Source organism: Rhodohalobacter halophilus (assembly GCF_001715195.1).
Taxonomy (GTDB): Bacteria; Bacteroidota; Rhodothermia; order Balneolales; family Balneolaceae; genus Rhodohalobacter; species Rhodohalobacter halophilus.
In genome coordinates, this window is sequence record NZ_MDWE01000011.1 from 57,672 (window position 1) to 166,405 (window position 108,734).

Here is a 108,734-nt window from a genome sequence, read left to right on the forward strand (position 1 = left end):
TTTAACAACCCTTTAATAGATTCCAAATCCTTGAAGGTTCGACCCTGTCAATTCACCGGAATCAAAAGAAGCGCATTGGCCACGCCGCGTTCACCGCTGTGGTCAAATTGCCCATTATCACTGGGGAAACTGACCACTCCGTAATCTTGAAGCCACATTGTGGTCGACCCGCCTCCATCAAGGTTGAGTGCGGAGTGTGCCCCGAGTGAAGCCATCAGTTCGGCCAGTTCCGGTATCGACATCCCGTGCGCCTCGCCCGACCGCCCGTCGACGGTAACTAGCAGTAGGTGATCATTTTCCGTAATACCCACGGCAGTTCTCGGATGACGGTTTTGATTGAACGGATCGTTGTTAAACGACCGGGTCTCACCATCCAGAATCAATAGAGGCCCGGAGCTTAGAAGGGTTTGAGCATCGGTCGCAAGCCAGCTCCCGTCCGGACGTTCGACGATATAGGCAGAGCCGTTGCTGTCTATCCCGATTCCACCGTTTTCGGAGTAGAGCCGACGGTTTACCGCTCCCTGTGCCAGGATTTCTCCATCCACCCTGAAAAAAACGACCGAACCGCCTCTCTGCACATCAAAAAATGATCCGTTAATAGCAGCAACGGCTCCGTTTGTTTCAGCAAATTCACTGGTTTTGATCAGAATTGAATCAGACCAGACAAATTCAGGCACAACACCGGCCGCATTCATATCCACACGAATAACGTTGATGCTCTGTGTGGAACCAAATAGATCATCCCCGTGATATGTTTCCCAATAGATCCCATCTGATATGACTTCTGTACTCCACGAGCGCGTGTCTGCCGGCAGGGGATGACGATCTTGTGCATGCAGATCCTGCAGAGAGATGGCTGAAAGTATGAATAGGACGAGAAGGGAGTGGCGAAATGTTTTCATACATGTTTGTTGTTTGAACCGCAGAATGTCCAATATTGAATAACGAATGACGAAGTTTGAAAACTTCGAAATTCGGTGTTCGCTATTCTGCGGTCCGACATTCATTTTTAATTATTTCCCAATACAAAAACGCGAGAAAATCGAGTCTAAAACGTGTTCATTTGTGATCTCCCCGGTAATGGTTCCCAGCTCTTTGAGTGCGGATCGCAGATCGATGGAGAGAAAATCGCCGGTCATACCCTGGTCGAGTGCCTGAATAGCTCGCTGCACGTTTTCCCTCGCTTTTTGCAGAGCGTCGCGATGACGTGAAGATGTGACCAGCAGGCTGGAGGTGTCGTAATCTTTGTTTTCAAGTGCCCGCTGTTTCATCAGTTTCTTGAGGTCATCGATGTTCTGCTCTTCCAGCGCGGAGATTTTCAGATCATAATCGATTCGCTCCTCATGTGAAGAGTCTTCCAGGTCAAGCTTGGTACCAATTAACAAAAATGGTGTCGAAACAGCCCGCTTTTGAAATCTGGTAATTTCTTCACGCTCTTCCGAATCGAGCGGCAGCGAGAGATCCTTCAGGTAGACCACCAGATCGGCCTGTTCAAATGCTTTTTGAGACCGTTTTACTCCTTCGGCTTCAATCACATCTTCTGTCTCACGAAGGCCGGCCGTGTCGATCAGCTTGAACAACAGCCCCTCGTAGCTCCAGTCGGCATCAATCGTGTCGCGTGTGGTGCCGGCAATTTCAGTCACAATCGCGCGGTCGCTCCCGACCAGTGTATTCAACAGAGTTGATTTTCCCGCATTAGGCCGACCGATAAAAACCGTTTTCACCCCATCTTTCACAAGCCGGCCGGTTTCGTAGGTATCGAGCAGGCGCCCAATCTCTTCATCTACATCCACAAGCAGTTTCCGAAGCTGTTCTTTATTGGCAAACTCCACATCTTCCTCAATAAAATCGAGTTCCAGTTCCACCATGGCCGTGGCATCAATAATCTGCTGACGAAACTCCTTGATATGCTTGCCCAAACGTCCTTCAAGCTGCTGATGTGCCGCATCCACCGCCTTGATGCTCTTGGCGTGGATCAGATCGGCAACGGCTTCGGCCTGATCCAGGTCCAGTTTACCGTTCAGAAATGCCCGCTGCGTAAACTCTCCCGGTTCAGCCGAACGAACACCTTGCTCTAATATGGTTTCCAGGACAGCCTGTGTTACCAGCACTCCGCCGTGACACGAAATTTCAACCGTATCTTCACCCGTGTACGATTTGGGTGATCGGAAAACCGTAGCCAACACCTCATCCACAACCCGGTCATCTTTTTTGATGATTTTTCCAAAATGCACCGTATGGGAATCTGCCTTTGTGAGTTCCTTTCCCTTGAAGCAGCTCTGAACTTTTTCAATCGCACCTCTACCGGAGACGCGGATCACGGCAATTCCCCCTTCTCCCACGGGAGTGGCGATGGCGGCAATGGGTGGTTGTTGGTTGATTTCAGACATAGATTAAAATGCTTTTAGGGTGATAATCTTGAAATCTTCCATTCCTGACCTTCCTTTTCGTAACATATCCGATCGTGCAGACGGTTCAGCCTACCCTGCCAGAATTCAATCCGTATTGGTTTTACAAGAAAACCACCCCAATTTTCCGGCCTTGGAATCGGTCCGCCGCCAAATTTCTTCTCCATCTCTTTTAGGCGATTTTCGAGAGCTTCTCTGGATTCAACAACATCACTTTGAGGTGAAGCCAAAGCACTGAGCTGACTGGCAGCCGGTCGCTTGCTAAAGTATGCATCCGACTGCTCTTCCGGTACTTTCTCCGTTACTCCTTCAATATGAATTTGCCTCATCAGTTCAGGCCAATAAAACGTAATGGAAACATAGGGGTTCTCGAGAATCTGCCGGCCTTTCCGGCTGCGGTAGTTGGTATAGAAAACAAATCCGTTTTCATCAAATCCTTTCAGCAAAACGGTTCGGCTGGATGGCTTTCCGTCTTGATCCGCCGTTGCCACGATCATCGCGTTGGGATCGGTAATAATCTTATCTACAGCTTCATCAAACCAGGCAGAAAATTGTTCAATTGGGTCCTCACTGACGTGCTCTTCCAGCAATGGTTTTCCGGTATACTCGCGACGCAACATCTCCACGGCCTGCCTGGCAGCAGTCTTTGGTTTTGATATCTCATCTCTGCCGGGAATCCATCTTTTAAAAAAGCTGAACATAGTCTAAAAGTGTTATTCTGCGGGTTCGGCTTCCATCTCTTCGGAAGCTTCAGCTACTTCATCCAAACGTGTGTCCAGATCCTCAATTACGCCGATTATTGTTTCAACCGCATTCAGATAAAATTCCGGATTTGTATTTTCGTAGGTATCCGTTGGCGCATGGTAGTGAGGGTGATCTTCAACACCGAAATAGACAAACGGAATGCCTTTCATGTGAAATGGTCCGTGATCGGAAGCCATCGTCCAGTCTTGCGGCCATTCGTCTGAGTCGTACCCGAACAAAACACTGATCGGAGCATCGGCTGTAGATTCCTCAATGATCGGCTTCAAAAATGGATAGTGGTAGGTTCCCACCGCGTAGAGTTCGTTATCAAAATTATTGCTGATCATATCCATGTTCACGTTCATCACTATCTGCTCGAGCGGTACAACCGGATTGTCAACAAAATATCGGGCACCGCCAAGGCCCTGCTCTTCGGCATCCAGCGCAATAAAAATAATGCTGTTTTCCGGCTGAACGTTTGTGAAGTAGCGAGCTGCTGCCATTAAACCGCCAGTGCCTGAAGCGTTATCATCCGCGCCGTTATAGATCTCTCCATCCCGAACCCCGAGGTGGTCGTAGTGAGCCGTTACAACAATGTGCCGATCCGGATTCACGCTGCCTTCTACATAGCCGATCAGGTTTACTGCATCCACAAATTCCTCTTCAGATCTGGGGCTCGAATGATCAAACAGGTGGCGGTAGCTTTCACCAAATTTTTGCAGGCCAAGGCTTTCAAATCTCTCTTCGATATAGACCTGTGCCATCCGGTTTCCTTCGGTATTGGTTTTACGTCCTTCCAGTTCGTCCGATGCCAGATACTCCAGATCAGATAAAGCCTGTTCTGAATCGACGATATTGAATGGTTCAGGCTGCTTATCTACTCGGTTGCAGGAAACGAAAAGTACCAGCAGTAATACCGGTAAAAAATAACGTGAAGTTTTGAGTGTTCTATTCATAAATTTGATTGGTTTTGAAAGAAGTTGATATATGAAAATATGGTATTTTAACTAATATTAAGAAGGAGATTGGTTTTGTAACCAAAAATTTCACCCACCGTACATTTAATCATCTTTAGAGCTACCATTGATCGCTCAGATGAATCGGGTCGTCCACTTCATGAATTACAACCGGTATGAACAGAGATAGAAAAAACCTTAAAAACAATCTGAGAAGTTCGGGTCCGGACTCGCTGGATGATTATCTGAATCGGGCTGAAGAGCGCGCCTCCATGAAAGAGGAAGAGCCGGAGCTACCCAAACCCAAAAGAAATTATTTAGCCATTTTGGTCTTTTTAGTTGTAGGATTTTTTCTGGTGAGAGGTGTGTCTAACTTTTCCTTCAATCCCTTCTCATCCTTTTTCCAAACTGTATCCATAGCCCAACCCAGTGAAGATCTTTTAAACCGAATGAACAACCGAATGGTGGAGATGGGATATACAGGTTTGAGCCATGACGAACTCCGCGATTTACGTAGCAAAGGGGTCACCGCCACCTATATATCAAATGTCCGGGGTCTTGGTTTTACCGAATTGACCCTTGATGAAGCAGTGAGCCTGGCTCAGGCCGATGCGTCATCAGCATTTATCGCCATGATGCTTGAACTGGGTTACGAGCCCACTGTAGAAGATCTTGTTAACCTCAGGCGCGCCGGAGTAACCGCGTTCTATACCAGTAATATTCACGATTTAGGTTATCGCGATGTTACCATGGAGCAGCTTATTCGAATGCAGAGGATCGGAGTAACAACTTCTTTGATTGAGCGCCTGCAAGCAGAGAGCGGAGAGGATATCCCATTAGAGGAGATTATTCGCTACCGGATTAGTAATCAGTAGCAGTTTCTTTTGATTGATTTTAAACCGCATTAAGATAAAATCGACAGTCACTTTAAAAGTGACTGTCGATTTGATTTATAGCTGTTATTACTCCAGCGCTGCCTGAGCGGCTGCAAGGCGCGCCACCGGCACACGGAACGGAGAGCAGGATACGTAATTCAATCCTTGCTTGTAGCAGAAAGCCACACTTTTCGGCTCCCCACCATGTTCACCGCAAATTCCAATTTTAAGATCCGGGTTTTCCTCGCGGCCTTTTTGGGTTGCGAGTTCTACAAGGCGACCAACACCCTCCGTATCCAGTACCTGGAATGGATCGTGTTGCAGAATGCCCTCTTCAAGGTAGATTTTTAGAAATTTACCGGCATCATCCCGGCTGTATCCAAATGTCATTTGTGTGAGGTCGTTGGTTCCGAATGAGAAGAATTCCGCCTCCTTCGCAATCTGATCGGCCACAAGAGTTGCACGCGGGATCTCAATCATGGTGCCCACTTTATACTCAACGCTATCACCTGTTTGTTCAAAAACCTCTTTGGCTACATCATCGATTACCATCTTCTGGCTATGGAACTCCTGCGGGGTTCCAATCAACGGAACCATGATTTCCGGCAGTACAGCAACTCCCTCCTGTTTCAGTTCAACGGCAGCTTCAAGAATGGCCCTTGACTGCATTTCGGTGATCGCCGGGTAGGTGATCCCCAAACGGCATCCGCGATGACCAAGCATAGGGTTGAACTCCTTGAGCGATCGGACGATATCGGCAAACTTCTGAGGATCGATCCCCAGGTTATCTGCTACTTCTTTCTGTTCATCAGTTCCCTCGGGTAGAAATTCATGAAGTGGCGGATCGAGCAGGCGTATGGTTACCGGCAAGCCTCCCATCACCTTAAAGATTTTCCGGAAGTCTGACTTTTGGTAAGGCAGAAGAGTCATCAGAGCTTTCCGGCGCTCTTCATCCGTTTCAGAGATGATCATTTTACGAATTGCTGAGATTCGCTTCTCACCAAAAAACATATGTTCGGTTCGGCAAAGCCCGATTCCTTCAGCTCCAAATTCCCGGGCTCTTGCTGAATCTTCCGGACTGTCGGCATTTGCCCTAACCCCCATATTCCTGTACTCATCCACCCAGTTCATAAAGGTGTAATAATCATCATCCATTTCAGGTTTTACAACTTCATGTTTTCCATCGATTACTGCACCGAGGGTTCCATCAATGGAAATCCAGTCACCTTCTTTAATAGTTTTAGACCCGTTGGTGAACTGTTTTTTCTTATAATTGATCACAATATCACCGCAACCTGCAACACACGGTTTTCCCCATCCGCGGGCAACAACGGCTGCGTGGCTGGTCATCCCGCCTCGGGAGGTCAGAATTCCTTCTGCAGCGGCCATTCCGCCTACATCTTCAGGACTGGTTTCAATTCTCACTAAAATAACGGGATAGTCATCCGAGGCGAGCTCCTCCGCTTTCTCTGAGCTAAAAACAACATGTCCGACAGCGGCTCCGGGCGACGCAGGCAGACCTTTTCCCAGAACAGACTCTTCATCTATCGAGTCAGAGTCAATCTGTGCGTGAAGTAACTGGTCAAGATGGTTCGGTTGGACCAGCAACTTGACAGCCGTTTGGTTATCAATTTTACCTTCCTCAACCATTTCTACGGCAATTTTCACGGCTGCTGTGCCGGTTCGTTTCCCATTGCGTGTTTGCAGGATGTATAGTGTTCCCTTCTGGATGGTGAACTCAATATCCTGCATGTTGCCATAATGCTCCTCAAGGCGGGTGCAATGGGTAAGCAGTTCATCATAAGCTTCCGGCATCACTTTCTGCAGCTCGCTTATATTTTTTGGAGTTCTGATCCCCGCCACCACATCCTCTCCCTGGGCGTTAATTAAAAATTCACCATACAGTTTGTTCTCTCCGGTGGATGGATTTCGGGTAAAGCAAACGCCTGTTGCGCAATCATCTCCCATATTTCCGAAAACCATGGCCTGTACGTTCACAGCCGTTCCAAGAAGGCCGGTTATTTGATTAATTCGCCGGTACTTCACTGCTCGTTCACTATCCCACGAATTGAACACAGCATTGATAGCGAATTGAAGCTGTTCGTAAGGGTCGTCAGGGAACATATGCCCGGTCTCTTTTCGGTACACGGCTTTATATCTGTCAACAACCTCTTTGAGATCGTCTATATCAAGGTCGGTATCATTTTCAACGCCTTTTTTCTTTTTAATCTCAGCGATTGCTTTTTCAAACTTGCTGTGGGAGATCCCCATTACAACATCACCAAACATATCGATAAATCGCCGATAGCTGTCGTATGCAAAACGCTCGTTGCCGGTATGCCGTGCAAGCGCTTCCATAGTGTCGTCATTTAAACCGAGATTTAACACGGTATCCATCATCCCCGGCATGGAGATCGCGGCACCTGACCGGACAGACAGTAACAACGGATGCTCGGAGTCTCCTAATTTCGTATCCATGATATTTTCAACATATTGCACGCCTTCAGCAATTTTCTCTTTAAGCCCGTGCGGCCAACGTCCGTTGTGTTTGGAGAAGTAATCACAAGCTTCAGTTGAAATTGTGAATCCCGCCGGGACCGGCAGCCCAATGCTCGACATTTCAGCAAGATTTGCCCCCTTTCCACCAAGCAGCGCCTTCATTGAACGGTCGCCTTCTGCGTCTCCTGCTCCAAATGTGTAGACTTTTGCTCCTTTCGTCTCTACTTCCATCTCTTCCTCCGATTTGTATGTTTTAAATAAACCTTCTCTTTTTTTTACGGCTTTGAAAATGGTAGTTGTGAAATGCGATTCATTCAAAGCCTTATTAATAGTACTGAAAAAATTCCTCTAAACATCAACATACAATCAGTTTATGGCAAATTGTGAATTCAAATATTCAATGGTTCACAGGTAAACAAACGGTTTTTTTGGTTAGGTCTGATCGGCTGACTATTTTCCTGCCTGACTGACTAATAAAAATTTGAACGAATAGAGCTCTCTGCATGAAATTTAAAATGCCTCACACGCTCACGCTGCTCTTTTTTTTGATGGTTGCGGCTTTGGTGGCAACCTGGATTATTCCTCAGGGGCAATTTGAAACGGAAGTTGTTAATGGTAGTGAAGTAGTTGTGCCGGGTACGTTTCAGGTGGTAGAGGATGGTGAACTGTTAAATCCAATTACGCTATTTACGGCAATACCAAGAGCTTTTGCAGCCGCTCAGGATATCATCTTTTTTCTTTTCATTATTGGCGGTGTTTTAGCGGTAATCCGAAAAACCGGGGCCATTGATGCTCTTCTCGGCAGACTGTTGGAAAACCTTGGAGGAAGACCCGGCACGCTTATATTTATTACTGTATTTGTTTTTGCACTGGCATCAAGTGCAATGGGTGCCTCTGCAGAATATATCCCGTTTGTGTTGATTTTGGCGGCTCTCTGCCGAACTATGAAAATGGATACAATGACCGCAGTTGGAATTATTGTCGCCGGTTACGGAATTGGATACGGGGCTGCTGCATTTAATCAGTATACCGTAGTTGTGGCGCAGGGAGTTGCCGGGCTACCAACCTATTCCGGCTGGCCGGTACGCCTGGGAATTTTAATCCCATTTGTGATGATTGGGGCGCATCATGTCTATAGCTATTCCCGAAAAGTTCAGCGAGATCCCTCCGTAAGTTTGATGAGTGGAATTGCCCCACCTGAGCCGGACGTAACACCGAAAGAGTATCCAAAACTTTCTGCATCGCATGTTGCCATTCTCTTCTCTTTTATACTTGCCCTGGGGGTAGCCGTGTGGGGAATTGCAACACGCGGATGGTATTTGAATGAGTTAGGTGCAGCTTTCGTGATACTGGGTGTGGTTTCTGCTGTGATTGGGAAAATTGGACCGAGCCTGATGGCAAGAGAATTTGTAAAAGGTGCGAAAGATCTGACCGAAACTGCCCTGCTTGTAGGTGTTGCCCGTGGAATTGCATTGATTATGGAAGACGGTGAAATTCTTCACACCATTGTGAACGCACTATCTGTTCCGCTCTCCAGTGTAGGTCCGGAGCTCTCCGCTGTTGGAATGATGATCATGCAGACCATTCTGAACCTTTTTGTTCCATCAGGCAGCGGCCAGGCATTTGTAACGATGCCGTTGATGGCCCCTTTAAGTGATCTTCTTGGAGTATCGCGCCAGATCGCAGTCCAAGCGTTTCTGTTTGGTGATGGGTTTGCCAATATGATTGTACCAACCAATGCAGTGTTGATGGGTATTCTCGGTATGGCCGGCGTTCCTTATGACCGATGGTTTCGGTTCTGCTTGCCGCTTATTGCAAAACTGCTTGCGTTTGCGGCCATCTGTATGGTGGGAATGGTAATGTTTGGATTTTCCTAAGTCTTAGACGTCGGCCACCGTCACTCTAATCCCTTTCTTTTCCAGGTTTTGAATAACAGAATCCGGCGTACCGGAGTCTGTAATGATGTGTTGAACAGAGTCGATCGTGCAAATCCGCCCAAAACCGCGTTTCCCAAATTTTGTGTGATCGGCCAGGGCAACCGTGTACTGTGCGATGTTGATAAACTTCTGATTCAGAGTAGCTTCCAGAAGATTTGTGGTTGTTAAGCCGTAATCCAGGTCAATTCCATCTACGCCAAGAAAAAGAATCCCACAGGTGATGTTATCCAGAAACTGCTCTGCATAGGGTCCTACCACAGAGTTTGAGCTTGGCCTGAGCTGCCCTCCAAGCTGAGTGATCTCCACATTGTCGTGCCCGGACAGCTGAAGTGAAACATCAAGCGAAGAGGTGATGACATTGAGTCTGTTCGCGGGTTGAATGACATTTGCCAGGGCCGCAACTGTTGTGCCGGATGCAAGTATGATGGAGTCGTTATCCCCAATCAGCTTAACTGCTTCTCTTGCAATAGCCTCTTTTTCACGGGCTTGTACTTTCGCCTTTTCTGAAACCGGCCGATCGCTGGTGTAAGGATTTGAACGAGTGGCACCTCCGTGAGTTCTGAAGAGGAGATTTTTGTCTTCCAGTAAACGCAGATCCTTTCTGATAGTGACTTCCGAAACGGAAAGCTCTTCGCTCAACTCCTGAACATTAACTTTGCCACTCTCTTTCAGTTTATTAAGAATTATTTCGTGTCGTTCAGAAATATTCATAATAGTGTTTCATTTTGGGGGTAATATATGAAGAATACCCTGTTTCTCAAATTCTAATGTAGTATGTGAAATAAAATGAAATTTGTTATAAGCCATTGAGCCCCATGTGTTGGAAGATATTCGGCTTCTTTGTAGCATGATCGATTCGTATTATTCCGTTTGTACTTCATATTGTTTTGAATTATGTTTAAAACAGAATGATGTGAAACTTAAACGAAATGACAAACATCATGGAAAGAGAAAGATTGATACAGCAATTAGAAGAGAGAGAAAATCATGAGTGGGATGTTATTATCATCGGGGGAGGAGCAACAGGATTGGGGGTTGCACTCGATGCAACATCAAGAGGATTGAGCACACTGCTGCTAGAGCAGTCCGATTTTGCAAAGGGGACATCCAGCCGAAGTACAAAGCTGGTTCACGGTGGTGTTCGGTATCTGGCACAGGGAAATGTGGATTTGGTACGGGAGGCATTAAGAGAGCGTGGGTTACTTCAGAAAAATGCACCACACCTGGTTCAGAATGAAACGTTTGTGATTCCAATCTATTCGCTATTTAATAAGCTTTTCTACACGGCTGGGTTGAAAATGTATGATCTGCTATCCGGTTCCCTAAGTCTGGGTAAATCGAAAGGAATTTCGAAACGTGAGACGATTGATCGGCTTCCAACAATTAAGCAGGGCGGACTTTCGGGTGGTGTCATTTATCACGATGGGCAATTTGATGATTCCAGACTTGCAGTGAATGTGGCGCAAACAGCGTGGGAGAATGAGGCAACGGTTTTAAACTATATGGAAGTGACGAACCTTTTGAAAGAGGGAGACAAGATTCGAGGTGTGGCAGCAAAAGATGCAGAGAGTGGAATCGAATACAGATTGAAGGGGAGAGCTGTTATCAACGCAACCGGAGTTTTTGCAGATGAAATTTTGAAGATGGATCAGACGGATCACAAAAAAACGATCCGTCCCAGTCAGGGAGTTCATGTAGTACTGGATCGAGAATTCCTGCCCGGTAAAGACGCTATCATGATTCCAAAAACAGATGACGGCCGTGTTCTGTTTGCCGTTCCGTGGCACGATAAGGTTGTCGTTGGAACGACAGATACACTTCTTGACGAGCACTCTCTTGAGCCGGTTGCCCTGGATGAGGAGATAGAGTTTGTACTCTCAACAGCTTCACGATATCTGACGAAAGCCCCGGTTCGAAATGATGTAAAAAGTGTTTTTGCCGGGCTTCGGCCACTTGCCGCCCCCAAGGACGGATCAGGGAAGACCAAAGAGATATCAAGGAGCCATAAGATTATTGTATCGGATTCGGGGCTGATTACAATCACAGGGGGTAAGTGGACTACGTTCAGAAAAATGGGTGAGGACGCGATCGACAGAGCCATCAAGGTACATGAACTTAAAGCCGGGAAGAGTCGGTCTGAACATTTGAAAATTCACGGTGCGGACAGTAGTGTAAATTTTGATGATCCGCTCTATTTCTACGGTTCAGATAAAAAAGAGATTGAAAATCTGATTAAAAACCGACCGGAGTTAGGAGAACAGATCCACGAAAGTTATCCTTATGTAAAAGCTCAGGTTGTGTGGGCTGTACAGAGTGAGATGGCCCGCACAGTGGAGGATTTTTTAGCCCGGCGAGTGCGCGTGCTATTTCTGGATGCCAGGGCGGCAATAGATATGGCACCGGAAGTGGCTAAGCTAATTCAAACCGAGCGTGGAATGGATAAGGTGTGGGCCGAGAATCAGATAGAAGAGTTTACCGGTCTGGCCAACAGATACTTGTTGCAGGAATACAGGCCGGAACCAACAGTTTAACCTAAAACCAAAATCAACAATACCATGGAACAGTACATTTTAGCATTGGATCAGGGAACAACAAGCTCCCGGGCCATCGTCTTTAACAAAAAAGGCGAAATTGTATCAACAGCGCAAAAAGAGTTTCGGCAGATCTATCCGCAGCCGGGCTGGGTTGAGCACGATGCGCAGGAAATTTGGTCAACACAGGCAGGTACCGCAGCCGAGGCAGTCGCTTCTGCAGGCATTAATGGAAAAGCGCTTTCAGGTATTGGGATCACCAATCAGCGGGAAACCACGGTTGTTTGGGACCGAGAATCCGGCCAGCCAATCTACAATGCCATTGTCTGGCAGGATCGAAGGACATCAGATTACTGTGATAAGCTGAAAGCTGACGGCCATGCAGAGATGATACAGGATAAAACCGGATTGGTTGTGGACTCCTATTTTTCCGGAACAAAAGTGAAATGGATTCTGGATAATGTGGATGGAGCGCGAAAAAAGGCTGAAGATGGAAAACTGGCTTTCGGAACCATCGATTCATGGCTCATCTGGAATTTTACGCAGGGGGAACTGCACATTACAGATGTGACGAATGCGTCGAGAACGATGCTCTTCAACATCAATACCATGGCCTGGGATCATGAAATTCTGGAGCTGATGGACATCCCTAAAAGTATGCTTCCGCAGGTGAAGCAGTCGAGTGAGGTTTATGGAAATACAAAAACCACACTCTTTGCAAGCAAGGTGCCAATAGCGGGAATTGCCGGTGATCAACAGGCGGCGCTGTTCGGGCAGATGTGTACAGAAAAAGGGATGGTGAAGAATACATACGGTACCGGATGTTTTATGTTGATGAACATCGGTGATAAGCCAATCAAATCAGAAAATAATCTGCTTACCACGGTGGCATGGAAAGTGGATGGAAAAACTCAGTATGCGTTTGAAGGCTCTGTATTTATTGCGGGTGCAGTGGTTCAGTGGCTTCGCGATGAGATGAGCATCATTCAGGAGTCGAAAGATATCGAGTATTTTGCCAATAAAGTGGAAGACTCTGACGGTGTGTATCTGGTCCCTGCATTTGCAGGGTTAGGCGCACCTCATTGGAATCAGCATGCGCGGGGAACGATGGTTGGAATTACAAGAGGAACGAACAGAGCCCATATTGCCCGTGCAGCACAGGATTCCATCGCCTACCAGGTTATGGATCTGCTTAACGCAATGAATGCGGATTCAGGAATTCAGATCAAAGAGCTTCGAGTGGATGGCGGCGCAACGGTCAACAATACGCTGATGCAGTTCCAGAGTGACCTTCTTGAAGTGCCGGTGGTTCGTCCGAAAGTTACAGAGACAACCGCACTTGGTGCTGCCTATCTGGCCGGGCTTGCCGTCGGTTACTGGGACGATATCGAAGAGATTCGCCAACAGTGGATGGTAGACGAAGAGTTTACGCCTAAGATGGAGAAAGAAAAAGTGAATAAGCTGACCAATGGATGGCAGAGAGCCGTACGAGCTGCAATTGCATGGGCAGACGACAAGTAAGTAATAACTTCAGTTTTATCATTTAAACTTTTTGTTTTCAATAATTACAACAAAATGGAGTAATGGATTATGAGTCCGTATATCGCTGAAATAATTGGTACTGCAATTCTGATGCTGCTTGGTAATGGAGTTGTGGCAAACGTATTGCTTAAAGATAGTAAAGGAAACGGGGGCGGCTGGATTACCATCACCTGGGGGTGGGGCATTGCCGTATTTACGGCTGTGTATGTTGTGGGGCAGTATAGCGGTGCTCACATCAACCCGGCCGTAACGTTAGGCCTGGCCTTTGGGGGACTGTTTGAATGGGCACATGTACCTTTCTACATCGGTGCTCAGCTGATCGGGGCTGCAATTGGAGCCTTGCTGGTATGGCTTACCTACAAAGACCACTACGCAAAAGAGGAGGATGCCGACCTGATCCTTGCAACACACTGTACAGCACCGGCCATCCGGAAATATCCAAGCAACGTAATGACCGAAGCGATCGGTACGCTGATGCTGGTGTTTGGAGTTTTTTACCTGACCTCACCCGGATTTATTGATCTGAATGGAGAACTTCTTGAGGTGATTGTTATTGACGGTGTTGAAGTAGGGTTTGGACTCGGTTCACTTTCAGCCCTTCCTGTGGGATTGCTGGTACTAGGAATAGGGTTATCTCTTGGCGGCCCCACCGGTTACGCAATTAACCCCGCCCGGGATCTTGGGCCAAGAATTATGCACGCCCTTTTGCCAATACCCGGAAAGCGCGACAGCGACTGGGCATATTCCTGGGTTCCCATAGTTGGTCCCATTATTGGTGCGGCGATAGCAGCCGGACTCTTTGTGATCCTATAATAAATTGTGTGGACGAACAGGCCTGCCCGCCTGTCATCCACACCTCAACTCCCATACATCCAATCAATCATCCTGCGGCCGCCATTTGACGGAAAGCCACAGGCTAACAAGAATTAACAGGAGTTTTCTCATGGAACTTAAGAAACTTTACGTCACTGCTCTACTTTTGATGGGTACCTTTCTTTTAAACATTTCAAATGCTGCCACAATACAGGCCCAGGGCATTCAATACGAAAATGATTCAGGGTGGGGGCTGGATGTCACAGGTCAACTGCCTGTATTTATCAACCTGTCAAAACATGATTCCTTCAGTTCTGACGGCGGAGATCAATTTTCGAGCCGGATCATGTCCGGTTTTAACCCTGCAAATATCACATTTTCAGTATCTGCACCTGCAAAGGGGGGGATTTCGGTGAGAGGTATTTTTCAGATTAATCATCACCTTCAGGGAGCCGGTATACAAAATGATGGTCTGTTTGAGGGCAGAATCGCTGATATTGAGATCTCAGGAGAGTTCGGCACCGTAAACATGGGTAAAGGATTTGGCATTTTTGGAAGCAGCGCAATTGCTGATGCCGGCAGCGCAATGGGTGTTGGACGGTTTGGAGGACCTGATGCAGCAGATGCAACGCTCGGTCGGATCGGTTCAGGTTATACGTACGCCAACTTCAACCCGAGGATCACATACACCACTCCGAGCCTTGGCGGATTGACGCTGAAAGCAGGGTTCATCAACCCGGAAAAACCGGATGGACCTTCTGATGATATTGAAACCACAATGCCTCGGTTTGAGGGGCAGGCAAACTATTTCATTGATTTAACGGCCGGCACAATGGATATCTGGGTTGGCGGTATGGCTCAATCTGTTGATGTAGTCAGTCAGGATTTTGAGTACACGATCTCCGGATGGGATGCCGGTACAAGAATCAATATCGGTGGCTTGCAGTTAACCGGGGCTTATTCTCAGACATCCGGCGTAGGTGCTGATGGATTAATAGGGCTGAACCTGAGTGGTTCTGGGCTGGATCAGGCGGAAGTGAAGGCTACACAGTGGTATACCGAAGCGGTATATACACTCGGTGATATTATCATCGGCGGCAGCTATGGAGAAGGATCACAGGATGCCAACTCAACGGTTATTGGAAGCTCTCCGGATATTACAAATCAGTTGCTTATGGTATTTACTCGATATAAAGTAACGGATCAGCTAACCTTGATTGGTGAAGTTCAGAATTTTGAATCAGATGCACAGTCAAATTACCGGGCTCTGATTGCGGGGATGCAATTCAACTTTTGAGGTGTTTTTATATCAATGAAAGTAAATAACTCCCTTGAGTAATGGAGGGAGTTATTTTGTGTGAAGTGGATTTTATATCAATCAGATTTTTTGATCTACAGTCTCCATCATTTTTGGATACCACTCCGCAAACGTGTCATTATTGATCTGTTCCCTGATCTGCTCCATCAGCCAGAGGTAGAATGTGAGATTGTGTTTAGAAGTCAATTCTAGACCCAGAATTTCATCCGACCTGATGAGGTGGTGGATATAGCTCATATTATATTTTTGAGCCAGTTCTGAGGGGAAATCACTGTCTAGCGGCTGGTGATGGTGCTTCCACTTGGCATTTCGAACATTGATTTTGCCGTTTCGGGTAAAGATCATGCCGTTTCGGGCATTACGGGTTGGCATCACGCAGTCGAACATATCTACCCCGTAGGCTACATTTTGCAGTAGATTGGCCGGTGTTCCAACACCCATCAAGTAACGGGGTTTACTCTTTGGCAGGTGATCTGTATTGAAATCTGTTATTTCGTACATCAATTCAGTCGGTTCACCCACACTGAGCCCGCCAATGGCCAGTCCTTCAAAATCGAGAGAGGCCATATATTCTGAGGATAGTTTTCGCAGATCTTTATGAACTCCGCCCTGAACAATACCAAACTGCATTTGATTGTGCCCATAAAGCGGATCGGTTTTGAGAAAATGTTCGCGTCCGCGTTTAGCCCATCGGTGCGTCAACTCCATGGAATTTTCTACATAGTCCCGTTCAGCGGGATAGGGCGGGCACTCATCCAAAATCATCATAATGTCCGACCCAAGAATTCTCTGAGTATCCACCACATTTTCGGGAGTGAAAAGGTGTTTTGAGCCGTCGATATGACTCTGAAATGTTGCGCCTTTCTCTTTCAGGTCTCGTATGTCAGCGAGGGAAAAAATCTGGTAGCCACCCGAGTCGGTAAGAATCGGTTTGTCCCAGCCCATAAATTGATGGAGTCCGCCGGCAGCCTTCATGATGTCGTTCCCGGGGCGCAGATAGAGATGATAGGTGTTGCCCAAAATAATCTGGGCCTTTACCTTTTTAAGCAGATCGTCCTGATTTACCGCTTTTACAGTACCGAGTGTGCCAACAGGCATGAAGATCGGCGTCTGAATCTCTCCATGATCTGTTTTTAAAGTTCCGGTTCTGGCTTTGGTCTGAGATGATTCGTGATGTAGAGTAAACAAAGAAATATTTATTAATTGTAATGAGAAGGCGCTATTTTCAGCATTCTTGATGCAGAAAATACGCATCATCGCGAAGTAATAACAGCTAATATCTGATCAAACAGATAATCCAGATAGATAATGAGCTCCGATACGGTTGTCATTATACCCACATATAACGAAGCCCACAATGTGCAGCGGCTAATTGATACTGTGATGAATTTACAGCCTCATGTGGATGTGCTGTTTATTGATGACGGATCACCGGATGGAACCGCAGATCTCATCAAAGAGAAAATGACTGTGTTTCACAACAGAATTTTTCTGATTGAACGAGAAGGGAAACTCGGACTTGGCACAGCATATGTGCGAGGGTTTGAATATGCGTTAAAGAATGGATATACCTACATCTGCGAAATGGATGCAGATTTTTCCCATGATCCAAACGATCTTCCGAGACTTGTGGAATCGGTAAAAAGCGGTGAGGCTGACCTTGCCATCGGGTCAAGATATATCAAAGGAATCAGTATCGTAAACTGGCCGTTAAGACGTTTGATTCTTTCCTATTGTGCAAATTTATACGCTCGAATCATTACCGGAATTCCTGTGATGGACACAACCGCCGGCTTTAAATGCATCCATCGAAACGTGCTCGATACGATCGACCTGAAAAAAATTCGATCGAACGGATATGCTTTTCAGATCGAAATTCACTTCAGGGCATGGAAGGCCGGGTTCAATCTCAAAGAGGTCTCCATCATCTTTAAAGAGAGGGAGGAGGGCGTTTCCAAAATGTCCAAATCTATTGTCCGGGAGGCGATCTGGAGAGTCTGGAGCCTGAAATTCAGAAGCCTGATTGGCAAGCTCTGAACTACTTGTAGAGAATGGACCCAAACGACACAGCGCTCTCAGTTCTCTGTTCATCCCACCAGTGGTAGTTGATCTGTTCTCCGTGTAACTCCGGAAATGCATTCATAAAGGTGAATAGCGGCGGGAATCCGCAAATTCGGGAGGAGTCGAAGTGTTCTGAAATTTCAGAGAGCAGATCTTCCGGGTTGTTGCGGACAGAAGCGTTTAGAAAGCGTTTGTCAATCTGCTCCACGTTTGGTTTCATCAGGTCGGCATGTACGCTGTCGCCAAATTTTTTCCCGATGTGAGACAGATCCCCGCTGATAAGATAGAATGTATCCGGAGTGTCGAGTTTATTCAGTTTTTTTGAAAACCGATTCAGCTTATCAGCAATATCACCTTCCGGATGGTACATCATCTCATCCAGCGAACCAACCAGAATGGGGACAATTTCAACATCGTGCTTCCAGATCTCCGAAATTAGCAGGAGGTGTATTTCAATACTGTGTTCAATCCGATGAGCCCGGTCGGAGAGGGTAAAGCCAGGTGCATTTTCTGCAAGCTTTTTCAGATAAGCCTGATCTGTTTCAAACGACCTGTGCGGCAAACGAAAAGTTTTTTCTGAACCGATAAACGGCGTTCCTTCATACTGATCGGGAAAATAGCCGGCATAGTGACTGGTAGCCAGAATGACAACCCGCTTGGGCTGCAGATGTTTCAATGTTGAGAATGCCTCTGCATACTGCTCTTCACCCACCCGTAAATCGATGTGGGGAGCATAGAGGGCTTTGAACGATTGGGCGGTTGCCGCAGATTGGTCCTGATAGAGATCATTGAGGTACTGCTGAATTTCCTCCTCACGATCCGGGTAGCTGCTGCCATTCAGGATCGGTTTTCTCACGCTCAGTTTCTCAAACTCTTTTTCAATTCGGTTTGAAAACGTTCTGAAATGCTTGGTATTCAATATTCGATGCTGATCCAGAAGCTGGACAAATTCCAGCAGCTCATCCTGTGATATATTTCCGTTCGACAGGTCGCAGATCTCCTTTACGGAAGTTTTTCCGTTGATGAGAGACAAAACAGTTTCCGTTTGAGAATCCAGAGCGAAATTTGGGGTAGTGTACCCCATTACATCATGAAAATAGAGAACGGACGTTCCATTATTTTGAACCGGAATTACCTGGATATCCCGGCGCAGTTCAGGAATGGGTGAGGTGTACGAGTCGAACAGGAGAGTGTCGTTCATTCGTTTTGTCCTCTCATTTTCCAGCATTCACACTTCTTTCCATATTTGATGCAGATGGGATGCTCGGGCGGTTCAGGGATTCTGGCTTTGCAGGCGTTCCGGCCGTGGTGAATCATTAGATGAGATAGGTTTGTCCAGTGCTCTTGTGGAAAGAGAGCCATCAAATCCTTCTCAATTTTATTGGTATTCTTTTTCTCACGTGTCAATCCAAAACGGTTCGATAGGCGTTTTACGTGAGTATCAACAACAACGCCCACATTTTTGTTAAAAGCGTTACCCAATACCACATTGGCTGTTTTACGGGCTGCACCGCGCAGCTTAAGCAGATCCTTCATCGTGTCCGGAACCTCACCGTCAAACTCTTCCACAATGGTGGTTGACGCCTCTTTCAGAGATTTTGCCTTATTTTTGTAAAATCCCGTAGACCGAACCAGCTCTTCGAGATCTTCAAGCGGAGCTTCAGACATTGCTTCTGGAGTAGGATAAGCCTCAAACAGATCCGGTGTTACCTTGTTCACGCGCTCATCGGTGCATTGTGCACTCAAAATCGTTGCGATCAGAAGCTCAAAAGGGTTCCGGTGATTGAGTTCGCAGTGAGGGTTTGGGTAGTGTTCGTAGAGTGCGTCAAGTATATCTTGTGCCCGCTCTTTTTGGGCTTTGCTTTTTCTTGGAAGTTTAGCCAATTCTGTCGGTTTGATTTTAAAATTAATACCAAAACTTATGAATGTCGATTCATAAATAAAATTATGATCGAAAACGTTTGCCATCCCCGCCTCATTACTTTTCATGTAACCGATTGAATCCGTAAACTTGGCCACGTATCAAAATCAAAACAGTCTCATGAAAAAGCACGCCGCTTACGGCACGGTACTACTCTTTACCATTATCTATATCCTCAGTTTTGTTGATCGCCAGATTGTAGCTGTGCTGGGGACTCAAATTCGGGACACACTCACTCTGAACAATCTGCAGATCGGGTTGCTATACGGGCCGGCTTTCTCGTTTGTCTATGCACTTGCAGGAATTCCAATGGGAAGAATTACCGATCGAACATCCCGTAAAATGATGATTTCGATAGGGTTGTTCGTCTGGAGTTTGATGACCGTTTTGAGCGGATTTGCCGCCTCGTTTGCATTCCTCATCACGGCCAGGATTTTTGTAGGCTTAAGCCAGTCGATGCTGAGCCCGGCTGTGTACTCCTATCTTGCCGATACGTTTTCGCATGAAAAACGAGCAACCGTTTTCTCGATTTATGCGAGTGGCATTTTTATTGGAGTGGGCCTCTCTTTTTTGATTGGAGGAAATGTGTCTATGCAGTACGATTGGCGAATAGCCATGATTGTTGTTGGTATTCCCGGTTTGATTCTTGCACCCCTTACATGGTTTTTAGTGAAAGAACCGTCCCGTTCTGGCAATTCACAAAAACCGGAAGAGAGCGTATGGGTTGATATCCGAACCATTTTGGGAAAAAAATCTGTCAGGCTGCATTTAATTGGATTCTCCTTTTTAGCTTGTATGGGTTACACAATTCTGGCATTTGTTGGAAACGTCTTTAATGACATTCACAACCGGCCGGACCTTATTTCAAGCTATGGTTGGTTTATGTTTGGCGTGGGAAGTATGGTGATATTGTCGGGTAAGCTGGCCGACATCCTTGCTGAAACATCCCCAAACCGGCGTTTTTTAATGGGCGTGTTTGCAGCTTTGGGTGGGTTGCCATTTTATGGACTTGGTCTGTATGCTGCTTCGCCACAAGCGGCCTTTCTTCTGATGGGAATCGGGGTTTTATTTGCCTCGTCATACAATGGTGTGGCAGCAGCAATAATTCAGTATTTTGTGCCGGACTCAAAGCGGGCATTGGCCGGAGGAATTTATCTTTTTGTGATCAGTATAGCAGGGTTTGGAATCGGTCCGCCTGTTACCGGCTGGTTGATGGATTACGTCTATTCCGGCGATTTAGCCGTGGCACACGCAATGTTTACGGTGATTGCTACCTGCTCGGCCGGAGCAACAATATTCCTTTTTTGGGCAATGAAATACTACGATGAGGATGTAGTGAAATAATCAATTACTGAAATTGAATGAATTCAGAAATAAAGAGTAAAAAAGTAAATCACGATAATACCGACTGGAAAGAATCCCCCTACCTTATTTTAAAGGGTTTTTTAATGGGTTCGGCGGATATTGTTCCGGGAGTCAGTGGCGGAACCATGGCTCTTATTACCGGTATTTATCAACGGCTGATCTATGCGATTAAAAGTGTGGACACAAAAGCAGTAAAAAGCCTGTTTACACTACGTGTTCAGCGATTTTTTGAATACCTGCACTGGAAATTTCTGCTGCTTCTTTTCACCGGTATCATCCTTGCCATCATATTTTTTACTCGTGTTGTGCCACTTCAGGTCTACATGTTTACTCATCCTGAGTTGATTTACGGGCTCTTTTTTGGATTGATCCTGGGGTCTGTATTTTTGCTTCTGGCAGAGCTTGATGAGTCTGATCGAAAGTGGAGATCTTTATTGCCGCTATTTGCCGGTGCGGCCATCGGGTTTTGGGTAGTAACCCTGGTTCCGGCAGACACACCTGAAACCTTCTGGTATGTGTTTATTAGTGGGGCGGTGGCTATTTGTGCGATGATTCTACCCGGTATTTCAGGCTCCTACATCCTGCTTATCTTCAGAAAGTACGATTATGTATTGGCTCAGCTCGGGGCAATTGGTTCACCCGAAACGGGCCAGGCCATTTTGAATATCATTCCATTTGCTTTGGGGGCCATTGTGGGGCTCATGCTTTTTTCAAGGCTCCTTTCTTGGCTGCTCGACAGATATTACGCGATTACACTACTTGTTTTGATTGGGTTTTTACTAGGCTCCCTGTACGTAATCTGGCCTTATCAGGATCGGGAATTTGAAGAGATGGTGCGAAGCAGCGAGGTTTTACCGGCTGACCATCCTCGAGTACAGGAAATTTCGGAGCAGGGAATGGATCCCAATTTGCCCCGGTACGAACGCGTGGCAGAGAGGTTTGAGGATGAGGGCGGTTCAGAATTGGTGGTTATTGAAACCGTATCGAGAAAGTTGGTATCGAGCACACCGCTCTCACCGTGGGATGATGAGCCTGCAGGTGAATTGAAGACGGTTGAGGGGATTCTTGGAATCATCGGTGGACTGTTACTGATTATTGGTATTGCCTACCTGAGGAAGGCATCTCCAAATCGTTGAATTATTTTCAGATAAGCGAAATATTTCTTGCTTAATAGACGAGAAACTCCAAAATTTAAGTAGGGACGATAACCAAGTTTTAAGGTGTCAGGAGTTTTCACCGGTGGTGCAATAATTTGAATTTTAATATCAAAAACAGACAACAACCATGATTACATTCAACAAAATTCTGGTGCCGACAGACTTCTCAAAAGGAGCAGAGGGAGCATACGCCGTAGCCCAAAAGATTGCGAAAAAATTTGGCGGGAAAATTGATTTCATTCATATCGTACCAACACTCAAGTATGTAAATGAAAGCATCAAGCGTCTGGGTGTTCCGCTCGATATGAACAAGGATGTCTATCCGCGTGTGATTGAAGAGGCTGAGCAAAAAATTGATAAAGCGATGTCGAGCTACATTGTTGAACAAAATCGCGGGGATCATTTTGTGAAAGTCGACCGCCGTCCTTCTGAAGCCATTGTAGAGCACGCCTCAAAAAACGGATATGATCTAATTCTGATTGGTGCAAAAGGTGCCCATGAAACCAAAATGCTGCGCGGAAGCGTGACAGAACGCGTCATTCGCCGGTCGAAGGTGCCAGTATTTTCGGTAGGAGATCGTTTTAATGCCGATGACGTGAAAAATATTATGGTTACTACCGATACCTCTGAACTGTCGCTTGCTTCATTTCCAATGGCAGCGGCACTTGCCGATTCGTTTGGGGCTAGTCTCACACTATTTCATGTGATTGAACTCTACGGTAGTATATCTGAAGATATTCCAAGGTCTCCGGCCAAAGGAGAAGCGATTTCAATTTATGAAGCAATTATTGAACGGTTAAATAACTACCTCACCAAGCGAAAAATCGAGAATATTCATGTGCAGAGAACGGGCGTGACGTTTGAGGATGAAGTCGTGATAACCGATGGCGACCAAAGCAGAACCATACCGCTCTTTACAAAAATTGAGAAAGGAGTATCAGCACATTATGAAATTGAAAACTACGCTTCCGATTCAGCTGATTTGGTCATGATGGCTACACACGGGCATAGTGGATTTGCCCACCTGATCCTCGGTTCAACGGCGGAAAAAGTGGCTCAATATGTATCCAAACCGGTGATAACAGTTCGGCCGGAAGAGAAAGATTTTGAAGAGGCGTAAAAGGACTTCCCAATAAGGGAACTAACTTTAAATACAAATAGAGAGGTGTTTTATGAGAGTAAGAGAGAAGTATATCGTGATTACCGGTGGAGCCGGTGGAATTGGGTTGTCAACAGCTCAGAAAATGCTTGATGAGGGTGCCGGTGGGGTTTTATTGGTGGACCTTAAAGAGGATGCACTGAAGGAAGCCGCATCCACGCTCAAGAGTGATAAAGTTCACTATGTGGATGCTGATGTTACTTCATCCGGCGATGTGAAAAAGTACACAGATAAAGCCATAGAGCTTTATGGAAGAATTGATGTGCTTTTTTTAAATGCCGGTATCGAGGGGGTGGTAAAACCGATCGAAGAGTATCCTGAAGATACATACGATAAGGTTATGGCTGTAAATGTGAAGGGTGTGTGGCTGGGTATGAAACATGCATTTCCACACATGAAAAAGGGCGGGGGAGGAAGTGTAATCATTACATCCTCTGTTGCCGGACTTCAGGGGACACCAAACGTGAGCGCTTACGTTACCAGTAAACATGGAACGGTCGGTTTGATGAAGGTAGGGGCCTTAGAGGGTGCTGCAGATAAGATCAGGGTGAACACGATTCACCCATCTCCGGTGGATAACCGAATGATGCGTTCACTCGAGGAAGGGTTTGCACCCGGACACGCAGAGGAGGCGAAAAAAGGCTTTGAACAAAGTATTCCTTTAGGGCGATATGCAAAAAATGAAGAGATCGCAGATCTTGCCCTGTTCCTGGCGTCGGATGAAAGTAAATTTATTACCGGAGCTCAATATGTAATTGACGGTGGACTTACCGTATAAACTTTTCAGCTTATATAATGAAAACCGACCTCTGCCGGAGGTCGGTTTTTTTGAGGATTGAGAATTTTTAAGAAACTGTTCCTATCTATTTGATTTTCTAAATATTTGGTTGCAATATTTCTATGTAAAAAATCGGGGGATATGTGAATCTTTTATTCAACATTAGCGTAGACGAACCCGTCTTTTAACCAAAACTACAACACCATTCATTATGGCGATAAGAAATAAGTTACTTTTAAGTCTGCTGAGTGTTCTGGCTTTACCGGGAATCATAAACTCTCAGGGCCTGGATACATTTGAGGAGAAGGTCACGGAGTTTACTCTGGACAACGGGCTGCACTTTATCATTTTAGAACGGCCGGTTGCACCGGTGGCAACTTTTGTCACATTTGTAAATGTAGGCAGTGTAAACGAACCGGTTGGGAATACCGGGGTGGCACACATTTTTGAACACATGGCCTTCAAAGGAACCAAGGATATTGGAACGACGGATTGGGAGAGTGAGAGCCGGGCGATTGCCAGAACAGACTATGTGTACAGGCAGTGGGTTCGTGAGCGAAGTAAACCCAACCCCGATCAAGAAAGGTTGGAGCGGTTGAAACAACGTTTTGATGACCTGGTGGAAGAGGCTGATCAGTATGTGGTCAGTAATGAGTTTACCCAGATTATTGAACAGAATGGCGGCACCGGTTTAAATGCATTTACCAGTGCTGATGCGACCGGATATTTCTACAGTTTACCTCAAAACCGGGCCGAACTTTGGTTTTCGCTGGAATCGGATCGGTTTCTGAATCCGGTATTCAGAGAGTTTTATGCTGAAAAGAATGTGGTGATGGAGGAGCGCAGAATGCGTACCGACTCAAACCCGGTTGGTCGATTGATCGAGGAGTTTTTAAGTGTTGCATATTCAGCACACCCGTATAAAAATCCTGTTGTTGGCTGGGCTTCAGATATTCAGGGGACTTCTATTGAGGATGCAAAACGATTTTATCAGCAGTACTATACGCCAAGTAACATCACCATCGCTATTGCAGGGGATGTGGATCCGGACCGGATGAGAGAGCTGGCGGAAACCTACTTTGGCCGTATGAGTCCCGGACGCCCCGCACCTGAAGTGATCACAAAAGAGCCGGAACAACGGGGTGAACGCCGGTTTGTGATGATTGAGGAGTCTCAGCCATTTTTCCTGTCCGGCTACCACACAGTTTCTCAGACACACCCCGATTTTGCAGCGCTTCAGCTTGTGGGCTCTATCGTTTCTGAAGGAAGAACTTCCCGTATGTATAAGAGGCTTGTAGAAGATGAGCAGCTTGCACTCGCCGTACAGGCGTTTAACGGTTTTCCCGGTACCAAGTACCCGGGGCTGTTTTTAACGCTAGCCGTGCCGAATCAGGGAGTGTCACTGGACAAGATTGAATCGGTAATTGAAGAAGAAATTCAGAAAGTTAAGGATGGCGATATTACCCAGGAAGAGCTGGACCGTGCACTTACCAATGCCCGAGCCAATCAAGTGCGCAGCCTGAACAGTAATATGGGACTCGCCCTCGGTTTTGCAGAGGCACACGCCCAGCGAGGAAGCTGGAGAGAGTCGTTTAGAGCATTGGAAAGGCTGGAGTCGGTAACGCTTGAAGATCTTCAGCGGGTAGCTCAAACCTACTTTATTCAAAACAATCGAACGGTTGGAATGATTAAAAACCAATCTGGCGATGACGAGGAAGTTGCAATGAATTCTGAAGAAAATTAAGGGTACCGAAATGAAGAAATTTATCTTAACAGTTATAGTACTGCTTTTTGCAGGATTACAGATTGCCGATGCACAGAAGAAGTGGAATGAAATTGACTTTCCGGCGATCAACAATTTTGAAATGCCGGAGGTTGAAATTCTGGAGCTGGATAATGGCATCAAGTTTTACCTTGTAGAAGATCGTGAACTCCCGCTTATCAATCTCAACGTACGGGTTCGAACCGGATCTTTCCTGGAGCCGGACAGTAAAATCGGATTGGCATCCATGACCGGTACTGTAATGAGAACTGGCGGTTCGGAAATGTACCCGGCAGATGATTTAAATGAGCTGCTGGAAAACCGTGCAGCCCGGATGGAAACCGGAATAGGTATGACCTCCGGATCTGCATCCATGAATGTGCTGAAAGAGGATTTTGAAGAACTATTGCCGGTTTTTATTGATCTGATGCAAAATCCACTCTTTCCCGAAGATAAAATTGAACTGGCCAAAACACAGTCGAAGTCTGCCATATCACGCAGAAATGATGATCAGGCTCCGATAGCAAGCCGTGAGTTCAGAAAATTAATTTATGGGGAGGGTAGTGTGTATGCACGCCATACAGAATATGAGACAATCGACAATATCACACAGGAGGATATGGTCGAGTTCCACAACAGATCATTTGTAGGGAATAACATGCTGATTGGCGTGATCGGTGATTTCGAGATGGATGAGATGAAATCTACTCTGAGAAGGGTATTCTCAGAACTTCCGGCCGGAGAGACGATTGAAATTGACCTGCCTGAAATAAATTATGCTTTCGAAAACTCCATCAATTTTGTCGACAAACAGGATGTAAACCAAAGTTACGTACTTTTGGGGCACATTGGCGGAATGAGAGACAATCCGGATTATGCAAAACTTCAGGTGATGAATCAGGTGTTGAGCGGAGGATTTTCCAGCCGCCTGTTTCAGGTGGTTCGATCAGATATGGGACTCGCCTACTCCGTATTCGGTTCGTACGGGAGCGGCACGTTCTACCCCGGAACATTTACTGCGGGTGTAATGACTGCCAGTGAAACCACGGCTGAAGCGATTGATGCAATTATCGGCCAGATTGAACGATTGCAAAATGAACCTGTATCTGAAGAGGAACTGCAGCAAACGAAGGATCAATTCCTGAATTCACTGGTGTTCCGATACGACAGCCGCTCAAAAATTCTGAATGAAAGACTGAATTACGACTATGCAGGTCTGCCGGAAGATACATTTGATCGGTTGGTCGAAGAGATCCGTGAGGTGACAACCGAAGACGTTATGGAAGTTGCACAGGAGTATCTGCGCCCTTCAGATGTACAGATACTGGTCGTAGGAAACTCACAAGAGATTGGTGATCAGCTATCCAAGTATGGAACGGTAAATGAGATTGATATTACCATTCCGGAACCGGCAGATGACCGGGAGGTTGTTGAGGGTGATGCAGAGATGGGTCGCGAGTGGCTGGAGCGAATGGCAACGGCCATTTTACCGAACGGTTCGTTTGATGCCGACCTGACATTTGAAGCAGATAACATTGTGCAGACTCCCGGCGGAGAGATGTCGATCGGAATCGAACAGACTCTCAACTTTCAGGAGGAAAGAATTACTTCGATCGTGAATGCCCCGATGGGACAGGTTACCATCGAAATAGCCGATGGGCAGGGTAGAATGTTAGCCGGAGGAAATGAAATGCCGATGCCTCCACAACAGCTTCAGCAGTCCAAAGCTGAACTTTACAGGAATTATGTCTACCTGGCAATTAATAAAGATCAGCTGGATGTTGAATTCCTGGGTATGAAAGAGCTGGATGGGGAGGAGTATGCTCATCTGCGCATCAATGATGAACTGCCGTTGGAGATCTACCTAGACACAGAAACCGCACTTCCCGCCCAGACTGAGTACCGGCAGATGGATCCCCAACAGGGAAGGCGAATTTCAGTGACCGTTGAATATGGTGACTGGCAGGAGCAGAGTGGAGTTCTGATGGCGTATGAAACGATTAGCTACTCCGATGGGAATCAGGTGTCAAGAACTGTGATTTCATCACATTCTGTTAACTAATCTGATTACATTACAAATTGAGTTAAGGCCGGTTTATCCGGCCTTTTCTATGTGATGGAGGCGTTAAAAAGCCGGGCTGATATCTTTTCTGTACGTGAATGAACACGGCCGGTGTACCGGATAATCAATTGAGTGAGCTGATCAATATTGGCAGATTCGTCAAGTGTTATCAAGCTGCTATCATCAATCCAATGGTGTATACGTTCAGTAAATGTCTGATCTATCTCATAAACCACATGAACGCCCATCTGTTTAAGTGCTGCTGCGTTACATAACTGCTCATACTGATTTTTGATTGGAATGGCGAGTAGCTTCTTGCCCAGAAACATCGATTCTGCACACAGTTCAAACCCAGCACCGGCTATCACTCCTCGCGAAGATTCAAGGCTCTCAAGAAAAGGTCTGTTACCAACAGGGTGAACAATCACATTGCTCGATTGATAACTCTTCTCGCATAGTGGTGAGAATATATGCCATTCAATACTTTCAAATTCTTGAAAATGTTTAGCGAGAAAATCCGGATGATAGGATGGTAAATATACGGTTACGTGATTGCCTGTAACAGGAATAAGATTTCGAATCTCTCCACGAATGACCGGTGGCAGAATAAATGAGTCGTACCGCTTGAAGTGAAAGCCGACCGGATGCTGAACAGGCGCAAAATATTTCAGTACAGCTTCAGATAAATAGGATTTTCGATCCGGTCGGGGAGACTTTTCTGATAAAAATGAGGCTTGATGGCTTAACCCGATAGAGGGAGTTTCAGACTGAATAGACGCCCAGGCTGTAATCGGTTCATAGTCGGAAATAACAAGGTCATATTCCCTTGGTTGAATGGTTTGCACATCTTTCAGAAATGTGACGGGCTGAAGGCTTCGCGCTGTTTCAAGAAATGAAACACCGCCCTGATCATTGTAAGCCAGGCTCACTCCGCGTTTTCTGGAAACAGCCACCTCATCGAGATGAAGCCTGCAGTTGTAGCCGCTAAGCAGAACATCAACCGATGCATGCTCAGTCAATTTTGGCAAGATTTCTTTTGCCCGGCTAATGTGTCCGTGGCCTGTTCCCTGTATTCCGTAGAGTATTCTCATTGGATGATTATCTCGTCGTGGATCATTCTGTTTTTTACAAGTTTCTCAATTCGGCGGTTCTCAAGCATTTCCTCCTCGGTGTAGCGATACATATCCCATTCCTCTCCGTCATACTCTAGTGCAGTGAGATTCTCAATCCAGTCGCCGCTGTTCATATATATCACAGATCCCTTATCATTTTCATAGCCTCTGATTTTTGGCTGATGGATATGACCGCAAATCACATAGTCGTAACCTTCATCAATAGCGAGCTCCATGGCTGTCATCTCAAAATCATCAATAAAACGAACTGCTTTTTTTACACTATCCTTAATTTTCTTACTCAAAGAGAGCTTTCCTTTTCCGAGCTTCGTTGATATTCGATTGATGGCTCGGTTGAGAAGAATCAATAAATCATATCCGCGTCCGCCAATTTTTGCGATCCATTTGCTATGTTTCATCGTCACATCAAAAATGTCTCCATGAAAAATCCATACCCTTTCACCTTTCAGGTTCAACACTAATTTGTCGCGGATAAAGAATGGACCGAGCTGCAGGCTGGATACCTTCCGAAGCACCTCATCATGATTTCCGGTTAAGTAGTAGATGTCCGTACCGTTAGCCATCATGGTCAGCAGCGTTCGCAATACCATCATGTGTGATTCGGGCCAGTAGTACTTCTTAAAATTCCATATATCAATAAAATCTCCATTCAGTACAATGATTTTAGGATCGATGGAATTGAGATATTGGAGCAGTTCCAGGGCATGACACCCAACGGTGCCTAAATGAATGTCCGACAGAACAACAATTTCCAATGAACGTTTTTGCATGTAGAGGTATGTTTATGAAGTGCAGCGATTAACGTTGTACGTAACGTCTTGCAGATTGCTAACTAAAGATCTTTACATCGTGTTACGTTATGATGTTGGCATCATTAGTTTTAAATGATGAGATTGTTAATGAATTGTAATCGCGAGGGTTCACACCCTTTAAAATTTGAGAAAATGGAAAAGCGCTGGGTTCTTTATGGCAGTTATGGATATACGGGAAACCTGATTGCAGAGATCGCTTCAAAACGGGGGGCGAATGTAACGCTTTCCGGCAGGAATGAAGATAAACTTCGCGATCAGGCTGAGCGGTTGGGGCTGGATTATGAAGCTTCTGATTTAGCTGATACGGAATCAATGGATCATCTGTTGGGACGCCATGATGCAGTTCTTCATTGCGCAGGTCCATTTATTCATACATGGCAACCGATGGCCGAAGCCTGCCTGAGGAACAGATGTCACTATTTGGATATAACGGGTGAAATTCCCGTTTTTGAGTCACTCAAAAAATTAGACCCCCATTTTCAGAAAAAGAATTTGATGGCGATGCCCGGTGTTGGGTTTGATGTGGTTCCGTCCGATTGTTTGGCCAGCTTACTTTATAAGAAACTCCCGGACGCGACACACCTTGAGCTTGCTATTTCCGGATTGGGTGGCGGCTTATCGTGTGGAACAGCAAAAACCATGATCGAAAATTTGGGAAGTGGCGGTGCGGTACGAATTGGGGGTGAAATTGAGCAGGTACCTGCAGCGTATCTGGTTCGGAAAATCCGGTTTGGAGATCAGTGGCGGACAGCTGTTTCCATTCCCTGGGGTGATATTTCAACAGCTTACACCTCAACCGGGATCGGGAACATTGTTGTTTATGCCGCCGTGCCTAAAAAAATGATCCAAAGAATGAAGTGGATGAACAGACTGGGGCCCGTCGTTAAGAATAACCGGGTAAAATCTTTCTTAAATTCACAGGTGGAAAAAGGAAAACCCGGCCCGACTAAAAAAGAGAGAGAAAAAGGCGAATCGTTGGTGTGGGGCACGGTATCCAATTCAAAAGGGGACTCAGTCGTTGCACTTTTAAAAACGATGGAAGGGTATAGGCTCACCGCCGAGACATCAAGCGAAATTGTTCATCGTGTCTTGAGCGGGAACTTCCGAAAGGGCTATCAAACACCTTCTCTTGTTTACGGAGGGGAGTTTATCCTGGAGTTTGAGAAATCGGAATTAAATTATTTGTGAGTGGGATCAATTCCTACCACCAGCTGAACGTGATTGCTTTTCACAGATCCATTCAACAGTAGTTTACTGTCGGGTAGATCTGAATCTGAAACGATGACAATTTTACCGGGGTTCTCTTTGTTCAGGGTATTAACAAATTCGTGCCAATATCCTACTCGCAGCCAGGTAAATGGATTTTCGTGGTCTGCACACAGCACAAACCAATTCATCGATTTTGAAGGATCTTTTATCTGAAACTTTACTAAATCTGATTCCGAAAGTTGTTTCAAACTGAGTTGATTGGCTATTGCGTAATTTTTGAGCCCATCTACCATGATCTCTGAGTCCGAATATTGCCCAGCATCAGCGGGTGTTTTTTGTGGGTTGATTTGAGATGAAGGAAATGTTCGTATCGCCGCAATCAGCGATGAATCATCAAAGTTTGGAAAAATCTGAATATGATGCTGAACTTTATTTTTGGTCATGTTTTGTCTGAGTGCCTGGAGAACTTTCCCAATACTGATGATCGCATTTCGGTAGTCGTTTTCATCTTCCCGGTAATCTTTACTGACTGACAGTTCCAGCATATTGTTGGAATAGCTGTATTTCCAGTATTTAACTCCATAGTGTTTCGGAGCTTTTTTGATTTTTTCGATCCACGTTTTTAGCATTTCCGTCTCTCTCAAATACGTTTCGCAGTTAGATCGAAGTGAACGGTAAGTTCATCATCTGCTTTAATCAGGCCAAAAAGCCCGGTTGGCGGCTCTATGTTAAAATCAGTCATAAATATTTTTTTACTGCCGCGCGCCCTCATTCTTCCGTCTTCAAGTATTTCACCATCTGCGGTGAAACTGATTTCTCTTGTAACGCCTGCCACCGTAAGCTCTCCAAGAATATTGTAACTGTCATCCGACAGTGATTCAGCGTTGTTGAATACAAATTTAATGGTAGGATACTGATCTGCTTTAAGCGCATCTTTCATGTCGTTGTTCATCTTTCGCTTACCGCAGTCGAATCCGTTTACGTCTATTTCAACCTCCAGGGAAACACTTTGATTGACAGCATCCTGCACGATTGCTTCACCATCATAACTGTGAGCAATACAATCGAACCGATTAACATTTGAACTCCCTTCAATCCAAAGCCGGCTCACCTCTTCGTCAGCGGTGAACCGGTCTTGGGAAAAAATGTCTCCTTCAGCTACTGTAAAAAGCATAATCCACAGGTTAATAAAGATGGAAATCTGAAGAAGTTTCATGTTATGGGTTTAAACCTTAGTTGAAATTCACGTTGAAAGTAATCACCATCTCATCTCTTGCTCGAACGGTTCCAAAAACGGCCGTTGGAGGGTCAATGTCAAAGCTGGTCATCAGTAGATCCTGTTCACCTACAAAGTTGATGGAGCCGTCATCATTCATTTTTGCAGTTACGCTCATGGTGATGTTGTGATCCTTGCCTGCAGCATTTACAGTACCGTTTGCAGAAATGAGTGCTGAGCCGTCTTCCTGAACTTCAACACTGGTTACTTCACTTAGGGTGAAAGTGATATTTGGATAATCATCTTCCTTCAGGTACTTGTGCATATTCTTGTTTAATCCGCCCGATCCGGAATCTAAGCTCTCTACTGGAATAGTCAGGGTCATCTCTTTAAATGTGTCCGGTGTCAGATTTTGGATGGATCGCTCTTCCATCTCAGCAAGAACAAGTGAACCTCTAAGTTCGGTGATATCAGCTCCCCAGCTTCGTACGTTTGCTTCTCCATCAAGTCGCATTTCGTAGTTGTCTTGAACATTAAGGGTAACATCCTGGGCAAGCACAGCGCCTGCCATAAAAAGCATTAAAATCGAGGTGGTTATTAATTTTTTGAAATACATGGGTAGTCTCCTTGAGTTAAATATAACCTGCAGAGCAATAACGCTCTGCAGGTTGTAAGATTATTTAGAAGCTAATTACTGCTTCGAGCATCAATCCGTTGAATTCTGCGTCGTTGAATACACTTCCGGTAGCAAAACCGTCGTATTTCTGACTTACATATTCAACTTTGGCAAGGACATTCTTAGTTAGGAACCATCCGCCACCAACGTTGATTCGGCTAATGTCCACATCTTCACCGGCAGATGTATCACCTGTTACCAGGTTGTAGCGTCCACCGAGATAGAAGTTCTCCTTTTCTCCAAGCCGGTATAGAAGTTCTGCACCATACTGAGTGAAGTTACGTGTGTCAGGCTCTGCAGCAGCTTTGCCGGATGCAAACTCGAGCACTCCAAAGAACTCCAGCCCCTGGAACTTAACAAACGGGTTGATCATGATAGCCGTCATTTCGTTGCTAAAGCCCGGGTCAAATCGAGGGATACGAAATTCGCTTGAGCTTTCAGTAAGAATGTTGTAGTAACGTGATCCGGCGCGGTCACCTGCGTAGAGATATGTTCTTGCAGACTGTCCCGCGTGATATACAGAACCTGTAAGTCTTACACGAAGATCTTCGTTAACCTGAGAGTCATAACCCAGTTTACCTACCAGAGATACTCTGGTTGCAATTGCGCCCGGTGCAGGTTCTACAGTACTTTGATTCAGTTTACCGTTGGTTAAACCGATCATTGCAAGTAAACCATTGGACTGATAGTAAATTTCTCCACCAACCTCTGTTGTAAATGCATCCATGATATAGTTTCCAACAAACGGATTGTGGATAGCCTGACCGTTATCGGTTCTTCTAAAGTGAGCATCACCATAGTTAATCTCCATGTGACCTACTTTGATTGTAACCTTGTCCATCAGTTCATCAAGAAGTCCATCCTGAATAAAATCAAGTCTGTCCACCTGCATGTACCCACCTTTTACATAAGGCTGTCGATGGTGACGTGATGAGAGATAGGTGCGGAGGTGCATTCTCAGGCCGCGCTCAAGCTGTACATCAAGGTCGAGATTTGAAGTAGCAAGGTTAAAGTTCGGACCGAGCTCAAAAATTCCGCCTGCAGCGTTGTCTTGCTCAATAGCTTGGAATTGTAGGGTGTTTGCTCCGCCAATTCGAACTTTGACGCCGTCAAATTCTACATCTGTAGTTTTAGGTGATTCAAATACGTTAAGTCCGGTTTGGTCTGGTGCCCGGAAATATTGTAAGTCGCGTGAGGATTGCGCATTTGCAAAATCTGCCATAAGCAGAGAGGCGATAAGCACAACCATTGTCATCATTGTAGTTTTCATAACTGTGTGGTATTTGTTAGAAATTATGGATAAAAACTTTTTTGTTGTTTGACTTCGGATAATTGAAGTTGTTTTATTTTGCTCGTTCAATCAAAACGACATGACCAATATCGGCACCGATCGGCTGCCGTGTTAGCGGTCAGTCGCTGATTGCGCAGTGGGGAATTCCCCGATACCAATAGGAATTTCCCCTATCGCACGCAAAGATCCATGCACATACGATAATTGTTTTTTATGAACTTATACATTTATTAAACGTAAAAATACTTACTTATAAAAGTTTTTCCAGAAGACAGACTCTTCAATCTTTTTTTGGATTTGCAGCCTTTCACTTATTTGCAAAGTTCACGGTTGTGAATCTTCAGCATTTGTTCTTTCGATCGAAGATGAATTGAAACAGTTGAGTGAAGTTGAACTAACTGTGCGTTTTGAAGGCTCCTCGTCCGGATACAATTCCGGTGAAAATTACTACTCAACAGATGTTAATGAGGGATATTTGCTGTTAAGAGAGAAAGACCAATGTGGATGTGACAAATTCACCTATTCAGTTTGGCAAACAACGTGGAGAATTCCATCCGGTACGAAACAAATGGTGTAACTCTTAACTGTTTGGATAGGCTTTACCTTACCCGGAGGCACCTTCAACCCAGCGGACGGCGTGGCGCATCAGTTCGTTTGCAGTGTCAATCTGAAGTTTGTCCTTGATATTTGCCCGGTGGCTTTCAACCGTTTTTACGGATATGTGAAGCTTTTCGCCAATCTCTTTTGTGGAGAGCCCTTTTCCGGTCAGTTCAAAAACTTCAAGCTCCCTGTCACTGAGCTGATCCAGCGGGTTATCACTTTTCGAACTGTTGCCGGTGGCAAGTTTCATCAGCAATTTATTTCCAATCTTATTACTGAGGTAGATGCCGCCATTTAAAATTTGCTGAATAGCCTGAATCAGTACATCGACAGCTTCAAGTTTCATCAGATAACCTTTTGCTCCTGCGCGAAGTGCCCTCTCGGCATATAGCTCTTCATCATGGCGGCTGACAATCAAAATCTTCAGTTCCGGTACTTGGTGCAGCAGGTTTTTAACCAGCTCCAGGCCGTTCATTCCGGGAAGTGAAATATCAATAATGGCAACATCAGGTTTGAGGGAAAGAATGTCGTTCATGGCATCCTCAGCCGATTCTGCCTGGCCGGCCAGCTCAAACTCTACCTCTTTTTCCAGTGTCATGGCAAGGCCTTTGCGCATCAGCGGATGATCATCAACAATATATATTTTCTTCTTTTCTGCCATAGGTTTAAAATCTGAAACCAGTTATCTCGGTTAGTAGCGGTGTGAAAGTTTAATAAAAAAGCGCATCATTCGCACAGGCAGATTCTATTTGAATGAGTAGTTGTTTCCAACCGGATAAAGCGTAATAATAATTTTGGCGCCTCCCAATGCCTCACTCGTGGCAATATCGAGATTAGCCCCGATCAGTCTTGATCGGAAATGCATGATTCGCACTCCCAGACCGCGCTCTTCCTCCCAGTCGTCAGAAAAACCGGTGCCATTATCTTCAATTTTAATCACAATACGTTCCTTACCCGGTTCAATGGAAATATACACTTCAGAAGCATTTCCGTGTTTAACGGCATTGTTGGTTGCTTCCTGTATAATTCTGTAGAGGTGTGTGAGGCTTGTTGAATCTTCAAAATGGAGATTGTCCGGAATATCCAGCCTGCAGGTGATGTTAAAAAGTTTTTCGGCATTTTTGAGCATGCGTTCCAGTGCGGCTTTCAGTCCTTGTCCTTCAAATTCTACCGGAATCAAACCGCGCGATAGACTTCTTGCATATTCATCAGCCTCTTTTACCAGTCGTGTGATGTCGTCTACTTCCTCAGCAAGTTCGTGCCCATCTTCTCTCAGGGAGTTGGCAATATTACGGTTAATCAGGCTGATACCTGTTAGCATCTGTCCGAGTCCGTCGTGTAAATCCTGCCCGATGCGATGCCGTTCGTGCTCACTGATGCGAAGCACCTCCTGTTCGAGGCGTCGCTGCTCGGTAATGTCTCGTACGATTCCGGTGTATAAGCGCTGCCCATTTACGTTTACTTCACTCACGGCCAGGTACATAGGAAATGTAGTGCCGTCTTTTCTCAAACCGGTAACCTCCCGCCCAATACCGATAATTTTTTTGTGTCCGGTTTGATGGTAGTTGTTAATATAGTCATCGTGTTCACGACGGTAGGGTTGAGGCATTAACAGCTTCACATTTTTGCCGATCACCTCAGATGCTTTGTAGAGAAAGAGATTTTCTGCTGCCTGATTGAATGTTCGAATCTGGGCATGTCTGTCGATGGTAATAATTGCATCAACGGTGGTCTTGAGAATACTTCGTGCCCGCGCCTCACTCTCTCTGAGTTTCTGTTCAATTAAAAACTGCTCCTCCTTGTTTCGTGCCATCTTTTCGGCAAAGGCGAGACGAACATCCAGGCGTTGTTCATCGAACAGAGATTCTGTTATGTACTGATCTACTTCTGCGTCCAAAACCCGATGAAGATGATCCATCTGATCTTTGCTGATCACGGCTATAATGGTGCGATGTTTGCCGCGTTCACTTGCACGGGCAAGCCGGCAGAGCCGAAGTCCCTGATCCGAAATATCACTTAATAGAACGAGGGAAATGTCTTCATTTTCGATCCTGTTGAGAAGTTCATCGTCCGGCTCACCTATTACAACCTGGTGATTCCGGCGCTCAAGGGCATTTTTTAAAATGTGAATTGAATCGCTGTTAAATCCTGTGACAACTGTTTTCATCGATGTAATTTGCTCTTGTGCATAACGTAACTTCAGGCTCTATTTTTTCTGCCTTTAACCTATCTGTCAGGTTGTTCATTAAAATAGTAAATGGTAACGAATAGTCTAATTGGGATTAGTCAGTAATCGGCTTGATTTAACTCTTAATAATTTTCTCGGAACCATCTTCCCACTCAATCTCTGTGGTTTTTGAGGCGTTAAATGCACTCCTGGAGCGAATCCATTTACCATCCTGTATAATTCTTGAAAACCCATGCTGAAGCGGAGCCATCGGGTTTACCTCTTCAAGTCGGGCTGCCGTTTGATGCAGAAGTGATCTTCTGGATTCCACGATACGCTCAAATCGGTTGTCGAGCCGTTCGGTAGCCACAGCCAGTGATTCCCCCCACTTCTGAAGCTGCAGTTGCGGATTTTTAGACTCAATCTGTGAGCCCAGATGCCGGACCCGGTTCCTGAGATTCAGAATCATTCGGTCCACTCTGTTTTCCAGCTGATCATTCAATGACTGCACCCGTCCGGCCTGAAACTTCAGTTTTTCCTGCACCACAAGCAGCGCGTGTGAATTGGCCAGGCGGTCAACATAATCCCGGTGGTTCTGGATTTTCTGTTGCAAAACGGTTGCCAAACTCTGTGTGTAATCCTCCACCAGGTATCGCAGCTCATTGATGTCGGGTGCCGCGATAATTACAGCCTGAGTGGGAGTTGCTGCCCGTGCATCGGCTACGAAATCGGAAATACTGAAATCTACCTCGTGTCCAACAGCGCTGATTACGGGAATGGGACAGTTGAAAAGAGCCCGGGCCACCTGCTCTTCGTTAAAAGGCCAAAGATCTTCAAGTGAGCCTCCGCCGCGGCCAACAATCAGAACATCCACAGGTTCAGGCTGCCTCACAAACCACTCAATCGCTTTTACCAGCTCTGGAGCCGCATTCAATCCCTGAACAGAAGCGTGGTGCAGGTAGAGGGTTGCCACCGGCCATCGTTGTTCAAAAGTGGATTTTATATCATGAAAAGCCGCTCCGGTTGATGACGTAATCACTCCAACTTTACGGGGAAATGGGGGAATCGGTTTTTTGTGGGCATCGCTGAAAAGCCCCTCTTTCTCCAGCTTTTTCTTGAGCTCCTCAAATTTCTGCTGAAGTTTCCCAATACCCGCCTGTTGGACCAGAGTTACCATCATTTGATACCGGCCGTGTGGTGCATAAACTTGAAGATCACCGCCCAGAACAACCTGCTGTCCATCTGTGATTTGTACTCCCAAACGTTGTGCAGTACTACGCCAGATAACACAGGGAAGCTGGGCACTATCATCCTTTACAGTAAAATAGTAGTGCCCGTTTCGGCTCTGATTTACATTACTGATTTCACCTTCAACCAGAATATCCCGAAAATTGTTTTCCAGAATTCCCTTGATCTTTTCGGTGATCTCAGTAACAGAGGGGACATCAAAAGAGAATGGAATTTGGTTTGTCATCTATCAGAAGTTGTTTTCGGCTTAGGGGTTTTTCGGTTTGATGAATGATAATGAAAATATAGGGCACTGTTTGAATGGATCTGTTCACGTTTGCGTGGTTGAGGGTGGAACCTAATGGAGTGGTTTTATCCAGAAAACCATCTCCTTTTCTGATTCACTCGCTTCGTGCAAATCCTTCCAGGAAAAGCTGGTTGTGAGATCGGGACGTTTTTGGTAGCCATATTTACTCCAAATCGGTTCCAGAGATTGATAATTTTCCGGTTTCAGAGGATGGTCCACCGCACGTACAACCGCACAAAATGTGATCCAGTTAAACCCGTCCAGACTTTTGGCATGTTGCTCTCTCTCACTAAAAAAATATTTGTAGATTCCATGCCCGCGATACTTTTTCCTGAGGATTGACTCACCACAGTAAAAAATCTTTTCCGGATCGATCCCGGCCATCAAAAAGGGTTTTTGAAATGCTTCATCCTCATCCCGGAGCGGAATTCCGGTTGAACACCCGACTAATTCTCTGTTGTCAAATACCAACACTGCAAAACTGTCGGGCGATTCTAGATAGGTTTTCAGGTACTCCTGTTCATATTCTTCGCTTCCATCATACAGGTAGGGAAACTCCCTGAAAACCTCGATTCTTAGTCGACCAATTTTTTCCAGATAGGGTTTCAGCTCATTTCCTACAACAGATTCGATCCTTATTTGATTGGATTTCATAACACATTTTTGATTTATACAGACAATTCGCCGGAAGTTCAGATCTCAAATCGTAATTATGCAGAATTCGGCCTATATTTGCACAAAAAATTAAACCTCATTTGATATGGAAGCCAAGCCCAACATTTTAATTAAAAATTGCATACCGGTCGGAGATAATTTTGACGGGAAAAGTTCGATGGATATCCGTATTTCGGATGGAAAAATTTCTGAACTGGGCAAGGAGCTTTCCTCAAACAAAGATGAACAGGAGTATGACGCCGGCGGGGCATTTGTTAGCGGCGGCTGGATGGATATGCATGTCCATTTTCGTGAGCCCGGATTTGAACACAAGGAGACTGTTGAGACCGGTTGCCGTTCCGCAATGTTTGGAGGTTTTACCGAAGTTGCCTGCATGCCCAACACCAAACCGGCAACCCACACCCGCGATGTTGTGGAGTTCATCAAGAAGAAGGCCGAAGGACAGCTCGTTGACGTACACCCGATTGGAACGGTAACCAAAGAACGGAGAGGGGAGTCGATTGCCGAAATGGCCGATATGCAAAAAGGTGGTGCTGTTGCATTCAGTGATGATGGAGATCCGGTTTATGACTCTCAGGTAATGCGTGTGGCTTTGGAGTATTCGTCCATGCTTGGTGTGCCGATTATTAACCACGAGGAGGATCTGGCACTCTCACGTCCTGGCCACATGAATGAAGGGGTGGTCTCAACCCGGCTGGGTCTGGAAGGAACTCCCGGAATTGCCGAAGAGACGATGATTGCCAGGGATATACTTTTGGCGGGATTTACCGGCGGACATATCCACGTGGCGCATATCAGTACTCGAAAGGCGGTTGATCTGGTTCGAAAAGCAAAAGCTGAAGGAATTAACGTAACCACAGAAGTTTGCACGCACCATTTTGATCTGACCGACGAAGAGATCGACAAGCGTCATTTCGATACGAATGTTAAAATGCACCCGCCGCTCCGTACTCAGGATGATGTAGACGCCATGATTGAAGGGCTGGCCGATGGAACCATTGACGTGATTTGCACCGATCATGCCCCTCACGCCATCGAGGAGAAAGAGGTAGAGTTTATCTATGCGCCGAACGGGATTACCGGTTTGGACACAGCATGGTCTATTAGTGTGATGAGATTGATTAAGCCGGGCAAACTTTCTCTCAACCAGGTAATGGATAAGCTGGTTGTGAAGCCTCGGGAAATTCTGAATCTCTATGTGCCTAAAATTGAGGCAGGAGAGAACGCTAATCTGACACTCTTCAATACGGATGAGGAGTGGACCTACAGTGAAAAAGAGGTTCGATCAAAATCGAAAAACTCTCCATACATAGGTGATACCTTGACCGGCCGGGCCATAGCGGTATATAATCGCGGCCGTTTCCATGAAAACCTGCTAAAAGATAAAGCAGAGTAGGCCAATGCAACGGAGCAGGTGCCGTTTGTTGTTTTGTACCTGTCCGATTGAATAACTCTATATCATGCTGCGACTGTCTCAAACTTTATTGGCGTTGGTTATTTTTGCGACTCCGCTTGAGCTATCGGCTCAATTCGACAGCGATGAGATATTGCAGGAGCGGCAGATATTTTCCCGATTTGGCGATATTCCTCCATCCGATTTTGACTACAGTCCCGATCACTCCGAGCCATATGAGTACCTTCTACGGGAAACATCCATTGAGTTTGATGAGACTGAGCGGGGAATTGTGGCCTATATTCACTATTTAGTCCGGATTAAAATCTTAACGGATGATCCAATCCGGCAGACTGAAGCGGCGCTGGTCGGAATTCCATACTACGCCTCCGATAATATGGAGCGGGTCACAAATTTTGAGGGCTACACCTGGAAACCGGATGGACAGTTCTACAGAATTGGTTCACAGGATATCCGAAATGCCGAGCTTAACAGTCGGTATCGGCTGGTTGAGTTTGAGTTTCCCGCCGTTGAGAGAGGGACTATTCTGGAGTATAAATATACACTCGAAAGAAGATATATTGAGGAGTTGCCCGATGTCTACCTGTCAGATCGTGTTCCCGTCCGGGAGGCAAACATCTATCTGAAAAATGCAGATTATCTTCGCTACAATATTCTTGAAGAGAATGTCGATTTTGATCTGAACTACCGGGAATTCAGGGTTGATACGAGCAGTGTACCACTGGTATTCACCTATGAACGTCCTGATCCGGTAAGCGTAGAAAAGTGGAGTGCCAAACAAATCCCCGCTGTGGAGACAACCAGTTACATCTCATCCATTGATGACATCAGAGCAAAACTAAAATTTCAGATCAGTGAATTTGGATTGCCAAGGCAGCCGCTGGAAAATAGCTGGGAGCTGGTGGCCGCACAGCTTCGTCGTAATAGCAATCCGTTCGAAGTCATTACCAATCACCGGGAGCTGCTGGAGGAGTTGAGTGAGTCGTTCAAGGAAATTGGAGATCCGGCTGCACGCCGCGATTCTATACTTATGTATGTCAACTCACATAGCAGATTCAACGGCATTTACACGCTATACGCGGAGGATGGGCTGAACTATATATCAAATGATGAAAGTGCCAATCAGGCCGAAATTAATACCTTACTGCTTGGGTTGCTTCGCCACAACAATATTGAAGCCTATCCCGTGTTTGTATCGAGCCGCGAATCGGGGCGTATCAATCAGGCGTTTCCCTCACTTTACCAGTTTAACCGTGTGCTGGTTGTGGCAGATGTTGAGAGAGAAAAAACTATTATGGATGCCTCTTTCTCTCACAGTTTGCCCGGCCTGATACCGGTGGATTCATATAATCAGCAGGGGTTTGTACTGAAACAACGAGATTTTGAGTGGGCTTCGATTTCTCCTGATAAGAGTGTTTTTAATCTATTTGTTGAAATTAACGGAGCGTTGAGTGAAAGCGGAGCGCTTCGGGGGGAAATCGTCGCCGAAACGGCAGGCTATCCTTCTCGGGAGATCAGAAGAAGTATATCCGTAGGCGAACCGGAGCGAGAGATTATTAAGAAAATCTTTCTGGAAGTCTACTCTGATGCTACTCTGCAGAATGCTAATATTGAGATTGATGATGAAGATCCCAATATCGTCCGGATTCAGTCGGGATTTGAAATTCCCAATTATGCTGTCTCATATACCGATGGATTGGATTATCGGCCAATGCTGGTCGGATATCTCTATCAAAACCCATTTGAAACAACAAGCCGGCGCGTTCCCATTACTCTTGATGCTCCTGAGCAGTTAACGGTTCAATACAATATTTCCCTGCCAAACAATTATGTTTCTGAGAGTTTGCAAGGCGAGCAGCGGACTGAGTTAAGTGATGCCGGGCTGAGGGAGAGTTATAATATTTCAGGAAATTCTCTGAACTACTCATTTGAGGTTGAAATTGGCCGGAAACAATTTTCCCCTGATGAGTATGCCCAATTGCGCCGTATTTATCAGCGATGGGTTGAATTGAGTAATGATACGTGGTTTATAGAAATTGATGGATAACAGTTAGATTACGGTTATGAAAAATATCTTAGCAATTGAAACTTCAACTCCGGTCTGCTCGGTTGCACTTCAAACCGGCGATGGACGGATCAAAGAGAAGCGAATTGAAGGGCGGGGAGTTCACTCCGAATATACCGTTCAGTTTGTAAATGAGCTGCTGGAGCGTGCCGGGCTGCGGGTCGATGACCTGGATGCCGTTTATTTTAGTAACGGGCCGGGTTCATACACAGGGCTAAGGATAGGGGCAGCGCTGATAAAGGGGTTGCTTTTTCAGAAGGATGTGCCGCTTTTTCTGTTTCCAACGCTTCTTTCATTCATGGCCGGGCAGTCTGATAAGATTTCAAACAGCCAAAATTTACACGCGGTGATTGATGCAAGGCGAAATCATCTTTATTATCAGCAAGCAAAGAGTGATTTTTCTGAAATATCTGAGCCGGAAGTGCTCGAACTGGGAAAGGTCACAGATAAGATAGAAAACGGAGATCTTGTAATTGGATCCGGCTGGGATCGTCTGAACCGGAAAGATTTTGCATCTGTACGGTGGCTTGGCCTCGAAGGGGTTACCGGGTCAAGCCTGATATGGGCAGCAAAGAACCCGGAACTGAAAAAATATTTTGTAAAAGGAGATGTGGAACTGTTTGAACCGAATTACTTAACCATGTCTCAGATAAATAACACAACAATTGGCGGATAAAGATTTTTGCTTCGCCTGATATTCGTTATTTTTGAAAGCTACTTAATTTAAAATTTTTACTATGTCTTGGTTTAAACGAAAAGATTCCAACATTCAGACCGACAAGAAAAAGGACATGCCCGAGGGTGTCTGGATCAAAGTTCCAACTACCGGCGACACGATTCACCGGCGCGAACTGGAAGAAAATCTTTGGGTGGATCCGATCAGCGGTTATCACTTTCGGATTGGCAGTAAAGAGTATTTCTCGATTCTGTTTGATGACGGTAAATTTGAAGAGATTGCTGATGATATTCTGCCGGCAGACCCATTGAAATTCGAGGATCGGAAGAAGTATTCGGATCGGATTAAGCAGACACAGAAAAAATCGGGTCTTTCGGATGCCTGCCGTGTGGGAGTTGGAAAGCTGAGTAAACAGGATGTGGTTATTGCTTGTATGGATTTTGCCTTTATTGGTGGCAGTATGGGATCTGTGGTTGGCGAGCGCCTCAGCCGAGCCATTGATCACGCCCGTGAAAAAAAATATCCGCTCATCATTATCTCGCAATCGGGCGGTGCGCGTATGATGGAGAGTGTTCTCAGCCTGATGCAGATGGCAAAAACATCAGCAAAGCTGGCTCAGCTCGATAAAGCAGGGGTCCCCTACATTTCATTTATGACCAATCCCACAACAGGTGGAGTGACTGCAAGTTATGCCATGCTGGGTGATTTTAATATTGCTGAACCGGGTGCCTTGATCGGATTTGCAGGGCCGCGGGTTATACGGCAAACCATCGGGCGGGATTTACCTGAAGGGTTCCAGACGGCTGAATATCTTGTGGATCACGGATTTCTGGATTTCATCGTGCCAAGAACAAAATTGAAGAGTAAGCTATCCCGGCTGTTAAAAATGCTTGCTGCAAAATAGATTTACTGCATAGTACGGCCGGAAAAAATTATAATTGAAACTAAAAACTCTGCTCTGCCATGCGCAGAGTTTTTAGTTTAAAGGAAGAGAAGGATCATGAGATTTGCCGATTACGCGAAAATTTATGTTACAGCAGGAAAAGGTGGCGAGGGAATGTCCCACTTCCGCAGGGAGAAGTATGTACCCAAAGGCGGACCCGATGGAGGAGACGGCGGAAAAGGAGGTGATGTGGTGCTGAAGGGGAATCAGCAGCTTAACACACTGCTCGATCTGCGGTACCGAAAGTTTATCAAGGCAGACCATGGGGAGCGCGGACACACCTCAAGAAAATCGGGAAAAGATGGTGAACCTGAAGTGCTGGAAGTGCCTCTTGGAACCGTGGTGTATGATGCAGAAACCCGCGAGCGGTTGGGAGAGATCACCGAACATGATGAAAAGATTGTTATTGCGAGAGGCGGGAAAGGCGGGCTTGGTAACTGGCACTTTAGGAGTGCGACCAATCAAACTCCTCAACATGCCCAGGAGGGGGAAGCCGGTGAGGAGAGAACTGTTGAGCTTGAGCTTAAGCTCATTGCGGATGTAGGATTGGTAGGATTTCCGAATGCCGGGAAGAGCACATTGCTTTCGGCTCTTTCTGAGGCTAAACCCAAAATTGGTGACTACCCATTTACAACTCTCGAACCCAATCTCGGTGTGGTTACTTTTTCCGATTATCGTAGTTTTGTAATGGCCGATATCCCGGGAATTATTGAGGATGCCCACGAAGGAAAAGGATTAGGGCTGCAGTTTTTAAGACATATCGAACGTAACAAGCTGCTGCTATTTATGGTTGGTTGCGATACGGATATCAAGCAGGAATATCATGCACTATTGCATGAACTGAAGGAGTACAGAGCAGACCTTCTCGAAAAACCGAGAATACTGGCCATTACTAAGATGGACCTTGTTGAAGGTTTTGAACTTGAAGAGCCCGTGGAGATTGAGGACGATACGGATATCGTATACATCTCATCGGCAACGGGACACAAAGTGGAAGAACTGAAAGAGCTGATTTGGAAAAAGCTGAACGAAATTGAGCCGGAAGAGACATCATAGAGCCCTTATTGCGCTGGATTTGATTCCTGAAATGGGACCGGGTCGTGCAAGAAAACTCATGCAGCTATCGGGTGTAGAGAGCGCAGATCAGCTGTTTGAATTGGATATCTGCGACTATCAAAAAGCAGACGGAATCGGGGAGCAGATAGCCGTAAATGTAAGCCGATTTGATGAGTGGGATAAAGTGGATAGAATTCTCGAAAAAACGGAAGACTCCGGCGCCGGGCTGGTAGCTTATGATGATGAAGACTATCCAGAATTGTTAAAGCATATCTATGATCCCCCGCTTATTTTGTGGTACAAAGGGGATCTGAATGCACTCAAAACTCCCGGAATAGCGGTTGTTGGAACTCGGAATCCGGGAAGTTATGGTTTAAAGCAGGCTGAACTCTGGAGCGAAAAACTTGTTCAAAAAGGGCTGGCTGTTAATAGCGGGCTGGCATACGGAATAGATGCGAAAGCCCATCAGACGGCAGTTGATAAAGGTGGGAAAACGGTAGCGGTTCTCGGTTCCGGGATTGATGTGATCTACCCCAACAGGAATAAACCCCTGGCAAAACGAATTATAGAAAATAATGGAATCATTCTAACTGAATTTCCACCGGGTACTAAACCGGATGCGAAAAATTTTCCGGGAAGAAATCGTATTGTGAGCGGAATGAGTCATGGCGTTTTGGTCATTGAAAGTGGAGTGAAAGGCGGCAGCATGATCACAGCCCGATATGCACTTGATCAAAACCGTGAGGTATTTGTGATTCCGCACCAACTTGGCTATATGAAGGGGGAAGGCTGCAACTATCTGATACAGAACGGACAGGGCAAGCTGGTTCGTGATATTGATGATATTCTGGAGGAGATCTCCGTAAATACTACATCGTCGGAAGAGCTTGGCAAACCGGTACAGCCTGTTTGGAAACAGTTAGATCTGTCTGATAATGAGAAGAAGATTTGTGAGGTAATAGACGGCTCCGCAAAACATATCGATCAGCTCAGCGAGCTGATTGGCGAACCAACCTATAAATTACTTCCTGAGATGCTTTCATTAGAACTGAAAGGAGCAGTGGTTCAAAAAGCGGGTAAATATTTTGAAACAAAATAGTATAGAATTGTTAACCATTCGAGGCGTTAACCGGTTATGATACGAGTACAGGATGTAATATTAAGTGAAGACATCGCTACGGCCAAGTTTGCCTGCAATATCACCAAGTGTAAAGGCGCCTGCTGTGTGATAGGTGATGCCGGTGCACCGGTTGGCAAAGGCGAAATACCGGTGATTCGAAAAGCATTTAAAAACTTAAAGTCGCGCTTAGACCCTGAAGCAGTTCAGAAAGCAGAGAAGGAAGGGATTGTGCTTGGCAATTCAGAAGAAGGGTACGAGATCAATTGTATCGATTCCGGAGAGTGTATATTTGTTGAAAAAGATACTAATGGTGTGGCAACCTGTGCAATTCAAAACGCTTATTACAATGGTGAGTTTAACTGGGAAAAACCGATCAGTTGTCATTTATACCCTGTGAGGCTGAAACAGATTGCCGGGATGGATTATGCCAATTATGAGTATATCGAAGAGCTCTGCTCAGCCGCTTGCAGGAATGGCGAAAAAAATGGTATCTATCTTGCAGATTTTTTGAAAACGGCACTGATTCGCCGCTATGGTGAGCAGTGGTACGGAGAATTTTTAGCCGCATGTGAAGAAGTGAGGGAAGCGAAGATTGCTTAAGACAGGTCAGAATATATCGCAAAAGCAGAGTCAGCAGCAGAAGCTATCGCCACAGCAGATTCAGTTTGTGAAACTGCTGCAACTGCCTACGATTGGCCTCGAACAGCGTGTAAAGGAAGAGATAGAGATGAACCCAGTTTTGGAAGAAGCCGACCCGATTGCGGAGGAGACGCTTCAGGAAGGCGAGCCGGAATGGGAAAAGGAGGAGAAACCTAAATCGGAGGATGAACCCGACATCGACCCGGTGGATCAAAACGATGAGATTGACTGGGAAACGTTCATGCATAACACGGAGTATGATGGAAATATCTATTCCGGGTTCTCAAAGTCATCGGGTGAGGAAGATTGGCGGGATTTGCCAAACCCATATCATCAAAGCTTACTGGAGGAGCTGGAGAGCCAGGTAACGCTGCTCGACCTGGATGAGGAGGAGATGCTGATTGCCGATCAGATTCTCGGCTCACTCGACAAAGATGGATATTTTCGACGCGAGACGGAGGCGGTGGTAGATAACATTGCATTCAATCACGGTAAGCTGGTCAGTGCGGATCAGGTTGAGCGCGTTAGAAAAATGATTCAGAAGCTCGACCCCGTTGGGATTGCATCGCGGGATTTGCGCGACTGCCTTTTGGTACAGCTCAGAAGCTCGAACCATGAGAGTGAAATCAAGTCTGTAGCAATTCAGATGCTTGATGAGTATTGGGAAAGTTTTGAGAAGAAGCATTTCAGTAAACTCAAAAACCGGCTGAATATTGATGATGAAGAGCTCCGTGAAGTTTTTGAACTGATTAAAGGATTGAACCCAAAACCGGGTGGTGTTGCAAATCCGGATGAGGACAATCAGCAGTATATCGAACCCGATTTTGAGGTTTATTACGAACCATCGGATGAAGACGATGAGGGCGGGGAAGGGGAATTTATTATACGGTTGAGTCAGCGGAATGTGCCTCCGTTACGAATATCACCGGAGTATAAACGGATGTGGGAGCAGCTAAAAAGCAAAGATGGGGGCGACAAGCAGGCCAAAAATTTCATCAAGGATAAAGTGGAGTCGGCGCAGTGGTTTATCGACTCGATACGGCAGCGGCAAAATACCCTCATGAAAACGATGCGCACCATTGTGTCTCTTCAGGAGGAGTTTTTTAAACATGGTGAAGGGTTAAAGCCAATGATCTTAAAAGATGTGGCTGATCGAATTAAGATGGACATCTCAACGGTTTCCCGTGTGGTGAATGGAAAGTATGTGCAGACCAATTTTGGTGTATTCGAGTTGAAGTACTTTTTTAGTGAGGGGCTGGAAACGGAGAGCGGCGAAGAAGTTTCAAGCCGGGAAGTGAAGAATGTATTAGAGGATATTATTGACAATGAGGATAAAAATAAGCCGTATAGCGACCAGGCACTGACAGATTTATTGAAAGAGAAAGGGTATAAAGTTGCCCGGCGGACGGTCAGTAAATACAGGGAGCAGCTTCAGTTGCCTGTAGCCCGGCTCAGAAAGCAGATCATCTGATCAATGTCCGCTGAACGTTAGAGCCATTTGTAGGGGTTCGTGAATGGACGGGAAATTAAACGCTGCCCAGAAGAGGTACCCAAAAAGCAGAATGTGTAAACCCACCGTAACGAGAAGATAGACCAGTTTGAGCCGTTCGAGATATTTGGACGCATCGAGAGCAGCAAAGTTGAAGCTCATAAACCAGACGAACAGATAGGCAATCAGAATGGATGCAATCAGTGTATCACCGGGATTACTTCCATAAAGCACGATAAATATTGCCGCGACTAAAAAGTTGATGTGCAAAGGCCATGCATAGAGATTTAGCGTCTGGCTCAGATGTCTCAGATTTTTGTTGGGCAGATGCAGCCAGAGAACCGATATCACCTGGAGAAAAACTGCAAGAACGAATCCGAAAATGAAAAGGGATAAATAGGGGTTCGAAGTCCACAAAATAGATGAGAAGTGATGACGTAACACTTCAAGGCCAATTGAGTTGAAAAGCATTTCTGCTGACAAGTAGAAGATAACTCCGGTAGTGAGCGCGTGTTGAAGTAATATGATGAGACCGGGGATCATATTTCGAATCCGATGCTCCAGTACATCTTCAAGGTAGAATGAGTGATTGAAAAAGTAGCGCGATAGTGATGGAAGATAGGCCGGTTGCAGCCGGGCATGTACCAGAATGGACCCAAATATGACAAAAAGAAAAATGACGTTCCAGTTCATGGCCGGGGGTGTCTCAGCCCGGTATGGAATTGGAAATGGGATATGCACCCCGTCACGGTATGAGCTGAAAATAATTTCGAAATCTGGCTTCGTGGAGATTTCCTGAAAATACCATTCTGCCGGCAGGATGATCAGACTCTCCTCATGCCGGAGTGTTTCGACGACCAGTTGCTCCAACCTAATGAGTGATTCCCTCAAATCCTCTGAAGGTCGAAAGTGTACGGCATTTCGATTTTGCACGGGATTATTTTCCAGATCGGTGTAAACTCTGAAGTCAACATGTTGTGGGCGCGGTCTCGATCCATCTGATAGAGCGGTTTGAAAAAATACCGGCAGTTGAACTCCTGCTTTTACAGAGTCTGCAATAGCTGCTGCCTGTACGTTAAATCGGGGGTGAATCTCATTCGGATATTTAAAAAGACCGACGGATGTAATTTTACCTGGGTATCGGTTTGCTAGATCATTTGTCTCTGAAATGATCTCTCGAATGAACTGTGAAGACTCTGATTCGATTTTGCTGAGAGTTGGATATTCAATCGGGAATTGAAAAATCAGATAAAACGGTTCAACAGGAACTCCCTGTAACTGTTCCAGATGATTGAAAAGCAGAAAGTCGATGCCACCAGATGATGCTTGTTGATACTGATCTTCAGACAGATTTGGCAATTCTCCCTCCAGAGAAAGAGCGATGCGATGTCCCAGGGAGGTGTCAGTTTCCTGCTCGGAAGAACTTTGGTAAACATCCCCGAGACCCATTAAAAGGAATGCAAGAATCAGTGGCAGCAAAATGCTCCGCTATTTTTTGATTTCAACAGTTCGTTCGATTGGGAGTTCGCGAGTCTCTTTAAAACTGGAGAGCACAATATTGGATCGAGTTCGGGATACGCCGTCCCAGGATTGTACAAGTGAGAGAAATTTTTCGAATGATTCGGTATTCTTTGTGCGCACTTTAAGAATGTGGGATCCGTCTCCGGTAATGGAATGGCACTCCAGCACCTCAGGGTGTTCGGTAACATGCTCTACAAAGCTTGGATAACGCTCTGATCCATCCACCTCTACAAAGATAAAAGCCGTTATGTCGAAGTTGAATTTCTTAGCATCCAGTATTGCGTTATAGTCTGAGATTAACCCTTTCTCTTCCAGCTTCCTCATCCTTTCTGAAACGGATGGAACGGATAGGTGGACGATATCTGCAATGGTGTTTCGCTGTGCCCGCCCGTGTTTTTGGAGATGATTTAAAATTTTTATGTCTGTTTCATCCAGTTGATGGTTCATATCGGTCATATTTGCCTAAGATTTCTAATCTGTATAGAAAATATCCTTAATTAGTTAAGATATCAATGGACTTTTGTGTGTGAATCGTAAAATTTTTTTTACAAAAAAATAGCCCGGGAGAAAAATTTCAATGCAGGTGTTTCGACTCGTATCTTTGGGTACATTTGGCGGTTGCTGCTCCGCTGAAATTCAACTTTAAACCGACACAAACCTCCATTCATGCTTGATATCACATTTATCAGAGAAAATCCTGAGCTGGTTAAACAGGGGATGATCAACAAAGGCGAAAAGAGTGCCGATGCTGTTGACAAAGTCATTCAAAAAGATGAGGAGTGGCGTTCGCTTGTAACAGAGATCGACACGCTTCGTGCAGAGAATAACAGTCTCTCCAAAGAGATCGGTAAACTGATGGGGCAGGGCAAGAAAGAGGAGGCTCAGGCGATTATTAAAGAGACGTCTGAAGGAAAAGAGAAGCTTAAAGAGCTGGAAGAGAAAGTATCGGTGGTGGCAGAGGAACGAGATAATCTTCTCTATAGCATACCGAATGTGCCGGATGCTTCTGTTCCTGTTGGATATAGCGAAGAGGATAATGAAGTCTTTAAAACCTGGGGCGAGCAAGCAGATGAAGAGTGGCTGCAGCCGCATTGGGATATCGCTGAAGATAAAAAATGGATCGATTTTGATCGCGGTTCAAAAGTGACCGGTGCAGGGTTTCCGTTTTATGTTGGCAAGATGGCGCGGCTGCAGCGGGCGCTTATCAACTTCTTTTTAAATGAAGCAGTGGAACAGGGATATACCGAACTGCAGGCTCCCTATTTTGTGAATGAAGATTCAGCCAGAGGAACCGGTCAGATTCCGGACAAGGAAGACATGATGTATACCATTCCGCGGGATGGTTTTTTTGCCATACCCACTGCTGAAGTTCCGGTTACGAACTTCCACAGGGACGAGATTTTGTCAAAAGAAGAATTGCCCATTCGATACGCGGCCTACACGCCTTGCTGGCGGCGGGAAGCGGGAAGTTACGGGAAAGATGTACGCGGGCTGAATCGTCTCCATCAGTTTGACAAGGTGGAACTGGTGAAAATTGTTCATCCGGATACGTCCGATGACGAACTGGAGTCTCTGCGGGAGTACGCAGAATCTCTTCTTGAGAAATTAAAACTGCCATATAGAACTCTTTTGATGTGCACCGGAGACATGGGCTTTACGCAGACCAAAAAATACGATCTGGAAGTTTGGAGCCCGGGCCAACAGCGCTGGCTGGAAGTGAGTTCCTGCTCCAACTTCGGTTCATTTCAGGCTCGACGGATGCAGCTCCGTTTCAAAAATGAGAAAGGCAAAACAGAAATGCTCCACACGCTGAACGGATCAGGACTGGCGCTGCCAAGGGTGGTTGCGGCTATTATTGAAACCTATCAAACCGAATCCGGTGATGTGAAAGTGCCGGAAGTACTGCGGCCGTTTATGGGGGCGGAAATAATCTAATCATATTCGAGTTTTTTCTCGCAGTTTTGCGCAGATTACCTCGTAGAATTTCGCTGAGGCTTTAACTTTAAGCCTTAAGCAATGCTAGAATAAATCTTAATTAAGGGCTAAAGCCCTGCTTGTGGGGTAAGCTTCTTCCAGCCCGTTGATTGAAGTCAACGGTAATAGATAAATCAGGTAAAGTGCTTTGCTTTTTTTCTGCGAATCTCTGCGGCACTATCAGCGAGTATCTGCGAGAGACATTTTATATCTGGTTAGGAAATCCCGGATTGATATTAACCAACTTTTTCAATCCTGTTATTTCATTTCTACATGCAACTCTTATATTGTGAACCAATTCACTAATCTAATTGGCTCACTATGAAAAGAATTGTTCTCTTTCTCTTTTTTACACTGTTCGTTTCGTCGGCTTTTGCTCAGAAGCGACCGATGACAACGGATGATATCATCAACATGGACCGGCTCGGTTCAGCTATGATATCACCGGATGGTAACGCAGTTATTTTTGGTAAATCAACCCTGAACTGGGACGATAATAAACGCGAAACCAAGTACTACTACATCCCGGCCGACAGCGGTGCCGTCTATCAATATATCGGAGAAGCGGGCGGCAGTGATATGAAGTACTCTCCGGATGGAAAGTACATCTCGCTTAAGCGCTCTGTTGACGATAAACAGCAGCTCTTTTTATTACCTACAACCGGAGGTGAAGCGGTTCAGCTGACTGAACATAAAAACAGTATTGGTTCTTATGAGTGGGGGACGGATAGTAAAGCGATCTACTTTGTATCGAGTGTCCCTCGCTCTTCAGATGAGGAGAAAGAGTACAAAGCCGGTTACGACCAGCTATTTGTGGATGAACCTCCGCATGGCCAAACGGAAGGAAGCTGGAATAACATCTGGAAGTTTGATATCGACTCAAAAGAAGAGACGAAACTTACATCAGGCGAGTTAATCGTGGGTAGTTTTGCGGTATCGCCAAACCAGGAGCGGATCGTTTACACTGCGCGGTTTGAAAATCGCAGAAATCAGCAGTATCTGTCAGAGATCTACTTACTTGAAGTAGGCGACTCCACCGCCGTGCAGTTAACAGAAAATGAAGTGCCCGAGGGTGGGCTCAACTGGCTGCCCGATAATCAGCACATCCTATATTCGGCCGCTCATGATGAGGAGTGGGAATTGCACCAAAGTAAACTTTGGAGAATGCATGTTGACTCAAAAGAATATGAGATGATTTCCGGTCAGTTCAATGGAAATATCGGCTCTGTTCATATGTCACCGGATGGTGAGACGATCTATTTTTCAGGCTCCGTAAAAACCAATTCCAACATCTTTTCGATGGACCTGCAGTCGGGTGAAGTCACACAGCACACCGATCGTCAAGGGTCAGTTTCTATTGTTGATATGAATCGTACCAGGGATCATGTACTGTTTACATTCGAGGATGTTCAAACACCGCGTGATCTCTATGCAGCCTCATTTGAAAACTTGGATGATCCGGTTCGGTTAACGGATCTGAATCCATTTGTGCGAGACAGCCTGATACTTGCTGATTATGAAGTGGTACAGTGGGAAAGTTACGACGGATTGGAAATTGAAGGATTGAAATACACTCCGGTAGATATTCAACAAGATGGATCAGCTCCATTTTTATTACACATTCATGGCGGCCCGGCAGGTGTTTTCAGAAATTCATTCAGTCCGCAATACCACGTCTGGGCCGGCCTTGGATATGTGCAGCTCGCTCCGAATGTGCGCGGGAGCACAGCTTACGGTGATGAACTTCTGAGAGGCAACATTGAAGACATCGGCGATGGCGATTATGAGGACCTGATGAGCGGCGTGGATATGCTGATCGATCAGAACTGGATTGATGAAGAACAGATGGCCGTGCGCGGGTGGAGCTACGGTGGAATTCTGGGCGGAACCACCATCACCAAAACAGATCGGTTTAAAGCGGCATCATTGGGTGCCGGAGTATTCGACTGGACCTCTGAATATGCCATGGGTTTTAACCACGATGTGCGGTTGTGGTACATTGGCGGTGAGCCGTGGACGAATCCGGAGGGCTATCGGGAGCGATCGGCAGCCACTCATGCAGCAAATGTGAATACACCAACACTGTTTTTACATGGCGATCGTGATCGTGTGGATACTCCGCAACAGAGCCTGATTTTCTTCACCTTCCTGAAAGATATCGGAAAAGTAGATACCCGGTATATTGAGTTTAAGCGAGAAGGGCACGGAATTCGTGAACCAAGAAATCAACGTGTAAGGGATGTGGAAGAGATTCGATGGATTCAAAAATATGCACGCGGAATGGAGTGGGAGCCGTGGGAAAGGGAATTGAATAAAGAAGATGAGAATTCTGAGGAGGATTAAATCTTTAATTAAATTCGGTATTTGATGAGCCGGACAGAACAGATGATAAAAGAGTTTTGGGCATATCGTGCCAACTTTCTGATATCATTTGTCCTGATAGGCCTTGTCGCCTTGCCGGATGCTGAATTTTTTCATGAATGGGCTCTTGCAGGAATTGTCGGAGCCCTTCTTATTTCTGTTGTGAGAGCAATAAAAGCCGGCAAAGCAGCAGATAAGAAAACCGCTATAATTAATGGCCTTATCATTTTTCTGACTTCTCTGATTTGTACTGCAATATTCTGGTACAGGGCGTGGTTAAATCTCCCTTCAGGAATATTGATTGAACCTGTCTTTGACCTGGTTACAGGATTTGGTTTTTGGTGGCCCGGAATACTCTATGCGTCGCTTTTTCGGCATATCGACGAAGGTTGGAGTCCATCAAGCCGTGGAAGATTTCTGCAAAATCTGGCCATTGGGTTTGGAGGAAGTCTCTTGGGTTTGCTGATTGCCTGCATTTTACTGTAAATGGTGTAACATAGCTGCTATGCTACCGCGTAGAGTTTATCCTCCTTGAAGTTAAGCAATTTCTCAAGAATGGGCTGCATCTCTTTTTCGTTCATAATTTCACCGCGCAGCTTTTTCCCGTTTCGGATACCCTTCAGGTACTGTCCGTAATGTTTTTTCATGATGATGACGCCATAGCGTTCTCCATGGTGATCCACAGACAAGCGCAGCTGCTGAGCACACAGTTCAAGCCGCTCCTTTACGGTTGGATCCGGCAGGAGCTCCCCGGTTTCAAAGTAGTGGCGTGTCTGCTCAAAAATCCATGGATTTCCAATTGCACCGCGTCCGATCATTACACCGTCAACCCCGGTCTCATCAAACATCTGTCTGGCCTTCTCGGGAGAGTCGACATCACCGTTTCCGATGATGGGTATTTCCAGTCCTGGTGTTTCGGTTAGTTTTTTCAGATAGTCCCATCGGGCATCGCCTTTATATTTTTGAGCACGGGTTCGTGCGTGAACCGTAAGCGCCTTCACGCCAACACTCTGAAGCATCAGTGCTACTTCCTGAATACGGATCGATTGATCGTCCCACCCAAGGCGTGTTTTAACGGTAACCGGAAAATCTCCGGCAGCATCGACAACGGTTCCGGCCATTCTCTCCATCATATCGAGATCTTTGAGGCATCCGGCTCCGGCGCCTTTCTTTACAATTTTGTAGACCGGACAGCCGAAATTGATATCTATCACATCCGGATTGTTTGCGACGGCTACTTTTGTGGCTCCTTCCATCGCCTCTTCGCGCCCGCCAAAAATCTGTATTCCAAACGGCCGCTCCATCTCCGCAAAATCCATTTTGTGCTGGGCGATATCCGAATCTCGAATGATAGCTTCCGAACTGATAAACTCGGTATATACGATATCCGCGCCCTTTCGCCTGCATATTTGGCGAAACGGGGAGTCGGTTACATCCTCCATCGGAGCAAGAAAAAGCGGTCGATTACCTAAATCTATCTGATCAATTTTCATAAACTTATTTTTGGTTACAGACTTTCAAAAATAAGGATTTTTACGGTTTCTCACATAATGGTAGAAATTTATAAAAAACAAAGCGCTTTCATGGATGGAATCCTGTTCAAGCAATAGCCATTTGATAATTGAACATGTATATTAATAGCTGCTTTAAAACAAATTTCAATAAATTAACGGGAGTTAATCAATGGCACTTGCAATTTCAGGAATTGAAGAGCTGCTGGGCGATGACGCCGATAAGCTGCTCAACCACACTTGCACAACTATTCCAAAGGAGAAACTACACATACCGTCATCAACGTACGTGGATGATGTTTGGTACCATTCAGACCGAAACAACCGGGTACTGGGAAATCTTGAGTGGATGTTAAACCACGGCCGTCTGGCCGGAACCGGATACCTGTCAATTTTACCGGTCGATCAGGGGGTAGAGCACAGTGGCGGAGCTTCCTTTGCTAAGAACCCGGACTATTTTGACCCGGAGAAAATTGTTGAGCTCGCTATTGAAGGGGGGTGTAATGCCGTAGCTTCAACGTTTGGAGTGCTTGGGTCTGTAGCAAGAAAGTATGCTCACAAGATTCCATTTCTTGTGAAAATTAATCACAACGAACTGCTTACTTACCCAAATACCTACGACCAGATTATGTTCGGCAGTATTCAGAAAGCCTACGACATGGGCGCCGCGGCAGTGGGAGCAACCATCTACTTCGGTTCAGAAGAGTCAACCCGCCAGATTGTGGAAGTTGCCGAAGCGTTTGAGTATGCACACGAGCTGGGAATGGCTACTGTTCTGTGGTGCTATACCAGGAATTCTGCATTTAAAGTGGGCGGAAAAGATTATCACACATCTGCTGATTTGACCGGCCAGGCGAACCACCTGGGTGTGACCATTGGAGCGGATATCGTGAAGCAGAAATTGCCAACGAACAATGGCGGTTATAAAGCTCTGAATACCGGAGATTCATCCTACGGAAAGCTTGATGAGCGTATTTATACTGAGTTGGCAACCGATCACCCGATTGATCTTACCCGTTACCAGGTTGCAAACGGATATATGGGGCGTGCAGGACTCATTAACTCAGGCGGTGCTTCCGGCAGCGACGACTTTGCCGATGCGGTAAAAACAGCCGTAATTAATAAGCGTGCCGGCGGTATGGGGCTAATTAGTGGTCGTAAAGCGTTTCAGAGACCGATGAATGAGGGTGTGAAACTGCTCAACTTCATTCAGGATGTCTATCTCAATGACGAGATAACCATCGCTTAATTTCTTATCTTCAAAAGGCCGTACAGAAAAATATGTGCGGCCTTTCTATTTATATAGAGAGTAAATATTTCTACAACGGGGTCTATATTCCCTTCCAAGAAAAATACATCAATTGCAGGAAGCTGAAGAACATACAGAAAATAGCGGTTCACTGATCTCATTTCGATATATGGCACTGTCTATATCGTTGAGCATGATCAGTATGGCCGTTGTTATTTACCTTACATACACGCCCGGAATATTAGAGCATCTTGTTCCAAAACGTCTACCCGGTATTTTTATCGCAATTGGGGTGATGTTTTTAAAGGTCTATTTTTTTGCAGCAAAAATTCGTTTTCTGGCCGATAAGGCCATCGATTGGTGGGCTTCTATCAGGATTGCGCTTACCTGGGATTTTGCATCGGCTGTAACTCCTTCCACAATAGGCGGAGCGCCTGTTGCTACCTATGCAATGACGCGAGAAGGGCTCAAGTTGGGTAAGTCCTCCGCTATTGTACTTTATGGTGTGCTTTTAGATCAATTTTGGTATGCTATGGCGGTTCCAATTCTGCTAATTTCGAGTATCTATTTTAATGTGATTCCGGATGGAATTGGGATGGTGGGTAACGTAACGATGTTTTTGATATATGCCGGATTGTTGATTTATGGCGGATTGCTTACCTACGGGTTGCTTATTAATCCGGCCGCAATGAAGAGAATTATTGAAGTGGTTTTCAGACTTCCGGTATTACGCAAATTTGCCGATAAGGTGAATGCTGAAGCGGATAATATGGTCGATTATTCCAGGGAGCTCAGAAACAAACCGATGAGTTTTGTCATGAAAGCTTTTTTTCTGTCAACCATGAGCTGGCTCTGCAGGGTTGCTCTTCCTGTCATTGTAATTTTGAGTCTGCTGCCCGGTGATGAAATTCTTTTGATTCTCAGGAGTCTTTCGATGAATCTGGCATTTTTGGTGATTCCTACTCCCGGCGGTTCGGGCGGTGTGGAAGGTTTGTTTGCCGTTTTTTTGGGGCCGCTGATTGACCGTACTGCCTTTATCGGATTGGCCGTATTTGTCTGGCGATTTATTACTTACTATTTCGCCATAGGAATAGGAATTATAGCTATGCTCTGGTATGTGAATACAACGGTATCAGAAAAAATTGATGAGATAAATACAGAAGCAGACAAGGGTGGGGCAGATGGCGAAACCTAAAATTCAATATGAATGCTCTGCGTGTGGACACCTATCTGCAAAATGGCTTGGATTATGCCCGGCCTGTGGCGAATGGCATACGTTTGAAGAGAAGTTTACAGAGAAGAAATCAAGCTCAAAAAAACATAAGGTTGACATATCTAACACAGAGAGTCCGGATGCAGTTGCACTTTCTGAGGTTAAACAGTCGAAAGAGGAGAGAACCAGCACCAATCTGGTTGAATTTGATCGTGTTTTGGGCGGAGGGGTTGTGGATGGCTCATTTCTGCTTTTGGGGGGAGATCCCGGCATCGGGAAAAGTACGCTGATGCTGCAGGTAGCCAAAGAGAGGTCCGATCTGAAAATACTCTACATTGCCGGGGAGGAGTCCGCCTCACAGATTAAACAACGAGCCGGCCGAATTGGAATGAGCGGTGAAAACCTGCTTATTTATAACAATACCGATGTTCGCAATGTGATCGATCAGGCAAGAAAAATTAAACCGGACATTCTGGTGGTTGACTCCATTCAAACGGTATTTAGTTCGGAATTAAGCAGTCTTCCCGGAAGTGTACAGCAGATTAGAGAGTGCTCGGCTATGTTTCAGCAGTTGGCTAAAAAAGAGGGAATCACCACGCTGATGATCGGGCACGTAACAAAGGAGGGGGATATTGCCGGGCCTCGAATTCTGGAACACATGGTAGATACGGTTCTCCATTTTGAGGGGGATCAAAGTCAGCTTCACAGGTTGTTGAGGGGCGTCAAAAATCGTTTCGGTCCCGCAAATGAAGTGGGAGTCTTTGAAATGCGAGATACCGGGCTGCATGAAGTTATTAATCCATCTGACCTGTTTCTCGCAGAGATGAACAGTGATATCAGCGGAAACTGCGTGACCTGTATCATGGAGGGGTCCCGGCCAATTTTGATTGAAATACAGGCTCTTGTGACACCAAGTAACTATAGCACACCGCAGCGTACAGCAAGTGGGTTTGATCAGCGCAGGCTGTCGCTGTTGATTGCCGTACTTGAGAAGCGAGCGGCAATGGGTTTTGCCGGACAGGATGTCTACTTAAATGTGGCCGGCGGTCTAAAAATAAACGATACAGCCGCAGACTTGGCAGTCGTAGCTGCACTTGCCTCCAGTTTAAAAGACACACCTATCCGTGATAAATCACTCTATATAGGTGAAGTGGGACTTGGCGGTGAGGTGAGAAGAGTGCCGTTTTTAAAACAACGGTTGTCTGAAGCAGAGAAGATGGGATTTAAAAATGCTGTTCTGCCGGTCAGCGATACCGCGGGTACGTTTAACATGAAGTTGAACCCCGCGGATCATTTGATGAAGGCTCTAAAATAGCAGCCCAAACACTGCCTTTAGTAGTTTTCTCTCTGACGTCTTCTCTCTTCGCGAATACTCTTCTTGAGAGCTTCTCGTCGCTCTTCAGATGGCTTTGTGTACTGCTGACGCTCTTTGTACTCATTCAGCACTCGTGAACGTGTTACCATTTTCTTGAAGCGATTAATCGCGCGGTCAATACTTTCGTTATCTTTAACTTTTACTCCGATCATACCTAATGTTGAGTTTTTGAATTTTATACAGACTCCAAATATAAAAAGCTTTTAACAAAAAAACAGTTCCATTCTTAAAAAAACATTCCTCTTGAAGATCTTATCTTATGGGACAGTATTTATAAGGAATCCGGTAAAAATATTGACATGATTCACACATTTATTCAAACGTTAAAAGAGCTCCTAACCCATCCTCGCAATGTTATAGACCCGTTTCTGGAATTGGAGGAGAGAAAATATATGCACCCGTTTCTCTTTTTGATGGTGGCTGCTGTTGTTGTTACTATGGTTAACACACTCCTTGTTGATTTCGCATTTGAGCCGGTACTTACAGAAATGGAAACAGAAAATGAGCAGATGCAGGAGATTGCCGAGTGGATTCAGATAAGCACGGTTCGATCAACAACACAATTTTTACCCCTCTCTTCAGCGCTTATTCTGGTGCCCATGCTCGCAGTCGGAGGGCTATTTTTCTTTCGCGATTACCTGGCCGGATTTTTCAAACTGTTGGTGTTGAACAGCTATGCTGTAGGAGCTTCCATGCTGTTTCAGCTGGCTCTAATTCCAATCTGGATCTTTTCCGGAGTGCCGCTCAACGAGCCGCTTGCAAATGCAACGCTCCCCGCAGTATCGCTTGCAATACCTATTCTTTGGATTTATAAGTCGTATATTCTGAATTCATCCTTTCTGATCTGGACCCGAATCATTTCCACTTTTGTAATCGGGTTTGTCCTTTACTCGATGCTCACGGGGTTTGCAGCCGCTGTGATAGGATATATGATTTTTGCAATAAACCGAATTGTTGAGATGTCCGGGTCCCTATAGCATTTGAACGGCTTTTCCAAGTTCATCCACGGCAGACCGGCACTGTTCTGATGTTGTGTATGGTGCAGGACCAAATCGAATAATATCTCCGCGAGCATCTGTAAACACACCGGCATCGAGTAAGATTTGCCTCAATGTACGTGCATGCGGAGCTTGAAGAGCTAAGAAGCCTCCCGTCTGGTCAACAGCCCTTGAGTTGGCGTGTTTGATAAGATGCTCATCAAATTGTTTCTCATCAAACAACTCCCGCAAATATTGAACCTGAGCGGAGTATTGATTGCTCAGAGTTTCTGAATTGAGTCCCATCCGGTCAAAAAAATGAGATACTGCAGCCGCCCTGTATTGTGAGATGGGATCGTACGTTCCGGTAGCAAACTTTTGATCCCCCTCATCAAATGATACAGCCCGGTCATCCCGCGGTTCATCGAGCGTTTCAAATGAGGCGAACCATCCGGTTACACCGGGTTTTAAGTTGCAGTCGGACGGAAAGCGAAGAAAACAGTTGGCTTCTCCCCACTGCAGGTATTTATACCCTCCAATAAGGATATAGCAGTGCTCTAAGCCGTCTTGACGAATGGAGAGGGGCACTACATTGGTTCCGTGGTAGTCGTCGATCAGAATCGAAATTTCACGTTCTTTGGCAATGTTTGCGATCTCTCCCAGTTTTGTGTTCACTTCGGATGTTTCAAAGTAAACCCGGGAGAGCATGATTGCCGATGTGTCTGAATCCGCTTCCCTGTTGATTTTTTCCAACAGCTTTTCATCATTTTCATGAGGCAGAAAAACCACATCCATACCAAGCTCTTTATATCTGCTGAGCTGACGATACATCGAGTGAAACTCACCGGTGGTGGTGATAATCTTCGGTTTATTGGTCAGGTTGAGTGACGAAAGCCAGGAGACCATCAGCACATGGGTGTTTTGTTCTCTGCAGTACCTCCCGTCCGGATCATCATAATATCTTCTCAGATAATTTCTCAGAACTTCGGTTTTTTCAAAAGCAGGCTCCCATTTGGTGTCAACTTTGTCGGCAACCATCTGCATATATTCGCGCACTCCGTCAAAAGCAACATCAGGCCAGGCTTGATGGGAATGACCGGTGAATAGCAGGCGGTTTGCCACATTGAAATGGGAGTAGTGGGGCTGAAGTGCTTTTGCCAGTTTATCGAAATCCATATCTGGGTATGATTAAATTAAAGTCGTGACTCAGTCGAAATCTCCTTTTCGGTAACGCTCTGTCAGACGCTGTTCATTCACCCGTTTTAGGCTGCCGAGAGCTTTTTCGTCCACGGCTGCAAGGGTCATTTCCCTCTTACCGAGTGCGCCCGGTGCTTTGGCGACTTTCCAGCCGCCAACGGCCATAGCTGCACGCGCCTTGGATGCGGCGCAATAGGTGGCCAATTTTGCGCTTTTTGCCGAAAATGAGTGAAGTCTGGTAAAAACGTCCGGAGTCCAGAGCTCTTCATTTACCTCTGGGGAGAACGGATCATGAAAAATATAGTGGGTCGGCTGGTCAGGGTCCGGCATCTCTTCAAACCGGCCGATAAAGAGTTGTAATGTAAGATAGTCGTTAAGGTGAAATGTGTTCAATCCGGGTTTTACCTTCTCAAAAATTTGTGGCAGAAGTTCCCGGTAACCGGTTTGATTGAGCTCATCTCCAAAATCAAAACCCTGTGCAGTCAACACATCCACGGGAAAAGCCTCAACAGAGTAGAATGTGACGCGGGGCGGATGGACAGACTTCTCAAGGTAATCCTTCAGCAGAATAAGGTTCAGGCCGGTACCAAATCCCATTTCAAAAATGTTCAACTGCTCTTTTTGGGGCAGATCATCAAGCAGTCCGGAAGTTTCAAAGAAGACAATTCTGCTTTCTGAAACAGCTCCGTTCGGATTGTGGTAGTGCTGATCAAACCGGGCCGAGTAGAGTGTAGTGGACCCATCTTTTGTTTTCGAAACGATGGGTTGATCAGGTACTGATTCCATCTTTACGCGCTTGCAACTTCATCCAGTTTCACTCCAACCAATCGGCTCACACCTGTCTCAGGCATAGTGATGCCGTACATCATTTCCGCTTTCGACATCGTTTTTTTGTTGTGCGTAATAATGATGAATTGAGTGTCTTCACTGAACTTTCGGATCATCGATGCAAAACGCTCGATGTTGGCATCATCAAGCGGTGCGTCAACTTCGTCCAAAACACAAAACGGAGAAGGCTTTACCAGGTAGATGGCAAAGAGCAGTGCAATCGCCGTCAAGGTTTTTTCACCGCCCGAAAGCTGGTTGATGCTCGACGGACGCTTACCTTTTGGATTTGCTTTGATGTCTATTTTAGCTTCCAGAGGATCTTCTGCATCCTGTTCAATCAGCAAATCACAATAATCATCTTCATGAAAAAGCGTGTTGAATACATTTTTGAAGTTCTCCCGGATCTTTTCAAACGTCTCGTTAAAGCGCTGGGTTGCTGTTTGATTAATCTCATCGATCGTCTCCCGCATCTCCTCCTCAGCCTGTCGGAGATCCTCAATCTGCTCCTCATAAAAGTCGAGGCGTTCTTTTTCCTCTTTAAACTCCTCAATAGCCAACGGGTTTACATCCCCGATTCTGTTCAGTTTTTGACGCAGCCATGCAATCCGCTCTTTGGCATCCTCCGGTTTCATATCCTCAGGGAGTGAATGTTCCACCTGATCCATCAATATTCCATAGGTTTCCCAGATGTGATCGGAAAGCGACTGGGCTTTCATCTCCAGTTTCTCATGTGCCATGGAGAGATGATGTACCAGCTCCAGATTTACATCTTTCCGTCGTCTCAGCTCCTTCAGCTCTTTCTCTATTTCGTTGATGATGCCCCGCTGCTTGCTGCTCGCCTCTTCAGCCGCTGCAAGTTTTTCATCCGCTTCCTGTTTACTCTCTTTTTTGATGGAGAGCTGTTTTTCAGTCTGCTCAATAGCATACCTATACTTTTCGATCTTCTCCTTACTCTCCGTCATCAGCTCTTTGCGGGAAGTGAGACGGCTTTTCATACTCTTAATGCCGTTCTCGGCACGTTCAATATCCCGCTCCAGGTTATGAGCTTTGTTCTTTACATCCTGGTGTTTCAGCTGCGCATCATTATATCGATTCTGAGCAATCGCCCGTTCATCCTCAAGTTTTTGCAGTACATCCTTTTTTTGCTTCTGTTGCTTACTCAGCTCTGTAATTTTCTGCTGAAGCTCTTTTTGCTGAGGGTGAAGTGCATCCAGCTCTTCCTGTGCAGAGTCTAGGTTAGATTGCAGGTTGGATTTCCGATTCTTCAGATCGTTGATATTCTTCTCATATACCTGTGCATTGGAATTCCACCGGCTCGCCTGCTGCTCAAATTGGCGGATCGATTTCTGCACCTCTTTAATTTGTCGGCGAATGGATTCGGCATCCAGAGTTTCCAGCTCTCCATTTAGCTTGGAAAGCTCGTTCTCTTTTTTGTTTAGAGACTCCTCAACTTTTTGACGATTACCTTCCAGTTTTTCGAGTTTGTCTTTTAAACCGAGGCGTACACCGGCTTGCTTATTTTTACTTCCGCTCTTCAAAAACCGGTTAGCTGTGATTAGATCACCATCTTTGGTGACAGCAGCAGAAACACCATTTTTCAAGGCGCCTTTACCCACTTCAATCGAATCGGCCAGGAGCGTGGTGCCCAGCAGCAGTTGCGCAGCTTGATCAAATTCAGAGTCGCAGTTCACCTTATGATAGATTGATTCCCCAAGCACTTCATAGTTGCTGTTCAGCTCGTTTAAGGGGATAAATGTGGCGCGTCCTTTGCTCTCTTCCTTCAAAATTTTAGAGGCCCGAATGGCGTCATCCATCGAGTCCACAATCAAAAAGTTGATCATTTCACCGAGTGCCATTTCCAGGGCCGGCGCAAGTTCTTCAGTCGTATGCAGAACATCACCGACCGGGGTTAATTTCGAAAAATTATCCGAATGGTTCTCGGTCAGATAGGTGATGGAGGAGGGGAGAGCTTCATTCGATTCCGCCAGACTCTCCATCAGGGAGATCTCCGACGAAACTGCATCTTTTCTACTTTTCAGAGAGCGTATTGCCTCCCGTAGCTCTTCTCGCTGGCTCTCAAGCTCGCGCCGTTTCTCCACAGCCTTCTCAAGCTTCACCTCTTTCTGTTCAAGTTCGCTGTTAGCTTCTTTCAATTTATCCTGAACAAGTTTCAGCTCGCCCTTTGCATTGATGACCTCCTCTTCCAGGTCTTCAATATCACGATCAATCCGCAACCGGTCATCTTCACTGTTCTCCAGTTTCGATTCAAGTTTAATGCGGTCCGACTGAAGTTTGGTGAGTTTTTTATTGACGTCACTGATCTCAATTTCCAGCTCATACAATTCATGACGTACTTTCGTAAACTTCTGCTGAACTTCGTTAAATCGTTCTTTTGAACTTGTCAGACTCTGTTCGGACTTTTCCCGTTCGTCGTCAAAATTTTCAAGCTTTTCGATACTCTCCTTTTTGAGCTGCTCGAGCTCCGTTAAATCCTTGGAGGCCTGTTCAATATCATTCTGGTGCTGCTCTATTACCCCCTCTTCGTTTACAATCTTCTCTTTGGTGATGCGCAGATTGGTCTCCATATCCCTGATGGATGCGTGGAGCTGACTTACCCTTCGTTGAGCTTCCGCCTGATTGCGCTCTTTTTCCAGCAACAGGTTTCGTGATTTCTCTTCATTTCCTTCAAGCTCTTCTACTTTTTGGGCAATTTCCTTTTTCTCCTTATCCGCGTTGTCAATCCGTTCCTGAAGCGGTTCGAGCTCATCTTTGACGGCATTGAACTGATGGAGAGTGTATCCCTGATCCAGGGAGGTCAGTTCTTTTTGATACGCTTTGGCTTTGGCAGCTTTGTCTGCCTGAATTTCAAGAGAACGTGCTTTTTTCCGAACTTCAACTAAAATATCCTCAAGCCGCTGAAGGTCTTTCATCGTCTCATCCAGCTTTCGGAACGTTTTTTTCCGCTGATCTTTATAGCGGGTTACACCGGCGGCCTCTTCAAACAGTCGCCGGCGATCATTATTCCGGTCGTTCAGAATTTCCTCAACCATTTTGAGTTCAATCACGGAATAAGCGTCTGAACTCATCCCCGTGTCCATAAACAGTTCCATGATATCCTTAAGCCGGCAGGGTGTATTGTTAATCAGATATTCGCTGTCACCGGAACGATAGAGTCTTCGGGTGATGGTTAGCTCGCTGTACTCTACGGGCAGGATACCTTTGTTGTTCACAAAAGTTAGGGAGACTTCAGCCAGGCCGAGGGCTTTCTTTTTAGCTGTACCGTTAAAAATAACGTTGCTCATGGCACTTGAGCGGAGAAGGGTAGGGCGCTGTTCCCCCAACACCCATCTGAGGGCATCCACCACATTGGATTTCCCGCAGCCGTTCGGCCCTACAATTGCAGTGATACCACTGTCAAATTTTACATGAGTTTTGTGTGCAAAACTCTTAAACCCGTGAAGTTCTAAATCGGATATATACATGTTCTAATTTGTATAAATAGGGAACGGCTGAAAATAAAAAAACATGGTATTTATACCATCGCTAAATCAGTTTGCTCAGTACAAGAAAACAGATTTGACGATGAAATACCATGTTTAAAAATAGAGGGGATCAAACTGCACAATTATACAGTCATAATCTCTTCTTCTTTGGTTTCCAGCATCTTGTCAACCATTTCAATGTATTTGTCTGTCAGCTTCTGAATTTCATCTTCCCCTTCAAAACGGCTGTCTTCAGGGAGAGACTCTTCCTGTACCGTTTTTTTGATTTCGTCATTCGCATCCCGCCGCGTATTTCGAATACTTATACGCGCTTTCTCTCCAACTTCCTTGGCATGTTTTACCAACTCTTTTCTGCGCTCTTCAGAGAGCATAGGAAGGGGAATACGAATAATATTGCCGTCGTTGTTTGGATTCAGGCCGAGTCCGGAAGACATGATCGCCTTCTCAATATCCTCCATGGATGATTTATCGAACGGTTGTACAACCAGCAGGCGGGCTTCCGGTGCAGAAACAGATGCAAGCTGATTCAATGGAGTTTGTGAACCATAGTAGTTCACTTTAATTCCGTCAAGAAGGGACGTAGTGGCTTTACCTGCCCGAATATGAGAGAGCTCTTTTTTACAAAAAGCGGCAGCCTCCTTCATCTTGTCATCGGCATCGTCAATAATCAACTGAATTTCTTCTGGTATCATGGCAGTCTGTTCAATTTAATCTGAAAGTTTACTCGCGGGTTCATGAAAATCGAACCCTAACAGCAGGTTTTTAATCAATGTGTGAATTTAAGAAAACTGCTACTCATCCCAAACAACGGTTGTACCGACAGCGTGTTCCGAACAGACAACTTTTTTGAGATTACCCTTCTCATTCATGTTAAATACAATGATTGGGGTTTCGTTGTCCCGGCAGAGGGTGAAGGCTGTAAGGTCCATCACGCTTAGCCTGCGGCGTAAAATTTCATCGCCGGTGATTCTGTCAAATTTAACGGCGTCGTTGTTCTGTTCCGGATCTGAATCGTAAATTCCATCAACACGTGTACCTTTTAGAATGACATCCGCCTCAATTTCTATGGCACGCAGCGAGGCGGCTGTATCAGTGGTGAAGTAGGGATTCCCGGTTCCGGCGCCAAAAATCACAACCCGGCCTTTCTCCAGGTGCCGGATGGCTCTTCGTCGAATATAAGGCTCGGCAATCTCCTCCATCCGGATAGCGCTCATTAGTCTGGTGTGTACCCCTTTACGTTCCAATGCATCCTGAAATGCCATGCTGTTGATCATAGTGGCCAGCATTCCCATGTAATCTCCCTGCACGCGATCCATTCCTTCTGTCGCGCCTTTCACACCGCGAAAAATATTTCCTCCGCCAATTACCACGGAAACTTCAACTCCCTCTTCCTGAACTGCCTTTACCTCGTCTGCATATTGAGAGAGGATATCCGCGTCAATCCCGTGTCCCTGTTCTCCTAAAAGTGCTTCGCCGCTTAACTTGAGCAGTATTCGCTTATATTGATTTGCCACTGGTTATTTATTTAGAAGTTCATAGATATAAAAAAGGCCACCTTTTGAAGGTAGCCTTTTTTGAAGATAAATAAATTATGCTTCGCCAAGCTGCAATCGATAGAAGTTCTTGACGAGGGGAGCATTGTTTTGCTCCAGATACTCTTTCACGGAAATTCCGTTGTCTTTCACGAATTTCTGTTCGTGGAGAACGCGTTCTTCGTAGAAACGTCGGAGTTTTCCTTTTGCTGCTTTCTCAGCAATCTCTTCCGGTTTTCCTTCGTTGATGAGTTGCTCTTTTGCAATCTCAAGTTCTTTCTCAACAACGGAAGCGTCAACGCCGTCACGTGTAGCAGAAAGCGGATTCATAGCAGCAATCTGCATCGCTATATCTTTTCCAACGTTGTCGTCAGAAAGGTCTCCGTCAAAATCTACAAGCACGCCAAGCTGATTGCCCGGATGGATGTAGTCGATCAGGGTTCCGTCCGTTTCAACGAGTACAACACGGGCGATTTCGATTTTCTCACCGATTTTACCGACCATTTGCTCCAGGTGCTTCTCAACGGTCAGCCCGTCAATTTCTACACTCATCAGATCATCTGCGCTGGTGATGTCGTTATCGTAGGCAGCATCCAAAAATGTTTTGGCCTGATTCTGGAAGTCATCATTACGCGCCACAAAATCTGTTTCGCAATTGATTTCGATAGCCGAAGCCTTTTTACGATCATCGCTGATACGGGTCAGGATCAATCCTTCATTGGCTTCACGTTCGGCACGCTTCTCAGATACCTTTTGTCCTTTTTTACGGAGAATCTCAACAGCTTTGTCCATATCGCCGTCAGCTTCTGCGAGGGCTTTTTTACAGTCCATCATGCCCGCTCCGGTTACATCGCGAAGCTTTTTTACATCTTTTGCACTAATGCTCATTGGATCAGAAAATTTTTCAGTTCGGGTTTACTCTTTGTCAGAATCGTTATCGTCTTCTTTCTCATCTTTAGCTTCAGACTTTTCTTCTTCTTTGTCTGAATCAGATGTTTTTCGACGACGCTTACGCCGTTTGGTTGTTTTACCGGCCTTGGCTTCAGCCTTCTCACTGTCCTCATCAGAACCGGAATCTTTCTTGGCTTCGGCGGCTGCTTCTTCCATCAGCTCTTCTTCTTTAATTGCTTCGCGCTCTGCATTACCTTCGATGATGGCATCGGCAATCTGAGTGGTGATCAGCTGAATGGTTCGTGCTGAGTCATCATTTGCAGGAATAATGTGATCCGGAATATCAGGATCACTGTTAGTATCCACCATAGCGATGATAGGGATATTCAGTTTCACTGCTTCATTAATCGCGATATGCTCTTTAATGGTATCCACAACAAAAATAGCACCCGGAATGCGAGTCATGTTTGCAATACCGCCAAGAGTTAATTCGAGTTTTTCGCGCTCTCGTTCGAGCATCAATCCCTCTTTCTTGGTCAGTTCATCAAATGTACCATCCTTCTTCATTTTCTCAATCTCTTCCATACGAGAGATGCTCTTGCGAACGGTACTGAAGTTGGTGAGCATTCCGCCCAACCATCTGTGAGTTACAAATGGCATCCCACAACGGATCGCTTCGGTTCTAACAATATCCTGAGCCTGCTTTTTGGTTCCTACAAAGAGAATCGTTTTTCCGGCACGGGCAAGTTTTGTAACCTCATCCAGGGCTTCCTGCAGGTAGTTGTTAGATTTTTTGAGATCAATAATGTGAATACCGTTTCTCTGCATAAAGATGAATTCTTTCATCTTCGGGTTCCAACGGCGGGTCAGGTGGCCAAAATGTGCACCTGATTTTAGTAGTTCTTCTACGCTTGCTGCTTTAGGCATGGTATTTTTGTCTTTTTTTGAGTTAGTCCTCTACACAGGTCATCCCCGATGCGCTAATCCCGTTTTAAACAGGGACACTCGGCGAAGGGTCGCTGTGTATGTGTATTTCAGGCGCCGGCCTTTTGCCGATGCCTGAGTGAGAGTTAAAAAGTTTCTTAAGTAGGAGTCGAAAGGAGGGAGCAGTGGTTAAATGTAAACCTGCAACCTGAAGTTTGGCTCTCTTATCGTTTAGAGAACTGGAACTTCTTACGAGCTTTAGGCTGACCGTACTTCTTACGCTCTACCATTCTGTCGTCTCTTGTAAGCAGTCCGTGCTCTTTCAGTACTCCGTGTACATCTTCATTCAAGTCATCGAGTGCGCGAGCGAGTGCCAGGGAGATAGCTCCAGCATGGCCGGTTACTCCACCGCCTCTAACGGTTACCTTGATGTCATACTTGCCGTCAAGTTCGGTAACCTCAAGGGGAAGACGCGCGATATTTACACGAGCCTGAGTGTTGAGGTGCTCTTCGAGCGGTTTACCGTTCACGATAAACTCACCGCTTCCTTCTTTGATGTATAAACGAGCTGTGGACGTTTTACGGCGTCCGATGTAATTTTCTTGTGTCATTATGAGAATTTAGATCTCTAAAATTTCTGGTTGTTGTGCAGTATGTGGGTGAACTGATCCTGCATATACCCGCAGATTTTTCATGATCTGTCGGCTAAGCTTATTCTTAGGCAGCATTCCTTTCACAGCTATGTTGATCAGGGATGTCGGATCTTTCTTCTGCATGTCGAGAGCAGATGTAAATGTTTCAGAACCGATGTAGCCTGTATGCTTAAAGTATTTTTTGTCAGTCAGTTTTTTGCCGGTCAGAACAACTTTTTCCGCGTTGATAACGATCACGTTATCGCCGGTATCGGCATGCGGGGTAAACTCCGGCTTATGTTTCCCACGAAGGACAGATGCAACACGCGAAGCGAGGCGCCCCAGCGGCTGATCTTCTGCATCAATAATTACCCACTTTTTATCTACAGTGGCTGATGTTGCGTTGTATGTTTTATTACTGATCGTATTCACGATATTCTCTTTGTTTTCTTGCAAAATTGGAAAGTTGAAAAAGATAAAGGGATTTATCGTGTATTGCAATACTGAATTGATTCAAAAATCATATCCAGCACTTCACTCTATTTTCACTTCACCCAAACCGCCCGGTTCCAGCCCTGAACGACCAGGAAGTGGCTGCGATGAAGCTGATTCGATTACGGCCGAACTATTTGAAAATATTATTCATCGGTTTGACATTGATTCAATATGTATACATATATATCCCTAAGAGCAAAAGGAACATGTGAGTAGTGAATTGTCAGTGTTAAAGCGATAAGTCATGTTTACAGTAAAACGAACTCTCCTTTTGTGATCATTTGAATGCAGCGTGCATTCCAAGCCGATAATAACGGTTTATTGAAAATTTAATTAATCAATGGTCATGATATGAATCGATTAAAAACAACACTGTTAACACTATTTTCAATAGCAGCTTTTTCATTGCTGATGATGTTCAATATTACAATCACGGATGGCGAGTTTGATTTTTCTCTGTGGGGGGAATCAGTTGTAGCAAATAGTATAGATAGTGAAAAAAAGTTGTCTGGATCCTGAGGATGAAGATGAATATTACTACGATAATACAAACCCCTGGGATGCAAGAAACTGTAATTTGGATGGAGAAGGGTGCCTCACATGCACATCAACTCCAACAGACCCAATTGAAAACTAATCCAACTAAAAAAGGGGGTGTTTAATGCACCCTCTATTCAAATATAATGTGGTCGGAAATATGGAAAGAATTGTTTCAAATATCCTACTGATTGTTTTTTGTTCAATAATAGTACAGGCATGTGCTAAAGAAGACAAAGCAAAGAACGGAACCATTGTTCAGTTGGAAAAAGCATCAGAACTGGATATAAATGTTACAGACAACGCGCTCGGGGAGTTTTTAGGGGAAATTGTTGTAGATGAGGAGAATGGTTATTTATACGGCGTTGATTTAAGAGCTCGAACAGCATATCGAATAGCTTTGGAAACAGGAGAGGCTACATCATTAGCCCCCGAAGGACGAGGGCCTCAAGAGTTGTCGATGCCGGTTCAGATTGCAATAGGGGATAATGGAATTAAAATATATGATAATTCCCAGAATGTGATTGCCCTTCTTAGTGGTGAATCTATAGTTGATAAATTCCCGGCTTATGGGGAGCATTCAGTTTGGGTGAGAGGATATGCAGGATACGTGTGGGGAGAAAAACTGATCACATCCATCGAAGATCCGGAAACTGTAAGAGAGTTAAATTTTGAAGAGGCTTCTCCAATCGGAATATTTGATTATCAGGAAAATGAACTTAAAAAAGTGGCCCGATTTTCACCTTCTGTGGATAAACTGGACGCTGAGTATAAGTATCCAATCATCTGGTTTGATGCTGAGAAGAATGTGATTTTGTATATGCTACGGACCGATTACACTTTGATGGGTTATGATTTAGTTATAGGGGAAACCGAAGTGATTGCCGGGCATAAGCACCCGAAGTATCGGGTTAGAAGTAAATCGGTAAATCCGGGTGGGTCATCATCTATTTCTGCGGCTATGGAATTAGGTACCAGCATGTCTCAGGTTATTGGAGTAAACCGGGTGGGGAGTAGAATTATAATAGTATGGCAAAATTTCAATGATGGATATTATGAAAGTCAGGGAGATGACTCGCCCGGCAATGTAGATTATTTCGGTGTCGGATATGATCTTTCTGAACCAGGTGATGTGGTTGAGTTTGAGCTTCCGGGTCGTTTCCTCGGTGTATATGACAACCAGTTAATGATCGAAGAAAACATGGGAGCTGCAGAGCTTGTGATCGGCTTTTACGAGTTTGATGAGTAAGTGGGCATGATGTAGAACAATTGCTTTGCCTGACGCTGCCAGGTGCTTCGCACACTGGCAGGTCCTAATCTCAATTCTCACTATGCTTTTAACTTTTTCTATTTCTGCAATTCAAAAGTTCAGCCTCTTTCGTCCGGTAAGTTTAAAACGAAGTCTTTTAAATATTTAAGTCTCACTCCTCCCAAACCGCCCGGTTCCAGCCCTGAACGACCAGGAAGTGGCTGCGATGAAGCTGATTCGATTACGGCCGAACTATTTGAAAATATTATTCATCGGTTTGACATTGATTCAATATATATACATATATATCCCTAAGAGCAAAAGGAACATGTGAATAGTGGATTGTCGGTGTTAAAGCGATAAGTCATGTTTACAGTAAAACGAACTCTCCTTTTGTGATCATGTGAATGCAGCGTGCATTCTAAACCGGTTATAACGGTTCGATAACAGTACAATTAAACAATGATCATTTTATGAAACGATTAAAAACAACACTGTTAACACTATTTTCAGTAGCAGCTTTTTTATTGCTGATGATGTTTAACGTAACCACAACGGATGAGGGTTTTGAATTAACTCTGTGTGGGGAAACGGTTTTAGCAAATGATGGTGAATGCCTGGAAGTGGAAGGAGAGGTTACACCACGGTTGTTAAATTACACCGGGGATCCAAATCATCCCTTAAATTGCAATCATGCAGGCAATGGATGTGTGCCATGTACATCAACGCCAATTCCGGAATAATGGTAATTAGAGCTAATTTTTTGTTCAGAATTACAGGGGTGGCTATAATAGCACTCCTGTTTTTTTATTCATGCAATCAAAATTCATTTGACAAAGTAAAAGATGCAAAATTGGAGAGGGTTGGTGGAATTGTTGTAAATAATCAGTTTGATCAACCTGAACTCATTATGGAGGGGCTACGTGTTGATGATGCAAAAAGTATTGCATATGGCATTGATGTGAAACATCGGCTTCCTTTTAGATTCTCTTTAAGAACAGGTGACTTTCATTTTTTAGGAAAAAAAGGAAGAGGGGCTCAAGAGCTTGCACAACCCTCACTTCTGGCAGTAATCGATGGATACATTTTAGTTTATGATACTATTTTGGATATGATCGCCTATTTGAAGGATGATGAAGTAGAAAGTAAAATTGGAGGTTTTAGTAAGCACGGTATATGGCTTCGGGGGTTGTATGGATACTATTGGAATGGCCACCTGATAACAGCAATAAAGGAGCCGGATAAATTAAATGCACTTGATTTTGATCAAGCCATCCCTATTGCATTGCTGAATTTATCTGACAGTACGCTTACTAAAGCAGGCCGCTTTTCACCCACATTAGACGAATTAGACTCCCTGCAAAAGTATCCTCTCCTTGCTTTGAATCATGATACAGGTTTGATGTATTATGTATTCCGGTCGGATTATACTGTTATGAAACTTGACTTAGAATCCGGAGAAACAACGATAGCTAGTTCGTACAAACCCTTAAAAATGCGAATAAGAACGATCTCGTTCGATCATAATAATGCATATCACTACTCTTTACATTTCTCCAAACAACTGAATGAAGACAGGGCACAGCTAATAGGTGTAGATTTGTTGAAGGATCAACTGATCGTGGTACATCAAAATATGCAGGCTGAATTTTTGGATAACAGAGATCCCAAGTTTCTCGACTATTTTGGAGTGGTCTACGACCTACCCGATCTCTCCAATCCCCGTGAATTTACCCTCCCCGGAAAGTTGCTCGGTACGTGGGGAAACCGCCTGCTGATCGAAGAGAATGATGATGTGATGGAGTACACCATCGGATTTTATGAGTTTACAGAGTAAGCGGTTATGATGAATGACAACTGCCTTGCCTGACGCTGGCAGGTCCTAATTTCACTTCTCATTAGGCTTTTAGCTGCTGCTCTTTCTGCAATTTAAAAGTTCAGCCTCTTTCATCCGGTAAGTTTAAAAAGAAGTCTTTTAAAGTTTCACTCCTCCCAAACCGTCCAGTCCCAGCCTTCAATTCCGCGGTTGTTACGGCCAATCACATAAATCGGCTTTGTAAGGTCTGCATTGTTTAATGACGTTTCTGTATATGTATGTCGGATAGCTATTTCCCTTTGGTTACCTGAAAGATTCGTATACCGTATAATATAATCCTGTATGTCACTTTCGGGAAGTGGATTCCAGCTTACGTCTGTTATATTGCCTTGCCACCTGGTTATATCCAGTCCGGTTACTTTTGATGGAGCATTGGCCAGCATCATCAGCGTAGCGGTTGTGGATCGAGAGACTTCCTGAACCAATCTGTGATTGATCGTCTCAAGCCGGTCGGTCGTTTGGTGATAGTTTGGATTACCCAAAATCGGGTAGGATCCGATTCCCCCGAGAACGTCACCGTATGCATCAAAGAATACATGTGCATCGGTGTTTCGGTAGTAGCGCGAATCGTATGTGATCAGGTCGGTAAATAACATGGCACCGGAGTGCTGCACATTTTTAATTCCGTGATTCGAAAACCGGATGGTGTTGTCGAGGCGGTGATGTCGCGTCCACCCCATCATGTCGTTGTTTACCACACCCTGAGCCCAAAGTCCTTCCTCTTCAGCTAAGCGAACAAACTCACGGGCTCCAAGTAATCCGGACTCTTCTGCCGTTAATGAAGCAAAAATAATCGTGGCCGGCTGGGGATTATTTGCCAGCACACGAGCAGCTTCCAGAAGTACGGCCGTACCCGATGTGTTATCATCTGCACCCGGACTGTGCTGCACGGAATCAAAATGGGAGCTTAAAATGTAAACCACTTCGGGATGTTCAGTTCCTTCAAGGCGGGCAACAACATTGGCCGTTTCAATATCCCCGGATGGGTTGAACCACTGCAGCTCCGGCTCATATCCAAATGATTTCAGTGTTTGGTAAATGTATTCGATCGCTTTTTGATTGCCGGGCTGACTGATATGCTTCGACCCGAAATCGTAGAGATCTTTTTGATAGTGATAGAGTCGTGTCAGGTTGATCTCTTCGGTCAGCTCTTTCACAGAGTCCTGAATCGGTTCAAACATTTTTTCCGCATTGGCCAACAGCTCCTGTTCACTTCTCAGGTTTGCCTGAAGGCGCTCAATCAGTGTCTCTTTTGAGATTTTATCTCCAATCCTGACGAGGTATACACCCTGTTCCGGAGCAATTGTGTCGCCGCCGCGTTGAGCTACAACCAGCAGTTTGGTGCCATCCGGGCTTGGCATCCAATCATTCTCCATCGATACGGTTCGGATACGGTTGTTGTGGAAAAGCCTGTAAAAATCTTTTGTGTTGACATCATAAATGTGGGATCGGCGATGCCGGGATTCGCCCATCATTCCCACTACTTTCTCGTCATTCAAAAAGTGCGGAAAAAGTTCGTGCTGAATATCAAATGAGAGCTGTTCGTGCGTTCCATCTGCGGTGTGAACCATATGGAGATTCCAGCTGATTCCCTCGCGCAGCATATAGGCCAGTTTACTGCCATCGGGCGAAAGTGCAGGGTTCTGAATCGGTTCACTTGATGAAACCATCTCGATGGCTTCGAGTGATCGGCTGTTTAGGTCCACACTGTGGATTGCGGTGTCACCGTCATCATTAACCATAAATGCCAGGCGATTTCCGCTGGCTGAGAGAGTCGGAGCCTGTCCCACCCATGTATTTAATTTACCTTGTTCCAGGCTGAATAGGATTATTCCGTTTTTGATATCATAGCTGTGCCGCTCGATTTTTGCCGGTAAAGGAAATGGGGAGGAAGTGTAGGTGTTAAAAACTACGCGGTCACTGCCGGCTACAGGCAGCGGGGTATCAAAAAAACCACGCTCTGTTGTGATCTGGGTAAGCGCCCCATCCTCAATGTTGACTGTAAAAATATGGCTTCGATCGGCTTGATCCGGATTGAGGCCTGAAAACCAAAGCAACCCGTCCTCATCAAAAGAGGGCGTCCGTAGAATTAAGTTTCCGGTATCAATTTTGTCGGTTGATCCGGATTGAAGATCAAAACGATAGAGCGAAGTGTTTAAAGAGGCTTCGTACTGTATTTCTCCGCGCAGCCGATTGATTTCAGCCCGATTTCTGGCATTGAACGCCTCAGATAGTTCGTTTTGAAGGCGCCCCAGCTTTTGAGTGGCTTCCGTTCCAAAAAAGATCGCATGCCTGCTATCCGGAGAAAATTGAAGGTCGGTTCCTTCAACAGTGTGAAGATGCTCCACACCCGATTCCGTAATTTTACCGATTTTCATGACCGGGCCGTTACCGGTCAGATCATTCCACATAAAATGGGTGTTATCCGGACTGAATACCGGATTTCGCCCGTCCTCGCTAATTTCATGAACTTTGTATATCTCACCGGTTAGTTTGGCAATGTCATCAAAATAGAGATCTGCGTCCGGCCCGTTCAGGATCTCCAGAAAATCCTCAATGGCACCGATGTAGTTACCGGCATCCCATTTCAGATATCCTTCCAAGTATGGGCTGTTTGGATCTGGAGTCTGAGCCTGGGTTGAAATTGAAAATAGGATTGTGGCAAGAAAAATAGTTGTGGTAAACAGTCGGATCATCTATTCGGAAATCTTGATTAAGGGTTAACCGAATATATCCGAGTGAGTTGTAAAATCCTTATAAGAAATAGGTTCGGGAATAATATCCGTTAGTCAGGCTTTATGAGGTATGGTAAAGGTATAGGACGTTCCTCCACCGGTCGGTGAAGAAACACTCAGCTCAGCTTTGAGATTTTCCGCAAACGTACTGATGAGCATTGCGCCGAGTCCGTTGCTTTCATCAGGATTGAAATTTGAAGGAAGTCCCGGGCCATTGTCCGAAATGGTCAAAAGAAAGTGGCTTCCTTCGTTTTTGAGAGAGATGGTCAAAACCCCGGTTTTGTCTCCCTGCAGCCTAAAGGCATGTTTAAATGAGTTGACAACCAGTTCGTTTACCAGCAAGCCGCAGTAGATAACTCTTTTTGAATCGATGTAAACCCGGTCCAGATCAAAAGTAAGAGTCACTTTTTTATTTATTTCTGCAAAGGTGGAATGAATCGATTCAGCTAAATCTCTGATGTAGATGTCTAGCTGAATTTCCGACAGTGATTCAGTTTTGTAAAGCTTATCGTGGATTAATGCAATGGATTGAATTCGAGACTGGCTGTTCTGCAAAATCCGGATGGTCTTTTCATTTTCAGTGCTGTATGATTGCATTTCGAGCAAGCCGGAAACAATGGAGAGAGAGTTCTTAACCCGGTGGTGAATCTCTTTGAGAAGGAGCTCTTTTTGTTTGAGTGAGAGCTTTATCTCTTTCGTTTCAGTTTGAACACGATACCTTTGAAAGAGATAGATGATTAGGCTCAGTACGGCTATTCCAAGCAGGCTCCAAAATATCAGGCGAAGATAGTATGCAGGCAACCCGACGTAGTTTAGATCATCCGGGGTGCGCAGAAAAAGTTTGTAATTCTTTTCATCGGGTACTTCCGGATTGTACTCTGTGATGATGCCCCGAACCCCAATTTCATCCCCTACATTCAGTAGGTCAAATTTGAAATCTGAGAACATGAAATGAAAATTGGAGACATAGATCATCATACTTCCGGAATGATCCTCAGGGGAGATCGTGACGTACTTTCCGTTAAACGTACTCCCTTTTTCGGTGATAATCCCTTGCCCTTCAACCAAAACACCAAGGAATTTTGCAGGTTCATCGATTGCATCATTAAGGTGTAAGGGTTGCAGGTGTTTTCGAGTTTGAAAAACCCGATAGGAGTCTGCATCAACCTCAACAAGCCCGTTATAGGTATCAATTTTACCCCATACAAAGAGGCTGTCTCCCGGGGCAATAGGTTCTTCAATGTTGTATGAAAATATGGAGATACCGGACGAATTATTTTGGATAAAAACCTGAAGATATTGCTCATGAAATAGTCCGCTTGCTGAATTTGCAATTCCGGTAACGGTAACGTTCTCGCCCAGAAAATCGGGTATCCAATCATTATCTGCATCAGTTCTTATCTGCTCAAATGTCCAGGTTGTGTCAGTTTTACTCTGCCCATAGGAGACAGAAACAGGGAGGAGGAGGATGATTATGCAAAGGCAAGTTAAATGTGTGATGATCAGCTTTTGAAGCGGATAATTCATTCGGGAGCCTGTAGTAGATGTAGATAATTTTTAAGCGGATGTGTCAATTTAGTAAAAAACTTTGTGAATTATTACAGTGCATTCACTTTGCCCGGCTAATTAGTCGGAAGTTAAAAAAAGCGTTTTTCAGATCAATCGATCAATTTTTGTCATAGATTTGACAAAGATATTATCTCAAAAATCCCTTATTTTAAGACGATAGAAAAAGTAAGACTTTTAACATCTTGAAAGCACAGAGGATTTATGACAACTGACAACCCACTCAAAAAAACCAGGATTCCGTTTAATACGGGTTCGGGAGAGGCGAATCTCTATAGCCTGAAAAAGCTTGAGGATCTTGGATACGGTAACATCAGTAAATTGCCGTTCTCCATCAAAATTTTGCTCGAAGCGGTATTGAGAGAGTGCGACGGATTTGCAATTACAGAAGACGATATTAAAAAACTGGCAAATTATGATGCCAAAAACCCATCCGGGGAAATTCCATTTAAACCGTCACGGGTAGTTTTGCAGGACTTTACCGGTGTGCCGGCTGTGGTTGACCTCGCCGCACTCCGATCTGCTATGAAGCGAATGGGCGGAGATCCAACCTCCATCAACCCGCAGGTTCCTGTAGATCTGGTGATTGACCACTCTGTACAGGTAGATATGTTTGGCCAGGAGTATGCCTTCATGTTCAACGTTGAGAAGGAGATGGAGCGTAACCGTGAGCGATATGAATTTTTGAAGTGGGGGAAAGAGGCATTTGATAACTTCCGTGTGGTGCCTCCGGGACGCGGAATTGTGCACCAGGTGAACCTTGAATACCTGGCAAAAGGAGTATTTACACGAAAAGAAGATGACGGTTCAACCGTAGCCTATCCTGATACGCTGGTGGGAACAGATTCTCATACTACGATGATTAACGGACTCGGTATTCTTGGATGGGGAGTTGGCGGAATTGAAGCGGAGGCTGCCATGCTCGGCCAGCCGATTTCCATGCTTGTTCCTGAAGTGGTTGGGATGAAACTGACCGGCAAACTTCGTGAAGGAATTACCGCAACAGACTTAACTCTTACGGTAACACAGATGTTGCGTGAACACGGAGTGGTAGGAAAGTTTGTTGAGTTTTACGGGGACGGTATCAGCAACATGAGCCTGCCCGACAGAGCTACTATTGCGAATATGTCGCCGGAGTATGGAGCCACGATGGGTTTCTTCCCGGTTGATGAAGAGTCTCTCCGCTACATGAAGCGTACCGGCCGATCGCAAGAATTGGTTGATCTGGTTGAAGCTTACACCAAGCAGCAGGGACTGTTCAGAACAGATGATACCCCGGATCCGGAATTTACTTCTACGCTTGAGCTGGATCTAAGCACGGTTGAGACCTCACTTGCAGGTCCAAAGCTGCCTCACGACCGTATCAAATTGAATAACATGAAGAAGGCATTTGAAATGTCTCTGACCAGTGATAACCCAACAATGGGCTTTAATCTGGCACAGGAAAAACTGGCCAATAAAGGCGTTTATAAAAACGGTCAGGAAATTGAGATGAAACACGGTGATGTGGTGATTGCCGCGATCACTTCCTGTACCAACACGTCAAATCCAAGCGTGATGCTGGGTGCAGGTATTGTGGCCAAGAAAGCGGTTGAAAAGGGGCTGAAGGTTCCGGCCTATGTGAAAACGTCACTCGCTCCGGGCTCTCGTGTGGTAACGGAATACCTGAAAGAAGCAGGGCTGACAGAGTATATGGATACCCTCGGTTTTAACCTGGTAGGCTATGGATGCACTACCTGTATCGGTAACTCCGGCCCACTCCCGGAAGCTGTTGAAAAAGCGATTAAAGAGGGTGATCTGATTGCTGCAGGTGTACTTTCCGGAAACCGTAACTTCGAAGGGCGTATCCATCCGTGGGTGAAAGCAAACTACCTGGCATCACCGCCACTGGTTGTTGCATATGCTCTCGCCGGAACCGTGGATATTGATCTGGCCAGTGAGCCGATCGGTAAAGACAAGGATGGAAATGATGTATATCTGAAAGACATCTGGCCAACAACCGACGAGATTGCCGAGCACCTCGATGCCGCAATTCGTCCGGAACTGTTCGACGAAATGTACAGCGACATTTTTGAATCAGAGACCTGGGATGATATTCCGGTTTCAGGCGGTGATCTGTTCAACTGGAGTGAAGAGTCTACATACATTCAGGAGCCTCCGTTCTTTGTGGGCATGAGCGAAGATCCACAGCCGATCAAGCCGATTAAAGGCGCCAAGGCCTTGGTGAAAGTGGGGGATTCCATCACAACCGATCATATCTCACCTGCCGGTAACATTGCCGAAGATTCTCCTGCAGGTAAGTATTTAATTGAGAATGGAGTAAAACGGGAAGATTTCAACTCGTATGGCTCACGTCGTGGAAATGACCGAGTGATGACCCGCGGTACGTTTGCAAATGTTCGCTTCAAAAACCAGCTGGCTCCCGGTACAGAGGGTGGGTTTACTACCTATCACCCAACCGGTGAAGTGACTACGATTTATGAAGCATCACTGAAATACAAAGAGTCGGGAACTCCTCTGGTTGCACTGGCAGGCACACAGTACGGAACCGGATCATCCCGTGACTGGGCTGCGAAGGGAACCAACCTGCTTGGAGTGAAATGTGTGATTGCCGCTTCTTATGAGCGAATTCACCGTTCAAACCTGATCCAGATGGGCGTACTTCCGCTGCAGTTTAAGGATGGTCAGGATGCTGACTCACTCGGGCTGGACGGAACGGAAACGTTTGACATCCACGTGGATAACAACGTGAAAGCCGGAGACGAAATCAAAGTAACGGCAACCAAAGAGAGCGGTGAGGTGATTGAGTTTACGACCGATTGCCGAATTGATACTCCGGTTGAAGTGGACTACTACCGAAATGGCGGTATCCTCCACACCGTACTTCTTGATTATCTGAAAGAGAACAAGAAGTAAATCGATTACCGGATCCTTACGGATTCAAATAAAATTAAAACCTCCGCAGTGTTAAAACCGCGGAGGTTTTTTTATTAAAAGCTTCTTGCCAATTACATAGAAAGTATTTATTCCCCGATCGGTACAAAAACACTATGTGCACCCATATCACCATTTTTTGATAAAATAGCCAGATACAGATAGATCTCTTTCCCTTTCATTGAAGCGGGCAGGGCGAGTTCGGCAAATTCATCAGCTCGCACAAAATCATGAATAGAATATGCGGCAATTTTTGCTCTGTTTGTGATGGTTAAAATTAAAACTCGGTCGGTTCCCCTGGCATTTCCTTCTCCACTGTTATCACTCCAGGTAAGATGAATCTTCTCTGCATCTGAATCTCTTTTCAGTTCTGCAATGGGAGATTCAACCTGTTTTAAAATGCCCGTCGATAAAATTAGTTCAGGATAGTTGATGACCGGACCTTCGTCAGATTGTTGAATAGCCGATTTCATGTTGTATGAAATAAAGGCACCCCTCCGGGTTTTCTCCTTTACATTCCGAAAAGAGACGTTGATAAATGGATTTAGCCTTGCGGCCATCGATGAAGCCAGGCCAAATCGGTTTCTGTTCGCCTGCTGTTTCTTAGTGCGGGGATTTTTCATGGTCGTTGGAGCTGATTTTATATAAAACGTATCGCCCCGTTTTACCCCAACCACATTTCCAATTTTCCCTCGAAATCCTCCAAATATTCCATCCGGTAATTTAGCCATAGTTCTTGATCGTTTTATTCAATATACCTTGCAGCAGGCAGTGACTCTACACCATAGAACCTGATGCCTCTTGTACACTGCAGATTAAAAAATTAACAGCATTAGTTCAATTCAAGCTAAGGAGTCTTTGGGGTTGTTCTTCAGGTACTTTAATAATTATTCCAATTCAAATAGTTATCAACTCCAACTCGATAACAGTGTTAACACGGAGTTGATACGGTATTGTCACGGTGTAAACCGGAATCGGATGTGAACTCGAAGTATATGATGACTTGCAATGCGATATGCTAAAATAGCCGGAGTTTGTGATTTAACGATTCAGATTTTCACGAAAAACCGGCAAGAGAAAAAAGTGATTGAGTAACTTGGATTATTAAGCTTTATAAACACTCATGAGGAAGTGGAGTGGGGGGGGGGACTCTCGAATTGAAAAGTTCTGAGGTAAAAAATAAAAAGAGCTCATTAGATATTAATGGTTGGCTGCAACTGTTAGACAATGTTCGGCGGGTGCTTTTTTTAAATATATGCACGGATTTTAGAGATAAACGCTATCAATTAGAATACTCATTTTAATGAAAAGAGATATAAACCTGATCAAAGAAATCCTTATTGAAATTGAAGAGTCCGGAGCACCAAAAGAGAGTTTAGATGTTGAAATTCAAGGCAGATCACCAGAAATAGTTTCTTATCATATCATGCTCATGAAACAAGCGGGGCTTGTTGAAGCGGAAGATGTATCGGGTAGCAATTCATTTGGATGGATTCCTATATCCCTCACCTGGCAAGGCCATGAGTTTCTGGATGCAATCCGGAATGATACGGTTTGGGAAAAATTGAAGGCTAAACTAAAGGAACAGGGTGGGAATATTCCATTCCATGTAGTAAAAGAACTTGCGGCTGTTTTCTCAAAGGATCTGCTCACGTAGATTCAACCGTTTCCAAAAGTAGCATTTCACCCTTTTTTTCGAAATATTCAGGTTGAATAAACATAGAGCTATAGCACTTTTAAATAACCATTCATCTGCTGAATAACGGGATACTAATTTGTAAGCATGTTTGAACAAACCTTTACCAACATTGACAACTCACTCTGGAAGGATGCGGGGTGCGACAGTGAACTCGACTATATTGAACAGACCTCATGGGTACTGTTTCTGAAGTACCTGAACGACCTGGAGCAGGAGAAGGCCGATGAGGCTGAACTTCAGGGGCAGGAATACGAATATATCCTGGATGAGAAATACCGGTGGCACACCTGGGCCTATCCTTTGAATGATGCGGGTGAGCTGGATCATAACGCCACCAAGACCGGGGATGACCTGATCGACTTTGTGGACGGTGAGCTTTTCCCCTATCTCAAGAAGTTCAGGCAGGAGCATATCGATAACCCGCAGACGATTGAGTATAAGATCGGTGAGATCTTTTCGGAACTAAAGAACAAGATTCAGAGCGGGTATGTGCTTCGGGATGTGATTGATGAGGTGAACAACCTGCCGTTTCTCTCTGCGAAGGATAAGCACGAGCTGAGTCATCTCTACGAGACGAAGATCAAGAATATGGGCAATGCCGGGCGGAACGGCGGACAGTATTACACGCCGCGTCCGCTGATTCGGGCGATGATCAAGGTGATTGATCCGGAAGTTGGGGAGACGATTTACGATCCTGCCGTGGGTTCGGCGGGGTTTCTCTGCGAGGCGTACGACTATCTGTACGATAAGATGGAGAAGAGTACCGAGAACCTGAATACCCTGCAGAAAGAGACCTTCTTTGGGAAGGAAAAAAAGAACCTCGCCTATATCATCGGGATTATGAATATGATTCTGCACGGCGTAGAGGCTCCCAATATTCTGCACACCAATACACTGGCCGAAGACATCCGCAACATCCAGGAGAAAGACCGACATGATATCATCCTGGCCAATCCACCGTTTGGCGGGAAAGAGCGGAAGGAGGTACAGCAGAACTTTGATATTCAGACGAGCGAAACGGCTTTCCTGTTCTTGCAGCACTTTATTAAATCACTGAAAGCCGGTGGACGGGCTGCGATTGTGATTAAGAACACCTTTTTGAGTAATACTGACAATGCATCCATCGCACTGCGGAAGCATCTTCTGGATACCTGTAACCTCCACACCATTCTTGATATGCCGGGAGGCACATTCCTGGGCGCGGGAGTAAAAACGGTCGTACTCTTTTTTGAGAAAGGAGAATCCACAAAAAGCATCTGGTACTACCAGTTTACCCCGGAGCGGAATTTGGGCAAGACGAACCCGCTGAATGATGATGACCTTGCGGAGTTTGTAGAACTTCAGAAAAAGAAACCGGAGACGGAGCAAAGCTGGAACCTGAAGGTGACTGACATTCCGGAGGATACGGCAGACCTGAGCGCCAAGAATCCAAACACACCGGATGAAGAGCCGCTGCGAAGTCCGGAGGAAATCTTAGCGGAGATGGAAATGCTGGATGAGGAAACCCAATCGCTGATGCAATCGATTCGGGAGTTGGTATGAGAGAGGGTTGGCAAGTAAAAAAACTGAAAGAAGTGTCTGAGATTGGAGCTGGTAACTCTGCTCCTCAAGAGGATAAATATTTTCAAAATGGTATTTATCCATTTATTCGGACATCTGATGTTGGGAGAATACTATTTGGTAGTATTTCTGAAAGTGCTGATTTATTAAATGAACAGGGAATTGAAAAGCTTAAGCTTATACCTGCCGGAACTATACTAATCCCTAAAAGTGGCGCATCTACTTTCTTAAATCATAGAGTTATTCTGGAAGTCGATGCTTATGTGGCCAGCCATTTAGCTACAATTAAAACGAACCAGGAAGTCTCTAATAGATATGCACTATATTTTTTAGAGACGGTCAAAGCACAAGATTTAATACAAGATCACAGTTATCCATCACTTAAGTTGGCTGACATTAAAGAAATAAAAATTCCTATCCCTCCACTCCCCGAGCAAAAGCACATTGTAGCCATTCTGGATGAGGCGTTTGAAGCCATTGATCAGGCCAAGGCCAACATCAAGAAAAACATTGAAAACGCCGAAGAGCTGTTTCAGAGTAAGCTGAATGAGATTTTTTCGCAGAGAGGGGAAGGTTGGGAGGAGAAACCGTTAGGAGAACTTACATACGTGAAAAGTGGCGGTACGCCGAGACGCTCAACTAAAGAATATTGGGAAAATGGAACAATACCTTGGTATTCATCAGGTGAATTGAATGAATTATTTACCAAAAAATCTGAAGACCTTATTACCGAAAAAGGATTAAAAGAGTCGAACGCCAAATTATTTCCTAAAGGATCATTATTGATCGGAATGTATGATACTGCTGCATTGAAAATGTCAATTTTAGACCGTGACGGTACATTTAACCAAGCAATCTCAGGTGCCAAGCCAAACGAGAATCTTAATCTGCAATTTGTGATGCATGCCATCAACGCGATCAAACCTGAGTTGATGAAACAACGAAGAGGAGTACGTCAGAAAAATTTAAACCTGACAAAGATTAAAGCTATTCCAATTCCTTTTCCAAATATTGAAGTGCAAAACGAAGTAGTAGCTCATTTAAGTGAACTGCAGAATTATACCGTCACTTTGATAGAATCTTATCAGAATAAGTTGGAGGATTTTGACGAACTCAAAAAATCCATTCTCCAAAAAGCTTTTTCGGGTGAGTTAACGGCAAGTGAAGAAGTTGCTGCATGAAGGAGGATAAACATACCGACAAAAAATCCCTCCGCTTCATAAAAGGTTCTACCACCGATTGGGATGAGTTGGCGAAAGATTGCGTGTGTTTTGCTAATGGCCGTGGAGGGGTAATTTTGATAGGTATAGAAGATGATGGTTCTTCCCCACCTGAAAACCAAGCTATAAAAGACCGTAGCCTTCCGGAAAAAATTCAGAAAAATATTGCACACCGCACCTTAAATGTCGGTATCGCAGTAACGATTGAGGTTGCAGGCAATAAAGCAGAATATATTCGTCTGGAGGTCTTCCGTAATGCACAAACCATTGCCTCAACCACAGATGGCCGTTACTACATCCGCGTACATGATGAATGCAAACCGGTTCCTCCTGATGAGATGGCTCGATTAGCAGCGGAGAAAAATGCTTATGTTTGGGAAGAGCAAGTCAACAAAAAAGTACCAACCTCTCGACATGATCCGGATAAACGCCAAAACTTCCTAAATGATATTCGTAGATCACCTCGTGTCAGTGACTTTATTAAAGAGATGTCTGATGAAGAGATACTTGAATTCTACTTTTTCCAGAAAGAAGGAATTCTTACCAATTTAGGGATCCTGTGGATTGGAACCCGGCAGGACAGGGCAAGCATTTTATATCCCCCTGCCATACAGGTCATTCGCTACAACGAAAGTGATGAAAAGGTCTGGAAGTTGTTGCTGGATGATCACTTCAAAAATCCCAAAGAACTACTCAACAGTGTGCTAAACGATGTCCCCGATTGGCAAGAGAGTATTGAGGTTTCAGAGGGGATGTTTCGGAAAAACATCCAATTCTTCCCCATTGAAGTGGTGCGAGAGTTGGTTGTAAATGCTATAGTACATCGAACCTATACCATGCGAGGCGATATTTTTATCAATATTTTCCCGGACAGATTAGAAATCCACAGTCCGGGTCGCCTGCCTTTTGGCGTAACTCCTAAAAATATCCTGAGTCAATCGGTAAGGCGTAATGAGCACCTCTCAAAAGTATTTTACGATTTGGAATTGATGGAAAAAGAAGGAAGCGGTTATGATTTAGTGTATGCCAATTTGCTTGCCTCAGGTAAACCAATTCCTGAGGTTAAAGATCTTGATGACAGAGTTGTAGTGATTGTGAAAAAGCAGTTTGTGAGCAAACAGGTTATCCGCTTAATGGATAAAGCAAGCTCAGAGTTTAACCTGAAACAACGTGAACTTATCACACTTGGCCTATTGGCTCAACAGCAATCATATACAGCTATTGAGCTGTCCAAGATTTTAACTCAAGATAAAGAACATGGATTGAGAAGCTGGCTTGGACGCTTACTTGATTTTGATCTGGTTGTAAAGACTGGCCGGGGGAAAGGAACTCAATATGAAGTTAATCCCGAGTTTATACGACAATCTCAATTCAAGGGGAAAACCAGTCTGAAGAATATCGAAGATCATCGGTTAGAAGAATTAATCTATAAAGATGTAAAAGCATATCCGGAAAGTTCTTACAGTGATATTCACAGTAGAATTGGTAAGGAAATAAATGCTTATAAAGTTAAGAGACTGTTAAAGTCAATGACTGAAAAAGGTATTTTAGAAAGAACCGGTGAAAGAAGATGGACTCGATATTCTATAAAGCAAAACTTGCAAGAAAACACATAGAAACTTTATAGAAACTTTATAGAAACTTTATAGAAACAGGACTCATGAATGAAGCGCAAACCAGACTGGAGCTGATTACCCCCGCTTTGAAAGAGGCCGGCTGGGGTGAGGTGGAAGATAGTCATATCCGTGTGGAGGTTCAGATTACGGACGGCCGGCTGATCGGGAATGGAAACCGAACACCCAGGTTAATTGTCGATTACATCTTAGAGTATAAAAACCGGCAGCTTGCGGTTGTGGAAGCCAAAGCTCGGGATAAATACTACACAGATGGCGTGGGGCAGGCGAAGGACTACGCCGAACGGCTGCAGGTACGCCATGCTTTTTCTACCAACGGAGAGCGCATCTACTACATCGATATGGATGAAGGGTTTGAAGAGGAGATTCAAAACTTTCCAAGTCCGGAAGATTTGTGGCTGAAAACGTATCCGCCTGAGGAGGTTCAGAAGAAGCCTGAAGTATGGAACTGGAAAGAACGGTTTAATGATGTGCCGTACGAGCGATTGATGGGGAAGTATTTGCCCCGATACTATCAGCGCAATGCCGTGGAAGCCGTACTGGATGCTATTGCGGAAGGCCGGGATCGGCTGCTGCTTACGATGGCAACAGGCACCGGAAAAACAGCCACCGCTTTTCATATCTGCTGGAAACTGTTTCAGGCTAAATGGAATCTGAACCGGGACGGTGAGCGAAGGCCGCGTATTCTGTTTCTGGCTGACCGAAATTTACTGGCTAATCAGGCCACACAAGCGTTCGGAGCGTTTAATGAAGATGCGATTGTGCGGATTCGTCCCAATGAGATCAAGAAACAGGGCAAAGTACCCACCAACGCCAGCCTCTTCTTTACCATTTTTCAGACCTTTATGAGCGGGCCGGATAACTCACCCTATTTTGGCGAGTACCCCGAAGATTTTTTCGACTTTATTATTATTGATGAGTGCCACAGAGGCGGAGCCAATGATGAGAGTTCCTGGCGGGAGATCATGGAGTATTTTAGCCCGGCCGTGCAACTGGGTTTGACCGCCACGCCAAAACGGAATGACAACGTAGATACGTACCGATACTTTGGAGAGCCGGTGTACACCTACTCCCTGAAGGCGGGTATCAATGATGGATTTCTGACTCCCTTCAAGGTGAAAGAGATTTCAACGACAGGCGACAAGTACCGCTATACGCCTGATGATGAAATACTGGAGGGAGAAATCGATGAGGAAAGAGAGTACACGCTCGAAGAGCAGAACCGCATCATCGAACTGATGGATGTGGAGAAGTATCGGGTGAAGCTCTTTATGGATATGATGAATCAGAAACAGAAAACCCTGGTGTTTTGCGCCACGCAAATCCATGCGGCAGCCGTGCGGGATCTGATCAATCAATATGCAGACAGCAGCAATCCCAACTATTGCCACCGAGTAACGGCTGATGACGGCAAGCGGGGTGAAACGCATCTGAATCAATTCAAAGATAATGAGCGGACGATACCAACCATTCTGACAACCTCACAGAAGTTGAGTACGGGAGTGGACGCGCCGGAGGTACGGAATATTGTACTGTTACGGCCAATCAATACCATGGTGGAATTCAAGCAGATTGTTGGACGTGGTACCAGAGTCTTTGACGGCAAGGATTACTTCACGATCTACGACTTTGTAAATGCCCACGAGCATTTCAACGATCCTGAGTGGGACGGTGAGCCGATTGCGCCGGAGCCTCCGGGGCCCGGGCCAGAGTCGAAGCCCTGCCCGGTGTGTGGTGAAAGGCCTTGCACTTGTGTTTCGGAACCTGAACTCTGTGAAGAATGCGGGGAGTATCCATGCATCTGTGAGAAGAAACCGCGAAGAATGGTTCGGGTGAAGCTTTCCGATAACAAGGTTCGGGAATTAGATTCGATGGTGAAAACCAGCTTCTGGAGCCCGGACGGTAAGCCGATTTCAGCGGATCAATTTATGGAGAATCTTTTTGGTGAACTGCCGGAACTGTTTAAGAGCGAAGATGAGCTTCGGAGAATTTGGAGTAAGCCCGGAACGAGGAAACAGCTTCTGCAAGAGCTTAGTGACCGCGGGTACACCAATCAACAGCTTGAGGACTTGCGCAGAGCGATTCACGGTGAAGAGAGCGACCTGTTTGATGTGTTATCGTATGTGGCGTACCACAAGGAAATTGTACCCCGGACAGACCGCGCCAATCGGGCAAAGCTGCACCTGGATTCGTACGACCCGAAACAGCAGGAGTTTATCAACTTTGTGCTTGAACAGTACGTGAAGGAAGGCGTAAGCGAACTGGATGATGACAAACTTGGCAACCTGCTAAAACTGAAGTACCGGGCCATTGCAGATGCAAAAAGAGAGCTTGGAAAGATATCGGCCATCCGGAATACGTTTGTGGGTTTTCAGGAGTGGTTGTATAAGGAGAGGGTTGGGTGAGTTAAATTGAAACAATATTTATGAGAGTACTATTAGACACCAATATTATCATTCATCGAGAAACAAATCGGATAGTAAACTATCAAATGGGCAACTTTCGGGGAAGCTTACATCTACCTGATAAGATAAGTAAGGATTTGCACAATAGAATGTTAATCGAAAAAATTGAAAAGGTAATTTTTCAACTTCCTGAAAGGCGGCGGGAAGTTTTTTTGTTGAGCAGATATGAAGGAAAATCATATAAAGAGATAGCTAATATACTTGGGATTACTGTAAGCACTGTAGAAACCCATATGAGTAAGGCCTTAAAAACAATGAGAGAAAAGTTCCTGCCTCTATTAGGACTTAGTTTTTTTCTATTTTGCAAGTCAATATTGTAGATGAGATATTTGCTAAAACAAATTTCTGTAGCCTGATAAGAGTGTTTGTTGGGCATGACATAAATTATTTAAAATCTTATCTATAGCGTTTATCCCCATGAACTCATTTAATACACGCACGGCACAACTTTCCCTTCTTCCATTTCTACTTTTTATTGCACTCTTTCTCGGTTCGGGGCTGATGCTGCAAGCGCAGGGTGTGGAACGTGCATTTCAACAGCTACCGGGGCACGTGGCCATTATTCCCGCACTGATGCTTGCCGTATGGCTGCATCGCGGAAAACTGACTGAGTCAATCGCGATGCTTGTGAAGGGTGCAGGAAACAGCAATATCATTACAATGTGTATGATTTTTCTGCTGGCGGGTGCGTTTTCGAGTGTGGCTTCTGCAACCGGAGGAGTAGATGCAGTGGTGAACGCCGGGCTTCAGCTCATTCCTGCCGGATTTGTTTTACCCGGACTGTTTATGATTGCCGCATTAATTTCTCTGGCAATGGGTACATCGGTAGGTACCATTGGCGCTCTGGCACCGGTGGCGGTTGGTTTTGCACAACAGACGGGAACTGACCCTGCTCTGATAGCCGGAGCGCTTTTTGGCGGTGCAATGTTCGGTGACAATCTCTCCATTATTTCCGATACAACGATTGCGGCAACACGAACGCAGGGTGTGCCGATGAAGGATAAATTTCGGGAAAATATTAAAATCGCTCTGCCTGCGGCAGTTATCACATTGGTTCTTTTGATGGCTCTGGCAACAGATGCCGGAGCGGTTTCCAGCGAATCCCCTCAATGGCTGGCTACCATTCCATACATCGCCATTTTGATTCTGGCAGTCGCCGGTATGAATGTTTTTCTCGTATTAATTTTCGGTGTATTGATGGCAGCCGTTCAGGGCATGTTCCTGACAGAGTACGAGCTGACTGCACTGGGAGGTGATATTGCTTCAGGATTTGCGGATATGCACGGTATCATGATTCTGGCCATGTTCGTAGGGGCACTGGGTGAGTTTATTAAACGGCAAGGAGGCTTGCAGTGGATTTCCGGGGTGATTACCCGAATGGCGGAAAAAGCGTCACGATCAGGAAACAGGGCCCAGCAGCTGGCAATAGGCTGGCTTGTATTTATCACCGATGTCTGCATTGCCAATAACACGGTCGCAATTGTTGTAACCGGGGAGATCAGCAAGTCGATTGCTGAAAAGCATAATATTTCCGGAAAACGAACCGCCAGTCTGCTCGATATCTTTGCGTGCTCGGCACAGAGTTTTATTCCCTATGGAAATCAGGCACTGCTCCTAAGCGCTACGTTTGCAATCTCCCCATGGGATGCAGTAACCAACAACTATTACGGTGTAATACTCCTTGTTTATGTGATCGCTTTTGTTCTGCTTGGAAGAACAAACAGTCGAAAAGATTAACGTAAAGGGTTGTGTAAATTCCGAGAGTGTAGGTTAGAAAATTCAGGAAAATTTATTTAATTCCTTTCTGAGAAATTTTTCAGATAAAAGTCCTTATTTATTTGTTAATTGTGCATAAAGGAACTCTAAGTAATTATTTTATAGTATGAATAGGAAAGAGGGCAGTTCGCAACATGACCCCGCTCAAACCAACCTCGAAAAAGAGAACCTCTCACTGATTCTTGAAACCCTGGAGGGTATCAACAATACAAATGAGTTCAAGACGGTTTTGGTAGAGAGTATGGAGGCTGCCCGTCTTGTTATGAAATCGGAAGCAAGCTCGCTTTTTCTGGTGGATGATGATAGAGGGGAGCTTTATATCAGTATTCCAACAGGGCCGGCCAAGGATGAGGTTGCCGGAAAAAGTATTCCAAAAGAGAAAGGGATTGCCGGATGGGTACTCAAAAATAAAAAACCATATCTTTCCAATGATGTCTCAACATCGGAGCACTTTTACGGTGATTTGGTAGAGTCTTTCACAACCAGAAATATCATCTGTGTGCCTCTTGTCAGTAAGAACGAAGACGTTTTGGGAGTCATTCAGGCGATGAACAAACGGGATAAGGAGCTTTATCATGAAAACGAAATTGAGGTCTTTGAAGCTCTTGCCAAACACGTTGCGATCGCTATTGAGCGGACACGAAAGATCGAATCAATGCGCGACACAATAGATGAGAAGGATCTGATGATTGCAGAGATTCACCATCGGATTAAAAATAATCTTCAGGCACTATCGGCTCAGGTTCATAAGGATACGGAACAGATAAAAGATAAGAAGGCAAAGGATCTATTCAATAAAATTGAAGTCCGGATGAAGTCGATGGCCGAACTGCATGACATGCTGGTTGAGAAGAAGATCAACGAAAACATAGATCTCTATGGTTATACTCAAAATTTAGTTGAGAAAATTGAAGACTCGATGAGTTTTCAACAACTGAACGTTGGGTTTGAGGTGTCCGGTTCGGGTGTGAATATTCCACAAAACAAGGCACTGTTATGCGGCCTGATTTTGAATGAGCTGCTAATTAATGTTTACAAACACGCATTTGTGGATGGTGAACGAAAAACGAGTCGTGTTGAGGTAAATGTAGCCGAGGATGAGGGTTTGGTTATATTGAGTGTTGCAGACAATGGAATTGGCGTACCGGAAGATTTTTCTACTCAGTCGAAGCACTCCATCGGTATGTGGATCGTTAATGAACTGCTTCAAAAGCTTCACGCAGATATGACTATTCTAAATGATCCGGGTGCCCGATTTACCATCACATTTAAGAAGTAGCCCTCAAATTTTCGCCTTTATCCCAAAAATTGTTTATACATAAGGGAGTTAAAAAAAACGGGTACTCATGGAAACACCTGAACTGCATAATCTGAACGAGGGGGATATTCTCAACTCTGTTCCGGATAGAAACATCCGCGTGCTGCTCGATACGATTGAGGGAATCAACCAAACCAAGGAGTTTAAATCAGTTCTGATAGAGAGCATGGAAGCGATACGGTTGGTGATGAACTCAGAAGCCAGCTCATTAATCTTGCAGGATCGGGATACCGGTGAACTTTATGTAAGCATGCCAACAGGTCCCGTTAAGTCGGATATTGTTGGTAAGAATATCCCAAAAAATAAAGGAATTTCGGGGTGGGTGGTTGCAAACCGGCGCCCCTATCTGACAAATAAACCATCCGAATCAGAGTATTTCTACGGAGAGCTGGCTGAAGGATTTACAACCCGAAATATTATTTGTGTTCCGCTCATCAATCGCGATAATGAAGTGATTGGTGTGATGCAGGCGTTAAACAGAAGAAGCGGTGAAGAGTTTACTTCCCGGGATGTTCCCGTAATGCAGGCACTCGCTTCTCATGTATCCTGTGCAATTGAAAGAACCCGGCTGATTGATCGCCTTCACGACAGGTTAAAGCAGAAAGACACAATTATTGCTGAAATCCATCATAGGATCAAAAATAACCTTCAGGTAATTCTATCGATAGCCGAAACAGAAGCGATGGATATGGCGGAGGGTAAAGCGAAGGATGCATTTAAAGATGTTACGTACCGAATTCGTTCGATGGCAAAACTCCACGAGATGTTAAGTGAGAAAAACCTGGAAAACAGTGTGGAATTGGGCGGATATCTGAAACAGCTATCCGAAACCATTCAGGAGACGATGAGCTCCATTCTTTATAATGTGAAACTTGAATTGGAAAGTGAACCGATTGAGGTGCGGCAGGAACAGGCGCTCCTATGCGGGTTGATCTTGAATGAGTTACTGATCAACATTTACAAACATGCATTTCTTGAAGATGAGAAAGAAGGAAAGATTGAAATCCACCTTTGGGGTGAAAATGAACAGGTTAAGCTTGAGGTTTCTGATAACGGAGTAGGCCTGCCGGAGGATTATCGATTTGAGAAGAAAGAGTCGATCGGGATGTGGATTGTGGAAGAGCTGCTTAAAAAACTGAATGCTGAAATATCGGTCGATGGAACAGATGGGGCTCGGTTCACCATCATTTTTCCATTGAAATAGATTGGTCAGACCGGCCATCGTCCTAACCCTCTCATTGTAAATAGCCTGGCTAACAGATGTTTTAACGGTGAATTCAGAACCACCTTCAATCCGTTTCTTATCCAAATATTTGCAGACTCTTTTCTGCCCAACACCATATTCATGTTAGCGCGTTTGGCCACCTGTTGAGCAATTCTTCTCTGTTGATTCGAATACTTTTGGAGCTCTGATTTTTGCCTTTCAGGAGAATATCTGATTCGCAGGAATGTTTCGAGGCAGGCTTCTGCATCCAGCCACCCGAGATTCATTCCCTGCCCGCCAATGGGGCTTACGATATGAGCGGCATCTCCGGCCAGCACCATTCTTCCATAGGCAAATGTTTTGGCCATCAGGTGCTGGACTCCGAAGCTGCTGAGCATATTGTTTTCACATGAACCGAGGTGATACCCTGTTCTAATAAAAACCTCTTCGGTCAGTTTTTTTACATTGGGTGTTTCGAAATAGTGGTCGGTTTTCACAACCCAACGTCTCTGGCCGCTGGGCAGTGGAAATGATTCCACAAGGCCCTTTTTATGCAGATAGACGGCCGCTTGATTTCCGAATTCTGTATTGTCTTCAAAATCACCCATCATGTAAGTGTCGGGATAGGAATTTCCCTCAAATGGGATGTTGCAGGAATTTCGGACTACACTATGTTTTCCATCACAGCCGATTACATAGTCTGAGCTGAGATGATGTTTTTCATCCTCTTGCGTATATGATATCTCAACCCGGTTGTTGATCTCTTGAATGTCCTGAACCTCTGCACCTCGAATGAGCACAGTCCGGTCCAGATCTCGCAATTTGTTTTCGAGAATTTCTTCTGTTTTCCATTGTGGAATTGCAAGGATGTAGGCATGAGGCGGGGGACAGGATCGAAAAGAGACTTCACCGGCAAGTTTATAATCCAGAAATGCGAGCCCGCTTTCAATTTTCAGTCCGTATCGAAGAAATGGCTGGGTAATTCCGGATTGGTCAAACAGATCAAGAGAGACCGGGTGAATTCCAAGAGACTTAGAATGTTGATCAATTTCGGTCCGTTTTTCAAGAACACGACAGGAAAATCCATTCTGGACAAATCGAATGGCCAGGTAGAGTCCAACCGGTCCGCCACCCACAATGGTTATATCCATTTTATTCATTGTCCGGTTCATTTTGATGAATTGCCAACAGCCTGAACGGAAACTTACGATTTACGATCCATTTATCCGGCAGTAGCTTTTGAAGCTCACTTTTTCTAAAACTTCGACGGATCGAAAGCTTTCCGTCCGGTACAATAAAACTGTTTCGAAAAAGCATAGGAGTGGTTAATGCAAAGAGTCCGTAACCGATGTCACTTCGTTCAATATCGTTGAAAATCACCAGTTGCTTGCTCAGTTTTTCTGCATCCTTGCAAAGGGCTACAATTTTTTCATCCTGCAGGTGATGGAGCAGGTGGTTCGAGATTACAATATCAAACTGAAAACCATTTTGAACCAGTTCTTTCGAAGATTTGTGGGTAAAGTGGATCCGGCTGTTGTGGATATTCTTTTTAAAAAAGATATTTGCTCTGGGATCGGGATCAGATCCGGTAAACTTCATATCAAAACTCTCTTCTGTGCAGAGCCGATCCAGCAGTTTTAAAATATCCCCGCCGCCGCAACCGATATCGAGAATGGAAACAGGTTCGTTGGCTGATTGAATGATCGGTTTAAGATGATTCCGGAAAATCGATTCCCATCCGGATAATTGTCTGTTGATGGTTTTAAATTGTTGATAGGTATTGAAGAGCTTTTCCTGATTGCAATCTTTCTGATCCATCCATTCGGTGAGATCCGGGTTTCGTTTTTTTAAGAAGAACGGCATCAGGAACCGGGGATTTTTGTCAGCAGAGCAGATTCAAGTGTTAACCCGGGGCCAAATGCCATGGTGAGAGTCCGACCGTTGGTATTGTTCTCCTCAAGAAGTTTTTTCAGAACAAAAAGAACAGTGGCACTGCTCATGTTTCCATAGTCTGATAGAACTTGTCTGGATGCCGAAAGGGCGTCTTTCGTTAATAAGAGAGTCTTTTCAACATTGTCCAGAATGGCACGACCGCCCGGGTGAACACCCCAAAGGTTAATGTCGGAGAGTTCTAACTGATACTGATCCAACACGGGAGACAAAAACGGCTCCAATCCTTCTTCCAAAAGCTCGGGTATATAGTTTGATAGAACCATGTTAAATCCGGTATCGCCGATAGACCACGCCATGTCATCCTTACCTTTATCGGTAATAGCCGATGCAAAGGCATCTATTTGAAAAGCGGAAGTTTCGAGTTTTCGATTACTCACAATTGCTCCGGCGCCACCATCCGCAAAGACAGATGCAGACAGAAGATCATCCATTTTTGGATTGGCCTGAAAGTGGAGCGTGCATAACTCTACAGAAACAATCATTACATTCGCTTTGGGATTTGCCAGGCAGATTTGATTAGCCATTTTAAGTGCAGGAATAGCTGCATAACAGCCCATAAACCCCAGATGATATCGCTCTGTTTTAGGAGACATACCCAACGATTTGATGATGTCGTAATCCGGCCCCGGCGTGTAGAATCCGGTACAGGAGACAGTGATAAGATGTGTGATGTCTTCAGAACTGAATCTGGACTGATTGATTAGTTTTTGAGCAACTTCAACAAAAAGTTTTCTTCCTTCACGAATGTATGTGTCGTTTCTACTGGCGGTGCCGGGAGTTGCACCCTGCCCATTAAAAAATAGTTGATGATTTGCTGTTTTCCGGAAATCATCAACAACAGAATAGCGTGTGTTGATACCCGACCTGCTGTAAATATGGTGGATAATTCGTTTATCTCGCTCGCTGCCCGGCACTATCTCTTTCATTCTGTCTCGCAGCTCTTCCTGGTGATATGAATATTTTGGAACGGCAGTCAGGATGGTGTGAACAAAAGCGGACATGACAAAAAGATTATGTGACTCTTTACATTATCATCAACCTGATGGGGCTTGCAATTCGTTCACTCGCATAAAGATGTGATACTAATTTTCAACCAGTTTACTATCTTATTACAAGTAAACAATTACACAACGGGGGAGGAGATATGAAGATCAACTGTTTCAGTTTTCTGATTTTATTAAGCACGTTGTTGAGTTTTTTAGAGCCTGATGTGTTATCCGCACAATCCAGCCATGGCGACACAGGAAATGAGGACACAATTATACTGAGTCCGGCTGCAGATTCTCAGGTATTTCGGTCGGCTGAAACCAACAGTTACTCCTCCATGAACGGACTATTTTTTGGAAGTGGAATTGTGGGTGTGGAAACGATATATAAACAACCGGGAGCCCGCGCCGATCTAAGCCTCTCTCTCTCAGCGTATTATGATGCTGTGGAGTCAGAATTCCGAAGTGGGGATTTGTTAATTGGGGCGCTCTCCATTGGCCGATCAATTCCGATAACAGATTTCTCGAACTCTGCAGGATTGAAAAAGATGGAAATTTATTTCCGGATTGGCCCCGGTTTTGGAGTGGCCGGACGGGGAATCATTGAAAATGGAAGGGTACAATATTTTCCGGGCATAACCACGGCAACAGAATTTGGAGCGATCTACCATTTTACAGAACGGTTCTCACTATTTACGAATGCCGGCGGAAGATTTTACTGGTTTCCCGGATTGGATGAAATGGGCTTGATTGGCAGACCTGCAGTGATGGTTGGGATGCAGTTCAATTTCACCGGTGGCATTTCAATGGTTCGGTTTTAGGAGGATTTAACCGGCACCCATCGCCTTCGTCTTTTTGAAGAAACGAATATTGTGAAGAATTCCTGCAACGGTCAGTCCGGCAATGAGTCCTCCCCACAATCCCTGAGGTCCATATCCTGCAATAAAGCCGAGATAATATGCCAGTGGAATTCCAATAACCCAATAGGCTACGAGATTTACATACATCGGTATTTTAGTGTCTTTCAATCCGCGAAGCGCACCAAACCCGCTGACTTGTAATCCATCAGATATTTGAAAAATGGCAGCCATAAATAGAAGCTGAACGGCCATATTTGTTACTGCCTGGTCATCAGTATAGATTGCTGTAATGTATTCGGGAAAAAGAAACATAATCATTGCAGTGAAGGTCATGATAAAACTGGCCGTTGCCACTCCTACAAACCCCCGGAATCGGGCTTCATCGGGCCGTTTTCTACCAACAGACTGCCCAACACGTGCAGAAATTGCGACGGAGAGTCCGAATGGAATCATAAAGGTCATGGATGCAAAGTTAATTGCTACCTGATGCCCGGCCACCGCAACTGTGCTGATGGTCCCCACCAGAAGGCTCACAACTGCAAACATGGTTACTTCCATGGTTGAACTGATTCCTATCGGCACTCCAATGCTCAGGAGTTCCTTCAGATATTTCTTTTCAGGCCAGCGGAATTTTCCAAAAATGTCGAACCGTTTGTAGGCTTCAAAACTCATGGTAAACCAGAGCATGGCAATGAACATCACTGTAAACACTATGGCCGATGCATAGCCGGTGCCTACAGCGCCAAGTTGTGGGAAACCGAGCTTTCCAAACATCAACACATAGTTTGCCGGAATATTAACAAGGAGTCCGATCACTGCAATGAACATAGCCGGACGGGTGACGCTCAAACCCTCGTTGAAATACCTTAAGGCGCCAAATGCAAAAGCGGGAAAAATTCCCCAGGTTATTGCTTTCAGGTAGCCGGATGCAATCGGGATGATTTCATCTGTAATGCCAATCAGTACAAGAATTAAGTCGAGATTTCTCAACAGGAAAAAACTGGGTATTGCTAAGATCAGGCTCAGCCAAAGTACCTGTCGAGCGTTTTTGCCGATCAGCTCAAAATTCCGGGATCCTACATTTTGTGCAACGATGGGAGTAACCGCCATCATACAACCCAGGCAGAGAACCACAAACGGCATCAGTGTGCTGGAACCCACAGCTACGGCTGCCAGGTCTTCGGGCGACAAGCGTCCCGCCATCACGGTGTCTACAAAACTCATGCTCATTTGAAGAAGCTGAGTGATGATTACAGGTACACCGATTTTAAGCAGTGAAGATAGCTCCTGCCGAATTTCTGATAGATATGTTGAGTGTTTTGCATCCATAATTTACGGAGGCAAATGGTACGAAGATTTGGGGAGAGTTGTTACCCTTAGATGAGTCGAATTAAGAGGGTATTACACTGTTGGAAATGTGAGAATAAACGTAGTGCCTTTGCCCGGTTCCGACTCAAAAGTGATTTTGCCGTTATGTGCTTCAACAATTTTTTTGGCGATGGCCAAACCGAGACCTGTTCCGCTTGATTTCGTTGAGAAATTTGGCACAAAAATCCGGTCGTGATCTTCCGGTGAGATTCCATCCCCGTTATCAGAAATCTGCACTCTGACTGTTCGGTTTACTTTGTAGGCCGTGATTTTAATTGTAGCAGTTCCATCAGAATGAGCTTCGATTCCGTTCTTCACCAGGTTGATAAAGACTCTTCGAAGTTCAGCTTCCACACCGCTGATGATCAGGTCGTCATTGTGAAATTGAACTTCAACGGAAGCGGATGCGTCATGGCTGTAGAGGTCACCGATGGAGATCAGAAGTTTTCTTAGATCCACCGGTTCAAATGGGTCCTGTACAGGTTTTGCAAATTTTGAAAAATCGGAGGCGATCTTGTTCAGAGACTCTATCTGCTCGATGATATTCTCTGCGGTTTTTTCAATAATAGGCTTCAGCTCCATGACTTTCTCAGGATCAGCCTCGAGGCGCTGTTGCAGATGCTGCAGATTAAGTTTCATAGGTGTGAGCGGATTTTTAATCTCATGTGCAACCTGCTGTGCCATCTCTTTCCAGGCCGCTTCCCGTTCAGCTTCTACAAGCTCTTCGCGAGCCGTTTCAAGCTTTTCAACCATCTCGTTGTATGCTTTGGCAAGTGACCCGATTTCATCCCGTCCGGTTACGGCTACTCGTGTGTTCATATCGCCGCGGGTAATTCGACTCAACCCACCTTGTATAATCTGAAGTGGTTTAGTGAGGCGGTTTGAAAAGATCACTGTACCGATAATGAAAAGTGCAAAAATGGCCAGGTATATAACAAACAATGAGCTGGTAGCCTCCAGTAGCTGCTCTTTATAAACGGGAGATTCCACAAACGTTGGAATGGCCACTGCTCCTGCCGGCTCCTCATCCTCATTTAATAGGGTTCGGTAACCTATCAGCAGGTTTTCTCCGGCAACAATAGTGGTGGTTGTAATATGACGCCGCTCCCGGTTGTAGAGGAAGTCGTAAACGTCATATGGCATGGTACGCGGCATCACATACTGCTGAAAGATCTGAGGTGTGGTGGAGTCGAGCACATTAGAGTGACTGTAGAGTATGGCGTCAACGTTAAGTGGTGAGGCATATTCAGCTAATCTGCTGGCGCGCCTGGTAGAACTTTCGAGCTGAACCTCTCCGCGAAGAGATTCTGCCAAACTGTTTAATTTTGTGATCAGTTCGCGTTCTACATTCTCTTCATTCTGCAGACTAATTGCGTGCTGAGTGGCAAAAATTAAGACGGTAAGGAATAGTATTGTGGAGAGGATAAGACCATCGAGCAGCCGATCTTTGAATTTTCTACTCTGCCCAAACAACCTGAACGGTTTAAACCCAACAGTGGAAAGCACTGCGAATATAAACAGCCCAAAAAAGATGAGTACAATCAGGTACCTGAATGAAGAAAACAGGTGATGGGTAAACCCGGGGAGAGGTGTACTGGCTTTTATAACCCGGCCATCGTTCTCTCGGACGATGATTTCCCTGAACACTCCTTGTGGTGTCACATTGGTGATAAATGCAATCGAATCCCGGTCAGATATTTCCGCCTCACGAACCGGCAGACGATTGTACTGAGGCTGATTTTTGTAAATCCCCTGCATAGAGGTTCGGTTTACCCTTTGATCGATATACTCTGCAATGTAGAAACTCTGTTTCCAATCTTGTTCGGTATTGACGGACAGAACAGCCCGCATTGGGCGGTTATAGTCCGGCCGTTCGAGATAGGCGGCTGCAAATATCCATGCAATGATTGTGTTGGACTGGATTTCATCATAGATAGGAATCCATCCTCTGTAGAAAGAGACAAACTCTTCTCCCAAATCTGTAGGTCGATCACTCCAGATAATAGGGCGATTGGTAACTCTTCGTAACTGCTCTCCCTGGTAAGATGTTCGCATGAGCCGCATGTCTACCAAAGAGCGCCATCCGGGGGAGTCCAGGTTGGTGGAGTAGTCACTGATCAGGTTTCCATTGACATCGAGAAGCTGAATCTCAAAAGAGTGGTCGCGCCATTCGGGACGTATACTGTTTTGAATAGCACGCTGGAATTGACCCTGAAGGAGTGCTGTACGGCCTGAAATATCTTGTTCACTGACAAATATCAGAGAACTTTCAAGGTCAACCAGCAGAGTGTAAAGCAGATCCTGTGTATTTGTAACTTCCTCCTCAGCAAACTCGGTTGCTTTTTCGGTTAATTGCCGGTCGAGGCTTTCTGATGCTGACGACCAAATCAAAAAATAAACAGAAATGGCTACTAGAAGGCTCGAAAGAAGTACTTTTCGAAAACCTGACATCTCAGTAAAGAAGTGTGGCTTTTCATGGATCAGATGAATGACCAATAAAAGGGTCAGATAGGTGAAGAGAGCAGAGATGAATGCCGTCGATTGAATAGCCTGATGTTGAAAGAGTACATTGATTAAAAATGTAAACAGTAAAAAACTGAACAGGGAGGTAATTGCTATAACGATAGACTTATCTTTTTCGAACCGGTAGAGAAACAGCCCCACGGATATTACGATGCCTGAGAGTCCCGTAAATAGAATTGCCGAGGTGATATAAAAAATAAAAACCGGTATGTCGGGTGCTAACTCCAGGTCCAGGAAGTCCAGTATACTGCCGGTTAGCACAGAGTCGGTTAGAAGAAAAAGAAAGTGAAGTGTGCCCGACGAAAACCCACCGAAAATAGCTGCAAAAAGGAGTGTTTTCAGGTGAGAATCCTCTCCAGTTTTAACGGAATGAAGCAAGATGTATCGAACCAAAGGTACCAATACCAAAATTGCAAATATTGCATGCAGAACGTATTGGATTAAGTATGGGTATTCACCTGCATTGAAAACTTCAATCAGGTTTCCGGGTACAACCCACTCCATAAACCCAACGAATTGGAAAAGCGAAATCCAGACTATAACCGGAAGAGCTATCAATGCCTGTAGTATGAGTTCATTCTCAGAAAACACACAGAAACTAATGAAGAGCATGATTACAGCCGCAAAAAAGAGGAGGTGCACATAGCTGTGCCACTCAAGAATCGATTCAGAAATTTGTTGGTGGAAATAATCCACGTTGGAGGGATCAGCATAAACGGTACCTACCGAATCAGATAATTCGGTGGAGAGAACTTTATACTGAAGATCGATGGGTGTTGAGGAGAAAAAATTGAACGTTACCGGGAATGAGTTGTTTAAGTCTTCATGATCCGAGAGATTAAAACTGACTTTATCTTCAAAAGGGAGGTTTGTGGTCTGTTCCAGTTTATCTGCAGTAAGCAGCAGATAGTCTACATCGTTGATGGTAAAAGATCGTTGACCGAATAGGTAAACGACATTATTACGTTTGAGGAGAGTGACTTGAACTGCATCACCGGTCCCGTTTGTGAGAGTTGGCGAAGGGGTGAGGTTAAACCCGTCCCAAAGCCATTTTTCACCATTTCGAATAATGGCAGTACCCCAAAAAGAGAAGCCCTGAAGTCGGGTGTGGATCAGAGATCGGTTTTGATCAGACAAGGATGTTGAGCGCAAATATTGGTATAGTTCATCGGATCGCTCTTTAAAATTTATATAAGTCTGATTAAATACCTGCTGGGCTCTACTTAAACTCTCCTCGATTTCATGATCCAATTCATCCTGATTGGGAACCCGGTCCGGATTATTGGAGAACTCAAAAAAAAGTAGCAGGGCAGAGAGGGCCAAAAAGAAGAAGGCGCTGATTTGGAAAAAATATTTTTTCTGGCCGCTCAAAGTAAAATGTTGAATGTTAAATAGGGAGCGGAATCAATTTGTGCTCCCTAACCGGTTAAGCGAGAGTGTCTTCTATATGTGTGATCTTGGCATCGTTCCACATTCTCTCAATGCCGTAGTAGTTTCTTTTCTCTTCTGTAAAAATGTGAACTACAATATTAACATAGTCAAGAATTACCCATCGTCGGGAGTCTTTACCTTCCTGCTGCCAAACGTTCTCTCCAATTTCCTCTTTCACTTTTTGTTCCACACTGTTGGCAAGTGCACGTATTTGCGTATCGGACGTACCGTGGCATACAATAAAGTAATCTGCCAATGTGGTCAGTTCCCGTACATCAAGCAGTACAATATCTTTAGCTTTCTTTTCCAGCAGACCTTCTGTTATTGCTTCGATTAACTTTGAGGTGTCAACGGATTTATTCTCGAAAGGTGCGGTAAATTGCGATTCTTCTTTTTCAATTGTTTTTGTCATAGGCGGTTAATTAATCTTTATAAATTTAACTGTTCATAATCTGATCCGATCACTAAAGTGACATCCAGGTAAAACTCCGGTGCTTCCTCCCTTAAAATATACTGATCTTCAACACCAATGGCTCTTGCCACTCTTCGGGCATTCTCAATTTGGCCGCTTCTGGAAATAATCAATGTATTGGGAACGTCAAAATGGTCGTAATTTCCGGTTTCAACAACATCAAAGCCAAACTGTCTGAGTGTTCCCGTAAATTGATTAGCAAGTCCAGAAATTCCAACACCATTTAATACCTCCATCTGTATGACAGTACTGATTAATGTCGGGTCTTCAACGGCTCGTTCGCTGGCTATTCTTGGATACAGCAACCTGGAGCCCAGTGCAAACAGGAGGATGATTAGCAATACGCTGAGAAAGCCAATAACTGAGTTAAGAATAAGATTGCCGGTCTGATCGCTTTGCTTGTCTTGACTCATGAACCGCGATTAGTATCCGAACGGTGTTCTTCTGAACGGAGAGTTATAACCACCGTACATGCTTCTGTAGGGGTTTTGTGAGAACTCGATTGAGAGTCGGGTGTTCTCTGAAAATTTGTAATCAATTTTTGCACTGTCAATAATAATCTGAGTGCCCAAATTGTTTGTGTTATTCATAAAACTGTTACCAAATGGAGAGTGGAGTACAGAAACATCCAGCTGTGCATCCAGTTTATCACTCACATCAAAAAACATTGAGTTCGTGTAAGCATTCAGGTTGTGGGTCTGTCCGCCAAAATTTGTGAACGACATACTGTATGAGTGGCTCATCGTCATATTCAGTAAGTTCATCCAGCTGCCAGGAGAAGACGCCTGATGTGTGTGAGTTACAGCTCCTGTATACTCTTCGGGTTGATGCTGCAGATCTTTTCGAAGCTGTGCTTCTGCAACAAGAGCGGTAAATGAAAAGATAATAATCAGTGTCGTCAGAAATTTCATGGCTTTCAACGTAAAGTTCGTTTTATCAATAAACGTAGGCTGCTACAATTAATTATAAGTAAACGGACGCAGTTAGTAAATATGATAGTAAAATTTAAATCACTCTTAATTCGTTTCAGATGCTTGGCACGAATGCGCCGTCATTTGTGAAATGACACAAAAGAGCCTATATTAACAGGCTTCTATAATAATGAATTTATTAACGTAAAATTCCCTACCGTTTTGAAAATGAAACTTACGGATTTCAAATTTGAAATCGAAGATTTTAATGTACCTGAAGAACCCGCCGAACCAAGAGATTCATCAAAACTGATGGTACTGAACAGAGAGGACCAATCCATTAAACATGAGGCCTTTTCTGATATTCATAAATACCTGAATAAAGGTGATGTTGTTGTTTATAACAATACCAAGGTTTTCCCCGCCAAGTTGAAGGGAAAAAAAGAGAAGACCGATGCAGATATTGAGGTGTTTTTGCTTCGTGAGCTGATGCCGGAAAATATGTTGTGGGATGTGCTGGTGGAACCGGCGCGTAAAATACGTATCGGGAATAAGCTCTATTTTGGTGAAGATTTGATCGCTGAGGTTGTGGACAATACTACATCGCGTGGCCGGACGATACGTTTTCTGTATGACGGGCCCAACCAGGACCTGTACGACCGACTGGATGAAATCGGTGATATGCCGTTACCTCCATACATAGAAAGAGAGCCGAAGGAGAGCGATAAAGAGAAGTACCAAACAATCTTTGCAAAAGAAAGAGGGGCGGTAGCAGCACCAACGGCCGGAATGCATTTTACACCGGAACTGGTAGAAAAACTTGAGAAGAAGGGTGTCGATTTTGTACCTGTTACTTTGCACATCGGTTGGGGTACATTCCGTAATGTAGAAGTTGAGGATTTAACGAAGCACAGAATGGACTCCGAAAACTACTTTATCTCTCAGGAATCGTCTGACAGAATAAACGAGGCATTGAAGAGCAAAAAGAATAAAGTGATTGCCTGCGGTACTTCTGCTGTACGTGTCATTGAAACCAGTGTAATGGCAAGTGGAATGTCGAAGCCCGGTACCGGCTGGACGGATAAGTTTATCTACCCAGATTACGAATTTAAGATTACGGAAGGTGTTATTACGAACTTCCATCGTCCGGAATCGACTCTATTGATGCTGGCTTCTGCCTTCGGTGGGTTTGAGTTTGTAAAAGATGCCTATAAAGAAGCTGTGGCTAAAGATTATCGATTCTTCTCCTTTGGAGACGCAATGTTAATACTCTGATTTTTTGAACACGGGGTCAATGCAATTTTCGCTGATTATTCCGGCTGCCGGGTCAGGTACTCGTTTGGGAAAGGATGTTCCTAAACCCTACCTGGTAATAGCCGGAAAATCAATTTTGGCTCACACATTAAATCGTTTTTTGAAGATTGACAGCCTGAATCAGATTATTGTGGTTACTTCAGATGACTATCTGAAAGAAACCTCAAATATTCTGAAGGCCGAAGTCGGACGGCTGCCATTCCATGTAGTGAAAGGTGGCAATGAACGGCAGGAATCGGTTCAAAATGCATTGAATGTTGTATCCGGCGAATCTGATTTGATTGCTGTTCATGATGCGGTGAGGCCTTTTGTGTCAAAAACTACGATTGAAAATTGTTTGAATAGGGCATCACTTAGGCGAAATGACGGCGCAATTGTCGCTGTTCCATCGCGCGATACCATCAAAAAGATAGATTTGGATTCTATGATCAGTCACACTCCAAAAAGAGATGAAATGTGGCTGGCTCAGACCCCTCAGATCTTTAAAAAAAAGGTACTCATGGAGGCCTACAGGTTCGCTGCTTTAAATGGAGTTGCCGGAACGGATGATGCCTCACTGGTTGAGAGAATTGGAGGGGTTGTAGAAATTGTTGAGGGAGATATTCAAAACTTTAAAATAACCTATCCGCTGGATCTGCAATTGGCGGAAATGATCTTGTCAAAAAAATAGTATAAGAAATGGATCTCAGGATTGGATATGGATATGACGTTCACGCATTTGAGGCGGGGAGTGGCTTGGTGCTTGGCGGTGTGCATATTCCGTACAGTAAATCGCTAAAGGGACACTCCGATGCAGATGTGTTACTGCACGCCATTACTGATGCCCTGCTCGGCTCTTTGGCGCTGGGTGATATCGGAACGCACTTCCCCGATACAGACTCTGGATATAAAGGTGCAGATAGTTTGGTTTTGCTGAGAAGAGCATATCAGTTGGTGATTGACCGCGGTTATAAACTTGCCAATCTGGATGCAACTGTGGTTGCTGAACAACCAAAGTTAAACCCTGTAATCCCGAAGATGATTGAGGAAATTTCAGGTGTACTTGACTGTGAGAGTAATCAGCTTTCTATTAAAGCAACGACCGGTGAGAAGATGGGGTTTGTAGGGAGGGAAGAGGGGATAGCTGCGCAAGCAGTGGTATTAGTGAAAAATGGGTAGTATTAATGGCAGTTGAACTCTATATAAATCAATTAGTGGATTGGATCATCTCCCTCTCTCCGGTTAAGATCTATCTTATATTTGCGATTGTAGCCTATATAGAAAATGTACTTCCACCCGTTCCCGGAGATCTTTTAGTCGCATTTGGTGGGTATTTAGCGGCAGAGCAAATTGTTGGGTTTGCACCTCTTTTGGCAATAACAACTGTCGCATCAGTAGTCGGGTTTATGAATATGTATCTTATTGGCGCACACTTTGGTCATAAAATTGAAGAGCATCGAAGTCGTTTTTGGTTGATGAGAATTGTGGATGTAAAGTACTATGACAAGGTGAAACGATGGATGCAGCGCTGGGGTCTGGGCGTGATTTTGGCAAATCGTTTTTTGGCAGGAACCCGATCCGTTATATCACTTGCCTCAGGTGTATCCAGGACTCGGGTCAGCACAACAATCATATGCGCTGCCGTCAGCTCAATTCTTTGGAATTTTTTGCTGTTGGGCGCAGGCTGGCTGATAAATGAGAACTGGCAGGTGATTGGGGATTATCTGAATATCTACGGTTGGACAATTTTGGTAATGCTCATAGTGTTGATTGGGGCGAGGATTCTCTACAAAAAGAGATATAAAACGAAGGGAAAGAAGCCCGGAAAAAATTTTTCAGAAAGAGTTGATTAATATCAGAGATGTTTTTAGCTTTTAAGTCTTTCGCGGGTGGGAAGTATTCTACTCGCGTTTGGTGTTAAAAGGGCGGGCTGAAGAGATTGTCTCTGAAGTAGTATCGGCTCTTGGAAGTTTTTGAAAATTTGATCAGCCAGTGTAGCTCAGGGGTAGAGCAGCTGTTTTGTAAACAGCCGGTCATCGGTTCGAATCCGGTCACTGGCTCTTTGAGTGTAGAGCTCAAAAAGCACTGGGGGGATACCAAAGTGGCCAACTGGGGCAGACTGTAAATCTGTTGTCGTAAGACTTCGCAGGTTCGAATCCTGCTCCCCCCACTTACGCGGGCGTAGCTCAATTGGTAGAGCATCACCCTTCCAAGGTGAATGTTGCCGGTTCGACTCCGGTCGCCCGCTCTCTGAAAAAAGCCGATATAGCTCAGGGGTAGAGCACTTCCATGGTAAGGAAGGGGTCGTCGGTTCAATTCCGACTATCGGCTCTTCAGGTTGAATGTTCAAGAAAAATAAATCATAAATAATCTTTTTT

At 45.1% G+C, this 108,734-nt stretch carries 93 protein-coding genes and 4 tRNA genes (1 of these 97 only partly in view); 54 read left to right on the forward strand and 43 right to left on the reverse strand.

Going from position 1 to position 108,734, the window contains the following annotated elements; all coding sequences use genetic code 11:
• Positions 1-5 carry the final stretch of a hypothetical protein gene (locus BG260_RS03800; protein WP_069130614.1) on the forward strand. It extends 1,789 nt beyond the left edge of the window, so only the last 5 of its 1,794 coding nucleotides appear in the window; its start codon lies beyond the left edge, outside the window; the stop codon is at positions 3-5.
• A 42-nt stretch (positions 6-47) separates the two neighbouring features.
• Here the strand turns inward: BG260_RS03800 and BG260_RS03805 are convergent, their stop codons facing one another.
• The 4 genes from BG260_RS03805 to BG260_RS03820 form a co-directional block, all read right to left on the reverse strand.
• Positions 48-902, reverse strand: a complete 855-nt coding sequence (locus BG260_RS03805; protein ID WP_069130615.1) for a phosphodiester glycosidase family protein — start codon at positions 900-902, stop codon at positions 48-50.
• 111 nt (positions 903-1,013) lie between these two features.
• On the reverse strand, positions 1,014-2,381 hold the full coding sequence (mnmE, locus tag BG260_RS03810) for a tRNA uridine-5-carboxymethylaminomethyl(34) synthesis GTPase MnmE (protein ID WP_069130699.1): 1,368 nt from the start codon (positions 2,379-2,381) through the stop codon (positions 1,014-1,016).
• A 23-nt stretch (positions 2,382-2,404) separates the two neighbouring features.
• A complete protein-coding gene (gene pdxH, locus BG260_RS03815; protein ID WP_176719426.1) occupies positions 2,405-3,109 on the reverse strand; it encodes a pyridoxamine 5'-phosphate oxidase in 705 nt (234 codons plus the stop codon).
• A gap of 12 nt (positions 3,110-3,121) precedes the next feature.
• A complete protein-coding gene (locus tag BG260_RS03820) occupies positions 3,122-4,108 on the reverse strand; it encodes a M28 family peptidase (protein WP_069130616.1) in 987 nt (328 codons plus the stop codon).
• A 176-nt stretch (positions 4,109-4,284) separates the two neighbouring features.
• Here BG260_RS03820 and BG260_RS03825 point away from each other — a divergent pair, with 176 nt between their 5' ends.
• Positions 4,285-4,983 carry a hypothetical protein gene (locus BG260_RS03825; protein WP_069130617.1) on the forward strand — a complete coding sequence of 233 codons (699 nt, stop codon included), beginning with the start codon at positions 4,285-4,287 and terminating at the stop codon, positions 4,981-4,983.
• A gap of 87 nt (positions 4,984-5,070) precedes the next feature.
• Here BG260_RS03825 and ppdK read toward each other — a convergent pair whose 3' ends face one another.
• Positions 5,071-7,713 (reverse strand): pyruvate, phosphate dikinase, encoded by a 2,643-nt coding sequence (gene ppdK / locus BG260_RS03830; protein ID WP_069130701.1) that lies wholly within the window; start codon positions 7,711-7,713, stop codon positions 5,071-5,073.
• A gap of 272 nt (positions 7,714-7,985) precedes the next feature.
• Here ppdK and BG260_RS03835 point away from each other — a divergent pair, with 272 nt between their 5' ends.
• Positions 7,986-9,359, forward strand: a complete 1,374-nt coding sequence (locus BG260_RS03835; protein WP_069130618.1) for a YfcC family protein — start codon at positions 7,986-7,988, stop codon at positions 9,357-9,359.
• A 3-nt stretch (positions 9,360-9,362) separates the two neighbouring features.
• Here BG260_RS03835 and BG260_RS03840 read toward each other — a convergent pair whose 3' ends face one another.
• Entirely contained in the window at positions 9,363-10,130 is a 768-nt protein-coding gene (locus tag BG260_RS03840) for a DeoR/GlpR family DNA-binding transcription regulator (RefSeq protein WP_069130619.1), read from the reverse strand.
• 230 nt (positions 10,131-10,360) lie between these two features.
• On the opposite strand from BG260_RS03840, the gene BG260_RS03845 reads away from it, so the two are divergent.
• The 4 genes from BG260_RS03845 to BG260_RS03860 all read left to right on the forward strand — a co-directional run bounded on the left by BG260_RS03845 (position 10,361) and on the right by BG260_RS03860 (position 15,602).
• A complete protein-coding gene (locus BG260_RS03845) occupies positions 10,361-11,950 on the forward strand; it encodes a glycerol-3-phosphate dehydrogenase/oxidase (RefSeq protein ID WP_069130702.1) in 1,590 nt (529 codons plus the stop codon).
• 24 nt (positions 11,951-11,974) lie between these two features.
• A complete protein-coding gene (gene glpK, locus BG260_RS03850) occupies positions 11,975-13,471 on the forward strand; it encodes a glycerol kinase GlpK (RefSeq protein ID WP_069130620.1) in 1,497 nt (498 codons plus the stop codon).
• 69 nt (positions 13,472-13,540) lie between these two features.
• The gene (locus tag BG260_RS03855; protein WP_069130621.1) at positions 13,541-14,305 is read left to right on the forward strand and encodes an MIP/aquaporin family protein; all 765 of its coding nucleotides are present in this window, start codon (positions 13,541-13,543) and stop codon (positions 14,303-14,305) included.
• Between the two features lie 130 nt (positions 14,306-14,435).
• Complete coding sequence (locus tag BG260_RS03860) at positions 14,436-15,602, forward strand: porin (RefSeq protein WP_083750081.1); 1,167 nt, start codon at positions 14,436-14,438, stop codon at positions 15,600-15,602.
• Between the two features lie 81 nt (positions 15,603-15,683).
• Here the strand turns inward: BG260_RS03860 and tgt are convergent, their stop codons facing one another.
• Entirely contained in the window at positions 15,684-16,811 is a 1,128-nt protein-coding gene (gene tgt / locus BG260_RS03865) for a tRNA guanosine(34) transglycosylase Tgt (protein WP_069130623.1), read from the reverse strand.
• 120 nt (positions 16,812-16,931) lie between these two features.
• Here tgt and BG260_RS03870 point away from each other — a divergent pair, with 120 nt between their 5' ends.
• On the forward strand, positions 16,932-17,660 hold the full coding sequence (locus BG260_RS03870; RefSeq protein ID WP_069130624.1) for a polyprenol monophosphomannose synthase: 729 nt from the start codon (positions 16,932-16,934) through the stop codon (positions 17,658-17,660).
• 1 nt (position 17,661) lies between these two features.
• Here BG260_RS03870 and amrB read toward each other — a convergent pair whose 3' ends face one another.
• The gene (gene amrB, locus BG260_RS03875) at positions 17,662-18,885 is read right to left on the reverse strand and encodes an AmmeMemoRadiSam system protein B (RefSeq protein WP_069130703.1); all 1,224 of its coding nucleotides are present in this window, start codon (positions 18,883-18,885) and stop codon (positions 17,662-17,664) included.
• Positions 18,882-19,673: an endonuclease III gene (gene nth / locus BG260_RS03880; RefSeq protein ID WP_245683890.1), complete on the reverse strand. Its 792-nt coding sequence runs from the start codon at positions 19,671-19,673 to the stop codon at positions 18,882-18,884. The genes amrB and nth overlap by 4 nt, the downstream gene beginning before the upstream one ends.
• A 52-nt stretch (positions 19,674-19,725) precedes the next feature.
• Between nth and BG260_RS03885 the strand changes: the two genes are divergently transcribed.
• The 6 genes from BG260_RS03885 (at position 19,726) to BG260_RS03910 (ending at position 27,888) form a co-directional block, all read left to right on the forward strand.
• The gene (locus BG260_RS03885; protein WP_069130625.1) at positions 19,726-20,949 is read left to right on the forward strand and encodes a spinster family MFS transporter; all 1,224 of its coding nucleotides are present in this window, start codon (positions 19,726-19,728) and stop codon (positions 20,947-20,949) included.
• A 17-nt stretch (positions 20,950-20,966) separates the two neighbouring features.
• The gene (locus BG260_RS03890) at positions 20,967-22,106 is read left to right on the forward strand and encodes a DUF368 domain-containing protein (RefSeq protein WP_069130626.1); all 1,140 of its coding nucleotides are present in this window, start codon (positions 20,967-20,969) and stop codon (positions 22,104-22,106) included.
• 148 nt (positions 22,107-22,254) lie between these two features.
• Complete coding sequence (locus tag BG260_RS03895) at positions 22,255-23,247, forward strand: universal stress protein (protein WP_069130627.1); 993 nt, start codon at positions 22,255-22,257, stop codon at positions 23,245-23,247.
• Between the two features lie 52 nt (positions 23,248-23,299).
• The gene (locus BG260_RS03900; RefSeq protein ID WP_069130628.1) at positions 23,300-24,064 is read left to right on the forward strand and encodes an SDR family NAD(P)-dependent oxidoreductase; all 765 of its coding nucleotides are present in this window, start codon (positions 23,300-23,302) and stop codon (positions 24,062-24,064) included.
• A gap of 211 nt (positions 24,065-24,275) precedes the next feature.
• Positions 24,276-25,808, forward strand: coding sequence for a M16 family metallopeptidase (locus BG260_RS03905; protein WP_083750085.1), 1,533 nt, complete (start codon positions 24,276-24,278; stop codon positions 25,806-25,808).
• A 10-nt stretch (positions 25,809-25,818) separates the two neighbouring features.
• Complete coding sequence (locus BG260_RS03910; RefSeq protein ID WP_069130629.1) at positions 25,819-27,888, forward strand: M16 family metallopeptidase; 2,070 nt, start codon at positions 25,819-25,821, stop codon at positions 27,886-27,888.
• 47 nt (positions 27,889-27,935) lie between these two features.
• Here the strand turns inward: BG260_RS03910 and BG260_RS03915 are convergent, their stop codons facing one another.
• Both BG260_RS03915 and BG260_RS03920 read right to left on the reverse strand, forming a co-directional pair.
• Positions 27,936-28,979 (reverse strand): glycosyltransferase family protein, encoded by a 1,044-nt coding sequence (locus BG260_RS03915; protein ID WP_069130630.1) that lies wholly within the window; start codon positions 28,977-28,979, stop codon positions 27,936-27,938.
• Complete coding sequence (locus tag BG260_RS03920; RefSeq protein ID WP_069130631.1) at positions 28,976-29,791, reverse strand: UDP-2,3-diacylglucosamine diphosphatase; 816 nt, start codon at positions 29,789-29,791, stop codon at positions 28,976-28,978. Before BG260_RS03920 ends, BG260_RS03915 begins: the two co-directional genes overlap by 4 nt.
• Before the next feature lie 174 nt (positions 29,792-29,965).
• On the opposite strand from BG260_RS03920, the gene BG260_RS03925 reads away from it, so the two are divergent.
• Positions 29,966-31,021: a saccharopine dehydrogenase family protein gene (locus tag BG260_RS03925; RefSeq protein ID WP_069130706.1), complete on the forward strand. Its 1,056-nt coding sequence runs from the start codon at positions 29,966-29,968 to the stop codon at positions 31,019-31,021.
• Here the strand turns inward: BG260_RS03925 and BG260_RS03930 are convergent.
• From BG260_RS03930 to BG260_RS03945, 4 genes are all read right to left on the reverse strand, one after another.
• Positions 31,012-31,671 carry a hypothetical protein gene (locus tag BG260_RS03930; RefSeq protein ID WP_069130632.1) on the reverse strand — a complete coding sequence of 220 codons (660 nt, stop codon included), beginning with the start codon at positions 31,669-31,671 and terminating at the stop codon, positions 31,012-31,014. The two genes, BG260_RS03925 and BG260_RS03930, sit on opposite strands and share 10 nt — an antisense overlap.
• A gap of 11 nt (positions 31,672-31,682) precedes the next feature.
• The gene (locus tag BG260_RS03935; RefSeq protein WP_069130633.1) at positions 31,683-32,258 is read right to left on the reverse strand and encodes a YceI family protein; all 576 of its coding nucleotides are present in this window, start codon (positions 32,256-32,258) and stop codon (positions 31,683-31,685) included.
• Between the two features lie 16 nt (positions 32,259-32,274).
• Positions 32,275-32,874 (reverse strand): YceI family protein, encoded by a 600-nt coding sequence (locus BG260_RS03940; protein ID WP_083750087.1) that lies wholly within the window; start codon positions 32,872-32,874, stop codon positions 32,275-32,277.
• A gap of 64 nt (positions 32,875-32,938) precedes the next feature.
• The gene (locus BG260_RS03945) at positions 32,939-34,204 is read right to left on the reverse strand and encodes a hypothetical protein (protein WP_069130635.1); all 1,266 of its coding nucleotides are present in this window, start codon (positions 34,202-34,204) and stop codon (positions 32,939-32,941) included.
• A gap of 400 nt (positions 34,205-34,604) precedes the next feature.
• Here BG260_RS03945 and BG260_RS03950 point away from each other — a divergent pair, with 400 nt between their 5' ends.
• Positions 34,605-34,802, forward strand: a complete 198-nt coding sequence (locus BG260_RS03950; RefSeq protein WP_141691509.1) for a hypothetical protein — start codon at positions 34,605-34,607, stop codon at positions 34,800-34,802.
• Positions 34,803-34,829: 27 nt separating this feature from the next.
• Here the strand turns inward: BG260_RS03950 and BG260_RS03955 are convergent, their stop codons facing one another.
• From BG260_RS03955 to BG260_RS03970, 4 genes are all read right to left on the reverse strand, one after another.
• Positions 34,830-35,486 (reverse strand): response regulator, encoded by a 657-nt coding sequence (locus tag BG260_RS03955; protein ID WP_069130637.1) that lies wholly within the window; start codon positions 35,484-35,486, stop codon positions 34,830-34,832.
• Positions 35,487-35,570: 84 nt separating this feature from the next.
• Complete coding sequence (locus BG260_RS03960) at positions 35,571-36,992, reverse strand: sensor histidine kinase (protein WP_069130638.1); 1,422 nt, start codon at positions 36,990-36,992, stop codon at positions 35,571-35,573.
• A gap of 136 nt (positions 36,993-37,128) precedes the next feature.
• Positions 37,129-38,466, reverse strand: a complete 1,338-nt coding sequence (xseA, locus tag BG260_RS03965; protein WP_069130639.1) for an exodeoxyribonuclease VII large subunit — start codon at positions 38,464-38,466, stop codon at positions 37,129-37,131.
• A 111-nt stretch (positions 38,467-38,577) separates the two neighbouring features.
• The gene (locus tag BG260_RS03970) at positions 38,578-39,180 is read right to left on the reverse strand and encodes a GNAT family N-acetyltransferase (RefSeq protein WP_069130640.1); all 603 of its coding nucleotides are present in this window, start codon (positions 39,178-39,180) and stop codon (positions 38,578-38,580) included.
• A 106-nt stretch (positions 39,181-39,286) separates the two neighbouring features.
• Here BG260_RS03970 and BG260_RS03975 point away from each other — a divergent pair, with 106 nt between their 5' ends.
• From BG260_RS03975 to rpoN, 8 genes are all read left to right on the forward strand, one after another.
• Positions 39,287-40,597 carry a dihydroorotase gene (locus tag BG260_RS03975; protein ID WP_069130641.1) on the forward strand — a complete coding sequence of 437 codons (1,311 nt, stop codon included), beginning with the start codon at positions 39,287-39,289 and terminating at the stop codon, positions 40,595-40,597.
• A 64-nt stretch (positions 40,598-40,661) separates the two neighbouring features.
• A complete protein-coding gene (locus tag BG260_RS03980; protein ID WP_083750088.1) occupies positions 40,662-42,662 on the forward strand; it encodes a DUF3857 domain-containing protein in 2,001 nt (666 codons plus the stop codon).
• 16 nt (positions 42,663-42,678) lie between these two features.
• On the forward strand, positions 42,679-43,356 hold the full coding sequence (gene tsaB / locus BG260_RS03985; RefSeq protein WP_069130643.1) for a tRNA (adenosine(37)-N6)-threonylcarbamoyltransferase complex dimerization subunit type 1 TsaB: 678 nt from the start codon (positions 42,679-42,681) through the stop codon (positions 43,354-43,356).
• A gap of 61 nt (positions 43,357-43,417) precedes the next feature.
• Positions 43,418-44,260: an acetyl-CoA carboxylase, carboxyltransferase subunit beta gene (gene accD, locus BG260_RS03990; protein WP_069130644.1), complete on the forward strand. Its 843-nt coding sequence runs from the start codon at positions 43,418-43,420 to the stop codon at positions 44,258-44,260.
• Between the two features lie 96 nt (positions 44,261-44,356).
• Positions 44,357-45,355, forward strand: a complete 999-nt coding sequence (gene obgE, locus BG260_RS03995; RefSeq protein ID WP_069130645.1) for a GTPase ObgE — start codon at positions 44,357-44,359, stop codon at positions 45,353-45,355.
• Positions 45,333-46,454, forward strand: coding sequence for a DNA-processing protein DprA (gene dprA / locus BG260_RS04000; RefSeq protein ID WP_087148681.1), 1,122 nt, complete (start codon positions 45,333-45,335; stop codon positions 46,452-46,454). The genes obgE and dprA overlap by 23 nt, the downstream gene beginning before the upstream one ends.
• Positions 46,455-46,490: 36 nt before the next feature.
• Complete coding sequence (locus BG260_RS04005) at positions 46,491-47,075, forward strand: DUF3109 family protein (protein ID WP_069130646.1); 585 nt, start codon at positions 46,491-46,493, stop codon at positions 47,073-47,075.
• The gene (gene rpoN / locus BG260_RS04010) at positions 47,068-48,585 is read left to right on the forward strand and encodes an RNA polymerase factor sigma-54 (RefSeq protein ID WP_069130647.1); all 1,518 of its coding nucleotides are present in this window, start codon (positions 47,068-47,070) and stop codon (positions 48,583-48,585) included. Before BG260_RS04005 ends, rpoN begins: the two co-directional genes overlap by 8 nt.
• Here rpoN and BG260_RS04015 read toward each other — a convergent pair whose 3' ends face one another.
• A complete protein-coding gene (locus tag BG260_RS04015) occupies positions 48,586-50,082 on the reverse strand; it encodes a hypothetical protein (protein WP_069130648.1) in 1,497 nt (498 codons plus the stop codon).
• A gap of 9 nt (positions 50,083-50,091) precedes the next feature.
• Complete coding sequence (locus BG260_RS04020; RefSeq protein WP_069130708.1) at positions 50,092-50,571, reverse strand: Lrp/AsnC family transcriptional regulator; 480 nt, start codon at positions 50,569-50,571, stop codon at positions 50,092-50,094.
• A gap of 219 nt (positions 50,572-50,790) precedes the next feature.
• Here BG260_RS04020 and serS point away from each other — a divergent pair, with 219 nt between their 5' ends.
• From serS to BG260_RS04035, 3 genes are all read left to right on the forward strand, one after another.
• Positions 50,791-52,059, forward strand: a complete 1,269-nt coding sequence (gene serS, locus BG260_RS04025; RefSeq protein ID WP_069130649.1) for a serine--tRNA ligase — start codon at positions 50,791-50,793, stop codon at positions 52,057-52,059.
• 360 nt (positions 52,060-52,419) lie between these two features.
• A complete protein-coding gene (locus tag BG260_RS04030) occupies positions 52,420-54,441 on the forward strand; it encodes a S9 family peptidase (protein WP_069130650.1) in 2,022 nt (673 codons plus the stop codon).
• A gap of 24 nt (positions 54,442-54,465) precedes the next feature.
• A complete protein-coding gene (locus BG260_RS04035; RefSeq protein ID WP_069130651.1) occupies positions 54,466-54,945 on the forward strand; it encodes a hypothetical protein in 480 nt (159 codons plus the stop codon).
• Between the two features lie 17 nt (positions 54,946-54,962).
• Here BG260_RS04035 and dusB read toward each other — a convergent pair whose 3' ends face one another.
• A complete protein-coding gene (dusB, locus tag BG260_RS04040) occupies positions 54,963-55,952 on the reverse strand; it encodes a tRNA dihydrouridine synthase DusB (protein ID WP_069130652.1) in 990 nt (329 codons plus the stop codon).
• Between the two features lie 190 nt (positions 55,953-56,142).
• Here dusB and BG260_RS04045 point away from each other — a divergent pair, with 190 nt between their 5' ends.
• From BG260_RS04045 to radA, 3 genes are all read left to right on the forward strand, one after another.
• Positions 56,143-57,219 carry a class I fructose-bisphosphate aldolase gene (locus BG260_RS04045; RefSeq protein ID WP_069130653.1) on the forward strand — a complete coding sequence of 359 codons (1,077 nt, stop codon included), beginning with the start codon at positions 56,143-56,145 and terminating at the stop codon, positions 57,217-57,219.
• A 112-nt stretch (positions 57,220-57,331) separates the two neighbouring features.
• Positions 57,332-58,414: a lysylphosphatidylglycerol synthase transmembrane domain-containing protein gene (locus BG260_RS04050; RefSeq protein ID WP_245683891.1), complete on the forward strand. Its 1,083-nt coding sequence runs from the start codon at positions 57,332-57,334 to the stop codon at positions 58,412-58,414.
• Positions 58,401-59,747 carry a DNA repair protein RadA gene (radA, locus tag BG260_RS04055; protein ID WP_069130654.1) on the forward strand — a complete coding sequence of 449 codons (1,347 nt, stop codon included), beginning with the start codon at positions 58,401-58,403 and terminating at the stop codon, positions 59,745-59,747. Before BG260_RS04050 ends, radA begins: the two co-directional genes overlap by 14 nt.
• A 17-nt stretch (positions 59,748-59,764) precedes the next feature.
• Here radA and rpsU read toward each other — a convergent pair whose 3' ends face one another.
• Complete coding sequence (rpsU, locus tag BG260_RS04060; RefSeq protein WP_069130655.1) at positions 59,765-59,959, reverse strand: 30S ribosomal protein S21; 195 nt, start codon at positions 59,957-59,959, stop codon at positions 59,765-59,767.
• A gap of 147 nt (positions 59,960-60,106) precedes the next feature.
• On the opposite strand from rpsU, the gene BG260_RS04065 reads away from it, so the two are divergent.
• Positions 60,107-60,784: a DUF3667 domain-containing protein gene (locus tag BG260_RS04065; protein WP_069130656.1), complete on the forward strand. Its 678-nt coding sequence runs from the start codon at positions 60,107-60,109 to the stop codon at positions 60,782-60,784.
• On the opposite strand, the gene BG260_RS04070 is transcribed toward BG260_RS04065, so the two are convergent.
• From BG260_RS04070 to rplM, 9 genes are all read right to left on the reverse strand, one after another.
• On the reverse strand, positions 60,779-61,960 hold the full coding sequence (locus BG260_RS04070) for a kynureninase/PvdN C-terminal domain-containing protein (protein ID WP_069130657.1): 1,182 nt from the start codon (positions 61,958-61,960) through the stop codon (positions 60,779-60,781). The two genes, BG260_RS04065 and BG260_RS04070, sit on opposite strands and share 6 nt — an antisense overlap.
• Positions 61,961-61,990: 30 nt before the next feature.
• The gene (gene mnmD, locus BG260_RS04075) at positions 61,991-62,767 is read right to left on the reverse strand and encodes a tRNA (5-methylaminomethyl-2-thiouridine)(34)-methyltransferase MnmD (RefSeq protein WP_069130658.1); all 777 of its coding nucleotides are present in this window, start codon (positions 62,765-62,767) and stop codon (positions 61,991-61,993) included.
• A gap of 2 nt (positions 62,768-62,769) precedes the next feature.
• On the reverse strand, positions 62,770-66,291 hold the full coding sequence (smc, locus tag BG260_RS04080; protein WP_069130659.1) for a chromosome segregation protein SMC: 3,522 nt from the start codon (positions 66,289-66,291) through the stop codon (positions 62,770-62,772).
• 143 nt (positions 66,292-66,434) lie between these two features.
• On the reverse strand, positions 66,435-67,004 hold the full coding sequence (gene frr / locus BG260_RS04085; RefSeq protein ID WP_069130660.1) for a ribosome recycling factor: 570 nt from the start codon (positions 67,002-67,004) through the stop codon (positions 66,435-66,437).
• A 99-nt stretch (positions 67,005-67,103) separates the two neighbouring features.
• Positions 67,104-67,826, reverse strand: a complete 723-nt coding sequence (gene pyrH, locus BG260_RS04090) for a UMP kinase (RefSeq protein WP_069130661.1) — start codon at positions 67,824-67,826, stop codon at positions 67,104-67,106.
• 75 nt (positions 67,827-67,901) lie between these two features.
• Complete coding sequence (gene tsf, locus BG260_RS04095) at positions 67,902-68,732, reverse strand: translation elongation factor Ts (RefSeq protein ID WP_069130662.1); 831 nt, start codon at positions 68,730-68,732, stop codon at positions 67,902-67,904.
• 27 nt (positions 68,733-68,759) lie between these two features.
• The gene (gene rpsB / locus BG260_RS04100; RefSeq protein WP_069130663.1) at positions 68,760-69,662 is read right to left on the reverse strand and encodes a 30S ribosomal protein S2; all 903 of its coding nucleotides are present in this window, start codon (positions 69,660-69,662) and stop codon (positions 68,760-68,762) included.
• A 221-nt stretch (positions 69,663-69,883) separates the two neighbouring features.
• Complete coding sequence (rpsI, locus tag BG260_RS04105) at positions 69,884-70,270, reverse strand: 30S ribosomal protein S9 (protein WP_069130664.1); 387 nt, start codon at positions 70,268-70,270, stop codon at positions 69,884-69,886.
• A gap of 9 nt (positions 70,271-70,279) precedes the next feature.
• Positions 70,280-70,723, reverse strand: a complete 444-nt coding sequence (rplM, locus tag BG260_RS04110; protein WP_069130710.1) for a 50S ribosomal protein L13 — start codon at positions 70,721-70,723, stop codon at positions 70,280-70,282.
• Positions 70,724-71,279: 556 nt separating this feature from the next.
• On the opposite strand from rplM, the gene BG260_RS14130 reads away from it, so the two are divergent.
• From BG260_RS14130 to BG260_RS04125, 4 genes are all read left to right on the forward strand, one after another.
• Entirely contained in the window at positions 71,280-71,423 is a 144-nt protein-coding gene (locus tag BG260_RS14130) for a hypothetical protein (protein ID WP_176719427.1), read from the forward strand.
• Positions 71,424-71,585: 162 nt separating this feature from the next.
• On the forward strand, positions 71,586-72,572 hold the full coding sequence (locus BG260_RS04115; protein ID WP_141691510.1) for an NHL repeat-containing protein: 987 nt from the start codon (positions 71,586-71,588) through the stop codon (positions 72,570-72,572).
• Between the two features lie 473 nt (positions 72,573-73,045).
• Entirely contained in the window at positions 73,046-73,315 is a 270-nt protein-coding gene (locus tag BG260_RS04120; RefSeq protein WP_069130666.1) for a hypothetical protein, read from the forward strand.
• 20 nt (positions 73,316-73,335) lie between these two features.
• Entirely contained in the window at positions 73,336-74,409 is a 1,074-nt protein-coding gene (locus BG260_RS04125; RefSeq protein ID WP_141691511.1) for a hypothetical protein, read from the forward strand.
• Positions 74,410-74,555: 146 nt separating this feature from the next.
• On the opposite strand, the gene BG260_RS04130 is transcribed toward BG260_RS04125, so the two are convergent.
• Both BG260_RS04130 and BG260_RS04135 read right to left on the reverse strand, forming a co-directional pair.
• A complete protein-coding gene (locus tag BG260_RS04130) occupies positions 74,556-77,144 on the reverse strand; it encodes a M20/M25/M40 family metallo-hydrolase (RefSeq protein ID WP_069130668.1) in 2,589 nt (862 codons plus the stop codon).
• 93 nt (positions 77,145-77,237) lie between these two features.
• Positions 77,238-78,710 carry a sensor histidine kinase gene (locus tag BG260_RS04135; protein WP_069130669.1) on the reverse strand — a complete coding sequence of 491 codons (1,473 nt, stop codon included), beginning with the start codon at positions 78,708-78,710 and terminating at the stop codon, positions 77,238-77,240.
• A 243-nt stretch (positions 78,711-78,953) separates the two neighbouring features.
• Between BG260_RS04135 and acnA the strand changes: the two genes are divergently transcribed.
• Complete coding sequence (acnA, locus tag BG260_RS04140; protein WP_069130670.1) at positions 78,954-81,665, forward strand: aconitate hydratase AcnA; 2,712 nt, start codon at positions 78,954-78,956, stop codon at positions 81,663-81,665.
• A 107-nt stretch (positions 81,666-81,772) separates the two neighbouring features.
• Here the strand turns inward: acnA and BG260_RS04145 are convergent, their stop codons facing one another.
• Entirely contained in the window at positions 81,773-82,414 is a 642-nt protein-coding gene (locus tag BG260_RS04145; protein ID WP_069130671.1) for a DUF6266 family protein, read from the reverse strand.
• Between the two features lie 572 nt (positions 82,415-82,986).
• On the opposite strand from BG260_RS04145, the gene BG260_RS04150 reads away from it, so the two are divergent.
• From BG260_RS04150 to BG260_RS04190, 9 genes are all read left to right on the forward strand, one after another.
• Positions 82,987-83,340, forward strand: a complete 354-nt coding sequence (locus BG260_RS04150) for a DUF2513 domain-containing protein (RefSeq protein ID WP_069130672.1) — start codon at positions 82,987-82,989, stop codon at positions 83,338-83,340.
• A gap of 126 nt (positions 83,341-83,466) precedes the next feature.
• Positions 83,467-84,924, forward strand: coding sequence for a class I SAM-dependent DNA methyltransferase (locus BG260_RS04155; protein WP_069130673.1), 1,458 nt, complete (start codon positions 83,467-83,469; stop codon positions 84,922-84,924).
• Positions 84,921-86,123, forward strand: a complete 1,203-nt coding sequence (locus BG260_RS04160; protein WP_069130674.1) for a restriction endonuclease subunit S — start codon at positions 84,921-84,923, stop codon at positions 86,121-86,123. The genes BG260_RS04155 and BG260_RS04160 overlap by 4 nt, the downstream gene beginning before the upstream one ends.
• Positions 86,120-87,778 carry an ATP-binding protein gene (locus tag BG260_RS04165; RefSeq protein WP_069130675.1) on the forward strand — a complete coding sequence of 553 codons (1,659 nt, stop codon included), beginning with the start codon at positions 86,120-86,122 and terminating at the stop codon, positions 87,776-87,778. The genes BG260_RS04160 and BG260_RS04165 overlap by 4 nt, the downstream gene beginning before the upstream one ends.
• A gap of 44 nt (positions 87,779-87,822) precedes the next feature.
• Complete coding sequence (hsdR, locus tag BG260_RS04170) at positions 87,823-90,201, forward strand: EcoAI/FtnUII family type I restriction enzme subunit R (protein WP_069130676.1); 2,379 nt, start codon at positions 87,823-87,825, stop codon at positions 90,199-90,201.
• 86 nt (positions 90,202-90,287) lie between these two features.
• Positions 90,288-90,581: a sigma-70 family RNA polymerase sigma factor gene (locus BG260_RS14580; RefSeq protein ID WP_408005548.1), complete on the forward strand. Its 294-nt coding sequence runs from the start codon at positions 90,288-90,290 to the stop codon at positions 90,579-90,581.
• A gap of 97 nt (positions 90,582-90,678) precedes the next feature.
• Positions 90,679-91,998, forward strand: coding sequence for a Na+/H+ antiporter NhaC family protein (locus BG260_RS04180; RefSeq protein ID WP_069130678.1), 1,320 nt, complete (start codon positions 90,679-90,681; stop codon positions 91,996-91,998).
• A gap of 145 nt (positions 91,999-92,143) precedes the next feature.
• Positions 92,144-93,316, forward strand: a complete 1,173-nt coding sequence (locus tag BG260_RS04185) for a GAF domain-containing protein (protein ID WP_069130679.1) — start codon at positions 92,144-92,146, stop codon at positions 93,314-93,316.
• Between the two features lie 67 nt (positions 93,317-93,383).
• A complete protein-coding gene (locus BG260_RS04190; RefSeq protein ID WP_069130680.1) occupies positions 93,384-94,559 on the forward strand; it encodes a histidine kinase dimerization/phosphoacceptor domain -containing protein in 1,176 nt (391 codons plus the stop codon).
• A gap of 5 nt (positions 94,560-94,564) precedes the next feature.
• Here BG260_RS04190 and BG260_RS04195 read toward each other — a convergent pair whose 3' ends face one another.
• From BG260_RS04195 to BG260_RS04205, 3 genes are read right to left on the reverse strand one after another with little or no spacing between them, the layout of a single operon-like run.
• Positions 94,565-95,710: an FAD-dependent oxidoreductase gene (locus BG260_RS04195; protein WP_069130711.1), complete on the reverse strand. Its 1,146-nt coding sequence runs from the start codon at positions 95,708-95,710 to the stop codon at positions 94,565-94,567.
• A gap of 1 nt (position 95,711) precedes the next feature.
• A complete protein-coding gene (locus tag BG260_RS04200; RefSeq protein WP_069130681.1) occupies positions 95,712-96,422 on the reverse strand; it encodes a methyltransferase domain-containing protein in 711 nt (236 codons plus the stop codon).
• Positions 96,422-97,513 (reverse strand): type III polyketide synthase, encoded by a 1,092-nt coding sequence (locus BG260_RS04205; protein WP_069130682.1) that lies wholly within the window; start codon positions 97,511-97,513, stop codon positions 96,422-96,424. Before BG260_RS04205 ends, BG260_RS04200 begins: the two co-directional genes overlap by 1 nt.
• A 188-nt stretch (positions 97,514-97,701) precedes the next feature.
• Between BG260_RS04205 and BG260_RS04210 the strand changes: the two genes are divergently transcribed.
• Positions 97,702-98,319: a hypothetical protein gene (locus BG260_RS04210; protein WP_141691512.1), complete on the forward strand. Its 618-nt coding sequence runs from the start codon at positions 97,702-97,704 to the stop codon at positions 98,317-98,319.
• A gap of 6 nt (positions 98,320-98,325) precedes the next feature.
• On the opposite strand, the gene BG260_RS04215 is transcribed toward BG260_RS04210, so the two are convergent.
• The 5 genes from BG260_RS04215 to BG260_RS04235 form a co-directional block, all read right to left on the reverse strand.
• Positions 98,326-99,687 (reverse strand): MATE family efflux transporter, encoded by a 1,362-nt coding sequence (locus BG260_RS04215; protein WP_069130684.1) that lies wholly within the window; start codon positions 99,685-99,687, stop codon positions 98,326-98,328.
• A 72-nt stretch (positions 99,688-99,759) separates the two neighbouring features.
• Positions 99,760-103,620 carry a sensor histidine kinase gene (locus tag BG260_RS04220; RefSeq protein WP_069130685.1) on the reverse strand — a complete coding sequence of 1,287 codons (3,861 nt, stop codon included), beginning with the start codon at positions 103,618-103,620 and terminating at the stop codon, positions 99,760-99,762.
• Between the two features lie 55 nt (positions 103,621-103,675).
• Positions 103,676-104,092, reverse strand: coding sequence for a ribosome silencing factor (gene rsfS, locus BG260_RS04225; protein WP_069130686.1), 417 nt, complete (start codon positions 104,090-104,092; stop codon positions 103,676-103,678).
• A 17-nt stretch (positions 104,093-104,109) separates the two neighbouring features.
• Positions 104,110-104,565 (reverse strand): LytR C-terminal domain-containing protein, encoded by a 456-nt coding sequence (locus BG260_RS04230; RefSeq protein ID WP_069130687.1) that lies wholly within the window; start codon positions 104,563-104,565, stop codon positions 104,110-104,112.
• Between the two features lie 9 nt (positions 104,566-104,574).
• The gene (locus BG260_RS04235) at positions 104,575-105,063 is read right to left on the reverse strand and encodes a hypothetical protein (RefSeq protein WP_069130688.1); all 489 of its coding nucleotides are present in this window, start codon (positions 105,061-105,063) and stop codon (positions 104,575-104,577) included.
• Positions 105,064-105,291: 228 nt separating this feature from the next.
• On the opposite strand from BG260_RS04235, the gene queA reads away from it, so the two are divergent.
• The 8 genes from queA (at position 105,292) to BG260_RS04275 (ending at position 108,687) form a co-directional block, all read left to right on the forward strand.
• A complete protein-coding gene (gene queA / locus BG260_RS04240) occupies positions 105,292-106,338 on the forward strand; it encodes a tRNA preQ1(34) S-adenosylmethionine ribosyltransferase-isomerase QueA (protein WP_069130689.1) in 1,047 nt (348 codons plus the stop codon).
• Between the two features lie 19 nt (positions 106,339-106,357).
• Entirely contained in the window at positions 106,358-107,047 is a 690-nt protein-coding gene (ispD, locus tag BG260_RS04245) for a 2-C-methyl-D-erythritol 4-phosphate cytidylyltransferase (protein ID WP_069130690.1), read from the forward strand.
• An 8-nt stretch (positions 107,048-107,055) separates the two neighbouring features.
• Positions 107,056-107,535 carry a 2-C-methyl-D-erythritol 2,4-cyclodiphosphate synthase gene (ispF, locus tag BG260_RS04250; RefSeq protein ID WP_069130691.1) on the forward strand — a complete coding sequence of 160 codons (480 nt, stop codon included), beginning with the start codon at positions 107,056-107,058 and terminating at the stop codon, positions 107,533-107,535.
• A gap of 5 nt (positions 107,536-107,540) precedes the next feature.
• Entirely contained in the window at positions 107,541-108,209 is a 669-nt protein-coding gene (locus BG260_RS04255) for a DedA family protein (RefSeq protein ID WP_069130692.1), read from the forward strand.
• A gap of 135 nt (positions 108,210-108,344) precedes the next feature.
• A tRNA-Thr gene (locus tag BG260_RS04260) sits at positions 108,345-108,416 on the forward strand.
• A 27-nt stretch (positions 108,417-108,443) separates the two neighbouring features.
• Positions 108,444-108,526: transfer RNA gene (locus tag BG260_RS04265), tRNA-Tyr, on the forward strand.
• Positions 108,527-108,531: 5 nt separating this feature from the next.
• Positions 108,532-108,604, forward strand: a tRNA-Gly gene (locus BG260_RS04270).
• 11 nt (positions 108,605-108,615) lie between these two features.
• A tRNA-Thr gene (locus tag BG260_RS04275) sits at positions 108,616-108,687 on the forward strand.
• The last annotated feature ends 47 nt before the right edge of the window (positions 108,688-108,734 follow it).

What these genes read in the sequence shown, in the direction of transcription:
- BG260_RS03805 (WP_069130615.1), bottom strand. Translation starts at nt 902, where the DNA reads ATGAAAACATTTCGCCACTCCCTTCTCGTCCTATTCATACTTTCAGCC.
- pdxH (WP_176719426.1), bottom strand. Translation starts at nt 3,109, where the DNA reads ATGTTCAGCTTTTTTAAAAGATGGATTCCCGGCAGAGATGAGATATCA.
- BG260_RS03820 (WP_069130616.1), bottom strand. Translation starts at nt 4,108, where the DNA reads ATGAATAGAACACTCAAAACTTCACGTTATTTTTTACCGGTATTACTG.
- BG260_RS03825 (WP_069130617.1), top strand. Translation starts at nt 4,285, where the DNA reads ATGAACAGAGATAGAAAAAACCTTAAAAACAATCTGAGAAGTTCGGGT.
- ppdK (WP_069130701.1), bottom strand. Translation starts at nt 7,713, where the DNA reads ATGGAAGTAGAGACGAAAGGAGCAAAAGTCTACACATTTGGAGCAGGA.
- BG260_RS03835 (WP_069130618.1), top strand. Translation starts at nt 7,986, where the DNA reads ATGAAATTTAAAATGCCTCACACGCTCACGCTGCTCTTTTTTTTGATG.
- BG260_RS03840 (WP_069130619.1), bottom strand. Translation starts at nt 10,130, where the DNA reads ATGAATATTTCTGAACGACACGAAATAATTCTTAATAAACTGAAAGAG.
- BG260_RS03845 (WP_069130702.1), top strand. Translation starts at nt 10,361, where the DNA reads ATGGAAAGAGAAAGATTGATACAGCAATTAGAAGAGAGAGAAAATCAT.
- glpK (WP_069130620.1), top strand. Translation starts at nt 11,975, where the DNA reads ATGGAACAGTACATTTTAGCATTGGATCAGGGAACAACAAGCTCCCGG.
- BG260_RS03855 (WP_069130621.1), top strand. Translation starts at nt 13,541, where the DNA reads ATGAGTCCGTATATCGCTGAAATAATTGGTACTGCAATTCTGATGCTG.
- BG260_RS03860 (WP_083750081.1), top strand. Translation starts at nt 14,436, where the DNA reads ATGGAACTTAAGAAACTTTACGTCACTGCTCTACTTTTGATGGGTACC.
- BG260_RS03870 (WP_069130624.1), top strand. Translation starts at nt 16,932, where the DNA reads ATGAGCTCCGATACGGTTGTCATTATACCCACATATAACGAAGCCCAC.
- amrB (WP_069130703.1), bottom strand. Translation starts at nt 18,885, where the DNA reads ATGAACGACACTCTCCTGTTCGACTCGTACACCTCACCCATTCCTGAA.
- nth (WP_245683890.1), bottom strand. Translation starts at nt 19,673, where the DNA reads ATGAAAAGTAATGAGGCGGGGATGGCAAACGTTTTCGATCATAATTTT.
- BG260_RS03885 (WP_069130625.1), top strand. Translation starts at nt 19,726, where the DNA reads ATGAAAAAGCACGCCGCTTACGGCACGGTACTACTCTTTACCATTATC.
- BG260_RS03890 (WP_069130626.1), top strand. Translation starts at nt 20,967, where the DNA reads ATGAATTCAGAAATAAAGAGTAAAAAAGTAAATCACGATAATACCGAC.
- BG260_RS03895 (WP_069130627.1), top strand. Translation starts at nt 22,255, where the DNA reads ATGATTACATTCAACAAAATTCTGGTGCCGACAGACTTCTCAAAAGGA.
- BG260_RS03900 (WP_069130628.1), top strand. Translation starts at nt 23,300, where the DNA reads ATGAGAGTAAGAGAGAAGTATATCGTGATTACCGGTGGAGCCGGTGGA.
- BG260_RS03905 (WP_083750085.1), top strand. Translation starts at nt 24,276, where the DNA reads ATGGCGATAAGAAATAAGTTACTTTTAAGTCTGCTGAGTGTTCTGGCT.
- BG260_RS03910 (WP_069130629.1), top strand. Translation starts at nt 25,819, where the DNA reads ATGAAGAAATTTATCTTAACAGTTATAGTACTGCTTTTTGCAGGATTA.
- BG260_RS03915 (WP_069130630.1), bottom strand. Translation starts at nt 28,979, where the DNA reads ATGAGAATACTCTACGGAATACAGGGAACAGGCCACGGACACATTAGC.
- BG260_RS03920 (WP_069130631.1), bottom strand. Translation starts at nt 29,791, where the DNA reads ATGCAAAAACGTTCATTGGAAATTGTTGTTCTGTCGGACATTCATTTA.
- BG260_RS03925 (WP_069130706.1), top strand. Translation starts at nt 29,966, where the DNA reads ATGGAAAAGCGCTGGGTTCTTTATGGCAGTTATGGATATACGGGAAAC.
- BG260_RS03930 (WP_069130632.1), bottom strand. Translation starts at nt 31,671, where the DNA reads ATGCTAAAAACGTGGATCGAAAAAATCAAAAAAGCTCCGAAACACTAT.
- BG260_RS03935 (WP_069130633.1), bottom strand. Translation starts at nt 32,258, where the DNA reads ATGAAACTTCTTCAGATTTCCATCTTTATTAACCTGTGGATTATGCTT.
- BG260_RS03940 (WP_083750087.1), bottom strand. Translation starts at nt 32,874, where the DNA reads ATGTATTTCAAAAAATTAATAACCACCTCGATTTTAATGCTTTTTATG.
- BG260_RS03945 (WP_069130635.1), bottom strand. Translation starts at nt 34,204, where the DNA reads ATGAAAACTACAATGATGACAATGGTTGTGCTTATCGCCTCTCTGCTT.
- BG260_RS03955 (WP_069130637.1), bottom strand. Translation starts at nt 35,486, where the DNA reads ATGGCAGAAAAGAAGAAAATATATATTGTTGATGATCATCCGCTGATG.
- BG260_RS03960 (WP_069130638.1), bottom strand. Translation starts at nt 36,992, where the DNA reads ATGAAAACAGTTGTCACAGGATTTAACAGCGATTCAATTCACATTTTA.
- xseA (WP_069130639.1), bottom strand. Translation starts at nt 38,466, where the DNA reads ATGACAAACCAAATTCCATTCTCTTTTGATGTCCCCTCTGTTACTGAG.
- BG260_RS03970 (WP_069130640.1), bottom strand. Translation starts at nt 39,180, where the DNA reads ATGAAATCCAATCAAATAAGGATCGAATCTGTTGTAGGAAATGAGCTG.
- BG260_RS03975 (WP_069130641.1), top strand. Translation starts at nt 39,287, where the DNA reads ATGGAAGCCAAGCCCAACATTTTAATTAAAAATTGCATACCGGTCGGA.
- BG260_RS03980 (WP_083750088.1), top strand. Translation starts at nt 40,662, where the DNA reads ATGCTGCGACTGTCTCAAACTTTATTGGCGTTGGTTATTTTTGCGACT.
- tsaB (WP_069130643.1), top strand. Translation starts at nt 42,679, where the DNA reads ATGAAAAATATCTTAGCAATTGAAACTTCAACTCCGGTCTGCTCGGTT.
- accD (WP_069130644.1), top strand. Translation starts at nt 43,418, where the DNA reads ATGTCTTGGTTTAAACGAAAAGATTCCAACATTCAGACCGACAAGAAA.
- obgE (WP_069130645.1), top strand. Translation starts at nt 44,357, where the DNA reads ATGAGATTTGCCGATTACGCGAAAATTTATGTTACAGCAGGAAAAGGT.
- BG260_RS04005 (WP_069130646.1), top strand. Translation starts at nt 46,491, where the DNA reads ATGATACGAGTACAGGATGTAATATTAAGTGAAGACATCGCTACGGCC.
- BG260_RS04020 (WP_069130708.1), bottom strand. Translation starts at nt 50,571, where the DNA reads ATGAACCATCAACTGGATGAAACAGACATAAAAATTTTAAATCATCTC.
- serS (WP_069130649.1), top strand. Translation starts at nt 50,791, where the DNA reads ATGCTTGATATCACATTTATCAGAGAAAATCCTGAGCTGGTTAAACAG.
- BG260_RS04030 (WP_069130650.1), top strand. Translation starts at nt 52,420, where the DNA reads ATGAAAAGAATTGTTCTCTTTCTCTTTTTTACACTGTTCGTTTCGTCG.
- BG260_RS04035 (WP_069130651.1), top strand. Translation starts at nt 54,466, where the DNA reads ATGAGCCGGACAGAACAGATGATAAAAGAGTTTTGGGCATATCGTGCC.
- dusB (WP_069130652.1), bottom strand. Translation starts at nt 55,952, where the DNA reads ATGAAAATTGATCAGATAGATTTAGGTAATCGACCGCTTTTTCTTGCT.
- BG260_RS04045 (WP_069130653.1), top strand. Translation starts at nt 56,143, where the DNA reads ATGGCACTTGCAATTTCAGGAATTGAAGAGCTGCTGGGCGATGACGCC.
- radA (WP_069130654.1), top strand. Translation starts at nt 58,401, where the DNA reads ATGGCGAAACCTAAAATTCAATATGAATGCTCTGCGTGTGGACACCTA.
- rpsU (WP_069130655.1), bottom strand. Translation starts at nt 59,959, where the DNA reads ATGATCGGAGTAAAAGTTAAAGATAACGAAAGTATTGACCGCGCGATT.
- BG260_RS04065 (WP_069130656.1), top strand. Translation starts at nt 60,107, where the DNA reads ATGATTCACACATTTATTCAAACGTTAAAAGAGCTCCTAACCCATCCT.
- BG260_RS04070 (WP_069130657.1), bottom strand. Translation starts at nt 61,960, where the DNA reads ATGGATTTCGATAAACTGGCAAAAGCACTTCAGCCCCACTACTCCCAT.
- mnmD (WP_069130658.1), bottom strand. Translation starts at nt 62,767, where the DNA reads ATGGAATCAGTACCTGATCAACCCATCGTTTCGAAAACAAAAGATGGG.
- smc (WP_069130659.1), bottom strand. Translation starts at nt 66,291, where the DNA reads ATGTATATATCCGATTTAGAACTTCACGGGTTTAAGAGTTTTGCACAC.
- frr (WP_069130660.1), bottom strand. Translation starts at nt 67,004, where the DNA reads ATGATACCAGAAGAAATTCAGTTGATTATTGACGATGCCGATGACAAG.
- tsf (WP_069130662.1), bottom strand. Translation starts at nt 68,732, where the DNA reads ATGAGCATTAGTGCAAAAGATGTAAAAAAGCTTCGCGATGTAACCGGA.
- rpsB (WP_069130663.1), bottom strand. Translation starts at nt 69,662, where the DNA reads ATGCCTAAAGCAGCAAGCGTAGAAGAACTACTAAAATCAGGTGCACAT.
- rpsI (WP_069130664.1), bottom strand. Translation starts at nt 70,270, where the DNA reads ATGACACAAGAAAATTACATCGGACGCCGTAAAACGTCCACAGCTCGT.
- BG260_RS04120 (WP_069130666.1), top strand. Translation starts at nt 73,046, where the DNA reads ATGAAACGATTAAAAACAACACTGTTAACACTATTTTCAGTAGCAGCT.
- BG260_RS04130 (WP_069130668.1), bottom strand. Translation starts at nt 77,144, where the DNA reads ATGATCCGACTGTTTACCACAACTATTTTTCTTGCCACAATCCTATTT.
- BG260_RS04135 (WP_069130669.1), bottom strand. Translation starts at nt 78,710, where the DNA reads ATGAATTATCCGCTTCAAAAGCTGATCATCACACATTTAACTTGCCTT.
- acnA (WP_069130670.1), top strand. Translation starts at nt 78,954, where the DNA reads ATGACAACTGACAACCCACTCAAAAAAACCAGGATTCCGTTTAATACG.
- BG260_RS04145 (WP_069130671.1), bottom strand. Translation starts at nt 82,414, where the DNA reads ATGGCTAAATTACCGGATGGAATATTTGGAGGATTTCGAGGGAAAATT.
- BG260_RS04150 (WP_069130672.1), top strand. Translation starts at nt 82,987, where the DNA reads ATGAAAAGAGATATAAACCTGATCAAAGAAATCCTTATTGAAATTGAA.
- BG260_RS04155 (WP_069130673.1), top strand. Translation starts at nt 83,467, where the DNA reads ATGTTTGAACAAACCTTTACCAACATTGACAACTCACTCTGGAAGGAT.
- BG260_RS04160 (WP_069130674.1), top strand. Translation starts at nt 84,921, where the DNA reads ATGAGAGAGGGTTGGCAAGTAAAAAAACTGAAAGAAGTGTCTGAGATT.
- BG260_RS04165 (WP_069130675.1), top strand. Translation starts at nt 86,120, where the DNA reads ATGAAGGAGGATAAACATACCGACAAAAAATCCCTCCGCTTCATAAAA.
- hsdR (WP_069130676.1), top strand. Translation starts at nt 87,823, where the DNA reads ATGAATGAAGCGCAAACCAGACTGGAGCTGATTACCCCCGCTTTGAAA.
- BG260_RS14580 (WP_408005548.1), top strand. Translation starts at nt 90,288, where the DNA reads ATGGGCAACTTTCGGGGAAGCTTACATCTACCTGATAAGATAAGTAAG.
- BG260_RS04180 (WP_069130678.1), top strand. Translation starts at nt 90,679, where the DNA reads ATGAACTCATTTAATACACGCACGGCACAACTTTCCCTTCTTCCATTT.
- BG260_RS04185 (WP_069130679.1), top strand. Translation starts at nt 92,144, where the DNA reads ATGAATAGGAAAGAGGGCAGTTCGCAACATGACCCCGCTCAAACCAAC.
- BG260_RS04190 (WP_069130680.1), top strand. Translation starts at nt 93,384, where the DNA reads ATGGAAACACCTGAACTGCATAATCTGAACGAGGGGGATATTCTCAAC.
- BG260_RS04195 (WP_069130711.1), bottom strand. Translation starts at nt 95,710, where the DNA reads ATGGATATAACCATTGTGGGTGGCGGACCGGTTGGACTCTACCTGGCC.
- BG260_RS04200 (WP_069130681.1), bottom strand. Translation starts at nt 96,422, where the DNA reads ATGCCGTTCTTCTTAAAAAAACGAAACCCGGATCTCACCGAATGGATG.
- BG260_RS04205 (WP_069130682.1), bottom strand. Translation starts at nt 97,513, where the DNA reads ATGTCCGCTTTTGTTCACACCATCCTGACTGCCGTTCCAAAATATTCA.
- BG260_RS04215 (WP_069130684.1), bottom strand. Translation starts at nt 99,687, where the DNA reads ATGGATGCAAAACACTCAACATATCTATCAGAAATTCGGCAGGAGCTA.
- rsfS (WP_069130686.1), bottom strand. Translation starts at nt 104,092, where the DNA reads ATGACAAAAACAATTGAAAAAGAAGAATCGCAATTTACCGCACCTTTC.
- BG260_RS04230 (WP_069130687.1), bottom strand. Translation starts at nt 104,565, where the DNA reads ATGAGTCAAGACAAGCAAAGCGATCAGACCGGCAATCTTATTCTTAAC.
- BG260_RS04235 (WP_069130688.1), bottom strand. Translation starts at nt 105,063, where the DNA reads ATGAAATTTCTGACGACACTGATTATTATCTTTTCATTTACCGCTCTT.
- queA (WP_069130689.1), top strand. Translation starts at nt 105,292, where the DNA reads ATGAAACTTACGGATTTCAAATTTGAAATCGAAGATTTTAATGTACCT.
- ispD (WP_069130690.1), top strand. Translation starts at nt 106,358, where the DNA reads ATGCAATTTTCGCTGATTATTCCGGCTGCCGGGTCAGGTACTCGTTTG.
- ispF (WP_069130691.1), top strand. Translation starts at nt 107,056, where the DNA reads ATGGATCTCAGGATTGGATATGGATATGACGTTCACGCATTTGAGGCG.
- BG260_RS04255 (WP_069130692.1), top strand. Translation starts at nt 107,541, where the DNA reads ATGGCAGTTGAACTCTATATAAATCAATTAGTGGATTGGATCATCTCC.